The sequence below is a fragment of the Streptomyces sp. NPDC097640 genome (assembly GCF_040302705.1).
Lineage (GTDB): Bacteria > Actinomycetota > Actinomycetes > Streptomycetales > Streptomycetaceae > Streptomyces.
Genome location: NZ_JBEOSB010000040.1, coordinates 1 through 97,888, shown reverse-complemented (window position 1 = coordinate 97,888; position 97,888 = coordinate 1). Strand labels below are relative to the sequence as shown.

Genomic DNA, 97,888 nt, shown 5'->3' with positions numbered 1-97,888 from the left:
CTCCTCGGCACGGTCCATAACCTCAACAAACTCATCAGCCACAGACCCCGAGGGCGCTCTTGACCTTCGGGGGCCGGGAGTCGTGCGACAGCCTCAGCAGGTGAGGGCGGAGGTTCCGAAACCCCCGGCGGACGCGGGCCGGGGTGAGACGTGCGGGCTCGGCCGGCTTCTCCCAAGGGCGGCGGAGGTCCGCTGCGGCTTCGCGGGTGAGCCGGAGCTGGGTGTGGGCGGCGACGATCAGCCACGTCCAGCGGTCTCCGGCCTCGGGAGTGCGGAGCTTGGGCCGGGTCCAGCCGAGGGTCTGCTTCATCAGACGGAAGGTGTGCTCGATGTCGAACCTGCGCAGGAACGACTGCCAGCGGACGTCGACGTCCTCGCCGCTCAGACCGGTGGCCGACGACCACAGCCTAAGGGGCAGCGGGTCTCCGCCGCCGGGCAGGTGGTCGACCTGAGGGAGGATCAACGTGCCACCGATGATGGGGAGTTCACCGGCGATAGCCGATCCAGGCGGAACGGTGGTCAGCCGCGGGTGGCTACGGTCCCAGGCCATCGCGCGGGCGGTGCCGTACCGGTCGGTGACCTGGACCGTCGCCGCGTCCGGCTCGCCCCAGGTCTCCGGCTTGGCGAAGCGGAACTCCTTGCCGTGCCTCGGCGGTCGCCCGCCCTGGGGGTAGGACAGGGCGTACTCCTTGAGCGAGGGCGTCGGCCGTCGCATGACGGGGTCGGAGCACATCCGCCCCAGCACCTCGACCGGGAGGCCGTCGAGGGGATAAGCCATGCGCGAGGCGTCGTAGCCGGCGTCGAAGACGATCAGGATGTCGCGGTCGCCCGCGTGCCAGCGGCCCATCTCGATCAGGTCGGTGACCACCCGGCGGACCTGTGCGGCGGTGACCTCGGCGACATCGTCGGCTGGCCCGAGACACACGGCGTCCAGGAACTGGCACCAGGAGGTGCGGCCCGGTTCCAGGGCGGCGACGAACGAGTACGGCCAGCCGGGAATGAACTGGTCCGAGGACCGTCCGCTGCGGCCGTAGACGTGGCAGAACAGGCGGTCCGCGCTGGTCGGGGCGTCGGGGCGGAGCCAGTTGCTGATGTCGACGGCGAGGACCAGGCGGCCGTCCGCGGCCTGCGGCATGGGCAGGCCCGCGAGTACCTGCCGCAGTCGGGGCATGTCCACGTTTCCGCTGTTCAGTGCGTCGTACATCGCGCCGTGCGCGCGTCGGCGATCGGCCACCAGCGTGAGGTCCACCGGCGAGGTCACCGGGCCGTCCGTGCACCGCAACGCGTCGGTGAGGCCGAACAGTTCGTCCCCGCGCGCGGCCAGACAGTCGAATAAGTCCTCCCGGAAGCGTGACGCCTTCGCGAACGTTTCCCTGGGACCGGCGTCAGGCGGCAGACTCACTTCACGGCCTTCGTCTTGTTCGGTGCACCTTGGTCGGAGCACATGATCAGACGAAGGCCGCCTCAGCGTCCGGTGGATACCCGAGTGAGCGATCCAGTTCGGGACACCGTTCGACATTGGGAGCAAGGAGCGGGCGGAAGCGCCTCAGCCGGCGAGCAGGGCGTTTACCCATTGATCTTCGCGCTGTTCGATGTATTCGGCGTCGCTTCGCCAGGCATCGCCGTGGCCCGCGGCCCACAGAGTTGCCCAGGGCTGGACACCCCGGGCGGCCTGGTCGCGTAGGAAGTCGTGCATGGAACGCGTACGGCGCCCCAGCAAAGGGACCAGCAGACGGCGTTCGGCTTCATCGAGGCCGTAGGCGTTGGCGAAGACTCGCAGTCGGTCTCCCGCATCGCCGCGTTGCCAGTCAGGATGCGCGGACAACGGGATGAAGCCGTGCATGGCATACGCGACGTCCCACAGGCGGGAACCGGGGCCGGCGGTGTCCCAGTCGATGAAGGCCCACTGGGACTCGTCTGCGACCACAAGGTTCCACGGGGCCAGATCGTGATGGGCGATGGTGTCGCCGCCCTCGGCGGGGACCAGCACCTGCCAGTGCGCGTCGGGTGGTGGCGTGAAGTCCTGCACTGCATCGTGGAAGTCCCGGATCAGTCGTGCCACACGAGCCAGTTGCCGAGCGGGTTCCAGCAGGGAGAAGCGGTCGGGCCAGACCACATGTCCCGGCACAAAGGTCAGGACCTCGCGCCCCTGGTCGTCGATGCCCAAAGGGCGAGGCGCCGCACGGAATCCCACCCCGTTCAGGTGGCTGAGCAAGGCGTGCACAGCGGGAGTCCAGGGTCCGGCCGGACGACGGACGGTATCTCCGACTCGAACGACACCATCGCTGACGTTGCCGCCGGACAACGGCTGTTCTTCATCATGTTCCACCCAACCAGTGTGTCTGATTAGGCCGCCCTGATCACCCCGTTAAAGGGGAGCACCAGGGAGGTGTAGAGGTTAAAGAACAAGCTAAGTGCGCGTCAGAATCGGATCGTGAAGTGGATGGACAACGCCTGCAAGAGGCGGCAAGAGGTCGGAGAGCTTCGTGACAAGGCGCTGGCAACCGTTGAAGCCAGCACGCTCTGTAATGATTCGCGCCCGTTCACGCAGGTCAAAGTCATTTGGGGCGCCGCGCGCTCCTCGATGGAACCGCCCACGAGGCCCTTCTGATCGAGGCGTACAACCTTGGCTATGAGGCGGTACTGGGCGTTGGCTTTACCTCCCCCGCTCATCCACCGGGCCGCGGCGGTGAGTACAGCAGCGTGAACTTCATCGCCTACGGGACTGGTGCCACCAGCGGGTGAGGCCCGTCAGTTCCGGCACGGCGAAGAACGGCACCGAGAGAAACACAAGGTCCGGCTACGCCGCCTCCTCGGCCGTTGCCGCGCGGGCCTTCGGCCCCAGCCCGTCCACGAAGGCCTCGAGTGTCTGCGGGCCCCGCCTGTTGTCGATGACTACCTCATGGCCGTGGCGGACGGCTTTGTCGGCGACCGCCTGTCCCACTTCTCCTGCCCCGAGTACGCCAATCGTGCGCTGTGTGCTCATGGTGTTCTGCCTCGATCATGTGCCAAGGACCGAGCGAGCTGCCCAGCATCGGCTGGCACAGCCGATCCGGTGGCTGTTCAGCCCGCAGACCCGCGAAGAGAACCGACGCCCTCGTTGCCGACGGGAGCCTTGCCTCCACCCTGTATTCGATTGTGTACTTATTGGTAAATAAGTCGGATCTGTTCGAGTCGAGCGAAGGTGCCGGAGGGAAGCAGGACCGTGTCGCGGGGGCGGATGCGGGTGATACTGACGGACTGCCTGGACCGGACCGGCTCCTTCATTCCCGATCGATGCTGGGCAGTCCGCGCGAGACCGGATAGGTGCCTAGCGCCAGGAGCCGGTCGTGGTGGTCGAGCGGGGCGTACTCGACCCGGATCAGCGCCTGCCCGGCGGCAGGAGCCGCAGGCTCCGGGACATCCACGACCTTCAGGCTCTGCTGCAGCTCTCCGAGCTGGGAGGGGTGAATTGCGAGCAGGGATCTGGTCTCCGTGTAGTGATTGCAGATCAAGGACGAGGCGAGTGGCCGAACCGCCACTCGCGCCGACCGCCGGCCAGTCGCCGCCGGTCGCGGACGGCGCAAGGCCGTCACCGGTTGATCGAGCCCCAGGGGCGTGAGGGGAACGGCAGCTGCCCGTGCGAGGGGCTCAGGTGCCTGGGAGACTTGGCTCAAACGGCGGATCCCTGTGTGCATCCGCCATCACTCGGGGTTGCCTGTCCACCTCGGAGTCCCACGTGGTCCTGCGTCGTGCGTCGGCAATGAGCTCCAGAAGTCCGGTCACCGTCGATGCCGATTCCTCCTCTCGACTTGTCCGGGACGGCGTCCAGACCGTCCTGGACGTAGGCGTCCCCTCTTGAATCCATGCACTGAGCCACAAATCGCAAAAGGTTGGCGGAACCCGGGCCGGCTGGTTCGGCAAGAATCGCAGACGTTTCCCTGACAGGTTCGTAGAACGCTTTTGGCTGATATCGACGGCCAACTTGAGGAAGAGGAAGACATGACCACCCCGCACGCCGACCACGGAGATCGCGAAAGGAAGGCGTATGCGACCCTCGACGACAGGCAACTGAATCGAATTTTCGAATTCGGTGTGGCCGAGGACATATCCGCAGGTCAGATGATCTACCACATCGGAGACGAGGCATGCGACCTGGTCGTGATCGAGTCCGGGGCCGTAGAAATTGTGCGGGAGGCCTCGTCGAGTTACCCGGAGGAAGTGATCGCAACTTTCGGCCCCGGCGGATTTCTGGGTGAACTCGGAATACTCACCGGGCAGTCCGTCAATCTGTCCGCGCGCGCAGTGGTGAACGGCCGCATCCACAGGCTGGCTCCCGAGAAGTTCCGCTCCCTCATGGCGGCAGACGCCGAAATATCGGATCTGCTTCTCGCCGCGTTTGAGGCGAGGCGAGACATCCTCATGGGTGCGGCTGCAGAGACGATTGAGATCATCGGGAGCGCCTTCTCGGCCGAGTCGATGTCACTGCGGACCTATGTGGCGCGGCTGGAACTTCCGCACCGCTGGCTGGATGTGGACAGGCCGGCCGCCGCTTCCCGCCCGGACATCTCCTCGCTGAGCGCCGAAGACCTCCCCGTTGTGCTCCTGCCCGGAGCCTGGATCCGAAAGGCCACCCCCGCGCGGCTGGCGCAGAGCCTCGGGCTGTCCTACAAGCCGTCCAAGGGCGAAGACGTGGATCTGGTGGTCATCGGGGGCGGCCCGGCCGGGCTGGCAGCGACGGTGTACGGATCCTCCGAGGGCCTGAGCACCGTCATGCTGGACGCCGTCGGCCCCGGCGGCCAGGCTGCGGCAACTTCACGTATCGAAAACTACCTTGGATTCCCGCACGGCGTGAGCGGCGCAGAACTGACAAAGCTCGCCTCGATCCAGGCTCTCAAATTCGGCGCACGCATGTACTTCCCCAGCAAGGTGACAACCGTCGACACAAGCGGCGAAAAGCTGGGAATCTCCCTGTTCGGCGGGATGAAAATTCTCGCACGAGCTGTCATCATCGCGACCGGTGCCCATTACCGATCCCTTCCGATTGCAAGATGGAGCGAGTTCGAGCACGCAGGGATATATTACGCGTGCACGGAGTTGGAAGTCCGTTCCTGCGCGGGTGGAGAAGTAGCCGTCGTCGGCGGGGCGAACTCCGCCGGACAGGCCGCGCTCTTCCTGTCCAGCAGGGGCTGTACCGTCGATCTCGTGGTCCGCGGGGAGGATGTCGGAGCTCGTATGTCCTCCTATCTTGTCAACCGGATCGTTTCGGACTCTATGATTTCAGTCCGCGCCTCCACCGAGATCACTGCCCTTGAAGGCGATACGTCGCTGGAGGCGGTCCGGCTGACCAATTCGGTGACCGGAGAGGAAGCCGTGAAGCCGTGCAGAGGACTGTTCTGCTTCATCGGGGCGGATCCCGCTTCCGGCTGGCTGTACGGCGACTGCTCCGTGGACGGGAACGGATTCATCCGCACCGACGCGCACATCCCGCCGGAAGATCTTGGCCAGCACTGGCAAAACCTCGAGCGTGGGCCACTGCCGTTCGAAACCAGCATCCCCGGGGTCTTCGCGGCAGGCGATGTGCGCCACGGATCGATCAAGCGCGTCGCCGCCGCAGTAGGTGAGGGGGCAAGCGCGGTGTCCTCCGCGCACCAAGTAGTCGGGGTGCGGCTTTAACTGATCATTTCGCAATGAGATCGGTGTGCCGGGTAGTGGCCGGCCATCGCCGCAGGCGGGGTCTGCGACCGGCACGGCAACCCGTCGGCCCTCTCTCTGAGCGGCGGCAAATCCGGCAAGGACGGCACCCGGCCGATCCCGCTGATGGGCACCAGCGCGGGGGTGCACTCGCGTGGTGGTCAGGCGACAGAGATCTCAGCGAGATCGATGGCGACAAGGATCGGCTTCGGCAGAACCCGCGCATCCTCCAGAATGGGCACAAGGTTCCGGTGAGTTGGGAAGACCAGTCCCCATGCCGTTACGCGCTTCTACGCGCTTCTCGCAGTAATGCACAGCCGGCGCGTGTCCCGACGGCGGGCGCTCGGAATTCAGATCTGGGCGAGGCCGCCGTCGACGAAGAGCTCGGCTCCCGTGGTGAAGGAACTCTGGTCCGAGGCGAGGAAGACGGCTGCTGCGGCGACTTCGTCGGCGCGGCCCATCCGGCCGAGTGGGATCATCGCAGTGAGGCCGTCCGCCAGTTGCTGTTCGCCCTTTGCCGGGCTCCCCAGGCTGCGGATGCCGGGGGTCTCGATCGGGCCCGGGCTGAGAGCGTTGACCCGGATGCCGCGGCCCGCGAGTTCGGCGGCCCAGGTGCGGGCCAGGTTGCGGTCTGCGGCCTTGGTGGCGCTGTAGACGCTCATCGCCTCGACGCCCATCGACGCATTGGTGGACGAGAGCACGATCACCGAAGCCCTGTCCGGCAGCAATGGGAGTGCCTTCTGGACTGTGAAGATCGTCCCCTTGACGTTGATGCCGAAGGTGTTGTCGTACTGCTCCTCGGTGATCTCACCTAGTCGCGCGAGCTCGGCGACGCCGGCATTGGCGACGACGACGTCCAGCCGGCCGCTGCGCTCCTTGATGGTCGCGAAGAGGCGGTCGAGATCGTCGAGATTCGACACATCGCTTTGGACGCCGATGGCCCGTTCACCGACGGCTTGTGCGGCCGCATCCAGCCCGGTCTTGTGCCGACCGGTGAGGTACACAGTGGCGCCCTCGGTGGCGAATCGACGGGCGATGGCCAGACCGATCCCGGTCGAGCTGCCGGTCACCAGGGTGATCATGTCATCGAGCTGTCCCATGATGTCGACTTCCTTGAAGTAACTCGTTCAGAGACCTGTAGACAGGGCCGTGAGCCTCTGCTCGGCTAGTGATCCACGCCCACGTTCCGATGCCCTCGTCGCCGACGGCATTCTTCGGTACTCGCACCCCGAGGACTGCCTCGTTTGATCGGTTTTATACCTATTAGCAAATAACTCGAACCCAGGTGCTGCAACCGGTGGGGTGCGCACCTGTCGCGCGCTGACGACCTACGGCCTCGCTCTTCTGGAGGCAGCGGACCACCGTACTCGGCTGATGTTTGAAGGGAACGGCGCCCCGCTCCCGACAGCCCTCCAGCTGAACCGGGCTTGGGCTCTGCGAGCGCGATATCGTGGGGACCTGATGTCCGCTTTTCATGATCTGTCGGGAGCGCCGCGAGTGCCTGAGGACCCCATAGCCCACAGTGAGCTCGCTGCTCTGACCCGGCGTTTCGAGCAGGTCGCGGAGAAGAGCGATCGCGAGTTCGGGATCATCAAGTCCGACTTGACGGCGGTGCGTCTGCAGGTTGGGAACCTCGATCAGAAGGTGGACCGGTTGGAGGATCGCCTCGAGGAGCTCGGCCAGAAGATGGACCGGAACCAGGCACAGATCGTGGCGCTGCTCACGCGGCTGGTCGGGCAAGACCCGAACGCCGGCTGATCACAATCGTCAAGAACACGGGATTGAACCCCGGTCACCGGGGTTCAGGCCCGCCTCTTTCTCCTGCATGGTGCCGAGCGGCCGCCCCTTGTCGCGCGTCGACTCTCGTTGTCGCCAGGCGCCGGGTGGTTCGCCGTGGTGGCGACGGAATGCGGCTGCGAAGGCGTAGGGCGAGCTGTAGCCGACGCTCCGGGCGATGCTCGCCACGCCGAGTTCGCCGGTGCGGAGGTGGGCGCGTGCGAGGGCCATGCGCCAGTCGGTCAGGTGCTTCATGGGGGCTGGCCGAGTGCCTCGTGGAAGATGCGAGCGAAGGCGGCTCGGGACAGGCCGCTGACCGCGGCGAGTTCGGGGACGGACCAGGAGTGTCCGGCGCACTGGTGCATGGCCTGGAGCGCAGCGCTCAGACGGGGGTCGGGGGGAAGCGCTGCGAGTAGCCCGGTGCCGATGTCGCCGGAGAATCGGCAGGCACCGCAGAGGAACACCGCCGCCCCGGGGGTGTCAGACTCCGCGTCGTGGGCGTGCCGGGCCCGGAACTCCTCCGGTTGCGGCCTGATAGGCGATCGCGAGCCGCAGGTCGTCGGCAAGGTGCAGCGCCCAAAACATCGACACTTCCGGGTGTCGAGAATGCGGCACCGGCTACGTCCCAGGGGTACCAGTAGCCAGAACGGACTGCGCGACGAAGAAGGAGCACCCCGTGACGATTCAGCGGATGGACAACGTAGGCATCGTCGTCGACGACCTGGAGGCTGCCATCGCCTTCTTCACCGAGCTTGGCATGGAGCTGGAGGGCGAAGCGCAGATCGAGGGAGTCTGGGCAGACCAGACGGTCGGCCTCGACGGGGTCCGCAGCGCCATCGCGATGATGCGCACCCCGGACGGCCACGGCAAGCTGGAGCTGACGAAGTTCCACACCCCCGCGGCGATCACTGCCGGACCGCTCAACCCGCCACCCAACACTCTGGGCCTGCACCGTGTCATGTTCGCCGTCGACGACATCGACGACACGATCACCCGCCTGCGCCGCCATGGCGCCGAACTCCTCGGTGAGGTGGCGCAGTACGAGAACATCTACCGTCTCTGCAACCTCCGCGGCCCCTCGGGAGTCATCGTCGCTCTGGCCGAACGTATCGGCTAGGAGCGTGTCTCGGTAACGGGCAAGCAGCAGGGTGGTGCGTCAGTGATGAGGCGACACTCGGGGTCCTGTCGGGTGGGAAGCCGACCTGGCGGGAGCCGGTGACCGGGCCGAGAAGCCCGGTGGGTCAGCCAGTCGTCCAGCGACGGCGGCAGCAGCAAGACCTGGTGCGGGTCGAACGCCGCCCGGAACCGCTTGCCCACGCCGGTTGCACGGGCCTGCAAACGCTTCTTTTCGACGAGCTCGGCCTCAAACAGTCGCTCCTCAGCACGCATACCATGATCATCCCGCATGAATGATCACGATCTGTATGCGGGTCGCCGGTTACTGATCAGGGGGGCAAAGCATCGCGGGGCGACCGCGTCTGTCAGCTCCGGGGCGAACGGCCTGAACGTCGCTGACCCGGGATCGGGCACCGGCGACAGCAGGTGGTCGAGCCCGAGATATGCGCGCAGGGCGGTGGCCGGCTTCTGTCCGGCCAAATCACCGGGACCGAGCGCGAATCGACCACCAGCGTCAGCTGACGCCGTACGGCAAGGGCTTTCGATCGCCTTCCTCGATCTTGAAAGTGCGAAAGCCTCGACGGTGATAGTTGGGCAACGCAGCGGGGTGGTCCAGTGACGAGGTGTGCAGCCAGACACGCGTTGCCGAGGGCAGCAGTTCCCACGCTTGTCGCACTGCGAGAGTCAGCGCGGAACCGCCCAACCTTTTGCCGATGAACTCCGGCAGAAGACCGAAGGTCTCAATCTCGATCTCGCGAGAAGGATGCAGGTCGTAGTTGACCATGCCCGCCGGCTTGCCGCCGAACGACAGCAGCCAGAATCTCCTGGCCGGGCACCCGGCGAACCAGGCCTCCCACTCCTCGGCGGAGCGGCTCGCGCTCTCCCAGCCGTAAGGTGCGCCGATACGGGCTTGAAGGTCGGTGATCAGCGATGAGTCGCGGTCCAGCGGCTCCAGAGCCAGGCTGGGCACGGAAACGGCCGGATTGAGCTGGTCACACGACGTCATCTCGACGTAGGTCAAGATCTCACTCACCCGCGCAGAGTACGTGGGCTCCGAGCCTGCCGCCAACCCTGAACAACCTCGAAGCCGCCATCAACCCGCATGGTTACTGAGACGCGCTCCTAGGTTCTGTCTCTTTGGTCAGCGTCGGGTCCAGATGACGATGCTCGCGAGGTGGAGTGCGGCCTGGTGGCGATCGTGGGTTTGTCGGTTCGTGTGGCCAGGCCGCGCCACGGCTTGAGGCGGTTTATGCACCGTTCGAGGTGTTCCGCTGCTTGTATGCCTCGTTGTCGCAGCCGGGCGGGCGGCCACCGAGTCGGCCTCGTCGCAGGCGGTGGCTGACTTGGGCGGACGGCTGTGGGAGGAGCGCACGGATACCCCGGTGCCGGTCGGCACGTGAGGAATACGCGCAGTCGGTCAGAACGGCCAGGGGCCGGGTCTGGGGCGTGCCGGGGCCAGCGCGGGGCACGCGGATGCGGGACATCACCGTCTCGAAGGGTGCATCACCTGCCTGGCCTGCGGTGATGGTGAAGTTGAGGGGCCGTGCCCGGCCGGCCGCGACCAGCGGCCGGGCGAGACGGAGTTGGGTATGGGCCGCGATGATCAGCCAGGTCCACCGGTCAGCTGCCTGGGGCGTGCGGAGTTTCGGGCGAGCCCAGCCGAGGGGCTGTTTCTTCATCCGGAAGGCGTGTTCAAGGTCGGATCTGCGCAGGAACGCCTGCCAGCGCAGGTCGATGTGCTCGCCTGACAGACCGGTGGCCGACGACCACAGCCAGACGGGGAGCGGATCGTGGCCGCCGGGCAGGCGATCGACCTCCAGTCGGATCAACGTGCCCTCGATGACGGGGAGGCCGCCGGTATGGTCGATCCACGCGGAGCGGGTGGTCAGACGTGGATGGACACGGTCCCAGGCCATCGCGCGAGCGGTGCCGTACCGGTCGGTGACAGCCGCGGTCGCGGTTCCCTGGATCTCGCCTGTCGGGATTGGCGAAGCGGAACGCCCTGCGGAGGTGAGATCCAGGGAACCGGGACCGGCTTGCGCATCACGCGGTCGGTGTGCGTCCGCCCCAGGACCTTCACCGGCAGTCCTTCCAGCAGATAGGCCATGCGCGGAGCGTCGCAGCCGGCGTCGAAGACAATGAGGATGTCGAGGGCACCCGGGCGCCAGCGGGCCATGTCGATGAGGTTTCTCGACCACGCGGCGGACCTGGGCACGGTGACCTCGGCGACATCGTCGGCCGGGCCCAGCCGCGGCGCGTCCAGGATCTGGCACCACGAGGTCCGGCCCGGCTCCAGCGCGGCGACCAACGGGTACGGCCAGCCGGGCGCGAACCGGTCCGAGGAGCGTCCGCTGCGACCGTAGACGTGACAGAACAGGCGGTTCGGGCTGGTTGGCGCGTCCGGCCGGAGCCTGTCGGTGACGTCCACCGCCAGGACCTGCCGCAGTCGCGGTACCTCGACGTACCCGCAGTTGAGCGCCTCGTACATCGCGCTGTGTCCGCGCCGGTGTTCTGCCGTCAGCGTGAGGTCCACCGGCGTGGTCACCGGCCCGTCCGCACACCACAGTGCATCGGTCAGCTCGAACAACGTGTCCCCGCGCGCCGTCAGGCAGTCGAAGAAGTCATCCCGGAAGCGTGACGCCACCGCGAACCGCTCCCGGCCGGCGTCGTGATGCAGCAGACTCATTCCCCCACGGCCTTCGTACTGGTCAAGTGCCTCTTTGGTCGGAGCACAGGATCAGACGGAGGCCGTGATCATGTCCCCGGGACCCTCGTACGAGCGGGTGCGTTCACTTTGCGGTTCGAGGCGGGGCCCTACGGGGTGCTCAGCTCGGGCACAACTCGGTCTCGGCCTGGTGAACCGTCATGCGGTGCACGGCGTGGCGTACGAGCGTGTGACTATGAGCTTCGAGCGGAGTACGCGTATACCGCGCTTGCCGGAGAACGATTCCCGCCCTGGGAAGCCTTCGAACTTGCGAGGCGACGGGTTCGCGGGTGGCTGCATAAGCCTGATCGTGCTGCTCATCGAAATCCCGGTCGCTTTTCTGCTGGGGTTGACGTCGGTCATCCGTGGATGGGGCCGTGCGCACGAGCAAACCGTGGCACCCCCGATGGACTGGGCTGCGATCCTCTGGTCCGGCGGGTTCACATTGGGCGTGCTCGTCATCGCCGTGATCTTCCTGTACTCGGCACATCCGTTCGCAGGTGCGGTCCAACTGCTCGTGGCAGCCGTTGCACTGTTCCTCACGATCGCTGCTTGGCACGACCAGTACGAGCGTGCCCACCCGCCTCCGCAACCAACCAGGGCCGGGATGCCGCAGCCTTCTTCGGACCAAATGAACGACCGGTAGGACCCACAACGGCGGATGCCGAAGCACAAGGTCACACAGGCGCAGCAACCGGGGCAGCCATGCTCACTCAACCCCGCGAACCGTCGCGGTCACTCACCGGCGACCATAAAGAACAAGCTGATCGGCTGTTTCCGATCCCCGGCTCTGAGTAGCCTGAGAGATGCCGTGATGATGGCCTGACGGCGATTCGCCGAGGGGCGTTCGCCGACGTTGGTTGATCCACAATAGGGCTATGACTGCCATCCAACCGCAGCCGCGGTTCACCATATTCGTGCACCTCACGGCTTTGCCCTCGTGGCTCGCGCTGGGGCGCACTGAGCGTCAGCAGCTCATCGCCGATCATGTGCAACCGCTGCTGGACAAACACGACACTGTCCAGGTCCGGTGGTTCGACGCCGAAGCCTGGGCCGCCGCTCCGTCCGATGTTCTAGTGGCGACGACCAACGACCTGACCTCGTGGTCCGATCTGTTCGAGGGTCTTCGCGACAGTCCGCTGTGGAGCGTGCCCTACTTCCGGGTGGAGCTTGTACTGCCGACGATCGAGGACGGCTTCGCTGACTACGAGCGTCGAACCGGGCAGCGTGACTGAGCCGTCGTTGGCGCCGTGATGATGGCCGGCCGCCAGACTCTGTCAAGGCCGTTCGTCCTCGGCTTCGCCTGCGGGCGGCTCCGCCTTGACAGAGTCTCGTGGCCGACGAATGCGGCACCTATGGCGGAAGGGGCCTGGCGCGAGGCCAGCCCGTTCGGTGGTGTCCTGGGCTGCGGCCCGCAGACCCGGTAGCCAGCCGTCGCGGCCGTTCGCCGAACGTTTCCTTCCGGCGCCTCCAGGCCCTCACCACACACCGGCGCGAGCAATACACGGCGTTCGACCTCCTGTCCCTTCTCTCCGGACGTTGTCGCCGTCTCACGTGAGGTTGTTGGATTCGCTGCTGGTCTCAGTTGCCGTGCTTCGGCGGCCGTCCGCCCTGCGGCGGCGAGATCCACGGCACCGGGACCGGCTTGCGCATCACACGGTCCGTGCGCATCCGCCCGAGGACCTCCACCGGCAGTCCTTCCAGCAGATAGCCCATGCGCGGAGCGTCGTAGCCGGCGTCGAAGACGATCAGGATGTCGCGGTCACCGGCTTGCCAACGGTCCATGTCGATGAGGCCCTCGACCACGCGGCGGATCTGGGCAGCGGTGACCTCGGTGACATCGTCGGTCGGCCCCAGTCGCAGCGCGTCCAGGATCTGGCACCACGAGGTCCGGCCCGACTCCAGTGCGGCGACGAACGAGTAGGGCCAGCCGGGCACGAACTGGTCCGATGAGCGTCCGCTGCGGCCGTAGACGTGACAGAACAAGCGGTCCGGGCTGGTTGGCGCGTCCGGCCGGAGTGCCGGAGCCTGTGGGTGACGTCCACCGCCAGGACCAGGCGTCCGTCGGCGGCCACGGGCTGCGGCAGCTCGGCCAGCACCTGCCGGAGCCGCGGCACATCGACGTTCCCACGGCTCAGCGCGTCGTACATCGCGCCGTGTCCGCGCCGGTGCTCGGCCGTCAGCGTGAGGTCCACCGGCGTGGTCAACGGCGTGGTCTCCGGCCCGTCCGCGCACAACAACGCATCGGTCAGCTCGAACAGCGTGTCCCCGCGCACGGGCAGACAGCCGAAGAAGTGGTCCCGGAAGTATGACGCCACCGCGAATGCATCACGCCGGACGTCATGTTGCAGCAGACTCATTCCCTCACGGCCTTCGCGTTGGTCAAGTGCCTCTTTAGCCGGAGCACAGGATCAGACGGAGGCCGTGTTCACGTCCCGGGAGTCCCCGTACGAGCGATCACGTCCGGGGCATCGTTCGGTAAGCCAGCGTAAACAAGATCAAACGTCGTCTTCGGGTCCAATGTGGCGAAGGACTGTCTCATGCTCGCCCGCGGCGATGAGCCCGTCGATGACCTTGACCATCGACGGCAGACCCGCGTCGCGGACGATGAGGCCGTCCCAGCACCACCAGTAGTCGCCTTCTGGCTCGCCTGCCTGCCGCTGGCGGTCCATGATTCGGTGCACCTCGTCGAGAGTGAACACGGTTCCGGACCAGCGATCGCCGTCATCGCGGATGACCCACATGTCCACATTGCAGACCGAGTCGAGGTCCTCTCCCGCATCGGGCACGAAGCAGATCTCGTATCCGTCACGCCTGACTCGGTAAAAGGGGCCGTCCCACATGCTCGCTCCATAGCACTCTGTCGCACGCCGCCTCATGAACCAAACCAGACGGCCGACCAGTACACCACGTTCCTGCTGAAGGGCGTAGCAGACATGGCAGGTTAAAGGACAAACTGAGTACGTGTTTGCAATCCCGGGTGCCCCGGACCGTTTGCCGCCTCGAAATGCTCCTCGTGCGCGGCCGCCATCCGGCTGTCGGTCTTCGGGGCACTGGGCGTCGTGCGTTCGTGACCTCGATCGAGTTTGCCGGGGTCAACACGACGAACAGGCCGCCATGGCGGCGAGGACGTAATCCCCCGCTACTTTGCGGCTGCTGTCTGAGCTAGGACACTGGGGCCCTCCCGGGCCGCGTCCTCTCGCGCGCCGCCGAGCCGTGGCGGCGTGTCGCGGCGCCCCAGCCCCTGTCCGAGCCAGCGGTTGCGGGCAATACGCTAGGGCGCGTGTCAACGGGGGCGCCGGAATCCGGCCTAAGTGAACGCATCGCCGACTGGGTTGCAGAGGGGCCGGAGAGTATCTCCGCCGCGCCGATTCGGGTGCCGTCCGGCTGGTGTGTGCTGGACAATGACGGCGAGGCGCTGCTACTCGACGACGACCTGGCGGTACTCGCCCGGTTCCCGGCACCCGACGGGGTCGGCATGTCGATGCCCGGCCGGCACGCGGTGGTGAGCACGGATCGTCGGTGGGCGGCGTTCGCCGGTGACGGGCAGATCGCCGTCGTCGACGCTGACGGGGAGACCGTCTGGCGGACGCGCCACCCCGACCTGCGCGGCGCCGACGGAGTCCGGTTGCCGGGCGCCGTCGCGTTCCCGCCCGGGGATGGTCACCTCTTGGCGTTCGTACCGGTGTCGGGCGGCGGGGAGGAGGGAAGCGGCGCCGGGCGGCTCGAACGGTGGGTGGTCGAACTACCCTCCGGACTCGTGTGCTCCCGCACCGCCACCGGGTATCGCGAACTGGACGGCCGGATCCACCCCGACGGTCAGGGGTCCGGTGACGCGGACTTGATGCGCGACGGGTTCTTGGTCGCCCGCCACACCGGCGACGGCCCGGCCGAGCACCTGGTGCTGGACGCCCGGACCGCCGAGCCGACGGCGCGGGTGCACTACCCCGATCCGAGCCGATCGCCGCAGACGGCCGGCATCGTGAGCGGCCGGGACAACACCTGGGTGACCTGGGCGAAGGACCAGCCCCTGCAACGTTGGCGGCTCCTGCCGGAACGGGCGGCCGAACTGAGCGGCGAGGCACCCATCGAGACGGTGGGTGCACCGGTCCGGCTGTCGTATGGCTGGTGCGCTGTGGGTACCGACGGCGCGGCCGTGCTGCTCGGGGAGGATCTCCGGCTCCTCGCTCGGTTCCCAGCGCCCGAGCCGTCGCCGGTCTTGCGCGCGGTGGTGAGCCGGGACCTGCGGTGGGCGGCGTTCGCGGGGCTCGGGTACATGGCCGTGGTCGACGCCGGCGGCCGGACGGTGTGGCAGGTGCACCATCCCGACCTGCTGAACTGTGTCGGCGATCCGATGCCGGGAGAAATGGTGTTTCCGCCTGAGGACGGTCACCTGTGGGCGTTCGTACCGGTGCTGGGCGCCAACGACGAGGAGGACGGCGCCGAGTACCTCGAACGTCGGGTGGTCGAGCTTGCCACCGGACGGGTGCTGTCCGTCTCGCCGCAGGACTCGTATTTCGAACGCACACTGCGGATTCATCCCGACGGCCGTACGTTCGGGGAGACGGTCGTCAGTAACGCCGACGGCGTGCAGGGCGCCTGGGTGCGGTGGACCGAGGAAGGCACGTTCTCGTTGGAAGGAACGATGGACGCCATCCCGCAGGACGTTCATCCTGACCGGCTCCACTGGCTCGCCTCCGGGTACACGGGGCCGATCCTGGGTCGGTTCGACAGCGCGGACACCGTCGAGCACTGGGACGAGTGGTACGAGTATGAAGAGACCTGCTTCGCCTCGGTCCGCGACATCCTCGTCCGGCGTATGGCCGGCGAGCGGGTCGAGCATGTACTGGTGGCGATGTCGGACATCAAGGCCGTCGCCGCAGCAGTGCACTATCCCGACGCGAGCAGTGCGCCGCGGATCGGCACCATCGTCGGCGGGAATGACGGTACGTGGGTGACCTACGAGGAGGGTCGGCCCTTGCGCCGCTGGCGGCTCCGCGACTGACAGGCTTTGCGGTAGCAGGCGCCGAATCTCCATATCCTTCGCCCGCGTACGGAGACCTCGCGTTCACGAGACGGCTCCGCTACCAGCACGTTTCCGCAAGATGTCGCTGCACCCTTCCTGCGCACGCGCCTACGTCACACGCTCGGGCATTCGGCAAACAGCGAGCGTCGCCCCAGGTCAGGCCCAACTCCGTTGGTAATTCCGCGCCTGTTACCGCAAAGTCGAGGGGGGAGTGTTGGGCCGTGCATGTCGATGCCGTCAATCCCCCCCGTTGGCGTGACGCCCTGAACTCACCCCAACAGAGCCGGAAGACGATGACACCTGGTAACCCCGAATGTGCGTCGTCTGAACATCGGGACGCGGGCTCTGGCGCCCGATGGAGCCGGAGCTCAGGGGGTAGCGCTCAGCTGGCCGGTACTGGATTTCTTGGCCAGCTGGGGGTGGCGCCTTTCCGGGCGAGGCGCCTGGTCCACGGCTCCGCTCGTTGGAGCCGTCGCCAACGGTCGGCTTGGACTCGAACGCCTTCGTGAGAACGTCACCTATCTCGCGTGTACGGTCGCCCGGCTGACGTGAAGAATAAGCCGAACGCCGCAGGGCGCTCCGGATGTGCCCGTGAGAGTGCCGCCGAGGGGGACCGCCTCTGGGGTGGCCGGGGCCGTGCACGCGGATGCCGCGCACGGCCCCCGTACACACTGCCGTCCACAGCACCGTGGCGCACCAAGATGGAGCGGCTGCCGCTGCCATCCACGACTCCCCCCGCCAGTGGGGGTCCGCATAACGGCGCCAACCCGCACCACACCGGCTGCACAGACGCCGGTGTGGACGCGCTCCAGTCCGGTGGCTTCATCTCGGACGGCCACACATGGTCGCCGCCGTCCTCGCTTACTGGTGCACCAGCGGGCCTCCGCCCCATGAGGTACCCATACCGGACACCAACTGCTCCCCGCCAAGACCGACCGCACCACCGTTCCCGAACGGGGATATCGGCGCTGGACAGCGCTCCAAGCCACAGCCTGTCCACGCGCGGCGTTCCCGTGCCGCAGCTTCCCCCTGACGGCCTGCAGCGACGCATCTCCGGATGGCAAAGGCGCGGCCTTATGGCAAAGGCGCGGCCTTCTACGACCGTGCGGCGGCGCCATAGTTTCAGCAGTCGTTGAAATGTTTCAAGACGCTGCCTGGCTCATCCCTTGAGGTGTCGATTCCCGGAGAGGTACGTGCTCGAGTTCGGCCGATGATGCGACTGGGGGAGTGGAGGGAAGAGTCTGTCATGAACTGGGAAGATTTTTTTGAACTAGTTTGAAAAGAGGGGCCCCTGGGAGGTGGACACCGGGCGAGAGTCGCTCTAGATTCTCACCAACCCGGAGGTTGAAACGATTTAACCGCTCGTCGGCTGAGGGCTCGCCGGGCTGATCTCAACTGCTGCTCGGCCGACTCGAGTGCCCTCCGGTCGAACTTCTTCGCGGCTGCCCCGAAGCCGTCGAAATGAACAGAGCCTGATGACAAGGACAATCGTGTCTTCTCTCCCGCGCAGATCCCTCATCAAGGCGGCGGCAGCGGCCGTTGTCATCGCCCAGTCGAGCTGGATCGTCCCTCGCGGTGCTCAGGCAGCGGGCGTTCCCGCTGATCCGGTGCGGGACCTGGTCGCGAGTCCGGACGCACTCGCCCAGGGGCCGTCGGAGTACCGGCCGAAGTTCAGGTGGTGGTGGCCCACCGACGACCTGGACAAGTCCGAGATCGACGCGGAGCTGCACGCCATCAAGGACGCCGGTTTCGCGGGCGTCGAGCAATCTCTGCTGCGCAACGGCGAGAAGTGGGGCAGTACCGACTTCCGTGACAGTCTGCTCTACGCCCTGGGCAAGGCCACGAGTCTCGGTCTGACTTTCGACATCACACTCGGGCCGGGGTGGCCGGTTTCATCCCCGGAGGTCGGCGACGTTGCGAAGGAACTGTCCGCGCAGGACCTCCACTACGGTGCCGTCGACGTCGCGGCGGAGGCATGGTACGACGGCCCGGTGCCGGACAACCCGCCGCCGGGAGCCGCCCCGCACAAGCGACTTGTGGCCGTCACCGCGGCCCGGGTGCTCAGCAGGCCCGGTGAGAGCCCGGCCGTCATGGACCCGGCGACCGCTGTCGACCTGACGGACAAGACAGACGGTTCGAACATCAGGTGGCGCGCGCCTGGCGAGGGGGCCTGGCGGCTCTTCGGGTTCTGGATGCGGCCGACCGGCCAGATCAACAAAATCAGTGGGGGAGCCACGGGGCCTCTTGTCGTGGACCATCTGAACCGTGCCGCCATCCAGGCCGCGCTCGACGGCTTCGACCAGCGCGTGTTCGATGCCGCGTCCGCCCTGCTGCGCGTCAATGGCGGAGATGTCTTCGAGGACTCGTACGAGCTGGCCCACGGCCCTGTCGCTGCCGGACAGTCGGCCGTATTCTGGACGCGCGACATGATCAGCGCGTTCCGTTCCCGGCGGGCGTACTCACCAAGACGGCTGCTCCCCGGCCTGTTCGATGAGTACACGTTTCCCGAGGGTGCGGACGAACGCCTCAAGAACGACTACACGGCCACCGTCAACGAGCTATTGGTCAGCGAGCACCTGCAACCCATCGCGAGATGGGCCGCGCAGAAGGGGCTGACGTTCCGCGGACAGGCATTCCAGAGTGACGGGGCTCTTCCCACGAATCCGGCGTACCTCGCCAAGGCACTGCCCAAGCCCGACGTGGAAACCCTGGGATTCGGCGATCCCGCCATCCGTGCGTACATCCCGGGCGGCACCGGTCCGCTGCCGCCCGGAACCGCCAACAGCCGCGCCGTTCTGGACAGGTACCGCCAAGTCGTATCGGGCGCCCACCTCAGCGGCGCCACCGAGATCTCCAACGAGTGGGGTGCGGCCCTGTTCGGCGACTTCAGACAGGACCCCAAGGACCTCAAGGCCCTGGCCGACCACTCCTTCGCCGCAGGAGTGAGCCGGATGGTGCTGCACGGCTTCGCCTACCGGAACCACCAGGAGGCCGGCAAGACGACCTGGCTCGGCTGGGCTCCCTGGATCGGGCAGCGGCTCTCGTTCGCCGACTCGTGGAACCAGGACTGGCCACAGCTCAAGGCGCTCCGCGGGCTGGCCGACTACACCGCGCGAGCCGGCGCCGTTCTCCGGACGGGGCGCCCGCGCGTGGACGTGACCGTCCTGAGCGCTGCCTCGTCCGTGGACGGCATGGCACCCGACCCGACGGGAACGGCCGAGGACACGTTCCGCAAGACGATGCACGATGCCGGGCTCACCTGGGATGTGATCGGCCCGGACAACCTGACGTCCGCGGGCCCCGTCCGCGACGGACGGCTGCTGCCGCACGGCCCGGCCTACAAGGCGGTCCTCGTCCACGACCATGCCGCGCTCTCCGCCGATGCCGCCGAGCAACTGATCACACTGGCGGCGGCCGGGCTCCCCGTGGTCATACAGGGCGCCATACCTGCCCGGGGAATGGGCTTCCGGAATCCCGGCCGTGAAGACACCCGGGTGAAGGCGGCCATGGCCGAGCTGAAGGCCATGGACACCGTGCGCTTCGCCACACAACCCGGAGCGGCTGTCGAGCAGCTCCTGGGGCTCGGGGTGAGGCCGGATGTCGCCGGCCCCGGAGTGAGCGCCATCGTGCCGGTGCACCGGCGGACGACGCGTGGGGACGTGTGGTTCCTCTACAACAACTCCACCACCCCCTACTACGGCGAGCTGACCTTCCTCACCACAGGGGCGCCCACGTCGCTGGACCTGTGGACCGGTGAGGCGACGCCGCTGGGCCTGTACAGAACACGAGGGCGGACGGTGACTGTCCCGGTGCGCATCGGCGCAGACGACACCGCGGTGCTGCTCTTCGACCGACGGGACACGCAGCTGCGGGTCGCCGAGGCCACCGACGCCGAACGGATCGTGCGTGGCGGTCGTGGCCTCGTGGTCCGGGACGACCGGGGCGGCAAACGCTGGGTCCGACTCTCCGACGGCTCCGAGCGCACGGTTGAGATCCCCAGGCTGCCCACGGCCCGTACGGTCACGGGCCCCTGGACATTGACGGCTGACACCGTGTCGCCGACGGGCGGCGCGAGAGCCGAAATCGCCCTCGACGACCTGCGCGGCTGGAGCGACATCCCAGAACTCAAGGGCAGGTCGGGTACGGGCTCCTACGTCACTGCCATCAATCTGCCAGCCTCGTGGCTGGGGAAGGACAGAGGTGTCGAACTCGCGCTCGGCGACTTCGCCGGGGCGGTGCGCGTCTGGGTCAACGGAACCGCGATCCGCGTCGCGGGTGTTCCCAACGGCACTGCCACGGATGTGACGTCGGCTCTGCGGACGGGCCTCAACGAGATCAGGATCGAGGTTTCCACCAACCTCGGCAACGCCCTCCGCAGCCAGGCCCTGACCGGCGATCCCGCTTACGCGAGCTGGAAGGGCCGGCCTGAATTCACGTACGGACTCCTTGGGCCGGTGCGACTGATGCCTTACGGGCAAGCGGAGATAGCGCGGCGGCGTTCGGGCGGTAGCTGAAACGACGCCGGAGTCGTACGACACGCTTCGGCGTCTCGTACGACTCCGGTGTACACCGAACCGTGGAACCGCCCGGCGCCGGGCCGTCAGCGCTTGACCTTCCGGAACGGGCGTATGCGAGGGCACGCGGGCTGCCGAAGAGGTCCCAGAACCTGTCGCTCGCGTCACCGAGGACTGGCCAAGACTCATTCGTGAGATCGGTGGACTCAGGGGTTCGGGATACGGCTGTGGGCTTGTCTCCGTTGGATGGCTCTAAGAACTGGGCCGCCCCGGACTCCGCCACGACTCAACCGCTCATTTCACGCCGAGTCTTCAACGACGAGTCGGACCTGCTGGAGCTGCCCGCCAGACCAACCGACCGCAGGCCCAACTGCACCAGCTCTTCTCCGCGTTGGAGCGGGTGCTGAATCCGAGCGAGAAGGGTCCGGTCATGCTGCTGACCGGCTACCAGATGCCGGCCGCGATCCGCCGCAGCAGGGTCAGGAGCATCGGAGCCTGGCTGAAGAACCACAAGGTAGAAGAACGCCGTCGCGCTCGCCGAAACAGCCGTCGAGGCGGCCAGGGCCCAGCACACCGCACTGCCTGGAGAGACCCTCGCGGCCGCCATGGCCGCCCGCATCGCGGAGGGCGTGTTGGCCCTCGATGGGGAGATCGCCGAACTCGACGCATATCGACACCCTTCAGGCGTGATCAACGAGCACAAATACGCCACCTGACCAGGAGCGACGAGTTTCCGAACGGCACAGGATCAGCGAGGACGGCGTAGCGAACCACAGCCGATCCGCATGCTCGTAGCGCACCAGCCGTGTGAGCTGCCTGCCCGGCACCGCGTTCTCGTGCCGTGGCACGGGCAATTTCCGCGTCCTTGGCCGTGTCCCGGCTGGTCAAGGCCCCAGATCCGGGCCTCGGCCAGCCTGCCGCAGCTGCCTGCGCCGCCCACCGTCTACTCCGTCATGCTGGCGCCGATTCCGCTGCCGGTGGTGAGGAAAGCGGTCTTCGGCAGGCCGCCGTCGGCCGGTCGGCCGGCCTGGGCCGTGGCTGGGTCGGTTGTGGCGAAGAGTCCCGTGTTCCGGCCGTCGCCGTTCCAGGTGTTCCCGCTGGATGTCGCCGTGGTGCCGAACGTGTCGTCCCTCTCGTTGCCGAGGGAGACGTTGCCGCTCGCTGACACGGTGGCATCGGGCAGGGAGAAGCCGGCGGCACCGTTGCGGAAGGCGGTGTTGCGGAGCAGCACGAGGAGGCCGGTGTTATCTCCGTCGTTGAAGCCGAAGGCGCGGTTGTCCCAGGCGGCGTTGTTCCTGACGACATGGTTGATCGCGGCCGACCGGGCGCCGCCGCCGAAGGTGAAACCGCTGCCGTTGCGGTAGGACCAGTTGCTCTCCAGGGTGACCGGGCTGGTGAACTCGCCGAGGTCGATGCCATCGGTCGAGTTGCCGTAGGCACGACAGCCCCGGACGATGTTGTCCGCCCCGGAGCCGAACTTCACGGCCAGCCCGACTCCGACCCCGGTGCCCCCGTGGTTGTCGAAGAAGTCGCTGTCCAGCACCGCGTTGCCGATGGTGTCCGGGTCGCGCAACGTCAGCCCCGACCTGGTGTTGTCATGGAGGGACAGCCGCCGGAAGACAGTGTGCTGGCAGCCGCTGCAGACATAGGCGTGGCTGGCGGAGTTGCGGATCTCCAGCCCCTGGACGATCCAGTAACGCGTCCGCTGAGTGATCATCCACTTGTCCGCGGGCACGCCGCCGGCGTCGATGATCGGTCGTTCGCCGCGGTAGTTGCTCAGCGTGATGCGGTCCGCCGCCGTGCCGTTGGTGGTGATGGTCACCGGCTCGGTCGGCCGGTAGATGCCACCGCGCAGGGCGATGATCCCGCCGGGCCGGACGGCCGACACGGCCTTGTTCAGTGTGGCGTAAGGGTGCCTCCTGGTTCCGTCGCCGGAGTCCGAACCGGTCGGCGCCACATAGATGTCCGCATTCGACACGCCGCCGAAGCCGGTGACCGCCGACGGGGAGCGACGGCCGCTCGCCCGGGGAGAGGGCGACACCGACGGCTTCCGGGTGATGACCGGCGCGGTCGGCCCACCGCGCCGCTCGGGCGACGCGCTGACGTCAGGGGATGAGCCACGGGATTCGGGCATCGGGGACTGCCACACCGCGTAGGTGAGGGTACCGGCGACGGCCACCGCGGCGGTGGCCGTGGCAGTCTTGGCCGTCAGGTGGTGCAAGGCGTTCCGGAGATGGTCGAGCACTGACCGGCCCACAGCCGCAGCGGCCGCGGCGGCCGCCTCCAGGACAGGTCCCAGGCCGTCCAGTGTCCCGACGGGCACCGCGACCACGCCGATGCCGGACAGCAGCTTCTCGGAGGGGACGAGGCCGGACCGGTATCCGGCGCACTGCGCGCAGTCCCGGGTGTGCCGGGTGAGGCGCTTGCGCCACACCGATGTCACACCGCCGTCCCAGCCCCGTATCAGCTCGGCGAGCCCGGCGCAGCGCGGCGTCGCGGCCAGCGCACGCACCACGCCCCGGGCGGCGTCCAGTTTGCCCCTCATCCGCTGCAGCCGGACGGCCGCGTGCTGCGGACCGACATCGAGGACGGAGGCCAGTTCGGTCCGGGTCAGTTGGCCAGAGGCCTCCTGCCACCACAGGGAGAGCAGCTGCCGGTCGGTGTCCTCGAGCCAGCGGGCCGCCTCGGCCAGCTCGCGTCGCTGCCCGTCCAACACCAGCTCCGTGACGGTGCGCTCGGCGAAGTCGGCCCGGGGGTCAGCCACGTCCGGGACCTCGCCGTGCTGGTGCAGCGGGGCCGCTGGCCTGCGCCGCAGGTGCTGTTGCACCTGGCGGTAGGCGATCGCCACCGCCCAGGACCGGAACCGGTCGGGCTCGCGCAGCTTCGGCAGGCCGCGGACGACCCGCTCCATGGTTTCCTGCACCAAGTCGTCCACGTCGGCATGGCCGTTGAGGGCACGCCCGATGATGTTGTAGATCAACGGCAGATGAAGCGAGATCAGTTCACTGAGGGCCTGCTCGTAGCCCGCCTGAGCGTCACGCACCAGTGCGGTGACGTTCCGCTCGGCCTCGCTCTCCCCCCTCGTCATCGCGGAAGATCCCCATTCTCAGTCGCGGCCACGGCCCCATGGCCGTCCGGTGTCCCCGGCGTTTTCCGTACCGCGGCCGGGTGTCCGTCCGAGCGGCGGGGAACGCATGTGCCGCAGAGGGCGTGCCGTCGCGGTCCAGGGGTTCCGTATGCTGGCACAGCGTTTTCCCCGTGTCATTGAAACGTAACAACCGCACGGGGAGCGGGACCGCCGCGACGGGCGGTGCGGCAGGCAGGGGCCGGCGGTGGCGATCCGTCGCCGTCTCGTCGCCATCAAGGCTCTCACCCGCGCATATGGCAGGACGTGCGCCGCGGCCGAGAAGCCGACGCCTCTGGCCGCGAGGCCGACTCCACGAGCCGCGGGGGATCTCACCAAGATTTCTCGCGGATTTCGGTTATCCGCCGCGACCTGGCGCGTCTACGAACCGTGCGGTCCCGATCGGGCGGCACGTTCACGATGCCGTGGGGTCGTACGACTCTGCGGCACCTCACCTTTACGCGAGGGAGGAACGTTCACATGTGGTCCGAATCAGGCGGCAAGGCCTATGCCGGGACCAGGCGACGGTCCCGCCGCATCTGCCACCGACACCTGCTCCGACCGGCAGGGCTCACCCTGGCGGTGGTCGGCTTGCTGTCAGTCGGCCCGGTGCTGCCCGGTGCTACTGCCGCCGCCACCACCGCGCCGACAACGGGAGCATTAACGGTCGCCAAGGATGGCAGCGGCCAGTACCTGACCATCCAGGCCGCGGTCGACTCCGTCGCCACCGGCAACGGAAGCCGGGTCACCATCAGCATCAAGCCCGGTACCTACCGGGAGATCGTGACCGTCCCGGCCAACAAGCCGTACATCACCCTGAGCGGCACCGGCGGCTCGGCCCAAGACGTGCTGATCGTCAACAACCACAGCGCGGGCACGCACGGCACATCCGGCAGCGCGACCGTTTTCGCCTATGGCCACGACTTCGTCGCGACCAACCTGACCATCTCCAACGACTTCGACGAGAACAGCACGCCCAGCGGCCACCAGGCGGTGGCGCTGCACCTCAACGCCGACCGGGCCGTCCTGGACAACGTGCGGCTGCTGGGCGACCAGGACACGTTCCTGGTCAACGACAGCACCAGGGCCTACATCAGGAACTCCTACGTCGAGGGTACGGTCGACTTCATCTTCGGCGGCGGCACTGCCGTCTTCCACTCCTGCAAGATCCATGAGAAGCGGAGCACCGGCGGTCCCATCACCGCGGCCAGCACCGATACGGCCAAGACGTACGGGTTCCTGTTCTACAGATCGAACATCACCGGCACCACAGGCAATACCACCCAGCTCGGTCGGCCCTGGCGTCCCGCCGCCCAGGTCCTCTACCGCGAGTCGTCGCTCTCCGCGACGATCGCGACGGCCCAGCCGTGGACGGATATGTCCAATAATTCCTGGAAGAACGCCCGGTTCCTGGAGTACCGGAACAACGGCTCCGGCGCCACGGTCAACGGCAACCGTCCGCAGCTCAGCGCCGCGCAGGCGGCGCAGTACACCCCGCAGAGGTATCTGGCCGGATCCGACGGCTGGAACCCGGTCGGCTGACCCGGCCGACCGCGAACCCCCCTCACCACACAAGGACGCACCCATGACCACACGGAAGATCGTTCGGCGCACATCCTGGTCCGCTGCACTCCTCCTGGGGACGTGCGGCCTGATACTCAACGGCGCGGCGCTGCCGGCCGGCGCGGCCGGTACTCCGGCCGCGCCCGTCTGGTCCAACACCCCCGACGGCTTCGCCTCCACCGGTGGTGGTACCACGGGCGGCGCGGGTGGCCAGACGGTCACCGTCACCAACTACGACGACCTGGTGAAGTACGCGACCTCCAGCAGCCCGTACGTGATCAAGGTGGCCGCGTCCGTCAAGGTCGCGACGTACGGCTACGAGATCCCTGTGAAGTCGAACAAGACCCTGGTGGGCGTCGGCACCTCGGGCCAGATCGTCAACGGTGGCCTGTTCCTCGGCTCCGGGGTCCGGAACGTGATCATCAGGAACCTGACCATCCGCGACACCCTGATGGCCGACGACGACCCGGACGACAAGAAGTACGACTACGACGGAATCCAGATGGACACCGCAGACCACATCTGGATCGACCACAACCGGATCGAGCGGATGAACGACGGCCTGATCGACAGCCGGAAGGACACCAGCTACCTGACCGTCTCCTGGAACGTCCTCAGCGGGAGCCGCAAGGCCTTCGGTATCGGCTGGACCGACAACGTCACCTCACGGATGACAATCCACCACAACTGGATCCACGACACCGGCAGCCGGAACCCGAGCATCGACAACGTGGCCATGGCCCACCTCTACAACAACTACCTGCAGAACGTCACCGGCTACGGCAACCTCTCACGAGGCCAGTCGAAGACGGTCATCGAGAACAGCTACTTCGACAAGGTGAAAGACCCGTACTACAACGACACCTCGGCAGCCTCGCTGACCCAGAAGGGCAGCGTCGTGGTCAACTCCGCCGGGAAACAGCAGACCAGCGGAACTACCTTCACCCCGGGCAGCCACTACTCGTACACACTCGACACGGCGGCGGACCTGCCCGCCCTGCTGAAGACGTACGCCGGCCCGCAGAGCAACATCGGCCGCTGAACCGTTTCCTGCCATGGTCCGGCCGCTCTCGCGGGCCGCACACAACTGCTTCTGTCTGTCCTCCTGTCTGCCGCGCTGCGGCAGGCAGGAGGACAGCGCCCCGGACATCCGGTCACCACGCACGTGTGACCGGCGCCTGCCACAGCGCGGCGATCGCGTCGATGAGACCGGTGGCGGCCTCGCGCCACATCGCGTGTGCGGTAGGACAGTTGGCGGCGAGGGCACGTTCCCTTTCGGCGGACATCTACCTGATCAGGTTACGTGTCCTAGCTGAGCTGACCAGGTCGCGGTGACGTTGGTCCGCTCGACGGGGCGGCCGATCGACTCGGCGGCGGGGGAACTCGGGGTGAACCGGGAGACGCTACGGACCTGGGTGCGCCACTCGGAGCCGGAGGACGCCGCGGTCGGGCTGAGCGCCGACGAGCGTGCCGAGCGCTGGTCTGGATGCCCCGGCTAGGCGGTTTCCTCCAGATCAAGCCCGTTTGATGTCTCTGGTCAATAAGATCTCGGATCTGTCGGGCGGGCGACCTACGCTGAGCCCCGTCCGCACTATCTGGGAGAAGCATGACAAGCAGGTTCACCGAGTTGACCGTTGACTGCCATGATCCGGAGAGGCTCGCGGCCTTCTGGTGCGAGGTTCTGGACTTCAAGGTGATCGACCGGAGCGAGGGCAAGGTCGAGATCGGCTCTTGGGTGCCAACCGTCGAGGATGTCCGGGCCCGCCAGATGCCGCCCACCCTGGTGTTCATCCGTGTGCCAGAGAGCAAGACCGTCAAGAACCGGCTTCACCTCGACGTCAGCCCGATCGACGGCAGCACCGAGGACGAGGTGACCAGATTGCTCGGTCTCGGCGCGGTTAAGGTGGACGTGGGCCAGGGCCCAGACCGGAACTGGGTGGTCATGGCTGACCCCGAGGGCAACGAGTTCGACGTCCTGCGCACCTTGGCACCGCAGGACTAGGCCGCCTTCCTCGGATCACCTTTCCGAGCAGATGAAGATGGCGGCGATGTGGAGTCCGGCGAGGTAGATGGTGGCGGTCTTGTCGTATCGGGTGGCCAGACCGCGCCACTGCTTGATCTTGTTGATGCACCGTTCGACAGTGTTCCGCTGTTTGTAGGCGTCGCGGTCGAAGGCTGGCGGACGGCCGCCGCGCTGGCCTGCTGTGGGATCACCGACCGGATTCCGCGCCGTCGCAGGCGACTGCGGATCGCCGGAGACGAATACTCCTTGTCGGCCAGGACCACGTCCGGTGTGGTCCTGGCCCGGCCGATCGGCCGGGGCACTCGTAACCGGGCCATGACCTCGGGGAATGCGGGTGCGTCACCTGCCTGCCCGGGCATGACGGCGATAGCGAGCGGGCGGCAGCGGCTGTCGGCGGCGAGGTGGATCTTGGTGGTCAAGCCGCCGCGGGAACGTCCGAGGGCATGGTCGTCCGGCTCGCCGGCTGGGGCGCCTGTTGACGAGCCCCGGCGGCGTGCTGGTGGGCGCGAACGACGGTGGAGTCGACCGCGATGACCCATTCGAGGTCGACTTCGGCGTCGGCCTGGGCGAGCAGAGCGGTGAAGACCTTCTCCCAGGTGCCGTCGGTGGCCCACTTCCGCAGCCAGTTGTGGGCACCCTTCCACGACCCAAAGTGCTCGGGCAGGTCCATCCAGCGTGTCCCGGTGCGGTACTTGAACGCGATCGCGTCTATCACCTGCCGGTGATCACGCCACCGTCCTCCCCGCTTCGGTGTTCGGTCCGGCAGCAGCGGCTCGATCCGCGCCCACTGGGCATCAGCCAACGACACACATCAACCAACGAGCAGATGATCCGAAGGAAACGGCCTAACGTCGCTGGCGACCACCGGTCGAGCGCGCCGTCGCCTGGCTCGTCCGGCGCGCCAACCGCAGACTCCGCTACCGCGGCACCATCAACAACAATGCTTGGATCCACACCTGAGTCGCCGTCCTCAACCTCCGCCGACTGATCAACCTCGGACTCACCCACGCCGGCAACACCTGGACAATCAGCCCGGCCACCACATAGGCCCAGGAGCCGCCCCGCCCACGACCGGACAGCCTCTCACCAAAGTCTTCATGAGCCTTCTAGGCACCGTCCTGCAGGGTCGATGCGACGATTCGCTGGTAGTCGTCCCGGTCACGCGGGACCTGAGGCTCCTCCAAGGCGCGGACTGCGACCGGGCCGCCGGTGCGCCCGATCACCGCTCCCATCACGTTCTCCCAGGCGAGCCTTTCGGCGTAGAAGTCGATCCCGTACTGCGCGACGATCTTCGGCTCTCTGCCGACCTCCATCGCCCAGTACTGGCGTTCATAGGCGATGTAGTTGGTCTCCTCGCCGCCGCCGACGTCGGCCGCGAAGCAGGTGCCCCACCCGGGCACGTCGTACTCCACGACCAGGTACAACGGGCGGCGTACCGGCGTCGACGCCTTCTCCGCGATCTCGGCCAGTTCCTCGGCTGGCAGACGCCGAGGACGCATGAATGGGGACGTCATGCTGGTGCCGGGTGAGGAGTACATGAAGCTCTCTGTACGCGCGACCCGCTGCTCGAGCTGATCGTCCGGCTCCGTGAGATTGGCGACGTCCTGCTTGTACACCGCGGTCAGGAATTCCTGGAAGAAGGTTACGGCCTGGTCGATGTTCACGTCAGCTCTCACTCTTTTTCACGAAGAGCCACAAGTCGGCTCCGGCCGGAGGCGGCGGCGTACTTCTTGCTCTTGCCGTTGGCAGAGAACGTACTCGTACTTCGCCTCCTCTGCCCTCCGGATCGAGCGACCCAGGTGGCCGCCCGCGTCGGGAGTGGGCGGGGGAGCGCCGACGACAACGAGTTCGGTGACGCCCGCCGCGCCGAGTGCGGGGAGGTGTTCCGGGGTGCCGTCGCTCATCGCGACGGCGACCGTGAGCTCGTCAAAAGCGCGACCGTGGCGGGCGCACTCGTCGGCGAGCACGGCGATACGCGCCGGGACGTCGGACGCCGGGACGTTGAAGCCGTACCAGCCGTCGGCGAGCGTGACCGCCCGATGCAAGGCGGCGTCACTGTTACCGCCGACCACGACCGGGAGCCGGCCGCCGCGCAGCGGCTTCGGGTTGACCCGGATCGCGTCGAAGCGGATGAACTCCCCTGGGTAGGAGGCCGGGTCCTCGGCCCAGAGGGCGCGCAACGTGGCAAGGTACTCTTCGGTGCGCCGCCCGCGCCTGGCGAAGGGGACTCCGAGCGCCGCGAATTCCTCCGCCGACCAGCCGACCAGCCGACCCCGACCCCCAGGCTGAACCGCCCGGCAGAGAGCACATCGAGTGTGGCGGCCGGTTGGCGACCAGGACCGGGTTGTGCTCTGGCAGCAGGAGTACGCCGGAGGCGAGCTCGATCCGGCTGATGACCGCCGCCGCGAAGGTCAGGGCAAGCGCAGCGGATCCAGCCAGTCCGTGTCCACGGGCACGGCGATCCGGCCGTCCACGGAGTAGGGGTAGCGAGAGGCGGGCGCGTCCACGAGCACCACGTGCTCGCCGCACCAGAGCGTCGCGAAGCCGTGCGTCTCCGCTGCCGTGGATACCGCACGGATCACCTCGGGACGGGCACCGTCACCGATACCAAGCGTGTGCAGCCCCACTCGCATTCCGCACCTCCGGGCGTCACCATAAGCGCGAAGCGCGGATGCGCTCGGGTGACGTGGCGCGCCGCACGCGGGCGCGGTGGGGCATGTCGTCCGCACGAGCGAGACCCACCCGCCCCGGCCCGCACTGTGATCGCCCCTTGGGCTGAGGCTGACTTTGCCTCCAGGTTTGCCCCAAGGCCCGCCTCCGTTCCTGGCTGCGGTTGGTCGGGCCTGCGGTACGGCTTACCACTGCTCGCGCGGAGAGGACTGCCCAGGGGTTGGGCTGCGGAGGGAATACCAAGATCGCCACCCGAGTTGGTGCTCCCGCAGGCCCACACCGGGAGGGCCGTGGCGATGAGGGGAGCGCCGGATGCGGGCGGTCGGGTTCCGGGTCAACGGAGGCGTCGAGGTGCTGGAGGAACTGGATGTGCCCGAGCCCGTGCCGGCTGCTGACCAGGTCGCTGTGCGGGTCGCCTTCGCGGGCGTCAATTTCGCCGAGATCCAGCACCGCCGGGGCGAGTTCGGTACTCCGGACGGGCCTGGCGGAGTGGACGTTCCCGGCCTGGAGGTGGCCGGGGTGGTCGTCGCGCTCGGTGCGGGGGTGAGCGGGCTGGAGGTCGGCGAACCGATTGCGGTATACCTGCCGGCCTTCGGCGGCTACGCCGAGGTGGTCACCGCGGACACGCGCTTCGTCAGGTCGCTGCGCACCAGGGCGGGAGAGGCGGACCCGGCCGAGGCGGCGGGGCTGCCGTGCGTCTATCCGACGGCCTTTGGTGTGCTCAAGGACGCCGGCCGGCTGCGGGAGGGGGAGGACGTGCTGATCCACTCCGCGGCGGGGGGTGTGGGTTTTGCGGCTGCGCAGCTGGCCCGGGAGCTGGGGGCCGGCCGGGTGTACGGCACGGTCGGTTCGGCGGAGAAGATTCCGTACGCCGCCGAGCTGGGCTACGACGAAGTGTTCCTGCGTGAAGGCTTCGCGGAGCGGCTGGAGGAGGTGTCCGGTGGCCGGGGCGTGGACCTGGTGCTCGATCCCGTCGGGGGGCCGGTCCGGGAGCAGAGCCTGGCCGTGCTGGCCCCGTTCGGCCGCGTGGTGGCCTACGGAGACCTCGGTCGGCACGAGCAGTGGACGGCCTCGGTGTGGGACTTGTGGAAGGGCAACCGGGCCATCGCCGGGTTCAACATCGGCGACCTCGCCCGTCGGGCTCCCGATCGGATCGGTGAGTACCTTGCCGAAGCCCTCCGGCTGCTTGCGGCGGGGCGGATCCGGCCCGGGGTGACGCAGACCCTGCCGCTGGCCGAGGCGGCAAAGGCACACCAGCTCCTGGAGACGGGCGCAAGCCGAGGCAAAATCCTTCTCTCGCTCACCTGACCTTAGGACTCCTCACAAAAGTGGTGGGCTTGACCTGGTCAGAGGTCGGCGTCGTGCACGAGGCCGCCGGGTAGCGGGACGCGGTCAGCCGCGTAATCGCACGCGATAAACCTGGCGAGGTCGGCGGTCATCCCCGGGATACTGGTCGCCCATGGATGAGGTCGAAGTCGTCGTCGCCCATTCCGAGCGCGCGACTCTGCGCGTCGGCGACGTGTTCCTGAAGGTGGACGCCGATCAGGCGCGCATCGACGCCGAGGTCGAGGCGATGGCCCTGGCGCCGGTCCCGACCCCGGAGGTCCTGTGGCGCAAGCCGCCCGTGCTCGCGATCACCGCACTCCCGGGGATGACGCTTGGGCGCCTCGGCGGACCGTCGACCGGGCCGCCGGCGGCGTGGGCCGCAGCGGGCGCCGCCATCCGGAAGCTGCACGACGCGCCGCTGCCGCCCCGGCAGGGCTGGGCCGGCCGGAGCATCGTCGCGCTGGCGGCGGAACTCGACGACGAGTGCGAGTTGCTCGTGACGAACGGCGTCCTGCCCGCCGACCTGGTCACCCGCAACCGCCAGGTCGCCGAGGCCGCGCTCCGGCCGTGGACTCCGGCGTTCACACACGGCGACCTGCAGATCGCGCACGTCTTCGTCGACGGCGACGAGGTCACGGGCATCATCGACTGGTCCGAGGCGGGCCAGGGTGATGCCCTGTACGACCTCGCCACCTTCACGCTCGGACACGAGGAGCACCTAGACGACGTCATCGCCGGCTATGGCACCGACGTCGACCTCGACGTGATCCACGCGTGGTGGTCGTTGCGTAGCCTGCTGGCGGTTCGCTGGCTGATCGAGCACGGCTTCGACCCCTCCGCGCCGGGCTGTGAGGTCGACGTGCTGAGATCCCGGATGTGAGGCTGCGCGGGCCCGACTGCCACGTATGCGTTCTGAAGCATCGAGCAGGCCATCTACTGGGGCGCATCGCCTGCCCATATCAGCGGGATCAGTTGGGTGACGTCGTTGCGGTTGCCGCCGGTGGTGATTGCCGCGAGCGGGATGCCGTGAGCCTCAACGATCAGGTGGTGCTTGCTGCCGGCCTTGCCCCGGTCCACCGGGGACGGACCGGTGGCCGGTTCATGTCGGCCTGAGCGGAGTCTGCCAACACCTGCGGAAAGCTCTGACGCATCAGAAACGATGTCCTACGAGTAGAGCAGGACACGCTTGCGGAGAAGGTCGAAGCCGGCTCGGACGAGGCCCGGGACTGTCAGCTATACCAAGCTCGCGAATGATCATTTTCGGGCAACTTCGCGGAGGCAGGCCCGAGCGTCAGCCGTCACTCACCGTGCCCGCTTCACGGAAGTTGCGCCAGAACCCGAACCCGTGAACAGCCACTAATGCGAGTCGTGAATGAAGCCACGTGCGCTGTGACAACACCGACTACACCGGCTCACCTCCACCTGCGCGAAGACACTCTTACGAAGTGCACCGAACAGACAAGCGATACGGGTCTCCTCCGCTCGCGCGTCGCCACGCTCGACGTCTCCACCGACGCGACCCCGCCTGGCTCGGCTTCCGGCTCGTGGCCCACGCCCTGGCGCAAGCCACGTTCACGCCGGTCTTCGGCATTCCGGCCTGACAGAAAGGACAGCGAGGGGCACCCGCGCCAGCGGTTGGAGCACTACTCCGTCTGAGGGGCGGGGCGGGTGCCGGTCCCTGGGCGCGGGGACTGTCGGCTCGGTCGGACGCGGCCAGGTTGCCGATGGGCCGTCAGATATTAGCGTCGGCTCCATGGACTCACCGACGCGGTTCACGCTGACCGAGCACTCGCCCACGTACTGGCGCGTGACGTTCGACAACCCTCCCGTCAATCTCGTGGACTCGACGATGACGAGCGAGCTGGACCCCGTCTTCACACGCGCCGAGCAGAGCGGTGTCGCGGTCATCGTCTTCGACAGCGCCGACCCCGAGTTCTTTATCGCCCACTACGACCTCTCCGCCAAGGACGAGCTGGAGCACGTCCTGGCCCACCCGGATGAGGTCCACCCCTACACGGCGCTCCTCACCCGTCTGAGCAGACTTCCCATGGCGACCATCGCCTCCATCAGGGGCATCGCACGCGGCGCGGGCAGTGAGTTCCTGCTCGCCACCGACATGCGCTTCGGCAGCCGCGAGAAGTCCGTCATCGGTCAGTTCGAGATCGGCATGAGCGCGATCCCCGGTGGGGGGCCCGCCACACGCCTGCCCGCCCTGGTCGGACGGGGCCGGACGTTCGAGATCCTCTTCGGCGGCCTCGATCTGGACGGAGACCTCGCCGAACGGTACGGGTACCTGAACCGCGCCTTCCCCGACGACGAGCTTGACGGCTTCGTCGACGAGCTGGCGTCCCGCATCGCCTCCTTCGACCTGCAGACGATCAAGGACATCAAGCACTTCGTCAACGTCGCCACCCTGCGACCGGACGGTGAGTTCAAGGACCAGATGGACGCCTTCTGGGCCGCAGTGAACCGTCCGGCGCAGCAGCACGTTGCACGGCACCTCTTCGAGGCGGGACTCCAGCAGCGCGGCGACCTGGAGCGCGACCTCCCGTACTGGGTCACGCGGTTCCAGTACCGCGCCGGCGCCGACGCCTAGACATCCGCAACCCCAGGCGGGGCATCGGCGGGAGGCCGTCCCCGCGTGCCCCGTCCCCCAGGGAGCCCTGATGGCTGTTGAGATTCCGCCACTGGTGAGCCCCTCGCGCTTCCGGCGCCGAGGAGGACTGCTCGGGGAGTGCCTCGCGGAGTTCCTGGGGATGTTCGTCCTCATCTCCTTCGGGTGCGGCGTGGCGGCCATGGCGGTCGCGGCGCTGCCCGGTTCGGGCCGCACCGCGGGAGCCACCACGAGCTTCGTCGGCGTCGGCGACTGGGTTATGCCCGTGCTCGGCTGGGGCCTGGCGGTGACCTTCGGCATCTACGTCGCCGGCGGCGTCAGCGGGGCGCACCTGAATCCAGCGGTCACACTCGCCTTCGCGGTGCGCCGCCGGTTCCGGTGGGTCAAGGTCGTCCCGTACATGGCCGCCCAGGTGCTCGGGGCGTTCGCCGGGGCCGTGCTGGTGTACGCGGTCTACCACGACGCGATCAGCGCCCTGGACCAGGCGATGAAGGGGCCGAAGACGGACGGCCACACCCTCGCCACCTTCTCGATCTTCGGCACGGTGCCCGCGCAGTACTTCCACGGCGACGTGTGGGGCCCGCTCGTGGACCAGACCGTCGGCGCGGCGTTCATGATCATCTTCATCATGGCCGTCATCGACCTGCGCAACCCCGCCGTGCGGGTCTACCTGGGGCCGGTCGTCATCGGCCTGGCGGTCGCCGCCATCGGCCTGTCCTACGGCGCGAACGCCGGCTACGCCATCAACCCCGCCCGCGACTTCGGCCCGCGTCTGTTCGCCTGGATCATGGGCTGGGGGGAACTCGCCCTGCCGGGCACAACGCCCAGCGGCTTCAGCGACTACTTCTGGATCCCCATCGTCGGCCCCCTCGTCGGCGGCGTGATCGGGGTCCTGGTCTACGACCTCTTCATCGGCGACGTCCTGCACATCCGCACGCGTATGGCCAAGATCCCGGAAGTCGGCTGCACCCGACCGGTGACCACCACGCCGGACGTGAACACCCTCGCACCACGCGGGTGACGGGGTGGACGATCCTGACAGACCCTAATACGCCGAAGTCGGTAACAGCTGCCCCACTGGACCCACGGCCCGTAAGCACGGACTGGGCGATCAATGCGGCGGAAACCAAGGCACAACGGCCCCGTCGCGCTTCGTGACGCCAGGACGGCTGAGACTGCTCACGTTCGGGCGGGCAGCCTGCTGTCGATCGGCACCACGAACCAACCGGGTTCCCCTCTCCGTAGAGCGCTCGGTTGAGCACCTCCGCCGCCGCGCGATAGACCCACCACCCGAGCTGCGTCGCAGCTGGTGGTTGACACGGATTTCGCAGGAATTCGTGGTTCCGGCTCCATTTTCGCGAAGTTCGCAGACGGCGAGCCTTCGCAATGGTCTGTGCCGACGGCACTGTGGTGGTGCGCCGCGGGTTGCGTGGCTAAGCGCCGCCTGCTCCACGGTGCTGCCCGCAACTGAGCTGCTGCCTGGCCCGCCGTCGACACACGGGGCAGTGCCATTCCGGCGCGCGGCTCCCGCATCCCCGAAACCGAAGAGGAATGATGACCACCGACCCGAACAGCCCGCGCCGTGATGACCAGCACCAGGACGTGCGGGTGTATCTGTTGCTGCTCGCCCTGGCAGTGATCCTGCGCATCGTGGCGGGCCTGGTCTACGTCACGTCCAGCACCCGGCACTGGTCGATCCTCTGTCGGTCGGCGGGACGGCCGCCGCAGTTCTGGTGGCGGGGCTTGGATTCGCCGTCACGGGGCGGTGAAGCGCCGACGGCCGCCGCGCGCGGACCGCCGGCTGGTCGCGCGGCGAGCCCGGCCGGACTCGCCGCCCCTCGCCGCAGCCGCACTGGCGCCGTCTTTCGGTGCGTGTCCAAGCCTCCACACCCTTGCCGCCGGCATAGACCGAGACCGCGATGCCGTGATCGCCGGACTCACCCTGCCCCGGAACCCCGGTGCCGCCGACTTTGGCGGCGACTTGGATGACGCATCCACGGAAGAGCGCGAGTCCATGATCCGCAGCGTACTCAAACGCGCCGCCAACTCGGCCGACGAGCTGGACGCCGCCTACGCCGAGTGAGCCGTGGCCGCGGCAGCCGTAGTTATCGCACAGCACCCTGCCGGCGAACCGACGTGTCAAACCTACGGCCCGTCGGAACCGATCCCAGAGCTCCCCGCAGATCTCCGAACGCTCGCAGTCGATGCTCTGGACCGGGTCGTCGCTGAGTGCCTGTTTTCGATCCTGAGCTGCGGGTTTGCCCAGGTCAGGATTCGAACGGGAGTGGCTCCGGGGGCTCCGACGACGGCATCAGCGGTTCCGCTGACGGCCCTCCTTTGGATGGTGGGCCGGGTTAGCGCGTGCGGAGAGCGCTGAGGAACGGGGCGGAGTTCGCTTTCCGCGTCGCCCGGGATTCGGTCGGTGCGGCCACCGCGGCGGGGAAGTCAGAAGCAGAACGACCTTTCCCCTTGCGTGGGAAGGGGTGCTAATGCGGCTTCCCTCTGCGCGGCCCTATCCTCTTCCACTTCCTCCAGGTCCCCGCCGGACCCATTGATCCCGCAGGTCACGCCTGCCCCTCCGGGAAACAACGCCCCCTAAGCTGGGCGTGGTTGCGGCCCCGATGTGCCGCGCGTGCCTGATGAGGGGAACGGACTTGACCGTGTTCGAGGACAGGCTGGTGGCCATGCTCGCCGGCCTCCGCGGGAACGAGGCCATCACGCTGTACGACGCGGAGGAGGGCCCCCTTGCCACCTGGCTCGCCGGGCCCGAGCACGCGCTTGAGGTAATTGGAAAGGTCACGGGGCTGGCCCTCGCCCCGTCCATGGCCGGCAACTTCCACCGGTACGGCGGCCTGGGCTGCTACTGGAGGGCGACCGAGGACACCACCCTCGGCGGCGAGCTAAGGCTCAACCATCTTGTGAACGCCTGCGTGGGCTGGGTTCCCCACACGGTATCCGAAGCGGACTGGCCGGCGTCGGAGCGCGGATACCGCGGACTGGTTGCCAACGTTTCCGAGGTCTACATGCCGGAGGCCGACGAGGAGGGCGGGCTCACCGAACTCGTCCTCCACGGCTTCGACGGCACCGCTCACACGGGGGACGGCGCGATCGCAGGGTTCAGGGCCGAAGACGACGTCGTCCTCGACGTGTCCGGGCACCCCGAGATCTGGTACTCCGTCAACACCTCGCACACCCTCGTACGCCTCGACCTCAGCTACCCCGAGTACCTGGAGACGCTGCTGCTCACCCGGGGCCTGCACGGCTGGCAGTACCTCTTTGCCGATCCGCACGACCCCGGCTTCCCAGAGTACTTCCACCTGGACATCGGCCCCCACCTCGACTTCATCGCGCGGGCCTTCCCCCGCGATGACTTCTCCGCGCTGCGGGCCCGGTATGAGGCTTTCACCCGAGCCCGCAAGGACGACTGACCAGGGCCGCGATTCCGGCCGGGGCAAGGCCAAGGCGATGGCCCTGACCTTGAGAACGATCAGTCCCGCTGGGCTTCGCGGGACGCCGGCTGTCCGCTTCTGCGGGTGATCCGCCTGGTCATCAGGGTGATCGTGGCCCAGGTGATGAGCGATTCCGAATGCTGGATGAGCCGTTCGTAGTCACGTGCGTGTCGGCGGGCGTGCATGATCCAGGCGTGTGAGCGTTCGACGACCCAGCGCCGGGGCAGAACGACGAACCCGAAGGCGTCCTTCGGGCGGCTGACGCCCTTGATTGTCAGGTTCAGGTAAGTCTTCGCCCAGGTCACGAGCTGTCCGGCATAGGCGGAGTCGGCCCAGACGATGGTGATCTCGAGGTGCATCAGCCGCAGCCGGAACAGCACTTCCTTGGCCGCGTTGCGGTCGGTCATGTCGGCCGGGGTGACCATGACGAACAGTGGCAGGCCCTTGGTGTCGACGACCAGGTGCCGCTTGCGGCCGTTGATTTTCTTGCCTGCGTCGTAGCCGCGGGAGTCCTTGCCGACGGTCTCGGCGGCCTTGATCGACTGGGAGTCGATGACGGTGGCGACCGCTCCGGGCGCCTTGCCCATCTCGCGGCGGATGCGTTTGCGGAGCTGGTCACGGATCTGCCCGATGACGCCGACCGCGGCCCAGCGGGCCATGAACCCGTAGCAGGTCCGCCAGGGAGGGCATCGCTCCGTTGCTCGGCCTTCAGCAGCTTGCCGTGGTGGTCTGGCCGGATCCGTCAGACGTCGATGAACAGGACGAACGCGATGGACTGCACTGGAGAACCCGTGCACTCGTCGAGTGGGCGGCGGGGCAGCCGTTCGTATGGGTCGATGACGAGGTCACCGACACGGATCGGGCCTGGGTCGCCGCCCACCACCGGGGACACGCCCTGCTCCACCGGGTCGATGCCCGCCTTGGTCTCGCCGATGGCGACTATGCGGTTCTCGACTTGTGGCTGCGACAGCCGCTCGGGTTGGAGAAGGCCCGCCAGCAGTGAACGGCACAGGACTACCAGTGGTACGCGCCGTTCCACATGGACGCGGACGAAACCGCGGTCACCTTCGGTCTCACCGCCACCGACCTCGACACCGCCGTCCGCGACCAGGTCGGAGCCCTGGCACAGCGTTGAAGGACACCGGCCGCCGGCGCCGGCCGCGGCCGTCTCGCCCTACGACCCGACGGCCCGTTACGCGCGGCGCGGTCATACCACTCGCTGGAAGAACCAGCGCCACCTCCTGCATGCCCTGCGAGAGTTCGACCTGAGCGCGCGTCCACACTGGGAAGCCGAACACGACGCTCACGCAGTAGTCACTGGAGAGCCGGATGCTCGGAAATCGGGCCCGTCCGGTTCGGAGGGAGGCCGAGCGGAAAGGCCCTGCCCAGCACGGACCTCGCCGCTTGGCCGACCCTACCCCGCACTCGGCGGCCAGCCACCCACCAGCCGCGCAAACAACGCTCCGGGCCAATACGTCTAGCCGGTAACGGTTACGACGACGCGTTGGTAGTGCTTGAGAGCAGGACTGCCGTCGTCCTTGACCTCGAGGATGAGATGGATGGTGGACCCCGGCGTCGCATCCGCGGGCACGGTGAAGGCAACGTTGGGCCGGTCGGTGTGGTTCAGGGGCACCTCGCCGGGATAGGTGTCGGCGTCGGTGTACTGCCACCACTTGTACGACACACGGTCCCCGTCGGGGTCACTGGCGATGCCCCGCAGGGCGACTTTGGACCCCGGCTCGGCCTTGAGGTTCGTGCCCTGCATCACAGAAGCCTTGGGGGCGTGATTCGCATCGGCATAGGAGGAGGCGTGACCCCAGTCGGCCCGAGCCGCGAAGTCGTTCTGGATGTCCTCGACCCAGCGGGTCTGGGGGTAGCTGCGGTCCGTCTGGTTTCCCGTGTAGGGGTTGGCGTCAGAGGTGTCCCCCCAGCCTGAGGCGTTCGGTGTGAAGCGACCGCCCCAGCCGCCGAACGTCGGGTCTTCCGACGACCGCAGCCCGTTGAAGTCCAGCAGGTGCAGGAACGCGGGGGAGTCCCCCTCGGAGATGAAGTCGTGGACGTCGTAGCCGGCGTTTTCGTTCTCCTCGCTGGCCTCCGGCCGCCAGCGCAGGTTCTCATCGTCCCCGGGAGTCGGGTTGCCGTCTCGGTAGGTGCGGTACTGCTTCAGCAGCGGGCCGTGGCCGTTGAGGAAGTTGTCCTGCATGTAGGAGGAGCGAAGGGTGTACTGGTAGGGCTGCGGGACGGTCGGCTTCCAGGCGTAGGCGAAGCTCCAGAACTGGGACTGGTTGTCGATGACTTTCACGCCCGGCCAGCTGGGCTTGATGTAGTCCTTCAGCGTGGCGTCTTGCTCGAGGATGTTGTAGAGCACCAGCTTGCTGTTGACCTTGCGCTGGATGGCGTCCCACTTCTTGGTGCCCGAGTACTCTGCCTCGATCGACTTGAGCGCTCGGGCGACGGTATTGAGCCCGCCCCAGGCCTGCACGTACAGCGGCCCAGGCTTGTTGTCGAGGATGGCCTTCTTGATCAGATCGGATCCTGCGGTGGGGTCGGCCGTATCGCTGACGTTCGCGATGTTGCCGATCTTGTACAGCGAACGCAGGTTGTCGGGGGAGGGGTAGCCGGCCGCGTGCTTGCGGAGATTGGGGTAGATCTTGGCGTATCGGTCGATGTAGTCGTTGACCCACTTCGTTCCGGTCCAGCGGTACGGCTTCACCGTGTCGCCGTCGCCTGCCCAGTGGAAGCGGGAGCTGGTCAGGACGATGCCGGCGGTGTCGAATTCGTTGGCGTAGTAGAGGTAGCGGATGAACGAGTCCATGTCGTCGACCTCGCCATCTGTCGTCAGGATGACGCGAGGCTTTTGCTGATGGCCCGATCCCGTTGACGTGGAGAGCGTGCCGGCGGAAACGTTGGGTGCTGCCTGCGCTGTGGCCGGCAGGACGGCCGCAGTGAGGGCGACCAAGGTCGCGATGGCAAGCCTTCGACGTCGGCGAGGGCTTGAGGCATGTGCGTACATGTGTCTCCCTTGTTGGAGGTGCGTGCGACGCGGGTCCGGTGGATTCCGGCGGGAGGTGCAGGACCTCTCGGCGGATGTCGTGCGGCGCCTGCCGGCGTGTCTGCTGGGTGAGGTGCCGATGGCGGGTCGCCGGCGCCGCGTTGCCTGGGGCGGTGGCACAGAGGGGGGAGCCCCCGGCGAGGCGTTACGGACGCTGTTGTTGAGGCGTCATCGTTCGCGTTCTTTGAGGCCGGTGATCGCCTCGGTGGCTGTGTGTGGGCGGCAACGGTGAGTTTGGCGGTGTTGAGATTCGTGTGGCGCCCAACTCGCCGCAGCGCCTGTGTCTTCCTGGATTCGAGCTGATTGCGTGGACGCATCCAGCGGCGCCTGGCCGGTGGCGTGGCTGTCACAGACATGACGCTTACCGCGTGGTGCCGCGTTGGCCTGGCGCTGTGTGCTCTTACTTGACGTGCGTGCTCTGGGCGCGCACGGTCCATGGCGCACCGCGGTGCCCGGCGTTGGCCGGGGTGGTCGGCTCGCTGGGGCATTCCGTTGGATTGCGCCCTGTGGCCTCCTCCGGCTCGGTCGGGCGTGAGTGGTTGTCCGACAACCCGTTATGCATGTCTATTCATGCTTGAGTTGACAGGCAAGAATTCTGGGAGGGGTGCGTGACCCTGTCAACGGGTCGGACGCAAGTCGCTGAAGGGGCTTGCGGGTGGCGGGGGAGAGCCCGCGGAAGCTCTGTAAGTCGCCCTTGCGGTAGGGGGGTTGACGCGCTGGGCTCGCGTTCGTAACTTGTCCCGCATGTCAACTCAACAACGCATAGAAATTCAAGAGTCGGTGCGGGAAGAGCCGGTCTATGGCGCCGGTGTCTGGCACTTCGCGACCTACGTCGACCGATATGCCACCGACGGGTACGGCGAACCGCGCACCATCCTGGACGCGATCAAGCTGGCCGGAGCGGTCGGTGACCTGTCTGTTCTCGACCTGAACTGGCCGTTCCCGCCGGGCGGCATCAGCACCACCGAGGTACGAGCGGCCCTGGCCGAGCAGAACCTGAGGGCCATCGCCGTGACGCCGGAGTTCTATACCGGCAAGTTCGCCAAGGGTGGCTTCACCAATCCCGATGCCGCTGTTCGCCGCCAGGCCATCGATCTGGTCGCCGCCTCGGCCGAGGTCGGCCGTGAACTGGGCGTGGACTACATCAAGATCTGGCCAGGACAGGACGGCTACGACTATCCCTTCCAGGCCGACTACAGCGACCTTTGGTCGAAGTCGGTCGACGCGCTGCGTGAACTCGCGCAGGCCTACCCCGACGTGAAGTTCGCGATCGAGTACAAGCCGCGCGAGCCGCGGAACCGGATGGTCTTCTCCTCCGCCGCCCGCACCCTGCTCGCGATCCAGGACATGGGGGTGGACAACGTAGGAGTCCTGCTGGACTTCGGACACTCCCTGTACGGCGGTGAAACGCCGGCCGAAGCCGCCCGGCTGGCGATCGCCCGCGACAAGCTGTTCGCGATCGACGTCAACGACAACTTTCGCGGCTGGGACGACGACATGGTCGTCGGCTCCGTCCACCTGCTGGAGACCTTCGAGTTCTTCTTCGCCCTGCGCGACGCCGGCTGGCAAGGGGTCTGGCAGCTCGACCAGTTTCCCTTCCGCGAGGACCCGGTGGAGGCCGCCCGCACCGGCATCCGCACCATGCGCGCCTTCCATCAGGCCCTCGCCTACCTCGATCGAGAGGAACTTGCCGCAGCGCAAGCGGCGCAGGACGCCCTCAAGGCGCAGCGCCTGGCGAAGCGCGCGCTCTTTCGCGCCCTAGCAGAAAGTGAGTCCGCGTGACCGCCGCCCTGGACACTGCCGCGCCGCTGCAGGCCGACGAGAACACTGCCCGCGCCTACCACCAGCGCAACGCACGACTGCGCACCGTGGCACCCGCCGAGGCGGCGGCCGAACTCGCCGAGATCTCGACATCCGTACGGCGCGACATCCTCACCACCATCCAGGCCGCCGGTATGGGACATGTGGGCGGTGACCTCTCCGTCACCGATCTGCTGGTGACCGCCATGTGGGGCACGCTGCGTATGCACCCCACCGAACCAGGCAACCCTCAACGCGACCGATTCGTTCTCAGCAAGGGGCACTGCGCCGCAGCTCTGTACTCCACGCTGGCCTCCTGTGGATTCTTCCCCCGAACCCGGCTGAACGAGTTCATGGGCCCGCTGTCGCCGCTCAACGGCCACCCCGCCCGACTGAAGGTTCCCGGCGTGGAGACCAACACCGGCCCGCTCGGCCACGGCTTCCCCGTCGCCACCGGCTGCGCGCTCGGCGCGACGCTGCGCGGTGAGACCTGGCGGACGATCGTGGTGCTCGGCGACGGCGAACTCCAGGAAGGCAGCAACTGGGAAGCCGCGATGACGGCCGCCCACTACGAACTGGCCAACCTGACCGCCGTGGTGGACCGAAACCGGCTGCAGCAAGGCGCCCGCACCGAGGACACCAAGTCCCTCGAGCCGCTGGACGCGAAGTGGGCGAGCTTCGGGTGGGAAGTCCGCGTCATCGACGGCCACGACCACCAGGCGATCAAGGAGGCGTACGCGCCCTCCACCACAGGGCGCCCGGTCGCCGTGATCGCCAACACCACCAAGGGCAAGGGGGTGTCGTTCATGGAGGACCGCGTCGAATGGCATCACAAGGTGCCCACCGACGACCAGGTACGTCTTGCGCTCGAGGAGCTGAACCGATGAGCACCGTGGCCGCCCCTGCCCCCGCCCCCACGTTCGACTGCAGGGTCGACTTCGCCGACGAGCTCGCCGCGCTGGCGCGCACCGACGAGCGGATCGTGGCCGTGTGCAACGACTCGGTGGGCTCCAGTAACCTCGTCAAGTTTCGCGAGGAGTTCCCCGCCCGACTGGTCAACGTGGGCATCGCCGAACAAGACCTGGTAGGCGTCTCAGCCGGCCTCGCCAACGCCGGGTTCATCCCGTTCGCGTCTGCTGCCGCGCCCTTCCTCACCGGCCGTGCCCTGGAGCAGATCAAGGCCGATATCGCTTACACCCACCGTCATGTCGTCCTGTGCGGCCAGAGCCCCGGCATGGCCTACGGCGAGCTGGGCCCCACACACCATTCCATCGAGGATCTTTCCTGGATGCGCGCCATCCCGGGCCTGGAGATCATCGTGCCCGCGGACCCGGCGCAGACCCGCAGCGCCGTGCGCTGGGCGGCCGCATCGGGCCGGCCGACCTACATCCGCGTGCCCCGGTTCAAGGTGCCGGCAATCACCCCCGACGACGCGCCTTTCGAGGCCGGCCGAGCGGTGCGCCTCACCCAGGGCACCGATGTCACCCTGATCGCGGTGGGCACGATGGTCTCGCGCGCACTGGAGGCAGCAGACCTTCTCGGTAAGGACGGCATCTCCGCTCGCGTCCTCAACATGACCTTCGTGGAGCCGCTCGACGTGGACGCTGTGGTGGCTGCCGCGCGTGACACCGGGGCCATCGTCACCGCGGAAGAGGGGCTGCTCTCCGGCGGTCTGGGGGCGGCCGTGGCCAAGGTCGTGGCAGAAAGCCACCCGGTCGCGGTACGCATGCTGGGCGTGCCCGCCTTCGCCCCGACCGGCAGCGCGGCGTTTTTGCTCGACCACTTCGGTCTGACCGCCGACGGTATCGCCGGCACCGCCCGTGAGGTTCTGGGACGGGTGTGATGAAGCCGCACGTTCTCGCCATCGACCAGGGCACCAGCTCTACCAAAACCCTGCTCCTGGACGCCGCGGGCGACATCGTCTCCCGCGGCCGAGCGGCCCTGCCGCAGTCCCACCCAGGTCCCGGTCTGGTGGAACAGGACGCGACAGCGCTCCTGGACAGTGTGCGCACCGCCGTTGCCGACTGCATGCGGGACGTCGACCCTCGCAGCGTGGCTGGGATCGCCCTGAGCACCCAGCGTGAATCGGTCGTCCTGTGGGACTCCGCGACCACCAAGCCTGCCGCCCCGCTGGTCAGTTGGCAGGACCAGCGGGGAGGGGAACGTGCGGCCCGCCTCACCACCGCAGGCCTCAGCGAGGAGATCCGTCGCCGGACAGGTCTCCCGCTCGATCCGATGTTCTCCGCTCTGAAGATGGCGGCCCTGCTCGACAGCTATGACCCCGTCCGTGCACGCAGCGCGGCCGGCACGCTCCGCCTGGGCACTGTGGACGCCTATCTGCTGCACGCGCTCACCGGAGAGCCGGTCACAGAGATCGGCAACGCCTCACGGACCCAGCTGCTCAGTCTCGCCACCGGCGACTGGGACGACGACCTGCTCGACTGGTTCAACATCCCCCGGGCCGCGTTGAGCCGGATCGTCCCCTCCACCGGCCCTTTCGGGGCGCTGCGAGGGCTCGCGCCACTGACCGACGGCACCCCGGTGCTGGCCGTCATGGGTGACTCGCACGCCGCCCTGTTCGCCCACGCCGGCTGGCGGCCGGGCATAGTGAAAGCCACCTACGGCACCGGCTCCTCCGTCATGACGATCGCGGACTCGCCCGAACAAACCGACGGCGTGTGCAGCACGATCGCCTGGTCCACCGGCCGGCCCTCCTATGCGCATGAGGCCAACATCCGCTCCACCGGGCGCACCTTGACCTGGCTGGCGGATCTGCTCGGTACCGAGGCAGAACAACTCATCCGGCTCGCGGCCGACACCGATGCAGGCGACGTGACATTGGTGCCGGCCTTCGGTGGCATCGGGGCACCCTGGTGGGACGCCCAAGCCGTCCCCCTCCTGGCCGGATTCAGCCTGGGAACCGGGCGAGCCCAACTGGCCCGCGCCTGCTTGGAATCGGTCGCATTCCAGGTCGGCGACGCTCTGGCGGCCCTGCCCGGTCTGCGGCAGGTCGTCGCCGACGGCGGTCTGAGCCGAAGCGACGCACTGATGCAACTTCAGGCCGATGTCAGTGGTGTCACCGTGGCGCGCACCCGATATCACGAGCTGTCCGCCGTTGGCACCGCGCATCTGGCAGGACTCGGGCTCGGCCTGTGGGCGGCCGCCGACCTGGAAGAGCGCGCTGACAGCGGCCTGCAGACATTCATGCCTACCTGGAACGACGCAGAGCGCCGCAGTGCGGTGGGGCACTGGCATCAGCGCCTCACAGCCGCTCGCCACCTCGGGACACGTGGAAAGCGAAGGACACCATGACGACGACAGACCTGACGCGGGCGGAAAGGAGCACGGTGGTTCGCCCTGGCCTGCTCACCTTGGGCCGCGGTTCCCTCATCGCACTCATGCTCCTGTTCATTGCCATCGCGGCCACGACGACCTACCGTTCCGACAGCGAGCCCAGAGCCGGCAGCAAACCAACATTCGACCCCGCGAAGTACGCGGCCGCAACGTTCGAGCCGAAGATCGTTCCGGCGATCAAGAAGAACGCCGTCGACATCGCCAAGCTCCACCAGGCCATCGACGCAGACCCGGAAGCAGCCGGCAAAAAGTACGGGCACCGCGCGGGCACGGGCCCCTACACCTACGCCGTGACGTTCACTGGAACCGCGGGTGCCGTGAAGAGCGGTCTGCTGCAGGTGACGGTGCCCGGCCTGGACAGGGCGCGCCTGTCCGTGCAGATCGGTCCGGCCATCAACGGGACATCGCTGCGAGATGCGTCCGGCCTGGTCAGCTTCGGCCAGTTCACCAACCAGGTCGAGTACGCCGATGCCGCAACCGCCCTGAATACCCAGATGAAAGCGAAGGTTCTGAAGTCCTTCGATGCGGCGGCGGTTCGCGGCAAGAAGATCAGAGTCATCGGAGCCGTGACACCGCTGACCGCCGACGTGCTGACCATCACCCCCGTTTCCATCGAGGCGGCATCATGACCGCCGAGACCCAGGCACCGGCTCCACCCGTCCTGCGCGCTGCGGAGATCACCAAGGTGTACGGCGGCACCCAGGCACTCAAAGGCGTCTCCCTGGACATCGCGGCGGGCCGTACCACCGTGCTGTTCGGCGAGAACGGCGCCGGCAAGTCGACCCTGATGAAGATCCTCAGCGCCGTCGAGTCGCCCAGTACCGGGCACATCGAGCTGGATGGCACAGCAGTGGAGTTCGCAAGTGCCCGTCAGGCTTCCGACCAGGGCATCTCCATCATCCATCAAGAGCTCAGCCTGTGCCCCAATCTGAGCATCCAGGACAACCTCTTTCTCGGCCGTGAACACACCCGCCACGGCGGCACCCTGATCCACCGAAGCGCCCAGCGCGAACGGGCACAGGGGGTGCTGGGCAGGCTCGACAAGCAACTGAGCCCGGAGACTTCGGTAGGCGAACTGCGGCTGGGACAGCAGCAGTTGGTGGAAATCGCCCGCGCCCTGCTCCAGAACGCGCGTGTCCTGATCATGGATGAGCCAACCTCCGCGCTCAGCGCTCCGGAGGTGGAGATCCTCTTCCAGGTGATCCGCGAGCTCAAGGCCGAGGGTGTAGCGATCGTGTACATCTCACACCACCTGGAGGAAGCTCTCTCCATCGCTGATGACGTCGCTGTCCTGCGCGACGGCACGATGGTGGCCACCGCACGGGCCGACGATGTCGACCTGGGGTGGATCGTGCGCAAGATGGTCGGCCGCAACCAGGACGACCTCTTCCCCGAACGCAATCCCGCCCTGGGGCCCGCCGCCCTGCAGCTCACCGAACTCTCCGTCGCCGACCCCGCCGTCCCCGGACGGCTGGCTGTGAACGCCCTGACCCTCACCGTTCACGCCGGTGAGACCGTAGGCATCTACGGCCTCATGGGCAGCGGCCGTACCGAACTCCTGGAATGCCTGGCCGGGCGGCTCCCCGCCGCCTCCGGGGAGATCCGCCTGCACGGCGCCCCTCTCCCTGCGAGCGTCCGCGAGCGCATCCGCGCCGGACTGGCCCTCGTCCCCGAGGACCGCCAGCGCGACGGCCTCGTCCAGACCATGTCCGTAGGCCAGAACCTGTCACTGGCCTCGGTCACCCGATTCGTCCGCAAGCTGCTGCTCAACCGCCGCGCCGAGGACAATGCCGTCACCTCGATGATCGCTGACGTTACGGTCAAGACCGCTGGTCCCCGCGCGCCCATCGGCTCCCTCAGCGGCGGCAACCAGCAGAAGGTCGTCATCGGAAAAGCACTGATGACCGGCCCCCGAGTCCTGCTCCTCGACGAGCCGTCCCGGGGCGTCGACGTTGGCGCAAAAGCCGACGTCTTCAAGCTGATGGCCCAGCAGGCCGAGCGCGGCCTCGCCGTGCTCTTCACCACATCCGAGGCCGAAGAGGCACTGCACATACCCGATCGCCTCCTGGTCCTGGTCCGTGGACGGCTGGTCGCCGACCTCAAAGCCGGTGAGATCACCCGGGACCGCCTGATGAGCCTGGCCGACGGCGCCGACACCACCGAGAAGGCACATGATGAGTGACACCCTGACCAAGGACCACGAAGTAGTGCTCCAACAGCGCCGTGCAGCCGCGGCGCAGGCCCGACGCCTCAAGACCGTCGACTCGATCTTCGAACTCCGCGCTTTCATAGCCCTCGGAGTCCTGATCGTCATCTTCAGCCTGTTGTCCGACTCCTTCCTCACCGTCGACAACGTCATCACGATGACCAAGCACGTCGCCATCAACGCGATCCTCGCGCTCGGCATGCTGCTGGTCATCCTCAAGGGCGGCATCGACCTCTCCGTCGGATCAACCGTCGGCCTGTCCGGAGTGATCGCCGGAGAACTCCTCCAAGGGCTGCACCTGAGCCTGCTGGACGTTGTGGCCTACCCACAGGTCTGGGCCGTCATCGTTTTGTGCATTGCGGTGGGCGCACTGGTCGGCACCGTCAACGGCATCCTGATCACCCGTCTGAGCGTGGCGCCCTTCATCGCCACCCTCGGCATGCTCTACGTGGCCCGGGCCACCGCCCTGCTGATCTCTGACGGTGCCACCTACCCGGATCTTGCAGGCAACCCCAGCACCCATAACACCGGCTTCGACTGGCTGGGCCAGGGCCGCCCGCTGGGACTCCCCGTCGCAATCTGGATCATGATTGTGCTGGCAGTGGTCGTCGCCGTACTGCTGCGCTCGACCCCCTTCGGCCGCTGGCTCTACGCCACCGGCGGCAACGAGCGCGCCACCGAACTCAGCGGTGTTCCCGTCAAGCGCGTCAAACTCATCGTCTATGTGATCTCCGGCGCCTGCGCCGCGGTGTCCGGCCTCATCATCGCCTCCGAACTCACCTCCGCCGCACCGCAGGCGGGCGAGACCTTCGAACTCAACGCCATCGCCGCGGTCGTCATCGGCGGGGCCGCGCTGTCCGGCGGCCGAGGCACCGTACGCGGCACCCTCGTCGGGGCGTTCGTCATCGGCTTCCTCGCCGACGGCCTCGTCATCCTCGGCATCTCCACGTTCTGGCAGATGCTCATCAAGGGGGCCGTCATCATCGTCGCGGTCATCCTCGACCAGAGCCAACAGCGCTTCCAGCGCCGCCGCGCGGACGCGTCCGCGGTCGCCGTCAAACCTGACGCCGAACCGTCAGAGCCCGACGCCGAGCATCCAGTCGGCTCCAGCAAGACGACGGCCCACTGACCCAGTCGGCACGCCGCACCTCTTCAGCCCGTCCCCGTCCCGTTGTCCGTTTGCATATCCGCACGCCGTTGTGAGGAGACCAGAATGTTCCACCGCACCCACCACCAACTCGTCACCACCACCACAGCCATCACCGCAGGACTGCTCCTACTGACCGCGTGCGGGAGTTCCGACGACTCGACGGACGGCTCGAAGTCCGGCAAAAGCGGTTCAAAGAGCAACCTGGTCGCCATCATCACGCCCTCCCCGGACAACCCGTTCTTCAAGGCGGAAGGGGACGCCGCCAAGAAGAAGGCCGAGAACCTCGGCTACAAGACCTCGGTCGCCTCGCACGACGACGACCCCAACAAGCAGAGCGAACTGATAGACGCCGCCATCTCCCGCAAGGCCGCAGCGATCATCCTGGACAACGCCGGCGCCGACGCGTCGATCGGCCCTGTCCGTAAGGCCACCAAGGCCGGCATCCCCGTCTTCCTGATCGACCGGGAGATCAACCAGACCGGTATCGCGAAGGCCCAGATCGTGTCGAACAATGCCCAGGGAGCGCAGATCGCTGCGCAGGAGTTCGTCACAGCGATGGACGGCAAGGGCCAGTACGTGGAGCTCACCGGCAAGGAATCCGACACCAACGCCGACGTGCGTTCCAAGGGCTTCGCCGACGTCGTCTCGCAGTACCCGGATCTGAAGCAGGTGGCCAAGCAGACGGCCAACTGGGACCAGCAGGAAGCCTTCACCAAGATGGAGACCATCCTGCAGCGGCACCCGAAGATCCGCGGCATCATCGCCGGAAACGACACCATGGCCCTGGGCGCGGTGGCCGCACTGAAGTCCGCCAAGCGAACCGGTGTCACCGTGGTCGGCTTCGACGGCAGCCCGGATGCCATCACCCAGATCAAGGCCGGCACCATGCGAGCGACCGCCCTCCAGCCCGCCGCCCTGGGTGCGGAGCGTGCCGTAGAGCAGGCGGACAAGTTCATCAAGACGGGTAAGACCGGACAGCCCGAGAAGCAGGCCATCGACTGCGAGTTGATCATCAAGAAGAACGCCGACGAGTACGGGGTCTTCGCCAAGCGTTGAGGCACGGGACGGTGCGTGCCACGCGTCAGCAGCACGCACAAACCCTCGACGATAGGGTGTGGTGTTGCGCGGCGTAGACACGCAGCCCGGCAATCAGCCTGGCCGCCAGGACGAACGAGGATGGAGGCATGGTGGCGGCAGCGTCGTCCACTCCCAGCTCCGACCACATGCGGATGCTGGTGAAAGTAGCCCGCATGTATCACGAGCGCGGAGTACGCCAGCCCGAGATCGCGGCGCATCTCAACATGTCCCAACCGCGTATCTCCCGCCTGTTGAAGGAAGCTGTCGACCGCGGTGTCGTACGCACCGTGGTTGTGCCCCCAGAGGGCGTGCATGCCGAACTCGAAGACGCGCTCGTCGCGCGGTTCGGCCTGCGAGACGCCGTGGTGGTCGAAGTGGAAGGCGCGGGGATCGACGTCATTCCCGCGCTCGCTGCGGCAACCGCTACATACCTCGATGCGACGCTCAAGGGAGGGGACGTCATCGGCGTCTCCTCCTGGAGTGCGACCCTGTTGGAGTCGGTCAAGGTCATGCGCGCCAAGACCTCGTCCGTGGCACACGAGGTCGTGCAGATCGTCGGCGGCTCCGGCAGCCCGGAAGTGCAGCTGCACGCCACCCGCCTGACCAGTCGACTGGCGGAACTCACCGGAGCTCGGCCGGTGTTCGCTCCGTCCGCCGCCCTGGTCGGTAGCAGTGAGTTGCGGGACCTGCTGTCGCGGGAGCCGGCGATGGCCGAGGTCATGCAAGCGTGGTCCCGCCTCACACTGGCTCTCCTGGGCATCGGCAGCCTCGCCCCCTCACCGCTGCTGCGCCGCTCGGGCAATGCCATCACCGCCCAAGACCAGCAGCAGCTCAAGAAGCTCGGCGCGGTGGGCGACGTGTGCGCCCGGTACTTCGATGCCGACGGCAATCCCGTGGATGCGCCCTTCAATGACCGTCTCATCGGCATCGAGCCCGAACGGTTGCATGCGGTGGAGCGCCGCATCGGAGTGGCAGGTGGCATGGACAAGGTCGCCGCTATCCGCGGCGCGGCGCGGGGCGGATGGATCAACATCTTGATCACTGACGTCGAGGTAGCCCGAGACTTGCTGAACGACTGACCACCCAGCCTCTCTCCCCGCCTCACGGTTCTGCGGTACGGGCGGGTAGCGGTCGGTCGGTGGTGTACCTGTTCTCGTTACCGGTGGTTTGTTAAACCAGGGAAGACGCGGTCGGTGCCGACGAACCGGATACCGAGAGTTTCTCGCGTGTTCCTGAACACTGCCTGTGGCCGCGTGTGCGAAGCCGGTGAAGTGACGTATGCCCTGCCGCCTGGTCAGGTATTGGAGGGTTGCCTCGCTGTCGCCGGCGAAGGCGGTTGGTCCAGCGGCGGCTGTGCGGGCGAGGACGTGCCGGAACCATTCGTAGTGCTCCGGCGTGACGTGAAAGCCAGGTTCGGGTTGAGGGGTCCTGTCGCCTTCGGCAGCGGCTGGATGCCCGGGAAGAAGTTTTCCCCCTCGATGGGATGGTCCAGGCGCCGGCTGGCGGAGGCCGCCGGGCGGCTTAGAGGTCATCTCATGTGGCGAGTCTGCGGTAGCAAGATGAGGGTGCAGGCGATGCTGGTGAACACCAAGAAGTGGACGGCCTTGCGTTCGCAACGGCGGTGCAGGCGGCGGGCATCCTGCGAGCCAGGCCATCGTGCGTGTGATGGTCCAACGATGCCGCCCCAGCCGCCTGGAGGCTCGATGCGTTTGCGGGAGATGCGGCGCCAGATGCCGCGCTGGCGCAACCATCGGCGCAGGTGGTCGTAGTCGTAGCCCCTATCGCCGTGGAGCTTGGCCGACTGTCGTCGGCGCGGACCGCGACGGGAGCGGATGGGCGGGATACCGCGCACGAGTGGCTCGAGGGCCCGGCTGTCGTGCAGGTTGGCGCCCGAGATGCCGATGGAGATGGGCAATCCGGCCCGCTTGGTGATCAAGTGGATCTTCGATCCCCCCGTCTGGCGCCACCGCTCATGTGTGTCTTGCCAGTACCCGGCGGACCTTGCACCACGACGCCCGTGTCGTGCTCCAGTCGCCGCAGCACACTACGCTGCCGTTCGTTGGTCTTCCCCGGGAAGAGGGCGCCACCTGCGCCGGCCCAAGTGACCGGGATCTGCCAGGCGTCCAGGGTCGTGGTCGGGGCTGCAGCTGCCAGGAGTGTGGAACTGAGCAGAGTCATGAGGACGGGCGCGGTCGGGCCGCGGTCGGTGCACCGGCGTGCGCGGGCCGGTCCGGGCAGGGCGATGGCGGACATGAGGGCGGCCTTGCCCGGCCCCGCGATGCCGATGCCGTGCTGCTGGGTGAATGCGATCAACGCGGAGAACGGGATGACTCCGGCAGGGATGCGGCTGAGCACGCCGGGAGCTAGGACCTGTTTGGCCCGGGGGACGGCGGAGGGCTGGCGGTAGCCGTGAGGTTGTGTGTCGTTCACGAGGCGGTGCCCACCCCGTCTGCTGGGACGTCGGGGACGGGAACGTGCTGTGCGCCGGCCCAGTGGCAGGCGGTGGCCGCGGCACGGTTCAAGGGGGCGGGGTCGTGGCCGTGACGGAGCTGGCGGCCTTCGGGGCGGCGGTGCCCTTGCTGACTCGGCCGGTGATCTCGGTCCCGGCCAGGACCGGCATGCCGAAGCAGCCGCACTCGCCCTTGGCTGCTGGTTCGTATGCCTCCGGCAGGTACTCGATGCCGAACAGCCGCTGCATGCGTGGACGGTGCCAGATCAGGGAGTCGAAGGGAGAGAGGCAGTGCAGTGCATGCCTGGAGGTCGAGGCGGCCGGGATGGAGCGTGGCCGCGGTGGCCCGGGCGGGTGCTGTCCCCACCCGTCTGCGGTTACGGGCTGGGCGTCGTCCAAGGTGGGCAGGAGAGCAGTGACGCGGCGGGCAGACGGAAGTAGTCAGCGGTGTCGTCCGCGGTGGCGATGCCCAGGGCACTCAGTGCAATCTCGCTGAGGCCGCGGATACATTCTTCGTCGTCCGGCTGGGCGGCAAGGAGCGGCTGGGGGATGACAGATGCTGCCGCGTGGTACATCCGCTGCCGCCACTTTGTGCCGAACACGCCAGCTCGCCGGTGGCCAAGAACCATTGCAGCGCCCATGTGTCGGTAGAGGAGCGTTCCCGCCTGCTGCCTCGGGCACCACCCACGTCGCTGGCGGTCACGGCTCCGCGTTCGGCAATCACTGTACGAACGTGGTCGCAGGCCGCAGGGGCGGCTTCTGGGCCGCTCCACCCCCTTGGTCCGAAAGACGTGTCGCCGGAACGGGAACGGTGGCCACAGGTCCGGCGGGATCAGGGAGGCAGCATGAGCCCGGTATTCGAAGAGGAGCGGTGGCGCCGCGGCAGTGATCAGTGCGCGAGCCTGGGGCTCGGGGATGTTCCGGGCGGGTTGCGCAAGTTCGTGAGAGCGGCGGACGACGTGGATCGTGTCGGGTTGGATACAGCCGGGGTGCTTGAGGGGCTTTGAGGCTGAAGGGGCCGGCGGCGCGGGCGGAGTGCTTCCGGTGTCAGGCGGCGCTGCTCACGTGACGGACCAGCCATGTGAGCATGGGATCCAGGTCGTCGGCGGCCGCGAGGACTTTGCCGACGGCTTCAGGGGTGTGGAGCCAGTCGTCGCAGCCAAGGGGTTGGGCAGCGATCAGTGAGCGGTGGCGCAGCAGGTCCGCACGGAGGTGGTCGCACGGATAACCCCGTGGGGGACGCTTCATCACGTCCCCGGAGATGTCGTAGCCCTTCTGCCGCAAGTCCCCGACGATGGCGGACAGTTCGCGGCCGCTGCTCTCGGCGGCGGCTGCCTTGCGGAACCTGGCGACCTGTCCAGGGTCCGGGTACCACCAGGCCCCCTGGATCTGCAGCCCGTCCAGATCGAACCGCAGACCGATCTCGACCTTGCGGCCGAGCCGGATCACAGCGCCCTGATGCTGCCACCACCAGGCGTTTGTGCGGTAGTGCCAGACGGAGAAGTCCTCGTACCGTGGGTCGGCGTCCGCCACAGCGTTCAGCAGCGCGATCATCGGCTGCCGGACGAGGCGTTCGCGATCCGCGCGGCACTGCTCGCGCACCGCGTTTGAGGGCTCGCCCTGCAGGCGCAGTAACACGTCCATGGCTCGTTCCGGCCAGCCGGTGAACCGTACGCTCATGTCGGCACCTTAACCCACCCGTGATCCACACAAGGACGTAATGCGCCGGGCCCGAAGGAGCACCTCCAGACACGTGGGAGGTGGAGCGCCGGGCAGGCCAGTTGGCGCAGCGTAGAAGAAGTCCGCCAGCCCTTCGCGGGGGCTTGTGTGAAAGTTGTCTGCCGCAGGTCAGAGCCGGGGGCGCACAGCACGGCCAAAACGCGCTGGGGTGATCTGGGAACGCCCAATGCATCCGGTGCAGGCTAGGGCCTATCGCACCGTCGGCAGCTCTGTACGGGGGTGCCCAAGCCTATTTCGCCAAGAGAAGGGGCGGTTCTGTGACGCGAGCACAGCCATAAGGCGTGCGTCGACTGGGCGCAGTACAGCGTGTGTTGTGTCAGACCGCTGTGCTGTGGATGCTGACTTGTAGCGTGTAAGGCGACAAGTCAGCCAATGGGGGAGTCCATGGCCACCGTGCGGGGGAGCGATGTCCTCGAGGAGTCACAGGTGCGGATGTGTTCGGCCGCTGGCGAGGTGATCGGCGCCGGGTTCCTCGTCGCCGCCGATGTGGCGTGCACCTGCGCACATGTCGTCGCCCGGGCGCTCGGCGTGCCGGATGCTGCGGAGCGGGCGCCCGGCAAGTCGGTGGACCTCGACTTTCCGCTGCTGGGTGGCCGTCCCCGGGCGCGGGCGACCGTGATTTCCTGGCGGCACGGCGGGGTGGACGTCGCGCCGCTGCGGCTCGACGCGGTGGTCGAGGGCGCCCGGCCGGTGACGCTCGTCGACGGGACCGGCGTATGGGGGCACACGTTCCGGGCGTTCGGCTACCCGGTCGGGGCGGACTGCGGCTTGTGGGTGTCGGGCACGCTGCGCGCCGGGCAGGGCTCGGGGTGAGTGCAGATGGAGGCGCAGGGGCTGGGGCTGCGCATCACGGAGGGGTTCAGCGGGGCGCCGGTCTGGGACGACGCGCAGGACGGCGTCGTGGGGATGACGGTTGCCGCGCACCGGGGCGAGTGCACCGCCTATCTTCTGCCGTCGGCCAACCTGGTCGACGAAGGGACGCTGCGGCCGCGCTGCCCGTTCCAGGGGCTCGCGGCGTTCACGGAGGCGCGGGCAGGGGATCCGGACTCCGTCGGCGGCTACACGCTAGTGCTGCTCTACGGAGGTTCGTTGAGGGGTGTTGATCAGGCGGCCTTGAGTGGGGTGCCTTCGTAGGTCCAGCGGTAGGGCTTGGCGGTCTCGTTGTGCCCGATCGTGTATGCCTCCAGCTTGTCGATCAGGTCGTCGCGGCTGGCGAAGTCGCCGTGCCGCAGGACGCGGCGGGTCAGAGCGGAGAAGAACAGCTCGACCTGGTTGAGTCAGGAAGCGTGCGCCGGGGTCCAGCGGACATGCCAGCGCGGGTGCGCGGCCGGCCAGGTCTTGGTGTGCCTGGCGGTGTGTGAGGAGCCGTTGTCGAGCACGATGTGGATCTCCTTGCCAGGCGGGATCGCCCGGTCGAGCTGGTCCAGGAAGGGGGTGAAGGTCACCGCGTCGTTGCGGCGGATCACCTCGGCGAGGACCTCACCAGTGCGGACATCGAGAGCGGCGACGAGGGAAGCGGTGCCGTGGCGCCGGTACTCGAACTCCTGCCGGACGGGCTCGCCTGGGCGCGCCGGCCGCCCGGGATGGCGGCGCGAGCGGGCGGCGATCGCGGTCTTCTCGTCGATCGACAGAACGACCGCACCTTCGGGCGGATCGAGGTAGAGGGCGCACACGTCGGCGGTGCGCTGCCAGAAGCCGGGGGTGTCCCGGCGGGTGAGCCAGCCGCGGACCTTGTGCGGCTTCAGGTCCAGGTCGGCCAAGATCCGGCCGATCTGGGAGGCGGAGACCGGCGCGAAGCAAGTGCCGGCCACCTTCTGGGCGATGGCCCGGTGCGACCAGGTCGCCTCCGGGTGTGGTGGCGCGCTAGTCGCCGTGGCTACGATCGCCACCCGCACGTCGGGCCCGTACGATCTCGGCCGTCCCGACCGGTCGGCATCGCGCAGCCCGTCCGTGCCCCGGACCGCGAACCGTCCACGCCACTTGCGCACCGTGTTCACGCTGACGTGAAGCTCCCGGGCGATGGCCTCGTTGGCGAGCCCGTCCGCTGCCGCGAGCACGATCCGGGCCCGCAATACCGCCCGTACCTCGGACTTCGCCGATGTCGCCGTCCGCATCAACCGTTCGCGGACGTCCGCCTCCAGCATCACCGCAGCCGCTGTCCCCGCCCGCTGCCCACCGGCCACGGCCAACGACCCGCTCCAGCTGCGACACTTCGCCGGCCAGACGGCTGGCCCGCTTCTCCGCGTCCAGTGTCCGCTCGTGCTGCGGGGCCCACTTTTCTCAGTCGTGGTCCTTTCCGGCCACGGTCGCGGCCTCCAGCGCCTGCCAGGCTTGCTTGGCGCCTGCGTCGGCGGCGTCGGCCTCGGACAGCCGCATGCCGAAGACGGCCTGGGCCGCCTCGACCCGGGCGAGCGCCTGGTCGAGTGCGTCACGGGTCTGCTGCACCCCGTCGTCGGACAGCTCCTGGCCGCACTGCCGGCAATGTCCTTCACCGCGGCCGGGCAGCTCCTGGCGGCAGTGGCTGCAGCGGCAGGGGTCCGCCATACGCCGCTGCAGACCTTCGAGAAAGCCTTTCGCGCGGGCCAGTTCGCTCTGTGCATCCCGGGCATCACGGCCTGCACGGTCCGCCGCCGCCCGCGCCGCTGCGTGAGCCGCACGGGCCCGCTCCACCGCCAGCTCCAGCCGGCCCCGCTCACCAGCCAGATCACTCAGTAGGTGTTTTTCTACCTGCGCCACGGATCGCGGAAGGCTGGCAGGGGCTGGGTGCGAAGTTCGGGGATGGTGTGGTGTTGTCTGTGGCTGTCGCGCTCCTGCTTCCTAGCTGTCTTCTGGTGTGGCGTAGGCGAAGTCGTAGGGGGCCCAGTCGGTGATCCGGCGGTATCCGAGGCGTTGGTAGAGGGCATTGCTGGTGGGGTTGCCCGTGTCTGTGAAGAGCACGACCTCTGTGGCGCCTGCGGCGCGCGCAGCCCGGCTCACCTCTGCGGTGACCGCGGCCGCGTAGCCGCGTCCGCGGAGGTGAGCCGGGGTGTAGACGGGGTCCACCCGGACCATGCCGGCGATCATCGGGTTCACGCCTGCCATGGAGACGGGGGTGCCGTCGGGGGTCTCCCAGAAGGTGCAGCTCTTCTCGGCGAAGCGGGTGCTGGCCCAGGAGGCGGCGTCGATGGTGACGGTCTCGCCGAGGTCGGCGGCGAGCCTACGGCACCAGCGCATGAGGTGGTCGTGGTCCTGCTCGCCGACCGGGCGGCTGTGGCCGTCCGGGTGCGGGTTCGGCGGGGTGAGGGTGTCGAGGCGGCAGAGGTGCATCGGGACGCGGAGTGTGGGCGTCGCGCCGGTGTGCCGCTGCCAGGCTTCGGCGAATGCGGTGGCGGTGTCGTGGTCCGCGGTGACGCCGGCGAGGGTGTGACCGAGGCCGGTCAGATGGACGGCGAGGACGTCGGCCCGCTCGGGGGAGAGTGGGGTGAGGGGCAGCCGGCGGGTCGGCGGGCGGTAGAAGATCGCTTGGGTCTCGCCCGCCGACTCCAGTCGGCCGAAGAGGACGGCTCCTGCGGTGAACCCGCCCGGTTGGGTCCGGCACTTTTCCAGCGTGGTGCGCGGCGTGTTGTGCAGAGCGGGGCGCGAGCCGAGAAAGTCTCCGGCGCGGGCGAGGAAGTCGTCGATGTCTTCGGTGAGGTGCCAGGCATCCGGGCGCATGCGCTTCATGATCCCGGGATGTGCTCGACTCGGGGCAGCACTTTGCTCAGAGACACACCGTCGCCACGACTGGGCCAATGCCTTTCAGCCACGTGACCTAGCTGCTCCTGCTCGGTCACGAGTTTTACTCGTCCACTGGCTGGTTCGCGCGTTCTTGCGGGTGAGGCGTCGGGTCATCATGGTGATGAGTGCCCAGTTCAGGTGGGCTTCGGAGTGCTGGGGCAGACGTTCGTAGTCGCGTGCGTTGCGGCGGGCGTTCATGCACCAGCCGATCGTGCGCTCGACTTTCCAGCGGCGGGGCAGGACGACGAAGCCCTTGGTGCCTTTGGGCCGGGAGACGATGCGTAGGGTGAGCCAGAGGCGGTCGCGGGCCCAGTCCACGAGGTCGCCGGCGTAGCCGCGGTCAGCCCAGACCTGGGTGATCTGCGGCTGGGTGAGGCGAAGGCGCCAGAATACGTCGCGGGCGGCGTCGCGGTCCTGGATGTCGGCGGGCGTCACCGTGATCATTACCGGCAGTCCGAGCGTGTCCACGGTGATATGTCGCTTGCGGCCGTTGATTTTCTTCGCGGCGTCGTAGCCGCGGCTGTTGCGGCCGACAGTGGAGGCGCCCTTGACGGACTGGGAGTCGACGATCAGTGTCACCGGGTGGGGGCAGCGGCCCTTGCCGGTACGGATCCTCCGGCGAAGCTGGTCACGGATGTAGGTGACGACCCCGGCCCGGTTCCATCGCCAGAAGAACCCGTAAACCGTCTCCCACGGGGGAAAATCCGCAGGCAGAGCCCTCCACTTCGCGCCGTTGTCGACGATGTAGCGGATGCCGTCGACGATTTCCCGCCGTGGCCACTTCTCCGGGTGGCCGCCGGTCTTCGTCTGGCAAGCCGGGACCGGCAACAAGGGTTCCAGGAGGGCCCATTCGGCGACGGATGTGTCGGACGGGTAGCGGCGGCGACGGGCGGCAGCGGGCATGGCGGTATCGGCAGAGGCGATCGGTGAGACAGGAGCTATTTGGAGAGCTGGGCGAGGGTGGCGCGGACGCCGGTGAGCTGGGCGGTGGCGAGCTGGGCCCATTGTCGTCGGGGTAGTGGGCCAGGTGCGGATCGAGCGTGCCCGTGATCACCCGGGTGAGCCGGCCGAGGATCTGCCGGAACTGCCGCTTGTCATACTCGATCCAGTCCGCGGAGTCGTCGGAGAACATGAACCCGTCCCGTCGGGTCCATGTGATCGGCGTCAGGTTCTCCGTGGCGACGACGTCGCGGACGTGGCGGATACCGCGGCCGACCTGCGAGCGGGTCAGGCGGGTGGCGGCCATGAGCTGGTAGGTGTACAGGCCGGCGGGGCGTGCTTCCATCAGGGCGACGCGGACCAGGTCGCCGTAGTGCTCGGCAAGCGGCCGAGCCTCCCGGCGTCGCGGCATGGCCTACTCGCCCTTGAGCAGCTGGACCAGCTGCTTGTCCAAGGTGAACTCGCCGTTGTCGAGGGCGACTTCGAGCCAGTCGGCTGCGGCGCGGACCCGGCCGATCTGGCGGCGGACGGTCTCGCGCTCGTCGTCGGTGAACTCCTGCCCGCGCAGCTGCGGGACCAGGCGGCCGAGCGTGGCCACGAAGCCGTGGCAGGAACCGACCTGGTCGAGGTACTCGATGGTGTGCTCGATCGCGCGGACGGCCGGGGTGCGCTCCCGGATCCGGTCCCGGGTCTCGGCGGAGTTGTCGAACTGCGCGCGGGTTGATGAGCATCCGAGTCGTGTCGTCCCGCATGGTCGTCCGGGCGACGGCCGGGCGGCGCAGCAGGTCCGTGGTCACCTGCTGGGCGACAGTGTCGTCCCTGGTCAGCTCCGTGACGACCCGGACCTTTTCGGCCGGAGTGACGTGCTCGGTGACCGCCGGCCGCTTCAGCAAGCCGGTGGCGACCTGCGCGGCGACCTCGTCGTCCCGGGTCAGGTCAGCGACGGCCTGGACCTTCTCATCCACCGTGACCGGCCGGTCGACCCGCTGGCCGACAACCCGCTTCGCGCCGTCAGGCGTCCAAGGTTACCGTCACTCCTGCCGGCTCAACCGTGCTCTCGCGACCGCCTACGCCGCCGTCCAGGCGGCCGCCCAGGCTGTCTACGCGGATTATGAGTGTCGCCTCGATGAGTTGGCCGAGGACCTGCTGGCCAGCGGGAAGCTTGATCAGGCAACGGGTGCAGGGCCTCGCAGGATCCTGGCGGCCGACTTCCTCACCGAGCGTTCTGGGGGATACCCGCCCCTGGGCCGCACGCTGACGCTCTTGCTCGCCCGGCCGCAGCTGAAGCCGGGCAAGAACCCGCCTCCCAGCGCGCCCCCGCTGCCGCTGACCTGAGATAGAGAGCAGCTTGCGATGGCCGCCGCCGGAAAACGCAGCTACGTGGACCGGCGGCGCCCACAGCCGTCGGCGACCGTGGGCTGTCGGGCTGGCCTGCATATACGTCCTTGGTGTCCGACAGCTCGCCCGCGCGCCGCTGCCGCTGGACCTCGTTACCCCACGCCGCCCGCCTGCACGGGGCGTTGGCACCGCGCAGGCCGAAAGTGCCCCACTTCGGATCGGCCATCCGCTGAGCCCGCAGCGTCCTTTGGCAGGCGGATGGGTGTTGACTCATGGCCGCGGCCGGAGAGAGCGGTGTCGGACGGGGCGGAGGTGAGCTGAACACAGATCCCGCTGTCGCTTCCACGCTTTCCGCTTGCAGACCCCTCAGCCCAAAACTTCTACACCGGGCCGCCAGTGCCGGAGCGTCGGGTGTCCGCATACAAGCGGGCCCGTACCCCTGGTTCACCGTCGAGGCGCCGCGCTGGTCCGATGCCGGATGTCGCCCATAGCTCATCCAGCCGGGACGTCACTGCCCTTACGGTGTCCTCGTCCTGGGCTGTGATGTCCAGGACAACCGGGCCTGGCTCGCAGACGTGTACCTCGTCGATGTGGTCCATGCCTTACGTGATGTTGCCGGCGCGAGGCTGGTTCACCGGCGGGATGCTCGCCACTCGTACGAGTGACATCGTGTGGGACGGGACTTACGGGCCCGGTCGGCTTCGGGGTGTGTGGCTCGGCGGCCGGCGGTCTGCCGCTGCTGATCGTGGCACGCGGCGTGCCGCTGCACAGGCTGCTTCTCAAGGAGTGTGGGTGCTGCGACGGGCACCCGAACATGAACCCCTCGGGGCAGATGGGCGGTCCGGCAGATGCAGCTGGCCGCGTGATGAGACGACGAGGTGAGATCAGACGCGCAGTGGTTCTCGCCGTTGGCGCCTGATGCTCGAAGTCGTCCCCGGCTGCATTTCCGAGGACCAGGAAGTCAACCGTCTGGCCCGCTGTGCGAGGCGATCGGCGACCCCCGACCACGGGCTGGCCGTGGTAGCCGAGAGCGTCCGCGACGACGGGGGAGGCCGGTTCCCCGAGCCGTAGAAGTACGGCGTCTCCGGTGCGGAGCACATCGTCGACGGTGAGCCGGACGACTCTGGTCAAAGGCTGTGCGTAGAGGAGCACGATGACGCTGGCGACGCGGAGGGGCATCGTTGGGGGGGGCGTCGCCCCGGCGGGGCCAACGTAGCTTCGGAGCCGGGCCCGGTCATGGGCCCGGCTCCTCGTTGCGGGTGCGCTGCGGATCTGTGCCCGTCAGCGCTTCTTGTACGCGGCGGTGACCTCGACCTCCACGATCCAGCCCTTGACAGCCAGCGACGCGACCTCCGTCGTGACGCGCGCGGGACGGGCCTTGTTGGCGACCAGTGGTGCCTTGGGGGCCGAGGTGCCCATCGGGGCCGGCACGACCTCCTTCGAGGCGAGGTCGATGTTGGCGAAGTACTGGCGGTACGCGCGGTTCCATCCCGCGTAGTCGGCGGTCTCGGCGCCCGGCGGTTTCGTCAGGTAGCACTTCATGGTGATGACGTCGGCCAGAGTCAGCCCCGCCGCCTCGAGGTTGGTCTTGATGTTGCGCAGGACGACGAGTGCCTGGGCCTCCGTGACCGTGACGCCCGTGGCTCCCTGGGTGAGGGAGGGGTCGGTGTAGAGCTCGGGTGAGCCGGCCGGCGCGGACGGGTTGAGCGCGGTCGGGGGGAGGCCGCTGCTCTGGTAGATCGCCACTTCACCGCCGGTCGCCACGCCGGTGGCGATGGCCGGGTTGGACTGGGCCTCGGGCAGCATGACGCGGACTTCTCGGGGGCCGGGCCACCAGCCCCCGCCCTCGGCGAGCGCGGTTCCGCCGGTGAGGAGCGAGGCGGTCAGGGCGGTACCGATCACAATCTTCGCACGTCGCTTCACGCCGCCATCACCCTTTCGTGGATGTCGGTGACGACCTTGCGGGCCGAGGAGAACGCGCCGTGCTGCCAGGCGATGACATGGCTGAGCCAGTCGCCGGCGAAGTAGACGTGCCCGGCTGGCTGGTTGAGCAGCTTGTACTCGGGACCGGTCTGCGAGGGCCATGAGGTCCAGCCGGCCTCGATATAGGGCGTGCGGTGCCAGGCCACGCTGAAGGAGTGATCGAGTTCGGTGCGGTACTTGTCGCCGTGGATCTTCACGCCCCGGCTCACCGCCCGCGCAAGGCGCTGGGCGTGCGGCAGATCGCCGTACGCGACGGCGTTGTCACCGAAGTTGTAGTAGCCGATGAGCGTGCCGCGGGGGCCCTGGTAGCCGTACGACGGGTACCAGATGGTGGACAGGTCCATGTCGGTCGGCGTGATGCCGCCGTAGATGTGCTCGTCCGTCTCCCACCAGCGGCTGCGGTACTCAAGCCCGATCTTGCCGACGGGGGTCGGGACGGGGTACTTCAGCGCCGCGGTGACCTCGGCCCCCAGGTTGTGCTTGAGGCGGGCCATGACCATCGGCGGCATCGCCGCGACGACGAAGTCGGCGCGCTGGGTGCGGGTACGGCCGCTGGCGTCCTTGTACGTGACGTCGGCACCGTCCGGCAGGTCCTTGACCTCCAGCGCCTTGGCGCCGTAGGTGATGCGGTTCTGGCCGATCGCCTTGGCCAAGGCGTACGGGATCGCGTCCATACCTCCCACCGGCTGGAACATCAGCATGGCCTGGTCGTAGCCGAATTCGAAGGCGAAGCGCTGCCCCACGCCGCTGGCGATGACGTCCGACAGCGACGGCACCGCGCCCAGGACCGTGCCCTTCTGGAAGGCCGCGCCCGGCTCGACGGAGTAACCGCGCCGGTCGGTGCCGGTGTAGGCGTAGCCGTCGGCCTTGCCCGTGATGGCGCCGAAGCTCTGCAGGAACGCGATCAGCCCTTCCTTGTCCTGCGCGGTGAGCCGCGCGTCGAGCGCGCCCTGGTCGGTGGCCTTGGCGAGCAGCTCGGAGACGTATCCGTAGACGTCGGCCTTCGCCGTACGCCAGCGCATGGGCTTGCCCGAGAGGGCGTCACTGCTCCCGTTGTAGATGTACGCGTTGGCGTTCTGGTTGGTGAACACCTGCAGCTCGACGCCGAGTTCGCGGCAGTACTCGAGAGTGATGTGAGACTGCGGCAGCCGGGCCGGGCCAGCGTTCATGTACTGGCCCTTGGTGAACGACGCCGTCTGCGTGCGCCCGTCGAGGTCGGTCAGCGTCGTGCCCCCACGGACCGTCCAGTTGCGGCCCCCGGGGCGGTCCTTCGCCTCCAGGATCCGGCAGTCGTAGCCGGCCTTGCCCAGCTCGTACGCCGTCGCCAGGCCGGCTATGCCGCCGCCGAGCACGAGCACCTTCTTTCCGCCGCGCCCGGTGAGCGCGAAGTCGCTTCGCTGGGGCGCCCGGTAAGCATCCGCCCGTACGTCCGGCACCGGGGCGAGCCCGAGTGCGCCCATCGCCGAGTACAGCACTCCGGCGCCACCCGCGACGCCGACGGATCTCAAGAAGTCACGGCGGGATGCCGGCGATTGCTCTGCAACCATCAATTCCTCCTCATCCGCACCCCCGGGGCACACGCCGGCCGGGGAGCGGTCGTTCGGTCCACCTGGTCGCTGGGGGGTGCGAGTCACTGAGGAGACCGGTGGTGTGCGCCATGAGCCTCCGCCAGACCTGTTACAGCGCCATGCCACTGAAGTAACCGGTCCGAGCCGTGCGCTGCGGAACAGGAGGAAGGAGCCGGCGCGGTCCCGTCCTGGGCCGGGGCAGTCCTTCCCCCACTGGGCCGGCCCTTGTGCGTCTCGACAGCCGTACACTCGCCGAAAAGGACCCGCTGGTCGTCCCGCGAAGTGACGGTGAAGCGCACCGGCACCGTGTCCGCGCCGGGTGCGTCGCTGTACCGGTGTGGCTGTGTGCACGTCTCCGGCTCGTCGATGGGCGCGCGTTCCCGCAGCCGCAGGGGTTTCGCAGGGCGCGCGCGGAGCGGCAGCGATCGGGGTGGGTGTGCCCGGCGCCAGGGGAAACATCAATTCGTCGGCGATGGCATGCCGCTGTGCGGTCGGCCCTGCGCACGATGATGGCGCTATCTGGAAACGTTTCTGTCAGCGATCTCGTGAAAGCCAAGGTCAGGGCCGTGTGAGGATGCGTGTTCTCAGGAGCTCGAAGGACGCACGGCCGTACATGCCTTGAGGAGCTTGACTCTGCAGACATGGCCTGCGACGACGCCGGAGCTGTAGGCAAGGGTGAGGCCGACGGTGATGGCGTCGAAGTCCTGTCGGAGGAAGCTGGCGAAGGACCGGATCGGTGCCTGGTCACACTGTTCCGCCTGGCGGATCCACTCGCCGAGCAGGTGGCCGCGGCGAAATCGGGCCATGTCAGTGAAGGCGCACTACGAGGTGAGATCAGACGCGCAGTAGTTCTCGCCGTTGGCGCCTGATACTCGAAGTCGTCCCCGGTGCATTTCCGAGGACCAGGAAGCCAACCGTCTGTCCCGCTGTGCGAGGAGATCGGCGCCCCCGACCACGGGCTGGTTGTCCGCCGACTACGCGTCGGCGACCGCCGTGCCCTGCCCGGCATCGTCCTCTGGTCCCTGTCGGGCTCCAGGCTCGTCGGCCTGTGCCCGGGATGACAATCACTCCGGGGTGATGCCATCAGATCATGCAAATGAGCGCCTAATGCATGCCTAAGTAATTTCCAGCCTATGCCTAGGTGGATGTACTCTTGAGGTATGAGTGGTGAGCAGTTCGACAGTGTGGAGGCGTTGTTGGAGGAGGCGCGGCTGACGGCGCGTATGCCGGAGCCGGCCGAGCGTCTGCGGCTGCGGCAGGCCGCCGGTCTCTCCCGTGCCCAGGTGGCGGCGGCGGTGGGTGTCGGTCGGCAGACGGTCGCCAACTGGGAGGACGGAACCACCGACCCGCAGCCGCCGGGGCGCTTTAAGTACCTGCGGCTGCTGGAGGGCCTGGCCCAGATCCACCCCGCCGCCGCCCCGGCCCAAGGGCCCGCCGAGACGGCCGCACGGAGCGGCTCCCCGGTCGCAGGGGCCGCTGGTCCCGAGACCGCGTGGGGCCCCGACGGGCTGGCCGTCCAGGGCGAGCCCGCCGCCTGCCTCCGCTGCGGCGTCACGACGCCCTACAAGGCCACCGACGGCCGTTCCCTGCACCCCGGTGCCATGTGCCAGCGCCCCGCCGCAGTGGCGCCCCAGGCCGCCACCACGCCCGCGCCCGCCCCTGTCAGCGCGCCCTCACCGGCTCCGGCGCCGGTTCCCTCGCGACCGCAGCGCCGGGCGAAGTCCGCGGCCCGCGCCCAAGTGGAGACCACCAGCCTCATCGGCCAAGCCGTCCACGAAGAGCTGGAACGCGCTCAAGGTGACACCGACGCCGCGGTGAAGGCCCTGGTCAAGCGCGCCATCCCCGACGTCATGCGCCTGTTCGACGAAACCCGCGCCACCGCCCGCTACACCTACACCGCCTACCCGGCCCTGCCCGACATCCTCACGAAGCCCTCGAAGAAGGAGCCGGACCAGATCTGGGAGGCCCGCCCCAACTTCCACCACCCCCACTACTCCCTCAAAAGCGCCGGGAGCGTCGCGGTCACCGCCCTGGACGTCAACGCCGCCTACCTCTCCGCCCTCAAAACGTGGCTCCCGATCGGGAAGCTGGAGCACTCCACCGGCGCGGACGGCGTGGACCCTAAACGCTCCGGAGTCCACCTGATCACTCTCTCACCCTGGCACCACTCCCACCTCCCTGACCCCCTCGGCGACCGCGACCAGCCCGGCCCGCTATGGGTCACCAATGCCACCCTGCGCCTCCTGCTGCGCCTCTCTACGCCGAAATACGCCCTGCTCGATCCGCCGGTGGTGCACGAATCGTGGACGTCCGGCGCGACCGAGAATTTCTTGGACGCCCTGCGGAAGACGCTCACCGCCGCACGGGAGACGGCCATCTTGGAGGGCGACACCATCACCCTCGAGTACATCAAGGCGATGTACTCGAAGTTCATCTCCACGATGGGCGAGTCGATCCACAACCGCGAAATCGTGCGCCCGGACTGGATGCACATCATCCACAGTCAGGCGTACGCCAATCTCTGGGGCAAGGCATACAAGGCCCACCAGGCCGGCCTGGACGTCATCGCCATGATGGGCACGGACGAACTGCACGTCACCGGCGACTGGCGGCAGGTCTTCCCCGAGGGACGGGGCGTCGCTCAGATGAAGATCAAGCACAGCGACGCCAAGGCGTCCGGTGAGTACACCATCGGCACGGCGGCCCGCTGATGGCCGGCACCAGCGGCCGGTGGAGGGACCTGGGCGCCTTCCGCGCCCGAGGCGTCCACGGGGGAGTGGCCCTGGCCGAAGGCATCGACCGAATGGTCACCGGCATCGAGTCCCCCGTCGACTCCGAGCGCGGTCTGGCCGCTCGCCTGCGCTACGTCACCGCCAGCGACGCTGGCTACGAGGCCATGGACCGCGCGGGCATCCACGTCAGACCCCGCACCCTCGTTGCCTGGCTGACCGGGGAACAGAGCCCCAGCAAGGCCAACCTCTCCCGCCTGGACGCCGCGTACTGGGACCTGCGCCGCTGCAACGTGGTCGCCGACCTCAAACGCCGGCTGAACAACCGTGGCCGCGGAACCCGCATCGAGATCGACCCCGTCGACCAGTCCCACGTCCAACACAGACACCAGCGCGACCTGCAGACCCGCAACATCAACGTACGCGGCGCCGTATGGGACCGCGCCGTCGACGCCTGGATCGACCAAGACACGCAGGAACTCGAAGCCATCTGGGACGACATCATCCAAAGCACCCTCGGCACCGACTGGGACGCCTACACCTACATCTCCTCCATCGGCTGGGCCGCCTGAAAGCCCTCACACGAAGGGCGCGCAGCTACCGAAATGAGCCGAAGCACGATAGGTGTCACGGAGGCAGGTCTGCTGTCACCAAGGCGGACGGCGGGCGCGGAGCGAGGTACCGGGCAGGGGTAGCGTTCCGGTATGACGTCAGCGCCGCCCCGGTTCCCTCCGCATCCGATCCGTGGCGTACGGGTTCTGCATCAGAAGCAGAACTGCGCGCCGCATTTCGCGGAGATAGAGGTGGATTTCGAGCCCGCCGTTGAGGGCTTCGCTTTCGAGGTTGCTCAAGAGCTGACGGTGGACTATGAACCCGCCGAGGCTCTGTCACGCTTCTTCGCGGCTGCTGCCGTGGGGATCGAGGAGCAGTTGAGCTTGCCCGAGCATGGAGTCGTGATCGCCGTTCGGGTGGTGCTGCGGCGCGCCCGCGCCGATACGTTCGGCTCTCACGAACTGGCGTTCAAGATCGCGGGCTACCTCGCCGCGCGCAAGGCGTTGGAACGTACGGGGTGCCCGCGCCTCTGAGTGCTGCCCCCTGGCGACGAGGTAGCGGAATCCTCACACTCAGCCGGACCTCGAGTGACACCAAGCGTGCCGTCCCGGGCGAGGTGACAAGTAGCGCGCCGAGTTGGTGACAACTACCGTGCTTCGACCAGGTGAAATCCCAGGTCGGTACCGAACTGGGTGACGGTTTTCGTGCTTCGGCACAACCTCTGAGCCCGGACACGGTAGTTGGAACCTGGCCACGATGGGTGGAACTGGTGAGGTCAGCTCGTGGAGTGGTCGGTGTCCGGAGGCTCGGGCGCGGCCGACGGGGCTGTGGCATCGTGGATGGCGAGTTCTTCTGGGGTGCCGACGAAGGCAGGTCTGCAGCCGAGAGGGAGGCGTTCGACCACCATCGTGACGGCCTGCGCCGGCGTCGCCGCTGGGCCCACGGACTCGCTGCGCAGAGGGCCGGAGACCCAGTATTCGCCTTCTGCTGCGGGCTGGATGTAGGGAATGTCCCATGTCCAACGCTGCTCTGTGCAGCGGCTGAAGTGCAGCTCTCCCATTCCTGTCCATGGAAACAACTGGCGCAGGCGTGGTTCGGCGTAGGCTGCTTCGAGCAGTTCCGGGCGGACCCGCCCGTCGGCGCGGACCTTCTGCCAACCTGCTTCGACGAGGGTGTGACTCGAGGGTGTGGTGTCCATAGCGGCACATCATCCCCGTCGTTGGCCGAACCTGGTTCCAACAAGAATGAAAATGGGCCGCAGGTTCCAGGAAGCGTGACCGTGTGGTTCCAACCAGCGTGTCCCGCGCGGCTCGAATCACCAGGTCACCAGCCGGTCCGGGTTCCAACTACCGCGTCCCGTCACAACCTCTTCGCCACATGCTTGTAGCTGGGCTCGTGCTGTCAGTGCGGCCCCTGTCCGGCGTCCTCGGTCATCCGGCGGTCTGCCCGTGGATCCTGGCCTCGGCCGCCGCGTGTGCGTGGATGGCGGCCACCTCGATGGCGATGGCACGTCCCTCAGCCCGCTTCTCCACCTGCTTCGCGTGGGCTTCCAACTCGCTCAGGCGTGCGGCGCGTGCAGGGATGGCTGCGTAGGTTTCAGGCAAGAGCACTTGTCGGTGGGTTTCGGCATCGCGCCGTGACCGAAGAGCGCGTGACTGTTAGTGAGAAGTAAGAGCACCCCCGGGTGGCGGGGGCTCGATTGTGCGTGCGGAGCCAGCTGCGTGCTCTCCCGCGGCGGCAAGCCGACTGGGCTCGGCGACGCGTTCGCCCACTACGGACGGATCTTCAAAACCCTGCACCTGCTCCAGTTCGTCTCCGACGAGGGATACCGGCGGATGATCGGTGCCCAGCTCAACGTCACCGAGGCCCGCCACCGCCTCGCCCGGAAGATTTTCTTCGGGCAGCGCGGCGAGCTGCGCCAGCACTACCGTGAGGGCATGGAGGACCAGCTCGGCGCGCTCGGCCTAGCCCTGAACGCCGTCGTGCTCTTCAACAGCCTCGACATCGACGCCGCCGTCAAGCAACTCGCCGCCGACGGCTTCCCCGTGGCCGACGAACTGCTCGCCCGGCTCTCCCCACTCCAGTACGACCACATCAACTTCCTCGGCCGCTACGCCTTCACGCGCCCGCCGGCGCCGGGCCTGCGGCAACTGCGCGACCCGCACACGGATGACGAGACGGACGACGCCGAGGACGGATAGTCGCAGGCCCGTGCGATCAAAGGCGGTCCGGTCCCGGAGTCACCACCTACGCCTCCGGGCTGGAACGCTTGATGATGGGCGTTCAGGGGTCAGGAGCCGACCGGGCCGAGCTCTGTGGGTGTGGATTCACTCCTGTTCAGCCTGTTCAGCCTGTTCAGGGGCCGAAAGCTCTGAGGGTCGCGTCGACGAGTGAGTCGGCGTATGCGGCGGTCAGCGGACCGCTGCGGTGCAGCCACCGCTGGAAGAGGGGGGCGTAGAGCACTTCGAGGACCAGGTCGAGGTCGGCGTCGGCGTCGAGCTGGCCGACTTCCTGGGCGCTGCGCAAGCGTGCTTTCTTCGCTTCGTCCAGCGGCTGGGACAGCTTCTCGCGGTACTCGGCCGCCAGCGCGGCATCATTGGCGATCTCGGTGTTGAGGGCCCGGATCAGCCTGTCGAAGGACGGGTCGGCGAACTCCTGTGCCGTGGCACGCATGACGAGCTTGAGGTCGGCCTCAAGATCGCCCGTGTCCGGCAGCGCGACCGACTGCCCGTCCGCATCCTCACTCAGAGCCAGAAGGGCGGCGAAGACGACCGCGCTCTTCGACGGCCACCGCCGATAGATCGTCTGCTTGCCGACGCCGGCTCGGGCTGCGATGGCTTCGACCGTGACCTTCTCGTACGCCTCCTCTGCGACCAGGGCGCGCGTGGCCGCGAGGATTGCCTGCCGGGATCGTTCCTTGCGCCGGGAGTGGTCCGGCCCCTTCTCGTTGGACATGCGTCCAGCCTATCCCCGTAGAGAAACGAGACGATCCGTATTGATAAAACCAGGAGCGATGCCCTAGGCTAAAGAAATCGATACGCACCGTTTCGTTTACTGAGAGTGAGATATTGTGGCGAACGCAAGAGTCTGGCTCATCACCGGCGCATCCCGCGGCCTGGGCAGGGCTTTCGCCGAGGCCGCCTTGGCGGGCGGCGACCGCGTAGTGGCTGCCGCCCGCAACGTCGAGCCCCTGGAGGAACTGACCGAGAAGTACCCCGAACACCTGGTCCCGCTTGCGTTGGATGTCACCGACCGCCGGGCCGTGTTCGACGGGGTAGAGCGGGCGGCAGCCGCGTTCGGCAGGCTGGACGTCGTAGTCAACAACGCCGGCGGAATGCTCTACGGCATGGTGGAGGAAGCCACGGAGGAGCAGATCCGAGCGCATATGGATGTGAACTTCTTCGGCGCTGTGTGGGTGGCTCAGGCGGTCCTTCCTCATTTGCGCGCCCAGGACGGGGGACGGCTCCTCCAGGTCACCTCGATGGGCAGCGGCGGCGGCATGGCCACCGTCGGCTTCTACGGCGCAGGCAAGGCCGCGCTGGACTCGGTCAGCGAGGCACTGGCGATGGAGGTCGAGGGGTTCGGCATCAAGGTCACTATCGTGCAGATGGGCGGCTACAACACCAGCCTGTTCACCACCGGCACCACGACCACCGAACCCCTGGCGCAGTATCAGCCCCTGCGCACCGAGATGGAGGCGATGTGGGGCGACGCCGTCGCCCCGGAGCCGGGCACCGCTGCCCCGGTCATCATGGAGCTGGCCGCACTGCCGGACCCGCCCCGACGGCTGATTGTCGGCAGCCAGTCCTTTGATCACGTCTTGGAGATGGGCCAGGCCCGAGCGGATCTGTACCGGTCCTGGGAGCACCTCAGCCGTATCGCCCGGGGCTGACCGGGTCCCGCGCCGCGACAGTCCCGCCCCCGTCCCGCTGCGCAGTCGCCGGGACGGGGGCGGGTCGAGAAGCACGCGGTACCGACAGGGGGCCGCAGGAGTCGACCGCAGGTCAGGCTGTCTCGCCGGTCTGGGAGATGCTGTTCGGCCGCGCAGGGGTCGAACGCCCATGCAACGGGTCTGCTGGCCTGACCGGGTGTCACAAGGCCTCGCCGCACGGTCCACGCCGACCGACGGAACGTCACCGAGTTCAACGACCGCCCCGGCCCGGCACGGATGCCGCCTCACTCTGTCGGCAAACGATGGCACCCTCAAGTGATCAACGCACCACCCACAGATGATCATGTGATCGTGGAGGCACAGGTGCGTGACTACGGGTTTTCACCAGTTCAGCAGGACGAGATCTGGAGACGCTGGCGCGAGGGGCAGTCGTTCAGCTTGATCGGGCGGGCACTCGGGGCACCGATGCAGCACGCCCGTCGCTTCCTGTACCAGAGCGGCGGCGTCCGCCTCACCCCGCAGCAGCGATCAGAGCGGCATCTGAGCGGCGGCGAGCGCGAGGAGATATCCCGCGGCATCGCTGCCGGAGAATCGGCCCGGCAGCTGGCCAAGCGGCTGGGCCGATCCCCTTCGACCGTCTCCCGTGAGATCGCCCACAACGGCGGCCGGGACCGCTACCGAGCCGCGTCGGCCGATGCGGCCGCCTACGAGCGCGGGCGCCGCCCCAAGCAGGCCAAGCTCGCCCAACGTCCCGCTCTACGCGCCCTGGTGGAGGCCAAGCTGGCTCTGTGCTGGTCACCCGAACAGATCGCAGGATGGCTGCGGCGGCAGTTTCCTGGTGACGCCTCCATGCAGATCTCGCACGAAGCGATCTACCTCTCGCTCTACGACCCTCGCCGACGTCAGGCGATCGACCGCATCCTCACCCAGCGGCTGCGGTCAGGCAGGCCCATGCGTCGTCCGAAGATCGCCCGCCGGCCCACCGGGCGGGGCATCATCCGCGGCATGGTGTCCATCACCGCCCGTCCCGCCGAGGCCGAGGACCGCAAGGTTCCCGGCCACTGGGAGGGCGACCTCGTGATGGGCACCCGGCCCTCGGCCGTCGCCACGCTCGTCGAGCGCACCAGCCGCTACACGGCCATCGTCGCGCTGCCCGACGGCATCAAGGCTGAGCAGGTCACTCCGCACCTCACCCGGAGCCTCTTCGGCATCCCGCCCCAGCTACGGCGAACGCTCACCTGGGACCGGGGCCGGGAGATGGCCGAGCACCAGGCCATCACCGCCGAGACCGGGATGCCGATCTACCTCTGCAAGCCGCGCAGCCCGTGGCAGCGCGGCACCAACGAGAACACCAACCGGCTGCTTCGGCAGTACCTGCCCAAGGGCACGGACCTCCGCACGTTCAGTCAGGCCGACCTGCACGCCATTGCCCACGAGCTCAACCATCGCCCACGCAAGATTCATGGCTATCGCACTCCGGCAGAGGTCTACGCTGGCCTCCTGAACAGCGTTGATGCGCTGACCGCTTGAACTCGCCATCGTTTGCCGACAGAGAGTGAGGGGTGGCGGTCTCAGGCCGCGCGCAGGCAGAAGGGATGTCCGGCCGGGCTGGCGTAGACGCGGCTGACGGTGCGGGTTTCCGAAGTGATCTCCTCGGTGGGCCGCAGTCGGGTGGCGCCGGCTGGTCGCTGGCTCCGGACATCAACAGCAACCAGGTGATGCCGTCCTGGACGTACGGATTGATGGCACCGCAGAGCCCGTTGCCCGCACGCAAGGAGGTCTGGTGGCTGTACAGCCAGGGCGGGCCAGGCATCTACCGGGGTGAAACCCACTTCTACAGCGGGCTCGACCTGCGTGGACGCGAGCAAGAGATCGACACCATGGTCTGCCCCGTCCACCTGTACACGGGCGAGTACGACTATGCGTGCAGCGCCGAGGAAACCGAGGAGACGATCGCCCGGATTCCCGGAGCAAAGGGCGGCCGCATGCCCGGGATTGGGCACTTCCCGATGGCAGAGAACTCCCCGCTGTGCAAGGAGTACCTGTGGCCCGCCCTCCGTGAGCTCCAAGCGCTCAACGAGGGTGCCCGGGCCCGCTAGGCGGCATAGCAGAACACGGCGCCCAGGGTTCTAGCCGGACGGCCTCCGGGTGGGCGGCCGAGCTCCAGACCATACGACCACCGCCTCGAGCCCCCGCCCGTGTGGGGGCGGTACAGGCACAACTCCCCTTCCGAGAAAGGCATGCCCTATGACCACGGACGCACAGGCATATATCGACGACATGGCTCGTAAGCGCGGCTACGTGCTTAATTACCACAAGGTCATGGCTAAGCAGGATTTCCACGTTCTGCAGGCTGCCAACGGGCTGGTCTCGGCGGCGTACCTCAACCAGCGCACGCTGGACCGTAGGACCAAGGAACTCATTTTCATCGTCAGCCTTACGGTCATGCGGGCGTCCAAGAGACACATTCAGAGCCACATCCGGGTCGCACTCGACCTTGGGCTCACGCCGCAGGAGATCCTTGAAGCCATCGAGATCTCCCTCCCCGAAGCCGGAGTCGTCGCCTTCCAGACCGGATTCGAGGCGTGGCGCGAGGTGGTGGGCGCAGATGGCCTGGAGCCGTCCGTGGCGGTCCACGAGGGCGGCAACGGCCAAGCCCATAAGTGCTTCGGGCGAAGCGCCCTGCGACGGCGCCCATCGGTCCACGCATCCCCAGTAGAGCACCTGCCCGTCAGGACATTTCGGCAGAAGCCGCTGCCGCCGGGCAGACGGCCGTTACGACCAGACCACCGAGCTCGAGGTAGAGCCCCAGGTCTTCGACCGAGGATGCAACGTCGCCTCCGCCTTGCCACTGATAGTCAGAGATCTACGAGCTCGCCAGGCACGCGGGGGCCGGTGCCGCGGCGGACGTCCTCGTCACCTACGGCCCGGCCGAGATCCGCGTCGAGATCCGCGACGACGGATGCGGGCGGCTGTCGGCCGCGGACGACGGCGGTGGACCCCAAGGTGCCGACGGGGCCATCGGCGCAGGCGACATGAGCAGCGGCGGCGGCAACGGCCTGCGCGGAATGCGGGAACGCGCCAGGCTGCTCGGCGGGAGTCTCACGGCGGGGCCGGGTCCGCACGGCGGTTTCGTCGTACTTGCGGCCCTTCCGATCCACGGGCCCGGCCCGGCGCACGCACCTCGCGATGGCGTGGGCGTTCCCGAACCCGACCTCCAGGACCAGGGCAAATGATCAATATCCTGCTCGTCGACGACCAGGCGCTGGTCCGGACCGGCTTCCGGCTGATCCTTGAACGGGCGCCCGACATGCGGGTGGTCGGCGAGGCCGGCGACGGCGCGCAGGCCGTCGCCATGACCATCGAACTGCGGCCGGACGTCGTGCTGATGGACATCCGCATGCCCGAGGTCGACGGAGTCGAAGCGACCCGCCGGATCTGCCGGGCCGTGGCCGCGGCGCGGACCCGCGTGCTGGTCCTGACCACCTTCGACCTGGACGAGTACGTCTACTCCGCACTTCTCGTCGGCGCCAGCGGGTTCCTGCTCAAGGACACCCTCGCGCCTGAACTGCTCTCGGCCGTCCGGGCTGTGGCCCGCGGCGACGCGGTCGCGGCACCCAGCGTGACCCGCCGGCTCCTGGAGCGGTACGTGGCGACCGCGCCCGCGCGGACCGAACCCCCTGACCGAGCGCGAGACCGAAGTGCTCGTGCTCATCGCCCGCGGTCTGTCCAACGCGGAGATCGGCGGCCGCCTCCACCTGACCTAAGGCACCGTCAAGACCCATGTCAGCCGGGTACTGGCCAAGCTGGGGCTGCGCGACCGCGTCCAGGCCGTCGTCCACGCCTACGAGCCCGGGCTGGTCCGGCCCGGTGACACCGGGTCCCCCGCCTGACTCGGCACACGGGGCGAGGGGTGACCGTGACCGGCAGCGGCAGGCCGCGTGTGTCGACCACCAGACACGGTCGAACAGCCCCGGAAACGACAAGGATCCCGACCGATCATGAAGATCGGCGGGATCTCGTCAACCGCTCCCGAGCTGACTCAAGAACAGCCGTGTGCTGAGCTGACTCAAGAACGGCCGTTCCTCGACCTCGTCACGATCAATCGGCAGATTATTGCCGCCGGAGCCGTATCGGTGGGTCAGCTTCTGGCACGACGCGCACGGTCCGACCTGTTCCACGGCGCAGCCCAGCTGCGCGGCGGCGGTCAGCCGGTCCTGCTCCGCGCCGGGGCGTGGAGCCGGTGGTGGCCCGTGCGGGGCCGTTGTGGCGGGCACGCGCTGCTGTGGCGGTGGGGTGGGGACGGTCGGGCCGGGAAGCCGGTGCTGGTGTCGGTGGTGCCGGGAGCGGGGTGTGCCGGGCTCGGGAAGGGGCGGGCGGTGGTGGTTGGGCGAGTGTGATACCAGCGGGCAGGATGGCGCCGGTGTCCCGCGGGATGCTGCCGCGTTCCTCGTTCTCCTCTTGCCGTTGCTGGTAGGAACAGGCGCGGCTCAGGGGAAGACGAGCTGGTTCGGCGTGGTCCTGGTCGTCGACGTTCCCGGGTTGGGGTTCGGCCAGGTCGTCGTTGGTGGCGTCCAGGTACTGGTCGTGGTCCCGCGCGGTGACCCACAGGTGCGATGCCCGGCGGCCGCGCTGGGCGGGCACGTAGAGAGGCACGTACTCCTGGGCCGCGGTCGCGGCGATGAGCCGGTCGAGCTGCATGCCGAGCGTGGGTGCCCAGGCGCCGTGCCACCGGTTGCAGCGTCCGTAGCCGCGATCCGGGCAGGGCAGGGGATGGCGCTACGACCGAACACTCACCCGGAGGAGCCCTCATCTGGTACCGGTGTCCAAGCCTCAGCCCGCTCCGCCTGCCGATGGGCTTTGCGCACTCAGCCATGACTGGGAGCGCAAAGCCCCGTGGCTCGTTCGCCCAGTTCAGAAACCGGTGCCGCGCTCTCGTGGGCGCTCAACACGACGTCTAGTTTGCGGCTGGTGTCTGGGCTGGGATTCCGGGGCAAAGACAGGCAGGCAACCTCAGGCTTCCAGGATGCTTGCGAAGAGCACTCGGCCAAAGGGGCAGTAGACGTTGACCTGGCCGCGGCCTGTCATGACGTCGCTGGTCGCCCAGCTTACGTCGCAAGTAATCGACACCTGCCAGTGGTAGCTGCCAGGGGCGGTGCACTGCCCCCGGGCATTGGTGAGGTTCTTGACCACGCTGCAGCCTGAGGGCAGAGACTGGGCTGACTCTTGCGCGGCTTGAGCAGGTACGGCGCTCAGGGCACCGAATGCCAGTGATGACCCCAGTGCGACGGCTGCCAGTGTCCGACGTATGCGCATCGTTTCCCCCAACTACGTGATCCAAATCGTGTGGCTGCCTGGTGGAGGCAGATAGCTCGAGGTTGCTGGCTACGGAATTTAGAATGTCAGGGGCGACGGTTGCCGCAGTTGTCGTTCCGCGCAGGGTTGTTGCCGATTCGCGCACGCCTAGGGCGGCGGGTCCCTGTAGTTCCGCGGCGGTATCTCGTAGACGCCCCGGAACAAGCGGCTGAAGTGCGTCGGGTTGGTGAAGCCCCAGCGTTCCGCGATGCCCTGGATCAGGCGGGCGCTCAGGCGGGGATTGGCCAGGTCGAGTCGGCAGCGTTCCAGACGGCGGTGGCGTATCCACGCAGCTGGCGACGTGTCGTCCTCGGCGAGCAGCTGCTGGAGATGGCGCAGCGAGATGTGGTGAGCGTCCGCGATCGTCAGGGCCTTCTGCGCCGGGACGGGCCCGAGGGCGAGCGGGCACCGCGAGGACTGCGGCTGAACCCTCCTGTGACGTGGTCGGCTTGATGATGACGCCCTGCGCGCCGGGCATAGGGGAGGGGGGCGGATCTCGTCGTCCACCCGTCTGCAGGGCTGCACCTCACCCGCCCTCGCCCCAGCCGCCCCTGGCGACGATGCGGAAGTTGATCGAGACGTGGTGGATGACGGCTGCCGAAGGAGGATGGGCTTTGTGGTGCATCGGGGACATGTGATCTCTCTGTTGTCCTAGGGTTGGCGCCTGTCCCGGTGCCGTTCTGGTGCCAGGTCTCGTGCTTACTGGGTGGAGTTGGATCATGCGTATGCCGTGGTGGCCGGTTCGGAGCAGTTCTTCTCCGGTGCCGCGCATACCATTGCGGACCAGGCTCAGGGAGGCGGGCGCGCCGCTCGCCGTGCGTGCGTTTCGGGTGCACTTCACGGCTCGGATGTGCGGCTCTCATACGGCCAGCACCGACAAGATCGTCGGAGGAGACCTGTGGGGAACTGCGACGAAGCTGTCTGCATCAGCGCCCAGCCGATCAGCCTAACTGCCAGCGTGGATGACTACGGTGAAGTTACGACACGGCTTCTCACCGTCGGCGGCCGGCCAGCCGGAGTGCTCGCGACGCGAGTTCCCTTGCACCATCTGATACATCCCGGCCCTGAAAACGGCCCTGTCCGCGCAGGTCAGGCCTGTGGTGAACGTCCCGGCTTCTCTCCTACGCCGTCTGCTGATGAACGGATGGGGGAGCGGGATGGGGCGGCTTGCTCGGGAACGGGGCACCGCTGCGCCCGGCGAGCTGGCCGTGCCCGGCCGGGACGACGGCGCCCGGCTGATCGGCCAGGCGCGCCGGTAGGCGCTCGAGCGCCGCATTCTCCTCTGCAGCCTCAGTAGCGCGTGTGATTCAGCGCGTCGGCAGCCCTGAGGGCTCTGTCCGCGGCTCCGGAAAGGAGCTTCGCGTTGTCCGGGAGGCTCTCGAGGGAGTCGGCAGCCTTCATAGTCTTGTCCGCAGCCCGCCAGAGAACCCGGGCATTATCCGGGAGATTCACGAGAGAGTCGGCAGCGTCGGCGAGGACGTCAGCGCTGTCTGGCAGGTTCCGGAGAGAGCGGGCGGCGCTGGCCAGGACGTTGGCGCTGTCCTCCAGATTCCGCAGGGAGTCGGCGGCCTTGGCCGGCACGTTGGCACTGTCCTCCAGGTTGGCGAAGGTACGCGCTGACTTGTGCAGCATGGTGATGCCGTCCTCGGAGATCCCGAAACCGTGAACCCTCGGGTCCGCCAGCTCCTTGACGACGACCTTGAGCAGAGCGGCAAGCTCCGGAGCGGTCTTGGCGAACTCGTCCAGCGCGGGCCCGAGGCGGTCGACAACCTCGCTCTGGGCAGTGGCGATCATCTCGCCGAGCTCCGCTTTGGTGAGCTCGCCCAGCCCCGCCAGCGCGTCCAGCCCATCGGCCTCACGGGCGTCCTTCCAGCCCAGCAGCACCTTCACCGGGTACTTCTCGCTGTCGGGGCCGTCGACTTCCTCATGGTGCGGATTGCATAACAGGATGAGGTTGTCGAAGCCGTTGCGCTCTTTCACCGACCAGCTCGGATCGAACCGCTTGCCGCCCTCTTCGAAGGCCCGGACGTGGGCGATCTCGAGGCTAAGCTTGGGCGCGCCGTTGATCATGCGAATAGTGGGGATGTTGCAGTCGGGCCAGTAACAACCCCCCCGGGCCAGAGTCATGAGCGCGGCGATCGTGGCGTTGCTGTAGTAACGGCGTGGCTTCTTGTCCACGGAGCCCTCCCCTTCGGCGACGGACACTCGCGGGGACCGTAGCGACGCCCACTGACAAGAACCGGCGCCCGCATTGCCCGACGGTTGCCTTCGAGCCATCTCCCCGGGCTGGTGCCGGATCAGCCGCGGCTGACGCCCTGGCCGAGATCCAACCGGGGTCGACCGCGATTCGAGCAGGGCTGGGAAGTGCAGAGTCAAGCGACCCATGCGCCCCGTACTTGCCGCAGGAGGTCGTCCGTGCGAGAGCTCCGTGAGCGAGCCGTCCGCAAGGTCCGGACCACCGGCCCAACGATCGAGCGCATCGCCAAGGACCTCGGGATCCCCAAGGAAGCCCTGTGGGGCTGGGTCCGCCAGGCCGAGGCGGCCACCGGCGAGGGCGATGACCGGATGACCACCACCGAGCGAGATGAGCTGAAACAACTCCGCAGCAAAGGACGGGGAGTTGAGGTGGGTGCATGGGATCCTCAAGGCCGCGGGCGCGTCTCTTGCGGCGGAACTCGACGTGCCCGGACGAGGCCGACCAGATGATCGAGCACTTCGGGCTGCCTTTCGTGCCCTGGCGGCAGAGCCATCCCCGGCAAGCTGCTTCGGGCACCTGAAGGGGGCTTTTATCTGAAAAACCATCCACTGCTGTCACTTCAGCCGTTAGTGCCTGTGTCTGAACCCTGGGTGAGAGTTTTCGCAGGTCAGAATTCGAACAGAGTCCGTTGAGCGGCTCTGTCCGTGTGTCAGCTGGTGTTGGGTACGGCCGGGCTGACGGTGGTGTCCTCTAGGGCCTGTCTCTTCGATCACGATCAGAGCCCCCGATGCATCGGCGCTGGCCAACTGCGGACTATGTCGCCCTCAAAAGCCGAGTTGGCCAGGGCCCGTTGTCGACCAACAGCTGAGAGCTGAGGGCGTCATACGCCCATTGCTCCCACTTGGCCGGTGGCCATGCGCGGTCGCGGGTGAGGACCACGAAGAGCTCTGGGCTGAGGATGGCGTAGATGATGTCCGCCGCTTCTTCGGCGGGGATGGCGGGGCGGGCGCCTGGCTTCTTGGTCAGCGACTTCGCCGCTGTCGCGATCACTGTGTACCGCGGGTCTGCCTGATCCGGCCACAACTCTCTGATCTCCGGGTTGGTTGCTGTCGCGGCGCGGACCATCTCGTTGATGGCCGCGACGCGTTCGAGTGTCCTACGCGTGCTGGCGACCAGTGCGGCCAGTGCGGACTCGGCGGTAGGCGCGGTCGTAACCTCCATGAACCAGGGCCGATCCATCGTCGACACGGGTTCGTCGTCGCCCGCGATCGCGACATCGATAAGTTCCTTGAGCAGCGAGGGCTTGTTGCGAAAGACGAAGTAGATGGTCTGCACCGCCACCCCTGCCCGGTCGGCGATCTCCTGCAGCTTTGTCGCCCCGTAGCCCCGCTCGACGAAGAGCGCGCCGGCCGCCTCGATGATCCGTCGCCGTGTCTCCTGAGCCTTGCTGCCCTGCTTCCCCTTGCCAGCACCCATGACTGGAGTCTATATCTAGAGTTGAACTCTAGAGGTGAACTCTAATCTTTGGAGGGCAAGTCGTGCACACGATCGCCAACCGTCAGCAGGCAGAGGCATGGAACGACTGGGAGGGCATCCTCTGGGCCGAACACCCCGAGCGTTACAACGGGATGATGGGCTCGTTCAACACACCCCTCTTCGCCGCCGCGGACATCACAACCCAGAACTGGGTCCTCGACGTCGGCTGCGGCACCGGCCAGACGACGCGCCTCGCAGCGCAACGGGCCTACGACGGAAACGTCGTAGGTATCGACCTGTCCGCGCCGATGCTGGAACGTGCCCGCCGTGACGCAGCCGCGGAAGGTCTCGAAAATGTCACCTTCGAGCAGGGTGACGCACAGGTGCATCTACTCCCCGACCGCGGATTCGATGTCCTCATCAGCCGCGGCGGTGTCATGTTCTTCGCCGACCACGTCGCAGCCTTCACCCATCTCAGGCGCGCGCTCGTGCCCGCCGGCCGCCTTGCGTTCCTGGGCCCGCAGCCCGCGGGCCCGGACAGCGCCTACGCCCGCGCAACCGCTGCACTTTCGCCGTTCCTGCGCGAGGCATCCCCCGCATCCAGGGGTATGGGGTCGCTCCTCGACCCAGCGCGCATCCGCCAAGTGCTCGCCTCCAGCGGGTTCACCGACATCAAGGTGGCTCCAGTCGAGGCGCCCATGACCTTCGGCGCCAACGCGGGCGACGCCGCCGACTTCATCTTCTCCATGGGCCCGACGCGCTACAACCTGCGCAATGTCGACCCGGCAACTGTCACCCGTATCCGTGCCGACGTACACGACGCCCTCACGGAGTTCGAGACCGCAGACGGTGTCTGCATCCCCGGGGCAGTCTGGATCGTCACAGCGACGCGTGAGCGTATCTCTTCGGGCAATTGACGCATGCCACAAGATCAATGATGAGGCAGGTCCTGGCCGAACCCCCGGCTCACGTTCCCTTCACTTCTGACCGACGGCGTCAGCCCAGGCGGAGAGGTCGAGATCCGGATACCGCAGCGACATGCCGGCCAGCGTCTGCGGAGTCCAGTACGGATGGCCCGGCGGCGGAAAGCCGAACGCCTGCAACTGGCGGGGGCTGGCACGGGAGACGAAGCTGTACCACTCCTCCTGCACCGCCGCATACGCCCAACCGCGTCGTTGGCCCCAGGTCACGGCAGCAGGACGGTAGTTCAGGTGCATCGTATAGCGAGCCCCGCGCGGCGCGGTCATACCGGTGCCGCGGTGGAACGTACCTGCCTCGAAAGCCACTACGGTTCCTGCGGGACCGGCCGCGGAAACTTCGACGTCGTACAACGGCGAGCCGCCGGGCTGATGGAAGCGGCTCCCGCTCTCGAAGCCCGGGCGCAGATAGCGGTCCGGCACCGCGGGCAGGTTCTGCGAGTGCCGACGCGCTACCAGATGCGCCGGGCCGCAGTCCTCCGGGACATCGGCGAGATAGACGAACATCTCCAGTTGCTGGAATCCGGGCGCGCTGCTCGGCACGAGCAGGCTGTGGCCGGGGTAGTCCATGTGGATGTTCTGGTCGTAGTCGCTCGCCCCGGCAAACTTCGCCCAGGCTTCGGCTCCGTAGATCTGGATCGATAACGCTCGGAGGGGGGTTTGTTGGTGGGCCGAGTGTTTGTTGGCCTGCGGTGTTGTGGGTTTGTTGAGAGGCGGGGTGGGCGGTTGGGTCGGGGTGGGCGGGGTGTGTGAGCTGGGCGTATGTGTTGTGTGTGGAGTGTGGCCCGGGTGGGTTGTAGGTAGTCCTAGCGCGTAAAGACTCGGTTGGCGTTTTCACTGGTCAGCGCTTTTTTGCCTGTTTGACGGGTGGGGTTAGCGGCTGTGGGTGGGGCGTCTGTGTTGTTCGGCGAGGTGGTCGAGTTGTACCGCGTTGAGGGCGGTTTTGGTGATGCGTTCGGTGCCGTCGGTGATGGCGGTGATGGCGGCTTGGCGGATGAGGCGGGTGAGGGATCCGATGCGGCCGGCGGTGCGTTGGTGGAGGTAGGCGGCGTGGGCCGGGAGGGTTCCGGGTTTGTGCTGCTGGAGGTCGAGGGCGTTCTCGATGTCGGTGATGACGTCGCGGAACGGCTGGCGGGTGCCGTGGCGGGCGGGGAGGGGGCCGCAGTCGATGAGGGTGGCGCGGCCGGCGAGCTGGGCACCGCGGGTGCCGCTGAACAGGGGTGTGTCGGTGACGTTGATGCCGGCGTACACGAAGGTCGCGGGGAGGCGTTCGGTGAGGTCTTTGATCAGGTCGGCGGTTTGGGCGCCGGTGGTGGTGCGGGGGTTGAGGCGGTGAATTTCGTCGATGAGGACGAGTTGGACGCCCGCTTGGGTGTAGGTGTGGCAGACGGCGTCGGTGATCTGGGTCTGGGTCATGCGGGTGGTTACGGGGATGCCGAGGTAGCGGGCGAACTCAGTGATGAGGGTTTTCGCGGTGGCGCCGGGAGGGACCAGGACGTACGCCACGGGTGTCGTGGCGTGGGCTGACCCGGGCGGGGGCGGGTTCTTGCGGGTGTGGGCGAGGTGGCATGCGCGGCCGACGTTCAGCAGGGCGGTGGTTTTCCCGGCTGCGGCGGGTCCGGTGACGATCAGGGAGGGCCGTGCGGTGGTCTGCTGGTGGCGGCCGAGGATCATCAGGGTGCGGACCTGGGTGGCGAGCTTGCTGATGGCGGGGGTGCGGATGGTGACGAACGCGGAGTGGTAGGCGAGGCGTTCGTCGCGGCTGCGGGGCGGGTCGTCTGGCTGGGGCGGGGCGGGCGGGTCGGTGGTGGCGAAGCGGTCCCAGCCCTGCCAGGTGGTCAGGGGCCAGGAAGGTTCGGCCGTGTTGCCGCTGCCCGCGTCGGCGGGTGCGCTGGGCGGTTGGTGCGCTGCGGGGTGGGGGCGGGTGTTCACCACTTGTCGGCTTCCTCGTATGCGTCGTAGAGCCCGAACCCGGCGGCCGCGGCGGGGCGGGTGTCGTCCTCGGGGAGGTCGTCGAGGTCGTCGATGCTGTCGTCCTCTCGGTGCTGCGCCGGCTCGCCGGTTATGGGGCCGGTGCCGTAATGCGGGTGCCGTGCGGCGGGAACTGGCAGCGTGGTGGCGCGGGCGAGGAGAGCTTGTTCGGTGGTGGTGGCGTGGCCGCTGTGGACGCGGCGCATGAGCTGGTCGAGGGCGTCGGCCAGGCCGGCCTCATGCTGCTGGCTGTCGTCGTGGTTGTTGTGGTGGGCGTGGGTGCGGATGTGCTGCCAGGTGTGGTCGTTGAACGGCTGGTGGACGTGGTCGCGGTGGATCCAGGGGATTTCGGTGAGCTCGCCGTCGGGCAGGCGGATCCAGATCTGGCGGACGTCGTGGGGGTTGTAGTGGATCTCCCATTTCCCGCCCCGGCCGGCGACGGGGGAGGTCTGGCCGGGTACGGGGCGAGGAGATCGTGGTCGTAGGTGCGGTGGTGGATTGTGATGCCGGCGGGGGTGATGGCCTGCCAGCGCACGGGCAGCAGCTCGAGGTAGTCGCTGCCGGTGAGCGGGACGGGCACGTATCCGGCGACGGCGACCAGCGCCGCCCACATCTGGTTCGGGGTGAGGGCCTTTTTCGGCATCATCGGGTGGCGCAGGCCTTCGTGGGGCCGGTTGTGGTAGTGCACCAGCCATTCGTCGAGCAGGTCCTGGAGCTGGGGGACGCTGTAGCAGGTGTCTTTCTCGGTGTCGGGGCCGCGGCGGGTGACGTCGGATCCGGTGTAGCCGGGCAGGTGCTGGCAGAACAGGGCGTTGATGGTGCCGAAGGTCCGCTCGACGATGCCTTTGGCGGTAGGGGCGCGGGGCGGGGCGGGCTGGACGCTGATGCCGAGGTGTTCGCAGGCGGCGGTGAACGCGGCGGAGACGAAGACTTTGCCGCGGTCGACGACGATCGTCTCGGGCAGGACGAAGGGCCGGGCCGCAGCCCCGGCCAGTCGCTCGTCCAGCGCGGCCAGCCGCTGGTGGGGGAGTGCGGGGGCGTGGTCCATGCGCAGGATGTCCGGCCAAGTGGGGCGGGCGGGGTGCGGGACGGCCATCTCCGCCAGCAGCAGCGCCGCGTCCACGGCCTTGGTCGCACTCGGGCACAGCACGGCGGCGAGGATGGCACGGGTGGCGACGTCGACGGCGATGGTCAGTTCGGGCCGGGCCAGACGCCCGTCGTCGAAGAGGGCCAGGACGTCCAGGCGGGTGGTGTCGACCTGGACCTGCTCGCCGGGCCGCAGCGCCGTAGCTGGGGTGAACGCCCGCCCGTCGACGCTCGCCGGTACTTGCCGGACGGGTCCGGAGGGCAGTTCGCCGGGCCGGGCGAGGTTGGTGACGAGCCGGTACAGCGTGGCCTGGGACGGCGCGGGCACCGTGCCTGGGCCGTGCCGGTCCTCGAGGATCTGGTTGATCAGCGGGAACAGGCCGTTGATGGTGCCCTTGGAGCGGCCGCGGCGGCGGCGCAGTGCCTCGCGGACGGCGGCGACGACCCGCTCGTCGGCCCGGCCGGTGGGGCTGGAGGCGCGGGTGGTGCGGTGGTCGAGCAGCCCCCACAGGCCTTGCTTGCGGTAGGCGAGCCGCATGCGCTGCACCGTGGTGCGCGAGACCCGGCCGAATCCGAGCGCGGTCAGCTCCTGGGCCTTGGCCTGCTCCCGTTCGGCCAGCGTGTACCGCTCGGGGTCGTACTGCTCGCGCACTGCTCCTTCGCTGCCGGGCCCGCCAGGCAGGCCGCATTCGACTTCCCTGACGTGTCGTTGCCACGCCAGCGCCTTCTCACGCGCCGCGGCAGGGGCGGTCTCGAACAGCCCCCACTGCGGGGCCGCCTGAGGCGCATCGGCCCCGACGACGGTGAAGCCGGGGTCGGCGAACAGGTGCCCGGCGAGCACGGCCTCACCGCCGCCCTCCGGGCCGACGAGGTGGATGTCCTGTCCCGACAGGGCGACCACTTGCCACTTCATGCCACGGAAGCGGATGTGAGCACCGACCTTCACGGCCGGCCGGGCATTGCGCCGCGCGGTCACCCGGCATCTCCCGTCTGGGGGCCGGTCCAGCCCCGCGGGCCGACGGGGACGCGTTCGTGCAGCGGCGTGTCCAGGCCGGCCGTCAGCTGTCCGTGCCACAGGGCGTGAAAGACGGCGGGCAGGACCTCGATGGGGTCGCCGGCCGCGCTGGCGCCTTCGATCAGCGGCCGCGGCCGCGTGAACGCCTCCAAGACAGCGGGCATCAGGCCGGGCTGGCCGGCGTTGCGGGGGTGGCGGTAACCGGACAGCCATTTCAGGTTGGCGGCCAGTACGTCGTCGAGCGGTGGGAGGCGCCGGTAGCTCCAGCCGATGTGCGCGCACGCTTCCGCGACGGCCTTGGCGGCGCCCCGGGCGCGTTCGCCGCCGGCGCCCGCGTGGCTGGGACAGTCGGCGAGCAGCGCGGTGCCGTCGGCACGACGGGCGAATAGCTGCGGCACCCAGGAGCGCACCTGGCCGCGGGGGTTACGCCACAGCAGCCGCACCGGCCGCCCCGCCAGGCCCGTCACGTCCGGGTCGCGGTCCAGGACCATCAGCTGGCCGCGCATCGCGTTCGACCCCGCGGCCACGTGCCGTCCGGTGGTTGCCGACCACCACAGGCCAGGACCCCAGCGCCGCCCCGGGATCACCGGGAACGCCGACACTGGCGGCAGTTCCTCGAACGCCACGGTCATGGCGGCATCCGCCCACCGCTGCTGGACCGCCTGTCCCACCGGGTCAAGGAACACCGCCTCGAACCCGCTGCCCTGGTCCACGGCCGCTCGCCCTGCCCGGCTCCGGGGCCGGGCCGCTCCTGTGCTGGTCACTCGCGCCAGCCAAGCCGCTCCCGCCGGCAGACGCCGCCGTTTTCAGTATTTCTGCCACGAACGAGTGCCGTATCAGCTAACAGCCGAGTCGCCCCCTGGCGCATCGCTCTCAGCCGCTGTCTTCCCGCCCGCTCGCGGTCAGCATCTCCCGGAGCACCTCGACGGGCATGTCCATCCACCGGGCGACCTCCTCAAGGGGCACCCCGCCGTTGGCCGCGGCCAGGGCGGTCCGTTTCCAGGCATTCTCGATCAGACCGGCACTGTGACCGAGCCCGCGCAGCAGCCGCCGCGCGACGTCGGCGGTCGGGCCGGTCTGCACCCCGCGCAGCTGCAGCAGCTGCTCCTCGGCGCTTTCGATGGCACTGGTGATCAGCGCACGCTGCTCGGCGGGCACCGTCGCACGCCACATCCTCCCCGACCCGGGCGCCTTCTTCTCCTTGCCCAGCACCCGCAGCTGTCCGGCCATGGTGGCGGGCTGGTGCTCCTGGCGCAGCCACCAGGGATCGTTGTCGTATCCGGGTGGTCCGCCGGCGCCGCGGCGGATGCGGATGACAGTGCCCATCCAGGAGGTCAGCGGGCCGCCGTAGTCGGTCGCGGCCAGCGGCCCCAGCCACTCCCGCCCGACCCGCTCGCCGAGCCGGCGGCAGAACATCCCGTCGGCGGGCAGCGCCCGCGGCCGCCCGGCACCACTGTCGACCCACACCAGCTGGGCCATGGCTGGGTCCAGCAGCGCGTCGGCGACCGCCACCACCTCGGGGAAGACGACCGCGTCCCGCCCCACGATCCGCCACCGCTCCAGATCACCCCCGGCGTCACCGCCCGCGACCTGGTGCAGGCGCCGCGGCCAGACCGCCTCGCGCTCCCAGTGCAGAGCCTGCTCCCACCACCGGGCCACCACCGCATAAGCCAGAGCGAACACCCTCTCCGGCTCGACTCCGGCCCGTACCGCCCGCCGCGCCACACCCGTCCACCGCCGCTGCGCCGTGACCACCTCCGGCACGCCGCGAAGATCGAGGTGCTCCAGGACCTGGTCGGCGTCCGCGTCCAGAAGCCACCGCCGGTGCCGGACACACACCCGCTCCCATCGCGGCGCGTATCGCATGACCCGCACGGCCGTCCCTGTACGCCGGGCGGCGCACAGGCGGCAGCCGAAGGCGACCGGCCCGGCGACCGCGCCGCCGGTCCTCCACGCCGCCGCCGGCACTCCGTTCCTTCCGGCCGACAGCTTGGAGTCCTCTTGTCCCCAGGACGGCAACGCCCGTGCCAGGACGTCTTCTTCGACGCCGCACAGGCCTGCCAGGAGCTGCCGTCCGGCTGCGTTCAGCAGCACCTCGGCGTCGGCCCGCGCGCCCCCGCCGTCGTGCCCAGGCGGGTAGTTGCGCCACTGCCAGCACGACCGCAACACCTTCGCTTCCAACCCATAGTGGCTTGCGATGCGGCAGATCAGCGACGAGGTCGTCTCCCTCTGCAGGGGAGCGGTCCGCAGGAGGCCGGGATGATGGATCACTCCACCACGGTCTCGTGTTCGCCGATCCGGGCGGGCGTTTTCGCAGTAGTTCGGTCCGGTCCTCGGCCCGTCGTTGGCTCACTTCCCCAGGTCGTCCGCTCCCAATGCAGGAGCTGGTAGGCGTTGGCGTGGCAAGGGATTGGCCCATTGGAGCTTATCGTGATGCTTCGGTCGCACTAAGCTACGTCCGTGGTAGTTGGCGAAGACGCTCAGGTGAAGGGCTTCTCGAGGGCACGATGCGCATCTTGGGCGCGTACGCGAACACGGACTCGGAGTCTTGCGGCCGTCGGCTGACTCTGCCGTGGCCGTACGGGGACCGGACGTTCTCCTTCGATCTGGGAGGAGCCAGGCGCGGTGACCCCTACCAGAACGACATGTTCTACGCGGAGGTCAAGAACTACGCTCAACCTAGCGATCAAGGAACGCAGTTCGATTCTTGCCAAGTGCTACGTGGCCGCCCACTTTGTATGCGGGAGCTGTCATGCCGGAGAAGGCCTTCGCCGAAGCCCTTGGGATCCGGTGCCCGCATGCCCGCAGCTGGGCAAGCCCCGCCGTCGGGTCCGGCTCGGGCACGTTGCCCCGAATGGCGGCTTGCCCGTCCCGGCCGGTGCGCGCCTCCTGATACCAAGCGTGCGGTTCCGGCGGGAGGTTGATGTTGTTACCTCGTCGAGGTGATGCAACATCACCATCCGATGGCCGGGCCGCCCCCAGATGAACCAGTACCCCGCAGGGGCTGCCCTCCTGCACGATCTGCAGCCCGCCCCCTTGAAGGGGGCGCTGGTCACCGACGGGAACTCCATGGGGCGGGCTCCCCATCCCATCGGCGACAACTCGTGTTTTCGCTGGTCAGAGGGTTCATGGTGCGGCAACTTGGGTGCGAGGGAAAAAAGTTGGCCTGCGGCATCCGGATTCCGGCGCCTCGGCGCGTGTAGGAAGTGAGGGCGTAAGGGTCCTCATCAACGAGTCGATGATGGGAGGCCGGTCTGGTGACCTGGCTCGAGTGGATGGGAGCAGGCGGGATCTCGGTCCCGCTGATGTTCCTGGCGTACTACGCGCTGCGCCGTACCAAGAGCGCGGTGCAGATATGCCTGAAGGCGTACCTGCAGACCCGTACGGAGCGCGAGCAGCGCGCCACGATGATCGCTATGGCGACGGCGCTGCCGCAGGGCGGGGCCGCGGCCCGTTTCGAGGAAGGGCAGCCGACCTGGTTGTTCTACAAGCACTCGGAGCAGGGCCCGTCGGCGATCGTCACCCGGGAGGCTGCGTGACCGAGCCCGACCGGGGCACGGACTTTGAGGCGTTCGTCCTCGAGACCAGCGCGGTGTTCTCCCGCGTGGCCCGGGCCGAAGCAGGCGGCGACCTGCACAGCGCGGAAGACGCTGTGCAGGTCGCCTACATGCGTATGTTCACATCGTGGGAAAAGATCGTTGCGCGGCCCGGTAACCCGGCCGCCTACGGCCGCACCGCGGTCAAGAACGCGGTGATCGACCAGTTCCGGCGTAATCAGCGCATGACTCCTGCACCGGTGCAGGAACTGCCCGAACAAGAATCCCAGATCGGCATCCCCGATGCTGCCTACGAAATGATTAAAGAGGGTATCGATGAACTAGTTGCCAAACTTCCCGACCGGCAGCGGCAGGTCATAACCCTGTGCGTTCTCCAGGACATCAGCCCTGAAGACGCCGGGAAGCGCCTGCGCCTTAAGGAGGAGTCGGTGAAGCGCATCATCCGCGTAGCCATCAATAACCTGAAGAAGTTCGTCCACGAGACCGGCGAGGAGGGAACCGCATGAGCACCTGGGACAGGGAAAATGAGCAGAGCGCTATCCGGCTCCTCGCCGTATGGGCCCTGCTCGAACGCTCTGAGCAGGCACTTTCGAAGAGTTCGCGGACACCCGAGGACTCGGTACAGGCGGAGGGGGGCCAGCTTGCCGGCTGGCCCCCGGCCCCCGCCCCCTGCCCGGACGACCCAGAGCACACCGAAGCTAAGGGCGAACTCGTACTGCTGCTAGCACGTGAGTGCGCGCATAAAGCCACCGCGGAAGAAACACGCCGAATCGCGGAACTCCTGGAATATCTAGACCGGGACGAAGAGGCATTGCGTTGGTGGAAGTGGGCGGCAGAACGAGGCGACGAAGATGCACGGGACTATCTAGAAATGCTTCATACCGAAAGGCAGGAACATGATAGCCCGCCAAAAAATGACTCTCCGATGCCCTCGCAACTGGGAACGAATCCAGCACTGTTTGTGTGTGAAGCCAGCGGAACAAGCGCCGGAACACACACATTCGCGGCCGTTCAACTGGCGTTGAGTGCTGCAGCAAACCCAGAGCTGAGCGAAGAAGTAAAGCAGCTAGTGAGGGAGATCGAAGAGTACTTGCAGCATCCCGATCGCATGACAGATGGAAGGCGACGCTGATGCGTAAGTCCCTTCTGCCATGCCCACAGGGAAGAACAGGAGCTGCTGTATAGGCAGACCCATCATGAGTGCCTCAAGCTGAGGCACAGCGACTCGTTGAGGCAGCGGCCGCCCGGGATCCCGGGCGGCCGCTGCTGCGTGCGGGATCCGTGAAGCGACTCACGTATCCCGCACGACGGAAGCACTTGTTCGTCCTCGAAATTCAAGGTGGTTGGTACGGCGTTGAGCGAGCCGCTGCGTTCGCTGGGCTCCTGGCCCGTGCGTACCACAGCGAGCAGCAGCGCGCTCGCTGAAACTAGAGCTACCTGCCCACGCTGATGCCGATGTCGGCCAGGAGCTGCTGCTGGTCCGGGTGTAGGAGCGGCCATGCCTGGCGCTGGGCGGTGATCCATCGTGTGGCGCGTGGGGTATCAGGGTGGGTGCGGGTGTGGTGGTAGGCGTACTGCCACCGCATTGGCCAGGGAGGGTTCCACCACGGGTCCAGGCTGGCCAGGACCCGGGCTTGAGGCGACGTTCCGCTCTTTTTGCGGGCGCGCTGGCGGTGTTCGGCCAGCCAGCGCCCGATCGGGAAGCCTTCGTGTTCATCGCTTGAGCGGGCAGCAAGGTGTCCGTGCCGGGCCGCGTACGAGCGGGCATGGGCGACGTCGGTATCGAAGCGCGGCGTGGTGGTCAGTCGGCGGGAGTCACGCGGGCCGACCCGCGCCCGTGCCGTTTCGAGGGTGATGCCGATAGCGGCGAGCAGGTGCTGCTGGTCGGGGTGGAGGCTGTCGTAGAGGGTGCACTGGCGCTTGACCCAGATACCCAGGGCGTCCTTCCCGACGGGAAGACCGCCCACCGTGTCGGCTCCACGGCCGGCACGCATGCAGTCGCGGGCGCGGTAGTAGTTGCGCTGCCAGTGCAGGTCCCACGGCGGGTTCCACCACGGATCGATCGCGGCCAGTTGTCCAAGGTGCGGCGAGGCGGGCTTGCCTTTCCGGGCGCGCTGCTTGGCGCGGTTGCGCTGGCTGAACAGCCACATTCCGAGCGCGAATTCGCTCTGCCGTGTATCGCGTGGAACGGCCAGGTGCCCGTGGACGTCGGCCCAGGCCCGGGCGTGTACCAGCGCGCTGTCGAACCCGGCTCGGTGGTTGGGGCACTGTCCGACCCGGGGAACTCCCAGCGGCCTGTGCTGTGCGACTGCAGGAAGGCCTCCCACCGCTGGCGCACCTTCCTCATCTCCTTGTGGGCCACCCGGGGCCCGCACGGGCGCAACAGACGTACTGGCCGTGGCGGCCGGTGCCTCGGCGATGGCCGTCTCAGGCTTCAGACCGAGCTGGTCGAGGAGATCGTGCTGGCCCGGCAGGAGCAGGTGGTAGCGGCGCTGCTGGACGCGCAACCACTCCTGCGCCGACCTGTCCATCAGCGGAAAGCCCGCAACCAACTCCCCGCCCCCCACCTGCTGGAGCTGCTGGCACGCGTGCTCGTAGGAACGCTGCCAGCACAAGTGCCAGGGCGGCCGCCACCACGGGTCGATCCGTGTCAAAGCCTCGGCACGGCCTGACGACAGCACCCCGCGCCCCATCTGACCGCGCCTGTCGGAAAGCCACCTGCCCAGCGGATAGCCCTCATGCACGGTGCTGACACCGACTCCCGCCAGGCTCCCGTGCTCCAGGGCCCAGGCCCGGGCATGGGCGAGCGCCTCCTGCTCCCCGGCGCGCTGACTGCGACGCCGGGGCCGGGCATCCCGAGCCGCCGCGGCATCGATGCCCAGCCGTGCAAGGAGCCGTTGCTGCTCAGGATGCAGATCCGGAAACCGGGTGCACTGCAGGTACAGCCACTCGCCCAGGCTGAGACCGGTACCGGGAAATCCTCCCCGCGCATCCAACGGGCCCTGTTCCGCGACGTGACATCTGGCCTGGTGGTAGGTGCGCTGCCACAGGGTCGGCCACGGTGTGTCCCAGTACGGGTCCAGTGCACGCAGCGCGGCGCTGCGCCAGGCAGGCATCCCCAGACGGAGCATGCGCTGGTTGGTCATCCACGCCCCCAGAGGAAAGCCGTCCTGGAGCGTGTCCGCCCGTGTGGCCAGATGCCCCCGCGCAGCCGCGTAGGCCCAGGCACAAGTCAGGCCCGCTTCGAAGGCCTCGTCGGCCTGGCGGCTGTGCCCGCGCCGCCGTTTGAGGGGCAGAGCCTCTGCGGCTTCACCGCCGGCCACCTCCCGCAGGTACTGGGCGAGTTCGACAGCCAAGAGACGAGGCCGGTGCGCGGGATGGACCTTCCACAGCAACCGCTGCCCGTCGCCCTCCGGAACTACCGCCGCCTCGCTGCACTGGTGCGCCCAGGCGAACAGCGGTCCGTCCATGCACGATCCCAGGCGATCAGCGAGCCAAGACCGCCGCAGACAGCGCGCCAGCTCACTGACGAGCACGGGGAGGTCACCCAGGCAGAAAGGGAGATGGCCGCGCACCTGGGCTGCGATACGGCGCCTCATCGTCTGGTCTACCAACACCCCGGCAACGGCCACCGTCTCCGGATAGGTGACCAAGCCACGGGCCAGGACCCGCCACCGCCCGGGCTCCTCGCCCTCGACAACCGTCGCACACAGCCTCGCCGGCCACGTAGTTTCTTCCGGCCACTTCTGCGCCCACCACCAGGCTGTGACCGCCTCAGCAACCTCGAACGCCGAACCAGCGACGGGGGAGCGGCGCAGCAGCCTCCGGTGATCCTCCTGCGCCTGGACCACCTCCGGGCATCCGGCCAACCCGACGACACGGCCCCCGCTGCCAGGCACGCTCATCAGCCAGCACCGGTGGCGCGGGCAGACTCGCTGGTGCGCCGCCAGGTACACCCGGGCTGGTGCAACGCGGCCGGTCCGCGCAGCCACACAGCCCGGGCACGCCGGACCCCAGGCGGCAACCGTCTCGACCCCGTTGTGGAGCCGCGCCGTCGGCCTCTCCTTCGAGGGGCCCAGCGGCTCCTCCCGCGTCCAGGCCGGCAACGCACGGCGTAAGCCCACCTGCGGCACACGACACAGCGCCGCGACCCGGTCCCGGGCCGCGGCGTTCAAGAACACCTCACTGTCGCCCTGTAGAGCCCCGATGACGGCCTGCTGGCCAGCCGCTTCGGTAACCGTCGACAGCAGACTCCTCACCGCCAGGCCATACCTGTCCGCGATCCGCTCCAGGAACGACAGCGTCATCTCACCCTGCAGCGGAGTCACACGAAAAGCACCCGCGGCCAGCAACAGCTTCCCCATCCGTCTCGTCGCTTCCAGACACTCCACCCGCGAGTCGGTCAGTCGAACAGCCCCAACTCGGCCAGCCGCTGCCGCTGTTCCAGTGGCAGCGAAGTCCGCCGACTACGCATGTTGCTTCGCCACACCCCCAGTTTGACCGCGTGCTCCTGGCCATCGACCAGGATCGTCTCTGTGTGCCGTCGTGGGACCTTCACTGAGCCGGTACGGGCCTTGTACTGCGCCAGGGCCGCGACCCCTCGCTCGAAGGCGCCAGAGGCGCCCTTACGCGCCTTGGCGGGCGGTTCTCCCGGCGCGGGCAGCGGCGTGACACCGAGTCCGCTCAGGCGCTCGCGTTGTCCGTCGCTCAGCTGCTCCCAGTTCTCACGTTGTGCCTTCAGCCACGCGCCGATGTCCTGGTCGCCGAAGGTGACGCCGGGCAGGAGCTCAGCCAGCGTCGCCTGGTCCGCGATCAGGCTGGCCAGCGCCGCGTACCGGCGTTGCCAGTCGATGGGCCAGCCCGGGTTCCAGCCGGGGTCGATGGCTTCCAGCGCCCTGCGGCGGTCGGCCGCGCGGGCTTCGTCCCGGCCCAGGCCCCCGGCTTTGCGGAGATTGGCCAGCCACTGGCCCACGGCTACCCCGTCCACGACCGCGTCCTTGGGCGCGGCGAGCGTTCCGTGGACCGTGTGATACACCCGGGCCGCGGCCAGGTTCTTCCAGAACCGGGCGTCGGCGACCGACCAGACCATACCCAGCTCCTCCAGCAGCTCGGCGCGCCACGGCTTCAGCGTTCCGAGGCGGAACTGACGACGTTGCTCGCTGACCCAGGCCCCCAGCGCATACGTCTCGCCGTTGCCGTCGCCGCCATCGCCTTCGGTGGCGCCGATGGGCACCACGGCGTCCAGCGGCACCTGCGCATCCCCGTGGGCCTGGGCCCACTTACGCAAGGCGTTGAGGCCGGACAGCCACACCTCGGAGTCGGGTCGCAACACGCGCGTGCGCAGGAACGCGGCGATGACGTCGGGGTTGCGCGGCAGAGAGAACCGCAGCAACGGTACCCCCGCCGCCTCCGCCCCGCTCTCTTCCTGCTCCTGGGACCCGCTGTCGGCCTCCGCGCTCTCGGCGCTCTCTTCGGGGTGGTCTTCGCCGTGGTCCTCGGCGGCGCTGGTGCTGTCGACTGCCTCGTCTGCGGCCTGCTCGCCCTCGTCTTCGTCGATGTCCTCGTGCTGCGGGTCAAGGGCCACCACGGAGATGACCTGCCCGCTGGAGGTACTGGTCCGCAGGGCCATGCGCTCGATGATCCGGTCGTCGTGTGCCCGGAGTCCTTGGAGAACGGCGACCAGAGGGCGGTAGCTGGCGGAGGCCATCATGTCTTCGGGGTCTTCTCCGGGCTGGAGGAAGATGGGCACGATCAGCCGCGCGACCTTCCCTTCGCCCGGATGCTGGCGCAGGCCCCGGCCGGTGATCTGCACGATCTCTACCGGCGAGCTGCGGGTGTCGGCGAAGACGACACCGCCGACCCCGCGCTTGCCGCGGATGTCGACACCCTCGCCCAGCACCCGGCAGGACGCCAGGATCCCCATGTCGGTCACCCACCCCTCGGCGTCCAGGCCGTCGCCGAACCGGTCCAGCACCGCCCGCCGGTGGCCGGCCGCGTGCTCCCCGCACAGCCACTCCGCCCCCACCCGCTTGGGGTAGGCCACCGGATCCGTCTCGTACAGCTCGGCCGCGGTCTCCGGCAACGCACGGGCAAACGCCATAGCATCCAGCGTGCGGCTGTGGAACGTCATCAACGACCGGACACCGGTGGCATCGGAGTGCTTGAGCAACGCGGCCTGCAACGCGGCCAGCCGCCGGCCCCGCTGCTCCTCCACCGACGCATCCGGACCCGGCGTCTCGGGGTCGCGGATCTCCAGCACGTCGATCTCAAACGAGGCGAGGACGCCCCGCTCGACACTCTCCATCAACCCGAGCTCGTACAGCACCGGCCCGTACAGCTCGACATCATCCATCGACGCCACCAGACGCCCGCCCAAGCCGTCCTCAGAGCCGCCCTGCGCACCCTTCCCGCCCGTGGACCCGGCCGCACTGGGAACGGCCTCCCACAGGCGCGGTGTGGCCGTCATATACAGCCGCCGCACCGCCGGAATCCGCCCCTGATCGTGAACCGCCGCCCACGCTTTCCCAAGATCACCCGAACTCCGGTGCGCCTCATCGACCACCAGGAGGTCGAACGGACCCATGCGGGCCCCGGGCGACCCGCGCATGGCCCGCTCCAGCACCCCCGCCGCCGCGCCCTCGTCATCCTGGCCGTCTCCCGCCCCCTGCGGGGCCAACGAGGCATAGGTCGCGAACACCACCATCGGCCCACTGGCCGCCCACCGCGCAAGCTGCGCGGGATCGGTCGTGCACCGCACGTCCAACGCCTCCAGCAGCGGGTCAGCCCCCAGACTGCAGACCGCTACCGCAGGGCCCGAATGCCCCACCGCCCGCCACGCTTCCACGGTCTGTGTCAGCAGTTCCAGCGTCGGCACCACGATCCCCACCAGCCCCCGTGGCACCATCCGCAACGCCGCCACACCCGCCGTGATCGTCTTGCCCGACCCTGTGGACGACCGGACCTGACCCCGCAGACCCCGGGCAGGCACAACCCCGCCCGCAGGGACCGAAAGCCCCAGAATAATCGCATCCACAGCCTCTACCTGATGAGACCGAAGCTCAATCCCACTCAATTTCCGACTCCCCTCAAGCTGCAGTTGACAGAAACCCGAAGAACCACCCGCGAAATACCGAACGCATCCGGGACACGTTCACGAACAGACCGCTGCGCCTGTTCACGCGATACAGGAACTCAGCGCGACGGCACGAAAGGCGAAACAGACACCGCGCCGTCCTCGCCGACAATCACACGCTCCGCCAACAACGCCAGCACCCGCTCCGGCGCAAGACCCACCCGACTGGCGACCGCCCGCAGTTGCCGGCTCGGCCCCGCGGACAACCACACCTCGGCCCGCAGCTCCTCCGCCGCCTCCCGCCGCTGCTTCAAGAAGGCAGCATGGGCCTCCAAAGCCCTGCTGCGCCGCTCCGCACGCTCCTGGGCCCAGGCGGACCCCTGAGTGTCCTGCTTCGGGTCGTACGTCGCCCAGCCCGAGGAACCCATCAGACCCTCAACACGACGCCACTCGGCGTGCTTTGCCTCCCACAGCTCCGCCAGCCCCTGCGGGTCCGGGGCGTACGGATACGGCCCCTGCCCGGAGAAGGACCACAGCTGTTCACGTGCCTCACGCTTCCGCACAGCCGCTTCAGCGACCGCCTCGTCCACCTGCGCAGCAGACATCCCCTTGCCCTGCCGCCGCACCGCGTCCCGCGCCTTGTTCCTGCCCACTCCAGATCACTGCTCGCTCCCTCGCCTGTGACGCCGTCAGGCGGGCTGGTGAGGCCGGGCCGCCGCGCCGGCGTCGGTCCACATCACGCCGCCCACACGGTGCCAACCGCCCGGTCCGCCGTTTGAGGGCTGCTCCTGCGGGTTGTAGTGGCCGGCCTCACGGCAGCACACAACGCGATCACCATCAGCATCCAACGTGCTGGCGGTGCACAGCCCACCCGCTTCAGCCAGCGCCTCTAGCGCCCGCCTCCACGCCATCGTTTCCGGGCACGTGACCGCCAGGGCCTGCCGCGCGAACGCCTTCAGCCGGGACAGTTCGTCACCCTCGTCGGGCTGCGCCTCCTCTACCCGCACGATCCGGTACAGACCAATGCCATACAGGCCGCCCTCCCGCTCATGCACCGAACGCACCTTCTGCGCGGCCTCCTCCACCGAGCCAGCGTCGGCGAAGTGGGTGATCGTCAAGACTCCTGGGTGCGCAGGGTCCTGGCGCCGCGCCATCACCCGGTATCGCCGGAGGTCTCCTCCCACGGCTGGCCCCTGGCCTGTGCTGCTTGTGGCGGCCGCGCGCTGGATGCGGGCTTGTTCCCACTGGGCCACTTTGGGGTCGGCCTGTGGGTTGTATGTGTCCATGTGCTGCTCGGTCATCACGTAGCCGATGCGGCGCCATTCGGTGTGTTTCCACTCGGCGTGGTGCAGGGTGTCCAGGCGTCCCGGTTCGTCAATTCCCCGTCCCGCCTGGCGTTCCCATCCTCGAGCCTTTTCGGTTTCCTCGGCTACCTTTTCCCGGTCCATTCCCGTGGCTTTCTTCTGCACGGATCGGTGGATTAGTGCGCGTGCGGTGAATTCTTCGGAAGTCATGTTGAGGTCCTTTCTGGCGGGGGATGTCTCCGAGAGTCAGTGTGCTCCGGGGGTGGTGCCGTGTTTTCACGGACTCTACCCGGGCATCACGGAGTGATGCAGCAGGTTCGTCAAGGGTAGACCTGAAAGGGTGTCGTGCGGTACGGTGGTCCGCGCACGGTACCGTCAGGCAAGCCCGCGCTGAGGTGTGATGATGTCGCGTCAGCTGCTCGCGACCCAGTCACCCAAGCCGATCTCCGTCACCTACCCACACAGCCCGCCGATCTTTAACCTCAACGTGAGCGAACCTGACGGTCAACCAATCGGGGGCTGAACCGCCCCGGTGGTTTAGCAAGGGGGCGCTGCACACGCCGAACTGGCCGCAAGTCAATTCGCGCGTATCGCGTGAATTCCGGAGGAATTCATAAACCAATTCCGGAGGAATTGGTTTAACCCCCGGAGGGGGTTGTCGTCTTGACGATCCGTAGGATCGTGCGTCGTCCTCCGGAGGAACGACGCACGATCC

81 protein-coding genes and 13 pseudogenes are annotated in these 97,888 nt (G+C 68.0%); 45 read left to right on the top strand and 49 right to left on the bottom strand.

Translation table 11 applies throughout. The annotated features are described in order from the left end of the window. A pseudogene (locus tag ABTY62_RS42545) lies at window positions 1-1,402 on the bottom strand (NF041680 family putative transposase); the annotation flags it as partial. A gap of 144 nt (window positions 1,403-1,546) precedes the next feature. Next, window positions 1,547-2,329 carry a phosphotransferase enzyme family protein gene (locus tag ABTY62_RS42540; protein ID WP_352134736.1) on the bottom strand — a complete coding sequence of 261 codons (783 nt, stop codon included), beginning with the start codon at window positions 2,327-2,329 and terminating at the stop codon, window positions 1,547-1,549. A gap of 105 nt (window positions 2,330-2,434) precedes the next feature. Here ABTY62_RS42540 and ABTY62_RS42535 point away from each other — a divergent pair, with 105 nt between their 5' ends. Next, window positions 2,435-2,611, top strand: coding sequence for a hypothetical protein (locus ABTY62_RS42535; RefSeq protein ID WP_352134735.1), 177 nt, complete (start codon window positions 2,435-2,437; stop codon window positions 2,609-2,611). A 189-nt stretch (window positions 2,612-2,800) separates the two neighbouring features. On the opposite strand, the gene ABTY62_RS42530 is transcribed toward ABTY62_RS42535, so the two are convergent. Beyond that, window positions 2,801-2,986, bottom strand: coding sequence for an NAD(P)-binding domain-containing protein (locus tag ABTY62_RS42530; RefSeq protein WP_352134734.1), 186 nt, complete (start codon window positions 2,984-2,986; stop codon window positions 2,801-2,803). A 277-nt stretch (window positions 2,987-3,263) separates the two neighbouring features. After that, window positions 3,264-3,407, bottom strand: a complete 144-nt coding sequence (locus ABTY62_RS42525) for a hypothetical protein (protein ID WP_352134733.1) — start codon at window positions 3,405-3,407, stop codon at window positions 3,264-3,266. 535 nt (window positions 3,408-3,942) lie between these two features. Here ABTY62_RS42525 and ABTY62_RS42520 point away from each other — a divergent pair. Next, window positions 3,943-5,655 carry an FAD-dependent oxidoreductase gene (locus tag ABTY62_RS42520; protein ID WP_352134732.1) on the top strand — a complete coding sequence of 571 codons (1,713 nt, stop codon included), beginning with the start codon at window positions 3,943-3,945 and terminating at the stop codon, window positions 5,653-5,655. A 368-nt stretch (window positions 5,656-6,023) separates the two neighbouring features. Here ABTY62_RS42520 and ABTY62_RS42515 read toward each other — a convergent pair whose 3' ends face one another. After that, on the bottom strand, window positions 6,024-6,773 hold the full coding sequence (locus ABTY62_RS42515) for an SDR family oxidoreductase (RefSeq protein WP_352134731.1): 750 nt from the start codon (window positions 6,771-6,773) through the stop codon (window positions 6,024-6,026). Between the two features lie 397 nt (window positions 6,774-7,170). Here ABTY62_RS42515 and ABTY62_RS42510 point away from each other — a divergent pair, with 397 nt between their 5' ends. Further along, a complete protein-coding gene (locus ABTY62_RS42510; RefSeq protein WP_311724157.1) occupies window positions 7,171-7,431 on the top strand; it encodes a hypothetical protein in 261 nt (86 codons plus the stop codon). Between the two features lie 9 nt (window positions 7,432-7,440). Here the strand turns inward: ABTY62_RS42510 and ABTY62_RS42505 are convergent, their stop codons facing one another. Further along, window positions 7,441-7,704: a helix-turn-helix domain-containing protein gene (locus tag ABTY62_RS42505; RefSeq protein ID WP_352134730.1), complete on the bottom strand. Its 264-nt coding sequence runs from the start codon at window positions 7,702-7,704 to the stop codon at window positions 7,441-7,443. Window positions 7,705-8,125: 421 nt separating this feature from the next. Here ABTY62_RS42505 and ABTY62_RS42500 point away from each other — a divergent pair, with 421 nt between their 5' ends. Together ABTY62_RS42500 and ABTY62_RS42495 are read left to right on the top strand one after the other, a co-directional pair. After that, entirely contained in the window at window positions 8,126-8,566 is a 441-nt protein-coding gene (locus ABTY62_RS42500) for a VOC family protein (RefSeq protein ID WP_352134729.1), read from the top strand. 119 nt (window positions 8,567-8,685) lie between these two features. Continuing rightward, window positions 8,686-8,862 (top strand): hypothetical protein, encoded by a 177-nt coding sequence (locus ABTY62_RS42495; protein ID WP_352134742.1) that lies wholly within the window; start codon window positions 8,686-8,688, stop codon window positions 8,860-8,862. A 217-nt stretch (window positions 8,863-9,079) separates the two neighbouring features. Here ABTY62_RS42495 and ABTY62_RS42490 read toward each other — a convergent pair whose 3' ends face one another. The 3 genes and pseudogenes from ABTY62_RS42490 to ABTY62_RS42480 all read right to left on the bottom strand — a co-directional run bounded on the left by ABTY62_RS42490 (window position 9,080) and on the right by ABTY62_RS42480 (window position 11,251). Then, window positions 9,080-9,598, bottom strand: coding sequence for a GNAT family N-acetyltransferase (locus ABTY62_RS42490; protein ID WP_352134728.1), 519 nt, complete (start codon window positions 9,596-9,598; stop codon window positions 9,080-9,082). Between the two features lie 108 nt (window positions 9,599-9,706). After that, a pseudogene (locus ABTY62_RS42485) lies at window positions 9,707-10,130 on the bottom strand (transposase family protein); the annotation flags it as partial. A 320-nt stretch (window positions 10,131-10,450) separates the two neighbouring features. Further along, window positions 10,451-11,251, bottom strand: a complete 801-nt coding sequence (locus ABTY62_RS42480; protein WP_502997635.1) for a transposase — start codon at window positions 11,249-11,251, stop codon at window positions 10,451-10,453. Window positions 11,252-11,579: 328 nt separating this feature from the next. Between ABTY62_RS42480 and ABTY62_RS47665 the strand changes: the two genes are divergently transcribed. Together ABTY62_RS47665 and ABTY62_RS42470 are read left to right on the top strand one after the other, a co-directional pair. After that, window positions 11,580-11,915 (top strand): DUF6234 family protein, encoded by a 336-nt coding sequence (locus ABTY62_RS47665; RefSeq protein WP_502997634.1) that lies wholly within the window; start codon window positions 11,580-11,582, stop codon window positions 11,913-11,915. A gap of 232 nt (window positions 11,916-12,147) precedes the next feature. Beyond that, the gene (locus ABTY62_RS42470) at window positions 12,148-12,504 is read left to right on the top strand and encodes a darcynin family protein (protein ID WP_352134726.1); all 357 of its coding nucleotides are present in this window, start codon (window positions 12,148-12,150) and stop codon (window positions 12,502-12,504) included. A gap of 352 nt (window positions 12,505-12,856) precedes the next feature. On the opposite strand, the pseudogene ABTY62_RS42465 reads toward ABTY62_RS42470, so the two are convergent. After that, a pseudogene (locus ABTY62_RS42465) lies at window positions 12,857-13,629 on the bottom strand (transposase); the annotation flags it as partial. Window positions 13,630-13,767: 138 nt separating this feature from the next. Continuing rightward, complete coding sequence (locus ABTY62_RS42460) at window positions 13,768-14,112, bottom strand: hypothetical protein (RefSeq protein WP_352134725.1); 345 nt, start codon at window positions 14,110-14,112, stop codon at window positions 13,768-13,770. A 440-nt stretch (window positions 14,113-14,552) separates the two neighbouring features. Between ABTY62_RS42460 and ABTY62_RS42455 the strand changes: the two genes are divergently transcribed. Continuing rightward, window positions 14,553-16,274, top strand: coding sequence for a hypothetical protein (locus ABTY62_RS42455; protein ID WP_352134724.1), 1,722 nt, complete (start codon window positions 14,553-14,555; stop codon window positions 16,272-16,274). A gap of 1,511 nt (window positions 16,275-17,785) precedes the next feature. After that, complete coding sequence (locus ABTY62_RS42450) at window positions 17,786-20,809, top strand: glycosyl hydrolase (RefSeq protein WP_352134723.1); 3,024 nt, start codon at window positions 17,786-17,788, stop codon at window positions 20,807-20,809. A 943-nt stretch (window positions 20,810-21,752) separates the two neighbouring features. Here the strand turns inward: ABTY62_RS42450 and ABTY62_RS42440 are convergent. Continuing rightward, entirely contained in the window at window positions 21,753-23,897 is a 2,145-nt protein-coding gene (locus ABTY62_RS42440) for a sigma-70 family RNA polymerase sigma factor (RefSeq protein WP_352134722.1), read from the bottom strand. Window positions 23,898-24,413: 516 nt separating this feature from the next. Between ABTY62_RS42440 and ABTY62_RS42435 the strand changes: the two genes are divergently transcribed. Together ABTY62_RS42435 and ABTY62_RS42430 are read left to right on the top strand one after the other, a co-directional pair. After that, window positions 24,414-25,475, top strand: a complete 1,062-nt coding sequence (locus ABTY62_RS42435) for a pectinesterase family protein (RefSeq protein ID WP_352134721.1) — start codon at window positions 24,414-24,416, stop codon at window positions 25,473-25,475. Between the two features lie 43 nt (window positions 25,476-25,518). Beyond that, window positions 25,519-26,538 carry a pectate lyase family protein gene (locus ABTY62_RS42430; RefSeq protein WP_352134720.1) on the top strand — a complete coding sequence of 340 codons (1,020 nt, stop codon included), beginning with the start codon at window positions 25,519-25,521 and terminating at the stop codon, window positions 26,536-26,538. A gap of 112 nt (window positions 26,539-26,650) precedes the next feature. On the opposite strand, the gene ABTY62_RS42425 is transcribed toward ABTY62_RS42430, so the two are convergent. Continuing rightward, window positions 26,651-26,782 carry a hypothetical protein gene (locus ABTY62_RS42425; protein WP_502997633.1) on the bottom strand — a complete coding sequence of 44 codons (132 nt, stop codon included), beginning with the start codon at window positions 26,780-26,782 and terminating at the stop codon, window positions 26,651-26,653. Between the two features lie 45 nt (window positions 26,783-26,827). Between ABTY62_RS42425 and ABTY62_RS42420 the strand changes: the two genes are divergently transcribed. Beyond that, on the top strand, window positions 26,828-26,995 hold the full coding sequence (locus ABTY62_RS42420; protein WP_352134719.1) for a hypothetical protein: 168 nt from the start codon (window positions 26,828-26,830) through the stop codon (window positions 26,993-26,995). A gap of 107 nt (window positions 26,996-27,102) precedes the next feature. Then, window positions 27,103-27,498 (top strand): VOC family protein, encoded by a 396-nt coding sequence (locus tag ABTY62_RS42415; RefSeq protein WP_352134718.1) that lies wholly within the window; start codon window positions 27,103-27,105, stop codon window positions 27,496-27,498. A 15-nt stretch (window positions 27,499-27,513) separates the two neighbouring features. On the opposite strand, the pseudogene ABTY62_RS42410 reads toward ABTY62_RS42415, so the two are convergent. The 4 genes and pseudogenes from ABTY62_RS42410 to ABTY62_RS42395 form a co-directional block, all read right to left on the bottom strand. Beyond that, a pseudogene (locus tag ABTY62_RS42410) lies at window positions 27,514-28,327 on the bottom strand (IS5 family transposase). A 298-nt stretch (window positions 28,328-28,625) separates the two neighbouring features. Then, entirely contained in the window at window positions 28,626-29,183 is a 558-nt protein-coding gene (locus ABTY62_RS42405; protein ID WP_352134717.1) for a hypothetical protein, read from the bottom strand. An 18-nt stretch (window positions 29,184-29,201) separates the two neighbouring features. Then, window positions 29,202-29,786 (bottom strand): LLM class flavin-dependent oxidoreductase, encoded by a 585-nt coding sequence (locus ABTY62_RS42400; RefSeq protein ID WP_352134741.1) that lies wholly within the window; start codon window positions 29,784-29,786, stop codon window positions 29,202-29,204. A gap of 144 nt (window positions 29,787-29,930) precedes the next feature. Continuing rightward, a complete protein-coding gene (locus ABTY62_RS42395) occupies window positions 29,931-30,101 on the bottom strand; it encodes a hypothetical protein (RefSeq protein WP_352134716.1) in 171 nt (56 codons plus the stop codon). Between the two features lie 400 nt (window positions 30,102-30,501). Here ABTY62_RS42395 and ABTY62_RS42390 point away from each other — a divergent pair, with 400 nt between their 5' ends. Then, window positions 30,502-31,497, top strand: a complete 996-nt coding sequence (locus tag ABTY62_RS42390; RefSeq protein ID WP_352134715.1) for a quinone oxidoreductase family protein — start codon at window positions 30,502-30,504, stop codon at window positions 31,495-31,497. Window positions 31,498-31,648: 151 nt separating this feature from the next. After that, window positions 31,649-32,395 (top strand): phosphotransferase family protein, encoded by a 747-nt coding sequence (locus ABTY62_RS42385; RefSeq protein WP_352134714.1) that lies wholly within the window; start codon window positions 31,649-31,651, stop codon window positions 32,393-32,395. A gap of 77 nt (window positions 32,396-32,472) precedes the next feature. Here the strand turns inward: ABTY62_RS42385 and ABTY62_RS42380 are convergent. Continuing rightward, window positions 32,473-32,607, bottom strand: a pseudogene (locus ABTY62_RS42380) (transposase); the annotation flags it as partial. A 661-nt stretch (window positions 32,608-33,268) separates the two neighbouring features. On the opposite strand from ABTY62_RS42380, the gene ABTY62_RS42375 reads away from it, so the two are divergent. The 3 genes from ABTY62_RS42375 to ABTY62_RS42365 all read left to right on the top strand — a co-directional run bounded on the left by ABTY62_RS42375 (window position 33,269) and on the right by ABTY62_RS42365 (window position 37,557). Continuing rightward, a complete protein-coding gene (locus ABTY62_RS42375; protein ID WP_352134713.1) occupies window positions 33,269-34,111 on the top strand; it encodes an enoyl-CoA hydratase/isomerase family protein in 843 nt (280 codons plus the stop codon). A 70-nt stretch (window positions 34,112-34,181) separates the two neighbouring features. After that, the gene (locus ABTY62_RS42370) at window positions 34,182-35,150 is read left to right on the top strand and encodes an MIP/aquaporin family protein (protein ID WP_352134712.1); all 969 of its coding nucleotides are present in this window, start codon (window positions 34,182-34,184) and stop codon (window positions 35,148-35,150) included. Window positions 35,151-36,783: 1,633 nt separating this feature from the next. Continuing rightward, window positions 36,784-37,557, top strand: coding sequence for a hypothetical protein (locus tag ABTY62_RS42365; RefSeq protein ID WP_352134711.1), 774 nt, complete (start codon window positions 36,784-36,786; stop codon window positions 37,555-37,557). A 101-nt stretch (window positions 37,558-37,658) separates the two neighbouring features. Here ABTY62_RS42365 and ABTY62_RS42360 read toward each other — a convergent pair. Beyond that, window positions 37,659-38,264: pseudogene (locus tag ABTY62_RS42360) on the bottom strand (IS5 family transposase); the annotation flags it as partial. On the opposite strand from ABTY62_RS42360, the pseudogene ABTY62_RS42355 reads away from it, so the two are divergent. Further along, window positions 38,261-38,581, top strand: a pseudogene (locus ABTY62_RS42355) (HAD domain-containing protein); the annotation flags it as partial. The pseudogenes ABTY62_RS42360 and ABTY62_RS42355 sit on opposite strands and share 4 nt — an antisense overlap. Window positions 38,582-39,055: 474 nt before the next feature. Here the strand turns inward: ABTY62_RS42355 and ABTY62_RS42350 are convergent. Beyond that, window positions 39,056-40,591, bottom strand: a complete 1,536-nt coding sequence (locus tag ABTY62_RS42350; RefSeq protein ID WP_352134710.1) for a DUF1593 domain-containing protein — start codon at window positions 40,589-40,591, stop codon at window positions 39,056-39,058. Window positions 40,592-41,374: 783 nt separating this feature from the next. Here ABTY62_RS42350 and ABTY62_RS42345 point away from each other — a divergent pair. From ABTY62_RS42345 to ABTY62_RS42305, 9 genes are all read left to right on the top strand, one after another. Continuing rightward, window positions 41,375-42,412: a sugar phosphate isomerase/epimerase family protein gene (locus tag ABTY62_RS42345; protein ID WP_352134709.1), complete on the top strand. Its 1,038-nt coding sequence runs from the start codon at window positions 41,375-41,377 to the stop codon at window positions 42,410-42,412. After that, on the top strand, window positions 42,409-43,317 hold the full coding sequence (locus tag ABTY62_RS42340) for a transketolase (RefSeq protein WP_352134708.1): 909 nt from the start codon (window positions 42,409-42,411) through the stop codon (window positions 43,315-43,317). The genes ABTY62_RS42345 and ABTY62_RS42340 overlap by 4 nt, the downstream gene beginning before the upstream one ends. Then, window positions 43,314-44,273 (top strand): transketolase family protein, encoded by a 960-nt coding sequence (locus tag ABTY62_RS42335; protein ID WP_352134707.1) that lies wholly within the window; start codon window positions 43,314-43,316, stop codon window positions 44,271-44,273. Before ABTY62_RS42340 ends, ABTY62_RS42335 begins: the two co-directional genes overlap by 4 nt. Beyond that, window positions 44,273-45,742 carry an FGGY family carbohydrate kinase gene (locus tag ABTY62_RS42330; protein WP_352134706.1) on the top strand — a complete coding sequence of 490 codons (1,470 nt, stop codon included), beginning with the start codon at window positions 44,273-44,275 and terminating at the stop codon, window positions 45,740-45,742. Before ABTY62_RS42335 ends, ABTY62_RS42330 begins: the two co-directional genes overlap by 1 nt. Further along, the gene (locus tag ABTY62_RS42325; RefSeq protein ID WP_352134705.1) at window positions 45,739-46,413 is read left to right on the top strand and encodes a DUF2291 family protein; all 675 of its coding nucleotides are present in this window, start codon (window positions 45,739-45,741) and stop codon (window positions 46,411-46,413) included. Before ABTY62_RS42330 ends, ABTY62_RS42325 begins: the two co-directional genes overlap by 4 nt. Further along, window positions 46,410-47,966 (top strand): sugar ABC transporter ATP-binding protein, encoded by a 1,557-nt coding sequence (locus ABTY62_RS42320; RefSeq protein WP_352134704.1) that lies wholly within the window; start codon window positions 46,410-46,412, stop codon window positions 47,964-47,966. Before ABTY62_RS42325 ends, ABTY62_RS42320 begins: the two co-directional genes overlap by 4 nt. Continuing rightward, window positions 47,959-49,119 carry an ABC transporter permease gene (locus tag ABTY62_RS42315; protein ID WP_352134703.1) on the top strand — a complete coding sequence of 387 codons (1,161 nt, stop codon included), beginning with the start codon at window positions 47,959-47,961 and terminating at the stop codon, window positions 49,117-49,119. The genes ABTY62_RS42320 and ABTY62_RS42315 overlap by 8 nt, the downstream gene beginning before the upstream one ends. An 84-nt stretch (window positions 49,120-49,203) precedes the next feature. Next, entirely contained in the window at window positions 49,204-50,196 is a 993-nt protein-coding gene (locus ABTY62_RS42310; protein WP_352134702.1) for a D-ribose ABC transporter substrate-binding protein, read from the top strand. Between the two features lie 128 nt (window positions 50,197-50,324). Next, window positions 50,325-51,296 carry a sugar-binding transcriptional regulator gene (locus ABTY62_RS42305; protein WP_352134701.1) on the top strand — a complete coding sequence of 324 codons (972 nt, stop codon included), beginning with the start codon at window positions 50,325-50,327 and terminating at the stop codon, window positions 51,294-51,296. 454 nt (window positions 51,297-51,750) lie between these two features. Here ABTY62_RS42305 and ABTY62_RS42300 read toward each other — a convergent pair. From ABTY62_RS42300 to ABTY62_RS42290, 4 genes and pseudogenes are all read right to left on the bottom strand, one after another. After that, window positions 51,751-52,168 (bottom strand): annotated as a pseudogene (locus ABTY62_RS42300) (IS5 family transposase); the annotation flags it as partial. Window positions 52,169-52,735: 567 nt separating this feature from the next. Beyond that, window positions 52,736-53,065 carry a DNA glycosylase AlkZ-like family protein gene (locus tag ABTY62_RS47660; RefSeq protein ID WP_502997632.1) on the bottom strand — a complete coding sequence of 110 codons (330 nt, stop codon included), beginning with the start codon at window positions 53,063-53,065 and terminating at the stop codon, window positions 52,736-52,738. Beyond that, a pseudogene (locus ABTY62_RS47655) lies at window positions 53,044-53,649 on the bottom strand (DNA glycosylase AlkZ-like family protein); the annotation flags it as partial. The gene ABTY62_RS47660 and the pseudogene ABTY62_RS47655, both read right to left, overlap by 22 nt. Window positions 53,650-53,713: 64 nt before the next feature. Beyond that, complete coding sequence (locus tag ABTY62_RS42290; protein WP_352134700.1) at window positions 53,714-54,346, bottom strand: DUF2461 family protein; 633 nt, start codon at window positions 54,344-54,346, stop codon at window positions 53,714-53,716. A 444-nt stretch (window positions 54,347-54,790) separates the two neighbouring features. Here ABTY62_RS42290 and ABTY62_RS42285 point away from each other — a divergent pair, with 444 nt between their 5' ends. Together ABTY62_RS42285 and ABTY62_RS42280 are read left to right on the top strand one after the other, a co-directional pair. Then, on the top strand, window positions 54,791-55,219 hold the full coding sequence (locus ABTY62_RS42285) for a S1 family serine peptidase (protein WP_352134699.1): 429 nt from the start codon (window positions 54,791-54,793) through the stop codon (window positions 55,217-55,219). A gap of 6 nt (window positions 55,220-55,225) precedes the next feature. Next, on the top strand, window positions 55,226-55,540 hold the full coding sequence (locus ABTY62_RS42280; RefSeq protein WP_352134698.1) for a hypothetical protein: 315 nt from the start codon (window positions 55,226-55,228) through the stop codon (window positions 55,538-55,540). A 143-nt stretch (window positions 55,541-55,683) separates the two neighbouring features. On the opposite strand, the gene ABTY62_RS42275 is transcribed toward ABTY62_RS42280, so the two are convergent. The 10 genes and pseudogenes from ABTY62_RS42275 to ABTY62_RS42230 all read right to left on the bottom strand — a co-directional run bounded on the left by ABTY62_RS42275 (window position 55,684) and on the right by ABTY62_RS42230 (window position 64,796). Continuing rightward, entirely contained in the window at window positions 55,684-56,589 is a 906-nt protein-coding gene (locus ABTY62_RS42275) for an IS630 family transposase (RefSeq protein ID WP_352134740.1), read from the bottom strand. 97 nt (window positions 56,590-56,686) lie between these two features. Then, window positions 56,687-57,142 (bottom strand): hypothetical protein, encoded by a 456-nt coding sequence (locus ABTY62_RS42270; RefSeq protein ID WP_352134697.1) that lies wholly within the window; start codon window positions 57,140-57,142, stop codon window positions 56,687-56,689. Window positions 57,143-57,223: 81 nt separating this feature from the next. Further along, window positions 57,224-58,099, bottom strand: coding sequence for a GNAT family N-acetyltransferase (locus ABTY62_RS42265; RefSeq protein ID WP_352134739.1), 876 nt, complete (start codon window positions 58,097-58,099; stop codon window positions 57,224-57,226). 84 nt (window positions 58,100-58,183) lie between these two features. Beyond that, window positions 58,184-59,065, bottom strand: coding sequence for an IS5 family transposase (locus ABTY62_RS42260; protein ID WP_502997631.1), 882 nt, complete (start codon window positions 59,063-59,065; stop codon window positions 58,184-58,186). Window positions 59,066-59,516: 451 nt separating this feature from the next. After that, window positions 59,517-59,780 (bottom strand): DUF6192 family protein, encoded by a 264-nt coding sequence (locus tag ABTY62_RS42255; protein WP_352134738.1) that lies wholly within the window; start codon window positions 59,778-59,780, stop codon window positions 59,517-59,519. 103 nt (window positions 59,781-59,883) lie between these two features. After that, window positions 59,884-60,066 (bottom strand): annotated as a pseudogene (locus tag ABTY62_RS42250) (DUF6192 family protein); the annotation flags it as partial. Between the two features lie 753 nt (window positions 60,067-60,819). Next, entirely contained in the window at window positions 60,820-61,038 is a 219-nt protein-coding gene (locus ABTY62_RS42245) for a DUF6207 family protein (protein WP_352134696.1), read from the bottom strand. A gap of 682 nt (window positions 61,039-61,720) precedes the next feature. Then, the gene (locus ABTY62_RS42240; protein WP_352134695.1) at window positions 61,721-62,362 is read right to left on the bottom strand and encodes a Rid family hydrolase; all 642 of its coding nucleotides are present in this window, start codon (window positions 62,360-62,362) and stop codon (window positions 61,721-61,723) included. Beyond that, window positions 62,359-63,969 carry a flavin monoamine oxidase family protein gene (locus ABTY62_RS42235; protein ID WP_352134694.1) on the bottom strand — a complete coding sequence of 537 codons (1,611 nt, stop codon included), beginning with the start codon at window positions 63,967-63,969 and terminating at the stop codon, window positions 62,359-62,361. The genes ABTY62_RS42240 and ABTY62_RS42235 overlap by 4 nt, the downstream gene beginning before the upstream one ends. Before the next feature lie 605 nt (window positions 63,970-64,574). Continuing rightward, on the bottom strand, window positions 64,575-64,796 hold the full coding sequence (locus ABTY62_RS42230; RefSeq protein ID WP_352134693.1) for a hypothetical protein: 222 nt from the start codon (window positions 64,794-64,796) through the stop codon (window positions 64,575-64,577). 354 nt (window positions 64,797-65,150) lie between these two features. Here ABTY62_RS42230 and ABTY62_RS42225 point away from each other — a divergent pair, with 354 nt between their 5' ends. From ABTY62_RS42225 to ABTY62_RS42215, 3 genes are all read left to right on the top strand, one after another. Further along, window positions 65,151-66,701: a helix-turn-helix domain-containing protein gene (locus ABTY62_RS42225; protein WP_352134692.1), complete on the top strand. Its 1,551-nt coding sequence runs from the start codon at window positions 65,151-65,153 to the stop codon at window positions 66,699-66,701. Continuing rightward, window positions 66,701-67,291 carry a transcriptional regulator gene (locus tag ABTY62_RS42220; RefSeq protein WP_352134691.1) on the top strand — a complete coding sequence of 197 codons (591 nt, stop codon included), beginning with the start codon at window positions 66,701-66,703 and terminating at the stop codon, window positions 67,289-67,291. Before ABTY62_RS42225 ends, ABTY62_RS42220 begins: the two co-directional genes overlap by 1 nt. 132 nt (window positions 67,292-67,423) lie before the next feature. Then, window positions 67,424-67,804 carry a hypothetical protein gene (locus ABTY62_RS42215; protein WP_352134690.1) on the top strand — a complete coding sequence of 127 codons (381 nt, stop codon included), beginning with the start codon at window positions 67,424-67,426 and terminating at the stop codon, window positions 67,802-67,804. 242 nt (window positions 67,805-68,046) lie between these two features. Here ABTY62_RS42215 and ABTY62_RS42210 read toward each other — a convergent pair whose 3' ends face one another. Next, window positions 68,047-68,469 (bottom strand): DUF6193 family natural product biosynthesis protein, encoded by a 423-nt coding sequence (locus ABTY62_RS42210; protein WP_352134689.1) that lies wholly within the window; start codon window positions 68,467-68,469, stop codon window positions 68,047-68,049. Window positions 68,470-68,701: 232 nt separating this feature from the next. Further along, complete coding sequence (locus ABTY62_RS42205) at window positions 68,702-68,881, bottom strand: hypothetical protein (protein ID WP_352134688.1); 180 nt, start codon at window positions 68,879-68,881, stop codon at window positions 68,702-68,704. Window positions 68,882-69,007: 126 nt separating this feature from the next. Between ABTY62_RS42205 and ABTY62_RS42200 the strand changes: the two are divergent. Next, window positions 69,008-69,472: pseudogene (locus tag ABTY62_RS42200) on the top strand (Tn3 family transposase); the annotation flags it as partial. Window positions 69,473-69,626: 154 nt separating this feature from the next. On the opposite strand, the gene ABTY62_RS42195 reads toward ABTY62_RS42200, so the two are convergent. After that, complete coding sequence (locus tag ABTY62_RS42195) at window positions 69,627-70,226, bottom strand: TetR/AcrR family transcriptional regulator (RefSeq protein WP_352134687.1); 600 nt, start codon at window positions 70,224-70,226, stop codon at window positions 69,627-69,629. Between the two features lie 115 nt (window positions 70,227-70,341). On the opposite strand from ABTY62_RS42195, the gene ABTY62_RS42190 reads away from it, so the two are divergent. From ABTY62_RS42190 to ABTY62_RS42160, 6 genes and pseudogenes are all read left to right on the top strand, one after another. Beyond that, window positions 70,342-71,163, top strand: a complete 822-nt coding sequence (locus ABTY62_RS42190; RefSeq protein WP_352134686.1) for an SDR family NAD(P)-dependent oxidoreductase — start codon at window positions 70,342-70,344, stop codon at window positions 71,161-71,163. A gap of 363 nt (window positions 71,164-71,526) precedes the next feature. Further along, window positions 71,527-72,693: an IS30 family transposase gene (locus ABTY62_RS42185; RefSeq protein WP_502997636.1), complete on the top strand. Its 1,167-nt coding sequence runs from the start codon at window positions 71,527-71,529 to the stop codon at window positions 72,691-72,693. 32 nt (window positions 72,694-72,725) lie between these two features. Further along, window positions 72,726-73,262 (top strand): alpha/beta fold hydrolase, encoded by a 537-nt coding sequence (locus ABTY62_RS47650; protein ID WP_502997630.1) that lies wholly within the window; start codon window positions 72,726-72,728, stop codon window positions 73,260-73,262. A 148-nt stretch (window positions 73,263-73,410) separates the two neighbouring features. Continuing rightward, complete coding sequence (locus ABTY62_RS42170; RefSeq protein ID WP_352134683.1) at window positions 73,411-74,202, top strand: carboxymuconolactone decarboxylase family protein; 792 nt, start codon at window positions 73,411-73,413, stop codon at window positions 74,200-74,202. Window positions 74,203-74,395: 193 nt separating this feature from the next. Continuing rightward, window positions 74,396-75,056 (top strand): annotated as a pseudogene (locus ABTY62_RS42165) (response regulator). Between the two features lie 108 nt (window positions 75,057-75,164). Next, window positions 75,165-75,563: a hypothetical protein gene (locus ABTY62_RS42160; RefSeq protein ID WP_352134682.1), complete on the top strand. Its 399-nt coding sequence runs from the start codon at window positions 75,165-75,167 to the stop codon at window positions 75,561-75,563. 1,063 nt (window positions 75,564-76,626) lie between these two features. On the opposite strand, the gene ABTY62_RS42155 is transcribed toward ABTY62_RS42160, so the two are convergent. Together ABTY62_RS42155 and ABTY62_RS42150 are read right to left on the bottom strand one after the other, a co-directional pair. Beyond that, window positions 76,627-77,025, bottom strand: coding sequence for a helix-turn-helix transcriptional regulator (locus ABTY62_RS42155; RefSeq protein WP_352134681.1), 399 nt, complete (start codon window positions 77,023-77,025; stop codon window positions 76,627-76,629). Window positions 77,026-77,808: 783 nt separating this feature from the next. Continuing rightward, window positions 77,809-78,696 (bottom strand): hypothetical protein, encoded by an 888-nt coding sequence (locus ABTY62_RS42150; protein ID WP_352134680.1) that lies wholly within the window; start codon window positions 78,694-78,696, stop codon window positions 77,809-77,811. A 111-nt stretch (window positions 78,697-78,807) separates the two neighbouring features. Between ABTY62_RS42150 and ABTY62_RS42145 the strand changes: the two genes are divergently transcribed. Then, window positions 78,808-79,224 carry a transposase gene (locus ABTY62_RS42145; RefSeq protein WP_352134679.1) on the top strand — a complete coding sequence of 139 codons (417 nt, stop codon included), beginning with the start codon at window positions 78,808-78,810 and terminating at the stop codon, window positions 79,222-79,224. Between the two features lie 304 nt (window positions 79,225-79,528). Here ABTY62_RS42145 and ABTY62_RS42140 read toward each other — a convergent pair whose 3' ends face one another. Next, a complete protein-coding gene (locus ABTY62_RS42140; protein WP_352134678.1) occupies window positions 79,529-80,191 on the bottom strand; it encodes a TetR/AcrR family transcriptional regulator in 663 nt (220 codons plus the stop codon). Window positions 80,192-80,253: 62 nt separating this feature from the next. Here ABTY62_RS42140 and ABTY62_RS42135 point away from each other — a divergent pair, with 62 nt between their 5' ends. Beyond that, complete coding sequence (locus ABTY62_RS42135; protein WP_352134677.1) at window positions 80,254-81,108, top strand: class I SAM-dependent methyltransferase; 855 nt, start codon at window positions 80,254-80,256, stop codon at window positions 81,106-81,108. 60 nt (window positions 81,109-81,168) lie between these two features. Here the strand turns inward: ABTY62_RS42135 and ABTY62_RS42130 are convergent, their stop codons facing one another. The 5 genes and pseudogenes from ABTY62_RS42130 to ABTY62_RS42110 all read right to left on the bottom strand — a co-directional run bounded on the left by ABTY62_RS42130 (window position 81,169) and on the right by ABTY62_RS42110 (window position 87,421). Further along, complete coding sequence (locus ABTY62_RS42130) at window positions 81,169-81,738, bottom strand: phytanoyl-CoA dioxygenase family protein (RefSeq protein WP_352134676.1); 570 nt, start codon at window positions 81,736-81,738, stop codon at window positions 81,169-81,171. Between the two features lie 303 nt (window positions 81,739-82,041). Next, complete coding sequence (locus ABTY62_RS42125) at window positions 82,042-83,010, bottom strand: TniB family NTP-binding protein (protein ID WP_352134737.1); 969 nt, start codon at window positions 83,008-83,010, stop codon at window positions 82,042-82,044. A gap of 86 nt (window positions 83,011-83,096) precedes the next feature. Continuing rightward, window positions 83,097-85,138, bottom strand: a pseudogene (locus ABTY62_RS42120) (TnsB C-terminal domain-containing protein). A 59-nt stretch (window positions 85,139-85,197) separates the two neighbouring features. Then, entirely contained in the window at window positions 85,198-85,953 is a 756-nt protein-coding gene (locus ABTY62_RS42115) for a TnsA-like heteromeric transposase endonuclease subunit (protein ID WP_352134674.1), read from the bottom strand. Window positions 85,954-86,113: 160 nt separating this feature from the next. Then, entirely contained in the window at window positions 86,114-87,421 is a 1,308-nt protein-coding gene (locus tag ABTY62_RS42110) for a DNA-binding protein (protein WP_502997629.1), read from the bottom strand. Between the two features lie 1,076 nt (window positions 87,422-88,497). On the opposite strand from ABTY62_RS42110, the gene ABTY62_RS42105 reads away from it, so the two are divergent. Genes ABTY62_RS42105 through ABTY62_RS42095 form a run of 3 tightly spaced genes read left to right on the top strand, consistent with a single transcriptional unit; the run spans window position 88,498 to window position 89,929 of the window. Continuing rightward, window positions 88,498-88,779, top strand: coding sequence for a hypothetical protein (locus ABTY62_RS42105; RefSeq protein ID WP_352134672.1), 282 nt, complete (start codon window positions 88,498-88,500; stop codon window positions 88,777-88,779). Further along, window positions 88,776-89,303, top strand: coding sequence for an RNA polymerase sigma factor (locus ABTY62_RS42100; RefSeq protein ID WP_352134671.1), 528 nt, complete (start codon window positions 88,776-88,778; stop codon window positions 89,301-89,303). The genes ABTY62_RS42105 and ABTY62_RS42100 overlap by 4 nt, the downstream gene beginning before the upstream one ends. Next, window positions 89,300-89,929 (top strand): hypothetical protein, encoded by a 630-nt coding sequence (locus tag ABTY62_RS42095; RefSeq protein ID WP_352134670.1) that lies wholly within the window; start codon window positions 89,300-89,302, stop codon window positions 89,927-89,929. Before ABTY62_RS42100 ends, ABTY62_RS42095 begins: the two co-directional genes overlap by 4 nt. 301 nt (window positions 89,930-90,230) lie before the next feature. On the opposite strand, the gene ABTY62_RS42090 is transcribed toward ABTY62_RS42095, so the two are convergent. From ABTY62_RS42090 to ABTY62_RS42075, 4 genes are all read right to left on the bottom strand, one after another. Then, entirely contained in the window at window positions 90,231-93,161 is a 2,931-nt protein-coding gene (locus ABTY62_RS42090; protein ID WP_352134669.1) for a Helicase associated domain protein, read from the bottom strand. A gap of 38 nt (window positions 93,162-93,199) precedes the next feature. After that, window positions 93,200-95,869 carry a DEAD/DEAH box helicase gene (locus ABTY62_RS42085; RefSeq protein ID WP_352134668.1) on the bottom strand — a complete coding sequence of 890 codons (2,670 nt, stop codon included), beginning with the start codon at window positions 95,867-95,869 and terminating at the stop codon, window positions 93,200-93,202. A gap of 119 nt (window positions 95,870-95,988) precedes the next feature. After that, window positions 95,989-96,522, bottom strand: coding sequence for a hypothetical protein (locus tag ABTY62_RS42080; RefSeq protein WP_352134667.1), 534 nt, complete (start codon window positions 96,520-96,522; stop codon window positions 95,989-95,991). A 36-nt stretch (window positions 96,523-96,558) separates the two neighbouring features. Further along, entirely contained in the window at window positions 96,559-97,383 is an 825-nt protein-coding gene (locus ABTY62_RS42075; protein ID WP_352134666.1) for a hypothetical protein, read from the bottom strand. Window positions 97,384-97,888: the final 505 nt, after the last annotated feature.

What these genes read in the sequence shown, in the direction of transcription:
- ABTY62_RS42435 (WP_352134721.1), top strand. Translation starts at nt 24,414, where the DNA reads ATGTGGTCCGAATCAGGCGGCAAGGCCTATGCCGGGACCAGGCGACGG.
- ABTY62_RS42170 (WP_352134683.1), top strand. Translation starts at nt 73,411, where the DNA reads ATGACCACGGACGCACAGGCATATATCGACGACATGGCTCGTAAGCGC.
- ABTY62_RS42320 (WP_352134704.1), top strand. Translation starts at nt 46,410, where the DNA reads ATGACCGCCGAGACCCAGGCACCGGCTCCACCCGTCCTGCGCGCTGCG.
- ABTY62_RS42415 (WP_352134718.1), top strand. Translation starts at nt 27,103, where the DNA reads ATGACAAGCAGGTTCACCGAGTTGACCGTTGACTGCCATGATCCGGAG.
- ABTY62_RS42230 (WP_352134693.1), bottom strand. Translation starts at nt 64,796, where the DNA reads ATGGCCCGATTTCGCCGCGGCCACCTGCTCGGCGAGTGGATCCGCCAG.
- ABTY62_RS42280 (WP_352134698.1), top strand. Translation starts at nt 55,226, where the DNA reads ATGGAGGCGCAGGGGCTGGGGCTGCGCATCACGGAGGGGTTCAGCGGG.
- ABTY62_RS42310 (WP_352134702.1), top strand. Translation starts at nt 49,204, where the DNA reads ATGTTCCACCGCACCCACCACCAACTCGTCACCACCACCACAGCCATC.
- ABTY62_RS42225 (WP_352134692.1), top strand. Translation starts at nt 65,151, where the DNA reads ATGAGTGGTGAGCAGTTCGACAGTGTGGAGGCGTTGTTGGAGGAGGCG.
- ABTY62_RS42220 (WP_352134691.1), top strand. Translation starts at nt 66,701, where the DNA reads ATGGCCGGCACCAGCGGCCGGTGGAGGGACCTGGGCGCCTTCCGCGCC.
- ABTY62_RS42370 (WP_352134712.1), top strand. Translation starts at nt 34,182, where the DNA reads ATGGCTGTTGAGATTCCGCCACTGGTGAGCCCCTCGCGCTTCCGGCGC.
- ABTY62_RS42195 (WP_352134687.1), bottom strand. Translation starts at nt 70,226, where the DNA reads ATGTCCAACGAGAAGGGGCCGGACCACTCCCGGCGCAAGGAACGATCC.
- ABTY62_RS42375 (WP_352134713.1), top strand. Translation starts at nt 33,269, where the DNA reads ATGGACTCACCGACGCGGTTCACGCTGACCGAGCACTCGCCCACGTAC.
- ABTY62_RS42470 (WP_352134726.1), top strand. Translation starts at nt 12,148, where the DNA reads ATGACTGCCATCCAACCGCAGCCGCGGTTCACCATATTCGTGCACCTC.
- ABTY62_RS42130 (WP_352134676.1), bottom strand. Translation starts at nt 81,738, where the DNA reads ATGGACTACCCCGGCCACAGCCTGCTCGTGCCGAGCAGCGCGCCCGGA.
- ABTY62_RS42235 (WP_352134694.1), bottom strand. Translation starts at nt 63,969, where the DNA reads ATGGTTGCAGAGCAATCGCCGGCATCCCGCCGTGACTTCTTGAGATCC.
- ABTY62_RS42140 (WP_352134678.1), bottom strand. Translation starts at nt 80,191, where the DNA reads ATGGGTGCTGGCAAGGGGAAGCAGGGCAGCAAGGCTCAGGAGACACGG.
- ABTY62_RS42430 (WP_352134720.1), top strand. Translation starts at nt 25,519, where the DNA reads ATGACCACACGGAAGATCGTTCGGCGCACATCCTGGTCCGCTGCACTC.
- ABTY62_RS42325 (WP_352134705.1), top strand. Translation starts at nt 45,739, where the DNA reads ATGACGACGACAGACCTGACGCGGGCGGAAAGGAGCACGGTGGTTCGC.
- ABTY62_RS42260 (WP_502997631.1), bottom strand. Translation starts at nt 59,065, where the DNA reads ATGCCCGCTGCCGCCCGTCGCCGCCGCTACCCGTCCGACACATCCGTC.
- ABTY62_RS42160 (WP_352134682.1), top strand. Translation starts at nt 75,165, where the DNA reads ATGAAGATCGGCGGGATCTCGTCAACCGCTCCCGAGCTGACTCAAGAA.
- ABTY62_RS42210 (WP_352134689.1), bottom strand. Translation starts at nt 68,469, where the DNA reads ATGGACACCACACCCTCGAGTCACACCCTCGTCGAAGCAGGTTGGCAG.
- ABTY62_RS42215 (WP_352134690.1), top strand. Translation starts at nt 67,424, where the DNA reads ATGACGTCAGCGCCGCCCCGGTTCCCTCCGCATCCGATCCGTGGCGTA.
- ABTY62_RS42330 (WP_352134706.1), top strand. Translation starts at nt 44,273, where the DNA reads ATGAAGCCGCACGTTCTCGCCATCGACCAGGGCACCAGCTCTACCAAA.
- ABTY62_RS42385 (WP_352134714.1), top strand. Translation starts at nt 31,649, where the DNA reads ATGGATGAGGTCGAAGTCGTCGTCGCCCATTCCGAGCGCGCGACTCTG.
- ABTY62_RS42460 (WP_352134725.1), bottom strand. Translation starts at nt 14,112, where the DNA reads ATGTGGGACGGCCCCTTTTACCGAGTCAGGCGTGACGGATACGAGATC.
- ABTY62_RS42390 (WP_352134715.1), top strand. Translation starts at nt 30,502, where the DNA reads ATGCGGGCGGTCGGGTTCCGGGTCAACGGAGGCGTCGAGGTGCTGGAG.
- ABTY62_RS42350 (WP_352134710.1), bottom strand. Translation starts at nt 40,591, where the DNA reads ATGTACGCACATGCCTCAAGCCCTCGCCGACGTCGAAGGCTTGCCATC.
- ABTY62_RS42425 (WP_502997633.1), bottom strand. Translation starts at nt 26,782, where the DNA reads ATGTCCGCCGAAAGGGAACGTGCCCTCGCCGCCAACTGTCCTACCGCA.
- ABTY62_RS42515 (WP_352134731.1), bottom strand. Translation starts at nt 6,773, where the DNA reads ATGGGACAGCTCGATGACATGATCACCCTGGTGACCGGCAGCTCGACC.
- ABTY62_RS42315 (WP_352134703.1), top strand. Translation starts at nt 47,959, where the DNA reads ATGAGTGACACCCTGACCAAGGACCACGAAGTAGTGCTCCAACAGCGC.
- ABTY62_RS42480 (WP_502997635.1), bottom strand. Translation starts at nt 11,251, where the DNA reads ATGAGTCTGCTGCATCACGACGCCGGCCGGGAGCGGTTCGCGGTGGCG.
- ABTY62_RS42245 (WP_352134696.1), bottom strand. Translation starts at nt 61,038, where the DNA reads ATGGACCACATCGACGAGGTACACGTCTGCGAGCCAGGCCCGGTTGTC.
- ABTY62_RS42345 (WP_352134709.1), top strand. Translation starts at nt 41,375, where the DNA reads ATGTCAACTCAACAACGCATAGAAATTCAAGAGTCGGTGCGGGAAGAG.
- ABTY62_RS42095 (WP_352134670.1), top strand. Translation starts at nt 89,300, where the DNA reads ATGAGCACCTGGGACAGGGAAAATGAGCAGAGCGCTATCCGGCTCCTC.
- ABTY62_RS42440 (WP_352134722.1), bottom strand. Translation starts at nt 23,897, where the DNA reads ATGACGAGGGGGGAGAGCGAGGCCGAGCGGAACGTCACCGCACTGGTG.
- ABTY62_RS42265 (WP_352134739.1), bottom strand. Translation starts at nt 58,099, where the DNA reads ATGCGCCCGGATGCCTGGCACCTCACCGAAGACATCGACGACTTCCTC.
- ABTY62_RS42285 (WP_352134699.1), top strand. Translation starts at nt 54,791, where the DNA reads ATGGCCACCGTGCGGGGGAGCGATGTCCTCGAGGAGTCACAGGTGCGG.
- ABTY62_RS42290 (WP_352134700.1), bottom strand. Translation starts at nt 54,346, where the DNA reads ATGAGCGTACGGTTCACCGGCTGGCCGGAACGAGCCATGGACGTGTTA.
- ABTY62_RS42075 (WP_352134666.1), bottom strand. Translation starts at nt 97,383, where the DNA reads ATGACTTCCGAAGAATTCACCGCACGCGCACTAATCCACCGATCCGTG.
- ABTY62_RS42090 (WP_352134669.1), bottom strand. Translation starts at nt 93,161, where the DNA reads ATGGGGAAGCTGTTGCTGGCCGCGGGTGCTTTTCGTGTGACTCCGCTG.
- ABTY62_RS42530 (WP_352134734.1), bottom strand. Translation starts at nt 2,986, where the DNA reads ATGAGCACACAGCGCACGATTGGCGTACTCGGGGCAGGAGAAGTGGGA.
- ABTY62_RS42305 (WP_352134701.1), top strand. Translation starts at nt 50,325, where the DNA reads ATGGTGGCGGCAGCGTCGTCCACTCCCAGCTCCGACCACATGCGGATG.
- ABTY62_RS42505 (WP_352134730.1), bottom strand. Translation starts at nt 7,704, where the DNA reads ATGAAGCACCTGACCGACTGGCGCATGGCCCTCGCACGCGCCCACCTC.
- ABTY62_RS42335 (WP_352134707.1), top strand. Translation starts at nt 43,314, where the DNA reads ATGAGCACCGTGGCCGCCCCTGCCCCCGCCCCCACGTTCGACTGCAGG.